Annotated in this window: 104 protein-coding genes (2 of these 104 cut by a window edge); 45 read left to right on the plus strand and 59 right to left on the minus strand. The window is 72.8% G+C overall.

Annotated elements, in window-relative coordinates:
- On the plus strand, window positions 1-493 hold the 3' portion of the coding sequence (locus OG753_RS19340; RefSeq protein ID WP_327263009.1) for a class I SAM-dependent methyltransferase. The gene continues 239 nt to the left of window position 1, outside the view; 493 of the gene's 732 nt are visible here — the last part of the coding sequence; its start codon lies off the left edge, out of view; the stop codon is at window positions 491-493.
- A gap of 421 nt (window positions 494-914) precedes the next feature.
- Window positions 915-1,487: a Uma2 family endonuclease gene (locus OG753_RS19345; protein WP_327263010.1), complete on the plus strand. Its 573-nt coding sequence runs from the start codon at window positions 915-917 to the stop codon at window positions 1,485-1,487.
- A 7-nt stretch (window positions 1,488-1,494) separates the two neighbouring features.
- Here the strand turns inward: OG753_RS19345 and OG753_RS19350 are convergent, their stop codons facing one another.
- A complete protein-coding gene (locus tag OG753_RS19350) occupies window positions 1,495-3,153 on the minus strand; it encodes a FadD3 family acyl-CoA ligase (RefSeq protein ID WP_327263011.1) in 1,659 nt (552 codons plus the stop codon).
- Window positions 3,154-3,247: 94 nt separating this feature from the next.
- On the opposite strand from OG753_RS19350, the gene OG753_RS19355 reads away from it, so the two are divergent.
- From OG753_RS19355 to OG753_RS19365, 3 genes are read left to right on the plus strand one after another with little or no spacing between them, the layout of a single operon-like run.
- Window positions 3,248-4,399: a lipid-transfer protein gene (locus OG753_RS19355; RefSeq protein ID WP_327263012.1), complete on the plus strand. Its 1,152-nt coding sequence runs from the start codon at window positions 3,248-3,250 to the stop codon at window positions 4,397-4,399.
- 4 nt (window positions 4,400-4,403) lie between these two features.
- On the plus strand, window positions 4,404-4,859 hold the full coding sequence (locus OG753_RS19360) for a Zn-ribbon domain-containing OB-fold protein (RefSeq protein ID WP_327263013.1): 456 nt from the start codon (window positions 4,404-4,406) through the stop codon (window positions 4,857-4,859).
- A complete protein-coding gene (locus OG753_RS19365; RefSeq protein WP_327263014.1) occupies window positions 4,856-5,632 on the plus strand; it encodes an enoyl-CoA hydratase/isomerase family protein in 777 nt (258 codons plus the stop codon). The genes OG753_RS19360 and OG753_RS19365 overlap by 4 nt, the downstream gene beginning before the upstream one ends.
- A 20-nt stretch (window positions 5,633-5,652) precedes the next feature.
- Here OG753_RS19365 and OG753_RS19370 read toward each other — a convergent pair whose 3' ends face one another.
- On the minus strand, window positions 5,653-6,279 hold the full coding sequence (locus OG753_RS19370) for a hypothetical protein (protein ID WP_405789365.1): 627 nt from the start codon (window positions 6,277-6,279) through the stop codon (window positions 5,653-5,655).
- Window positions 6,280-6,441: 162 nt separating this feature from the next.
- Here OG753_RS19370 and OG753_RS19375 point away from each other — a divergent pair, with 162 nt between their 5' ends.
- Entirely contained in the window at window positions 6,442-6,900 is a 459-nt protein-coding gene (locus tag OG753_RS19375) for a hypothetical protein (protein WP_405789367.1), read from the plus strand.
- 120 nt (window positions 6,901-7,020) lie between these two features.
- Here OG753_RS19375 and OG753_RS19380 read toward each other — a convergent pair whose 3' ends face one another.
- The 3 genes from OG753_RS19380 to OG753_RS19390 form a co-directional block, all read right to left on the minus strand.
- A complete protein-coding gene (locus tag OG753_RS19380) occupies window positions 7,021-7,518 on the minus strand; it encodes a peptidylprolyl isomerase (RefSeq protein WP_327263017.1) in 498 nt (165 codons plus the stop codon).
- 68 nt (window positions 7,519-7,586) lie between these two features.
- Entirely contained in the window at window positions 7,587-9,983 is a 2,397-nt protein-coding gene (locus OG753_RS19385; protein WP_327263018.1) for a serine/threonine-protein kinase, read from the minus strand.
- A gap of 195 nt (window positions 9,984-10,178) precedes the next feature.
- Entirely contained in the window at window positions 10,179-10,973 is a 795-nt protein-coding gene (locus OG753_RS19390; protein WP_383203746.1) for a VOC family protein, read from the minus strand.
- Between the two features lie 341 nt (window positions 10,974-11,314).
- Between OG753_RS19390 and OG753_RS19395 the strand changes: the two genes are divergently transcribed.
- The gene (locus OG753_RS19395; RefSeq protein ID WP_327263020.1) at window positions 11,315-11,962 is read left to right on the plus strand and encodes a TetR family transcriptional regulator; all 648 of its coding nucleotides are present in this window, start codon (window positions 11,315-11,317) and stop codon (window positions 11,960-11,962) included.
- A gap of 141 nt (window positions 11,963-12,103) precedes the next feature.
- Here OG753_RS19395 and OG753_RS19400 read toward each other — a convergent pair whose 3' ends face one another.
- Together OG753_RS19400 and OG753_RS19405 are read right to left on the minus strand one after the other, a co-directional pair.
- Complete coding sequence (locus tag OG753_RS19400; RefSeq protein WP_327263021.1) at window positions 12,104-12,577, minus strand: nitroreductase family deazaflavin-dependent oxidoreductase; 474 nt, start codon at window positions 12,575-12,577, stop codon at window positions 12,104-12,106.
- The gene (locus OG753_RS19405; protein WP_405789370.1) at window positions 12,577-13,824 is read right to left on the minus strand and encodes an acyl-CoA dehydrogenase family protein; all 1,248 of its coding nucleotides are present in this window, start codon (window positions 13,822-13,824) and stop codon (window positions 12,577-12,579) included. The genes OG753_RS19400 and OG753_RS19405 overlap by 1 nt, the downstream gene beginning before the upstream one ends.
- A gap of 181 nt (window positions 13,825-14,005) precedes the next feature.
- Here OG753_RS19405 and OG753_RS19410 point away from each other — a divergent pair, with 181 nt between their 5' ends.
- Window positions 14,006-15,199: a thiolase C-terminal domain-containing protein gene (locus OG753_RS19410; protein WP_327263023.1), complete on the plus strand. Its 1,194-nt coding sequence runs from the start codon at window positions 14,006-14,008 to the stop codon at window positions 15,197-15,199.
- Window positions 15,200-15,227: 28 nt separating this feature from the next.
- Here the strand turns inward: OG753_RS19410 and OG753_RS19415 are convergent, their stop codons facing one another.
- Window positions 15,228-15,434: a DUF4287 domain-containing protein gene (locus OG753_RS19415; RefSeq protein WP_327263024.1), complete on the minus strand. Its 207-nt coding sequence runs from the start codon at window positions 15,432-15,434 to the stop codon at window positions 15,228-15,230.
- 1,452 nt (window positions 15,435-16,886) lie between these two features.
- On the opposite strand from OG753_RS19415, the gene OG753_RS19420 reads away from it, so the two are divergent.
- The gene (locus tag OG753_RS19420) at window positions 16,887-17,570 is read left to right on the plus strand and encodes a pyridoxal 5'-phosphate synthase (RefSeq protein WP_405789371.1); all 684 of its coding nucleotides are present in this window, start codon (window positions 16,887-16,889) and stop codon (window positions 17,568-17,570) included.
- Between the two features lie 21 nt (window positions 17,571-17,591).
- On the opposite strand, the gene OG753_RS19425 is transcribed toward OG753_RS19420, so the two are convergent.
- Both OG753_RS19425 and OG753_RS19430 read right to left on the minus strand, forming a co-directional pair.
- The gene (locus tag OG753_RS19425) at window positions 17,592-18,017 is read right to left on the minus strand and encodes a Zn-ribbon domain-containing OB-fold protein (protein ID WP_405789373.1); all 426 of its coding nucleotides are present in this window, start codon (window positions 18,015-18,017) and stop codon (window positions 17,592-17,594) included.
- Window positions 18,014-18,466 (minus strand): DoxX family protein, encoded by a 453-nt coding sequence (locus tag OG753_RS19430; RefSeq protein ID WP_405789374.1) that lies wholly within the window; start codon window positions 18,464-18,466, stop codon window positions 18,014-18,016. Before OG753_RS19430 ends, OG753_RS19425 begins: the two co-directional genes overlap by 4 nt.
- Window positions 18,467-18,671: 205 nt before the next feature.
- Here OG753_RS19430 and OG753_RS19435 point away from each other — a divergent pair, with 205 nt between their 5' ends.
- Window positions 18,672-19,847 carry an NAD(P)/FAD-dependent oxidoreductase gene (locus tag OG753_RS19435; protein WP_327263028.1) on the plus strand — a complete coding sequence of 392 codons (1,176 nt, stop codon included), beginning with the start codon at window positions 18,672-18,674 and terminating at the stop codon, window positions 19,845-19,847.
- 81 nt (window positions 19,848-19,928) lie between these two features.
- On the opposite strand, the gene OG753_RS19440 is transcribed toward OG753_RS19435, so the two are convergent.
- Window positions 19,929-20,438, minus strand: a complete 510-nt coding sequence (locus OG753_RS19440) for a hypothetical protein (protein ID WP_327263029.1) — start codon at window positions 20,436-20,438, stop codon at window positions 19,929-19,931.
- A 279-nt stretch (window positions 20,439-20,717) separates the two neighbouring features.
- Between OG753_RS19440 and OG753_RS19445 the strand changes: the two genes are divergently transcribed.
- The gene (locus tag OG753_RS19445; RefSeq protein ID WP_327263030.1) at window positions 20,718-22,952 is read left to right on the plus strand and encodes an acetate--CoA ligase family protein; all 2,235 of its coding nucleotides are present in this window, start codon (window positions 20,718-20,720) and stop codon (window positions 22,950-22,952) included.
- 38 nt (window positions 22,953-22,990) lie between these two features.
- Window positions 22,991-23,800, plus strand: coding sequence for an enoyl-CoA hydratase-related protein (locus OG753_RS19450; RefSeq protein WP_327263031.1), 810 nt, complete (start codon window positions 22,991-22,993; stop codon window positions 23,798-23,800).
- 7 nt (window positions 23,801-23,807) lie between these two features.
- Here the strand turns inward: OG753_RS19450 and OG753_RS19455 are convergent, their stop codons facing one another.
- From OG753_RS19455 to OG753_RS19465, 3 genes are all read right to left on the minus strand, one after another.
- On the minus strand, window positions 23,808-24,590 hold the full coding sequence (locus tag OG753_RS19455) for a VOC family protein (RefSeq protein WP_327263032.1): 783 nt from the start codon (window positions 24,588-24,590) through the stop codon (window positions 23,808-23,810).
- A gap of 98 nt (window positions 24,591-24,688) precedes the next feature.
- Complete coding sequence (locus OG753_RS19460) at window positions 24,689-25,447, minus strand: hypothetical protein (RefSeq protein ID WP_405789376.1); 759 nt, start codon at window positions 25,445-25,447, stop codon at window positions 24,689-24,691.
- Between the two features lie 39 nt (window positions 25,448-25,486).
- On the minus strand, window positions 25,487-26,308 hold the full coding sequence (locus OG753_RS19465) for a hypothetical protein (protein ID WP_405789378.1): 822 nt from the start codon (window positions 26,306-26,308) through the stop codon (window positions 25,487-25,489).
- A 235-nt stretch (window positions 26,309-26,543) separates the two neighbouring features.
- Between OG753_RS19465 and OG753_RS19470 the strand changes: the two genes are divergently transcribed.
- On the plus strand, window positions 26,544-27,161 hold the full coding sequence (locus tag OG753_RS19470; RefSeq protein WP_327266823.1) for a flavin reductase family protein: 618 nt from the start codon (window positions 26,544-26,546) through the stop codon (window positions 27,159-27,161).
- Window positions 27,162-27,239: 78 nt separating this feature from the next.
- Here OG753_RS19470 and OG753_RS19475 read toward each other — a convergent pair whose 3' ends face one another.
- From OG753_RS19475 to OG753_RS19485, 3 genes are read right to left on the minus strand one after another with little or no spacing between them, the layout of a single operon-like run.
- Window positions 27,240-28,307, minus strand: a complete 1,068-nt coding sequence (locus OG753_RS19475) for a Zn-dependent alcohol dehydrogenase (RefSeq protein ID WP_327263035.1) — start codon at window positions 28,305-28,307, stop codon at window positions 27,240-27,242.
- Window positions 28,304-29,509 carry an acyl-CoA dehydrogenase family protein gene (locus tag OG753_RS19480; protein WP_327263036.1) on the minus strand — a complete coding sequence of 402 codons (1,206 nt, stop codon included), beginning with the start codon at window positions 29,507-29,509 and terminating at the stop codon, window positions 28,304-28,306. The genes OG753_RS19475 and OG753_RS19480 overlap by 4 nt, the downstream gene beginning before the upstream one ends.
- A 33-nt stretch (window positions 29,510-29,542) precedes the next feature.
- A complete protein-coding gene (locus OG753_RS19485; RefSeq protein WP_327263037.1) occupies window positions 29,543-30,454 on the minus strand; it encodes an SDR family oxidoreductase in 912 nt (303 codons plus the stop codon).
- Window positions 30,455-30,574: 120 nt separating this feature from the next.
- On the opposite strand from OG753_RS19485, the gene OG753_RS19490 reads away from it, so the two are divergent.
- From OG753_RS19490 to OG753_RS19500, 3 genes are all read left to right on the plus strand, one after another.
- The gene (locus tag OG753_RS19490; RefSeq protein WP_327263038.1) at window positions 30,575-31,501 is read left to right on the plus strand and encodes a cyclase family protein; all 927 of its coding nucleotides are present in this window, start codon (window positions 30,575-30,577) and stop codon (window positions 31,499-31,501) included.
- A gap of 153 nt (window positions 31,502-31,654) precedes the next feature.
- Window positions 31,655-32,344: a hypothetical protein gene (locus tag OG753_RS19495; RefSeq protein WP_327263039.1), complete on the plus strand. Its 690-nt coding sequence runs from the start codon at window positions 31,655-31,657 to the stop codon at window positions 32,342-32,344.
- Window positions 32,345-32,458: 114 nt separating this feature from the next.
- The gene (locus OG753_RS19500) at window positions 32,459-33,076 is read left to right on the plus strand and encodes a TOPRIM nucleotidyl transferase/hydrolase domain-containing protein (protein ID WP_327263040.1); all 618 of its coding nucleotides are present in this window, start codon (window positions 32,459-32,461) and stop codon (window positions 33,074-33,076) included.
- Window positions 33,077-33,270: 194 nt separating this feature from the next.
- Here the strand turns inward: OG753_RS19500 and OG753_RS19505 are convergent, their stop codons facing one another.
- From OG753_RS19505 to OG753_RS19520, 4 genes are all read right to left on the minus strand, one after another.
- Window positions 33,271-33,747, minus strand: a complete 477-nt coding sequence (locus tag OG753_RS19505) for an ATP-binding protein (protein WP_327263041.1) — start codon at window positions 33,745-33,747, stop codon at window positions 33,271-33,273.
- Between the two features lie 423 nt (window positions 33,748-34,170).
- Window positions 34,171-35,070, minus strand: coding sequence for an acyl-CoA dehydrogenase family protein (locus OG753_RS19510; RefSeq protein WP_327263042.1), 900 nt, complete (start codon window positions 35,068-35,070; stop codon window positions 34,171-34,173).
- A gap of 5 nt (window positions 35,071-35,075) precedes the next feature.
- Entirely contained in the window at window positions 35,076-36,233 is a 1,158-nt protein-coding gene (locus OG753_RS19515; protein WP_327263043.1) for an acyl-CoA dehydrogenase, read from the minus strand.
- Window positions 36,233-37,432 carry an amidohydrolase family protein gene (locus tag OG753_RS19520; protein ID WP_327263044.1) on the minus strand — a complete coding sequence of 400 codons (1,200 nt, stop codon included), beginning with the start codon at window positions 37,430-37,432 and terminating at the stop codon, window positions 36,233-36,235. The genes OG753_RS19515 and OG753_RS19520 overlap by 1 nt, the downstream gene beginning before the upstream one ends.
- Before the next feature lie 129 nt (window positions 37,433-37,561).
- On the opposite strand from OG753_RS19520, the gene OG753_RS19525 reads away from it, so the two are divergent.
- Window positions 37,562-39,115 (plus strand): AMP-binding protein, encoded by a 1,554-nt coding sequence (locus OG753_RS19525; RefSeq protein ID WP_405789381.1) that lies wholly within the window; start codon window positions 37,562-37,564, stop codon window positions 39,113-39,115.
- Window positions 39,116-39,426: 311 nt separating this feature from the next.
- On the opposite strand, the gene OG753_RS19530 is transcribed toward OG753_RS19525, so the two are convergent.
- Both OG753_RS19530 and OG753_RS19535 read right to left on the minus strand, forming a co-directional pair.
- A complete protein-coding gene (locus OG753_RS19530) occupies window positions 39,427-39,792 on the minus strand; it encodes a hypothetical protein (protein WP_405789382.1) in 366 nt (121 codons plus the stop codon).
- Between the two features lie 14 nt (window positions 39,793-39,806).
- Entirely contained in the window at window positions 39,807-41,060 is a 1,254-nt protein-coding gene (locus OG753_RS19535) for a helix-turn-helix domain-containing protein (RefSeq protein WP_327263047.1), read from the minus strand.
- 448 nt (window positions 41,061-41,508) lie between these two features.
- Between OG753_RS19535 and OG753_RS19540 the strand changes: the two genes are divergently transcribed.
- The 4 genes from OG753_RS19540 to tgmC are packed head-to-tail and all read left to right on the plus strand — an operon-like array spanning window position 41,509 to window position 44,169.
- A complete protein-coding gene (locus OG753_RS19540; RefSeq protein WP_327263048.1) occupies window positions 41,509-41,721 on the plus strand; it encodes a hypothetical protein in 213 nt (70 codons plus the stop codon).
- A gap of 59 nt (window positions 41,722-41,780) precedes the next feature.
- Complete coding sequence (gene tgmA, locus OG753_RS19545; RefSeq protein ID WP_327263049.1) at window positions 41,781-42,092, plus strand: putative ATP-grasp-modified RiPP; 312 nt, start codon at window positions 41,781-41,783, stop codon at window positions 42,090-42,092.
- A complete protein-coding gene (tgmB, locus tag OG753_RS19550; RefSeq protein ID WP_405789384.1) occupies window positions 42,089-43,042 on the plus strand; it encodes an ATP-grasp ribosomal peptide maturase in 954 nt (317 codons plus the stop codon). The genes tgmA and tgmB overlap by 4 nt, the downstream gene beginning before the upstream one ends.
- Window positions 43,039-44,169: an ATP-grasp peptide maturase system methyltransferase gene (gene tgmC, locus OG753_RS19555; RefSeq protein WP_405789386.1), complete on the plus strand. Its 1,131-nt coding sequence runs from the start codon at window positions 43,039-43,041 to the stop codon at window positions 44,167-44,169. The genes tgmB and tgmC overlap by 4 nt, the downstream gene beginning before the upstream one ends.
- A gap of 534 nt (window positions 44,170-44,703) precedes the next feature.
- On the opposite strand, the gene OG753_RS19560 is transcribed toward tgmC, so the two are convergent.
- The gene (locus tag OG753_RS19560) at window positions 44,704-45,996 is read right to left on the minus strand and encodes a zf-HC2 domain-containing protein (protein WP_327263052.1); all 1,293 of its coding nucleotides are present in this window, start codon (window positions 45,994-45,996) and stop codon (window positions 44,704-44,706) included.
- Window positions 45,993-46,556, minus strand: a complete 564-nt coding sequence (locus OG753_RS19565) for a sigma-70 family RNA polymerase sigma factor (protein WP_327263053.1) — start codon at window positions 46,554-46,556, stop codon at window positions 45,993-45,995. Before OG753_RS19565 ends, OG753_RS19560 begins: the two co-directional genes overlap by 4 nt.
- A 302-nt stretch (window positions 46,557-46,858) precedes the next feature.
- Here OG753_RS19565 and OG753_RS19570 point away from each other — a divergent pair, with 302 nt between their 5' ends.
- Entirely contained in the window at window positions 46,859-47,377 is a 519-nt protein-coding gene (locus tag OG753_RS19570) for an EF-hand domain-containing protein (protein WP_327263054.1), read from the plus strand.
- Window positions 47,378-47,722: 345 nt separating this feature from the next.
- Here the strand turns inward: OG753_RS19570 and purU are convergent, their stop codons facing one another.
- A complete protein-coding gene (gene purU / locus OG753_RS19575; protein ID WP_327263055.1) occupies window positions 47,723-48,607 on the minus strand; it encodes a formyltetrahydrofolate deformylase in 885 nt (294 codons plus the stop codon).
- A 14-nt stretch (window positions 48,608-48,621) separates the two neighbouring features.
- Window positions 48,622-49,068: an SCO4402 family protein gene (locus tag OG753_RS19580; protein WP_327266824.1), complete on the minus strand. Its 447-nt coding sequence runs from the start codon at window positions 49,066-49,068 to the stop codon at window positions 48,622-48,624.
- Between the two features lie 196 nt (window positions 49,069-49,264).
- Here OG753_RS19580 and OG753_RS19585 point away from each other — a divergent pair, with 196 nt between their 5' ends.
- Window positions 49,265-50,554 carry an ABC transporter substrate-binding protein gene (locus tag OG753_RS19585; protein WP_327263056.1) on the plus strand — a complete coding sequence of 430 codons (1,290 nt, stop codon included), beginning with the start codon at window positions 49,265-49,267 and terminating at the stop codon, window positions 50,552-50,554.
- A gap of 78 nt (window positions 50,555-50,632) precedes the next feature.
- Here OG753_RS19585 and OG753_RS19590 read toward each other — a convergent pair whose 3' ends face one another.
- Together OG753_RS19590 and OG753_RS19595 are read right to left on the minus strand one after the other, a co-directional pair.
- Window positions 50,633-51,949, minus strand: coding sequence for a hypothetical protein (locus OG753_RS19590; protein WP_405789389.1), 1,317 nt, complete (start codon window positions 51,947-51,949; stop codon window positions 50,633-50,635).
- 180 nt (window positions 51,950-52,129) lie between these two features.
- On the minus strand, window positions 52,130-53,509 hold the full coding sequence (locus OG753_RS19595; RefSeq protein ID WP_405789391.1) for a transcriptional regulator: 1,380 nt from the start codon (window positions 53,507-53,509) through the stop codon (window positions 52,130-52,132).
- A gap of 222 nt (window positions 53,510-53,731) precedes the next feature.
- Here OG753_RS19595 and OG753_RS19600 point away from each other — a divergent pair, with 222 nt between their 5' ends.
- From OG753_RS19600 to OG753_RS19610, 3 genes are all read left to right on the plus strand, one after another.
- Window positions 53,732-54,412 carry a bifunctional DNA primase/polymerase gene (locus OG753_RS19600; RefSeq protein ID WP_327266825.1) on the plus strand — a complete coding sequence of 227 codons (681 nt, stop codon included), beginning with the start codon at window positions 53,732-53,734 and terminating at the stop codon, window positions 54,410-54,412.
- 148 nt (window positions 54,413-54,560) lie between these two features.
- Window positions 54,561-55,403: an ABC transporter ATP-binding protein gene (locus OG753_RS19605; RefSeq protein ID WP_327263059.1), complete on the plus strand. Its 843-nt coding sequence runs from the start codon at window positions 54,561-54,563 to the stop codon at window positions 55,401-55,403.
- Window positions 55,400-57,079 carry a transporter gene (locus tag OG753_RS19610; protein ID WP_327263060.1) on the plus strand — a complete coding sequence of 560 codons (1,680 nt, stop codon included), beginning with the start codon at window positions 55,400-55,402 and terminating at the stop codon, window positions 57,077-57,079. The genes OG753_RS19605 and OG753_RS19610 overlap by 4 nt, the downstream gene beginning before the upstream one ends.
- Before the next feature lie 97 nt (window positions 57,080-57,176).
- Here the strand turns inward: OG753_RS19610 and OG753_RS19615 are convergent, their stop codons facing one another.
- From OG753_RS19615 to OG753_RS19625, 3 genes are all read right to left on the minus strand, one after another.
- On the minus strand, window positions 57,177-57,356 hold the full coding sequence (locus OG753_RS19615; RefSeq protein WP_327263061.1) for a hypothetical protein: 180 nt from the start codon (window positions 57,354-57,356) through the stop codon (window positions 57,177-57,179).
- Window positions 57,357-57,702: 346 nt separating this feature from the next.
- Window positions 57,703-58,581: an alpha/beta hydrolase gene (locus OG753_RS19620; protein WP_327263062.1), complete on the minus strand. Its 879-nt coding sequence runs from the start codon at window positions 58,579-58,581 to the stop codon at window positions 57,703-57,705.
- Window positions 58,582-58,935: 354 nt separating this feature from the next.
- Window positions 58,936-59,628, minus strand: coding sequence for a metal-dependent transcriptional regulator (locus tag OG753_RS19625; RefSeq protein ID WP_030390665.1), 693 nt, complete (start codon window positions 59,626-59,628; stop codon window positions 58,936-58,938).
- A 256-nt stretch (window positions 59,629-59,884) separates the two neighbouring features.
- Between OG753_RS19625 and OG753_RS19630 the strand changes: the two genes are divergently transcribed.
- On the plus strand, window positions 59,885-60,640 hold the full coding sequence (locus OG753_RS19630; RefSeq protein ID WP_327263063.1) for an SIS domain-containing protein: 756 nt from the start codon (window positions 59,885-59,887) through the stop codon (window positions 60,638-60,640).
- Between the two features lie 41 nt (window positions 60,641-60,681).
- Here OG753_RS19630 and OG753_RS19635 read toward each other — a convergent pair whose 3' ends face one another.
- Both OG753_RS19635 and pdxH read right to left on the minus strand, forming a co-directional pair.
- Window positions 60,682-62,010 (minus strand): PAS domain-containing protein, encoded by a 1,329-nt coding sequence (locus OG753_RS19635; RefSeq protein WP_327263064.1) that lies wholly within the window; start codon window positions 62,008-62,010, stop codon window positions 60,682-60,684.
- Between the two features lie 524 nt (window positions 62,011-62,534).
- Window positions 62,535-63,197, minus strand: coding sequence for a pyridoxamine 5'-phosphate oxidase (pdxH, locus tag OG753_RS19640; protein ID WP_327263065.1), 663 nt, complete (start codon window positions 63,195-63,197; stop codon window positions 62,535-62,537).
- Between the two features lie 200 nt (window positions 63,198-63,397).
- Here pdxH and OG753_RS19645 point away from each other — a divergent pair, with 200 nt between their 5' ends.
- Window positions 63,398-64,504 (plus strand): citrate synthase 2, encoded by a 1,107-nt coding sequence (locus tag OG753_RS19645; RefSeq protein WP_327263066.1) that lies wholly within the window; start codon window positions 63,398-63,400, stop codon window positions 64,502-64,504.
- Window positions 64,505-64,569: 65 nt separating this feature from the next.
- Here OG753_RS19645 and OG753_RS19650 read toward each other — a convergent pair whose 3' ends face one another.
- From OG753_RS19650 to OG753_RS19680, 7 genes are all read right to left on the minus strand, one after another.
- Window positions 64,570-65,163 carry a TetR/AcrR family transcriptional regulator gene (locus OG753_RS19650; RefSeq protein ID WP_327263067.1) on the minus strand — a complete coding sequence of 198 codons (594 nt, stop codon included), beginning with the start codon at window positions 65,161-65,163 and terminating at the stop codon, window positions 64,570-64,572.
- Window positions 65,151-65,888, minus strand: a complete 738-nt coding sequence (locus OG753_RS19655) for an enoyl-CoA hydratase family protein (RefSeq protein WP_405789395.1) — start codon at window positions 65,886-65,888, stop codon at window positions 65,151-65,153. Before OG753_RS19655 ends, OG753_RS19650 begins: the two co-directional genes overlap by 13 nt.
- A 634-nt stretch (window positions 65,889-66,522) precedes the next feature.
- Window positions 66,523-67,683, minus strand: a complete 1,161-nt coding sequence (locus OG753_RS19660) for an acyl-CoA dehydrogenase (protein ID WP_327263069.1) — start codon at window positions 67,681-67,683, stop codon at window positions 66,523-66,525.
- Window positions 67,680-69,584, minus strand: coding sequence for an acetyl/propionyl/methylcrotonyl-CoA carboxylase subunit alpha (locus tag OG753_RS19665; protein ID WP_405789397.1), 1,905 nt, complete (start codon window positions 69,582-69,584; stop codon window positions 67,680-67,682). Before OG753_RS19665 ends, OG753_RS19660 begins: the two co-directional genes overlap by 4 nt.
- A gap of 8 nt (window positions 69,585-69,592) precedes the next feature.
- Complete coding sequence (locus tag OG753_RS19670) at window positions 69,593-71,191, minus strand: acyl-CoA carboxylase subunit beta (RefSeq protein WP_405789399.1); 1,599 nt, start codon at window positions 71,189-71,191, stop codon at window positions 69,593-69,595.
- Window positions 71,188-72,933, minus strand: a complete 1,746-nt coding sequence (locus OG753_RS19675) for an acyclic terpene utilization AtuA family protein (RefSeq protein ID WP_405792730.1) — start codon at window positions 72,931-72,933, stop codon at window positions 71,188-71,190. Before OG753_RS19675 ends, OG753_RS19670 begins: the two co-directional genes overlap by 4 nt.
- Window positions 72,934-73,001: 68 nt before the next feature.
- On the minus strand, window positions 73,002-73,814 hold the full coding sequence (locus OG753_RS19680; RefSeq protein WP_405789400.1) for a TIGR03084 family metal-binding protein: 813 nt from the start codon (window positions 73,812-73,814) through the stop codon (window positions 73,002-73,004).
- A gap of 374 nt (window positions 73,815-74,188) precedes the next feature.
- On the opposite strand from OG753_RS19680, the gene OG753_RS19685 reads away from it, so the two are divergent.
- On the plus strand, window positions 74,189-75,811 hold the full coding sequence (locus OG753_RS19685) for an alpha/beta fold hydrolase (protein WP_405789401.1): 1,623 nt from the start codon (window positions 74,189-74,191) through the stop codon (window positions 75,809-75,811).
- Between the two features lie 117 nt (window positions 75,812-75,928).
- Here the strand turns inward: OG753_RS19685 and OG753_RS19690 are convergent, their stop codons facing one another.
- The 5 genes from OG753_RS19690 to OG753_RS19710 form a co-directional block, all read right to left on the minus strand.
- Entirely contained in the window at window positions 75,929-76,240 is a 312-nt protein-coding gene (locus OG753_RS19690) for a DUF6415 family natural product biosynthesis protein (RefSeq protein ID WP_405789403.1), read from the minus strand.
- A gap of 148 nt (window positions 76,241-76,388) precedes the next feature.
- Window positions 76,389-77,126: a GntR family transcriptional regulator gene (locus OG753_RS19695; protein ID WP_405789405.1), complete on the minus strand. Its 738-nt coding sequence runs from the start codon at window positions 77,124-77,126 to the stop codon at window positions 76,389-76,391.
- A 75-nt stretch (window positions 77,127-77,201) separates the two neighbouring features.
- Window positions 77,202-77,558: a DUF1801 domain-containing protein gene (locus tag OG753_RS19700; RefSeq protein ID WP_327263076.1), complete on the minus strand. Its 357-nt coding sequence runs from the start codon at window positions 77,556-77,558 to the stop codon at window positions 77,202-77,204.
- The gene (locus OG753_RS19705) at window positions 77,558-78,520 is read right to left on the minus strand and encodes an EamA family transporter (protein WP_327263077.1); all 963 of its coding nucleotides are present in this window, start codon (window positions 78,518-78,520) and stop codon (window positions 77,558-77,560) included. The genes OG753_RS19700 and OG753_RS19705 overlap by 1 nt, the downstream gene beginning before the upstream one ends.
- Before the next feature lie 94 nt (window positions 78,521-78,614).
- Window positions 78,615-81,404 carry an FAD-binding and (Fe-S)-binding domain-containing protein gene (locus OG753_RS19710; protein ID WP_405789408.1) on the minus strand — a complete coding sequence of 930 codons (2,790 nt, stop codon included), beginning with the start codon at window positions 81,402-81,404 and terminating at the stop codon, window positions 78,615-78,617.
- 84 nt (window positions 81,405-81,488) lie between these two features.
- Here OG753_RS19710 and serC point away from each other — a divergent pair, with 84 nt between their 5' ends.
- A complete protein-coding gene (gene serC / locus OG753_RS19715) occupies window positions 81,489-82,607 on the plus strand; it encodes a phosphoserine transaminase (protein WP_327263078.1) in 1,119 nt (372 codons plus the stop codon).
- 197 nt (window positions 82,608-82,804) lie between these two features.
- Window positions 82,805-85,948, plus strand: coding sequence for a sacsin N-terminal ATP-binding-like domain-containing protein (locus tag OG753_RS19720; protein ID WP_405789409.1), 3,144 nt, complete (start codon window positions 82,805-82,807; stop codon window positions 85,946-85,948).
- Window positions 85,949-85,991: 43 nt separating this feature from the next.
- Here OG753_RS19720 and OG753_RS19725 read toward each other — a convergent pair whose 3' ends face one another.
- Together OG753_RS19725 and OG753_RS19730 are read right to left on the minus strand one after the other, a co-directional pair.
- Window positions 85,992-88,457, minus strand: coding sequence for a cation-translocating P-type ATPase (locus OG753_RS19725; protein ID WP_405789411.1), 2,466 nt, complete (start codon window positions 88,455-88,457; stop codon window positions 85,992-85,994).
- A gap of 123 nt (window positions 88,458-88,580) precedes the next feature.
- Window positions 88,581-88,913 (minus strand): DUF2530 domain-containing protein, encoded by a 333-nt coding sequence (locus OG753_RS19730; RefSeq protein WP_405789413.1) that lies wholly within the window; start codon window positions 88,911-88,913, stop codon window positions 88,581-88,583.
- A gap of 128 nt (window positions 88,914-89,041) precedes the next feature.
- On the opposite strand from OG753_RS19730, the gene OG753_RS19735 reads away from it, so the two are divergent.
- Window positions 89,042-90,505 carry an NCS2 family permease gene (locus tag OG753_RS19735; protein WP_327263083.1) on the plus strand — a complete coding sequence of 488 codons (1,464 nt, stop codon included), beginning with the start codon at window positions 89,042-89,044 and terminating at the stop codon, window positions 90,503-90,505.
- A gap of 1 nt (window position 90,506) precedes the next feature.
- Here the strand turns inward: OG753_RS19735 and OG753_RS19740 are convergent, their stop codons facing one another.
- Window positions 90,507-90,689 (minus strand): hypothetical protein, encoded by a 183-nt coding sequence (locus tag OG753_RS19740; protein WP_030010567.1) that lies wholly within the window; start codon window positions 90,687-90,689, stop codon window positions 90,507-90,509.
- 128 nt (window positions 90,690-90,817) lie between these two features.
- On the opposite strand from OG753_RS19740, the gene OG753_RS19745 reads away from it, so the two are divergent.
- The 3 genes from OG753_RS19745 to thpR are packed head-to-tail and all read left to right on the plus strand — an operon-like array spanning window position 90,818 to window position 93,253.
- A complete protein-coding gene (locus tag OG753_RS19745) occupies window positions 90,818-91,255 on the plus strand; it encodes a MarR family transcriptional regulator (RefSeq protein WP_327263084.1) in 438 nt (145 codons plus the stop codon).
- Between the two features lie 25 nt (window positions 91,256-91,280).
- Complete coding sequence (locus tag OG753_RS19750) at window positions 91,281-92,702, plus strand: MFS transporter (RefSeq protein ID WP_405789415.1); 1,422 nt, start codon at window positions 91,281-91,283, stop codon at window positions 92,700-92,702.
- Window positions 92,699-93,253: an RNA 2',3'-cyclic phosphodiesterase gene (gene thpR, locus OG753_RS19755; RefSeq protein WP_327263086.1), complete on the plus strand. Its 555-nt coding sequence runs from the start codon at window positions 92,699-92,701 to the stop codon at window positions 93,251-93,253. Before OG753_RS19750 ends, thpR begins: the two co-directional genes overlap by 4 nt.
- 326 nt (window positions 93,254-93,579) lie before the next feature.
- On the opposite strand, the gene OG753_RS19760 is transcribed toward thpR, so the two are convergent.
- Both OG753_RS19760 and OG753_RS19765 read right to left on the minus strand, forming a co-directional pair.
- A complete protein-coding gene (locus OG753_RS19760) occupies window positions 93,580-94,569 on the minus strand; it encodes an aldo/keto reductase (protein ID WP_327263087.1) in 990 nt (329 codons plus the stop codon).
- 59 nt (window positions 94,570-94,628) lie between these two features.
- Window positions 94,629-95,321 (minus strand): GDSL-type esterase/lipase family protein, encoded by a 693-nt coding sequence (locus OG753_RS19765; protein ID WP_327263088.1) that lies wholly within the window; start codon window positions 95,319-95,321, stop codon window positions 94,629-94,631.
- A gap of 76 nt (window positions 95,322-95,397) precedes the next feature.
- On the opposite strand from OG753_RS19765, the gene OG753_RS19770 reads away from it, so the two are divergent.
- A complete protein-coding gene (locus tag OG753_RS19770; protein ID WP_327263089.1) occupies window positions 95,398-96,411 on the plus strand; it encodes a WD40 repeat domain-containing protein in 1,014 nt (337 codons plus the stop codon).
- A gap of 236 nt (window positions 96,412-96,647) precedes the next feature.
- On the opposite strand, the gene OG753_RS19775 is transcribed toward OG753_RS19770, so the two are convergent.
- From OG753_RS19775 to OG753_RS19785, 3 genes are all read right to left on the minus strand, one after another.
- Window positions 96,648-98,111, minus strand: a complete 1,464-nt coding sequence (locus OG753_RS19775; protein ID WP_327263090.1) for an SPFH domain-containing protein — start codon at window positions 98,109-98,111, stop codon at window positions 96,648-96,650.
- Window positions 98,112-98,237: 126 nt separating this feature from the next.
- Entirely contained in the window at window positions 98,238-98,441 is a 204-nt protein-coding gene (locus tag OG753_RS19780; protein WP_327266828.1) for a hypothetical protein, read from the minus strand.
- 76 nt (window positions 98,442-98,517) lie between these two features.
- Complete coding sequence (locus tag OG753_RS19785; protein ID WP_327263091.1) at window positions 98,518-99,441, minus strand: DUF3027 domain-containing protein; 924 nt, start codon at window positions 99,439-99,441, stop codon at window positions 98,518-98,520.
- A 499-nt stretch (window positions 99,442-99,940) separates the two neighbouring features.
- On the opposite strand from OG753_RS19785, the gene OG753_RS19790 reads away from it, so the two are divergent.
- The 4 genes from OG753_RS19790 to OG753_RS19805 all read left to right on the plus strand — a co-directional run bounded on the left by OG753_RS19790 (window position 99,941) and on the right by OG753_RS19805 (window position 103,450).
- Window positions 99,941-101,128, plus strand: a complete 1,188-nt coding sequence (locus tag OG753_RS19790; protein ID WP_405792732.1) for an MFS transporter — start codon at window positions 99,941-99,943, stop codon at window positions 101,126-101,128.
- A gap of 223 nt (window positions 101,129-101,351) precedes the next feature.
- Window positions 101,352-101,843 carry a DUF2771 domain-containing protein gene (locus OG753_RS19795; RefSeq protein WP_327263093.1) on the plus strand — a complete coding sequence of 164 codons (492 nt, stop codon included), beginning with the start codon at window positions 101,352-101,354 and terminating at the stop codon, window positions 101,841-101,843.
- Window positions 101,844-101,856: 13 nt separating this feature from the next.
- Window positions 101,857-102,588, plus strand: a complete 732-nt coding sequence (locus tag OG753_RS19800; protein WP_327263094.1) for a futalosine hydrolase — start codon at window positions 101,857-101,859, stop codon at window positions 102,586-102,588.
- Window positions 102,569-103,450, plus strand: a complete 882-nt coding sequence (locus OG753_RS19805; protein WP_405789419.1) for a 1,4-dihydroxy-6-naphthoate synthase — start codon at window positions 102,569-102,571, stop codon at window positions 103,448-103,450. The genes OG753_RS19800 and OG753_RS19805 overlap by 20 nt, the downstream gene beginning before the upstream one ends.
- 75 nt (window positions 103,451-103,525) lie before the next feature.
- Here the strand turns inward: OG753_RS19805 and OG753_RS19810 are convergent, their stop codons facing one another.
- Window positions 103,526-103,909, minus strand: a complete 384-nt coding sequence (locus OG753_RS19810) for a cold-shock protein (RefSeq protein WP_030012939.1) — start codon at window positions 103,907-103,909, stop codon at window positions 103,526-103,528.
- 178 nt (window positions 103,910-104,087) lie between these two features.
- Between OG753_RS19810 and OG753_RS19815 the strand changes: the two genes are divergently transcribed.
- A complete protein-coding gene (locus OG753_RS19815; protein WP_327263096.1) occupies window positions 104,088-104,339 on the plus strand; it encodes a hypothetical protein in 252 nt (83 codons plus the stop codon).
- Window positions 104,340-104,351: 12 nt separating this feature from the next.
- On the opposite strand, the gene OG753_RS19820 is transcribed toward OG753_RS19815, so the two are convergent.
- Window positions 104,352-104,969, minus strand: a complete 618-nt coding sequence (locus OG753_RS19820) for an HAD family hydrolase (RefSeq protein ID WP_327263097.1) — start codon at window positions 104,967-104,969, stop codon at window positions 104,352-104,354.
- Between the two features lie 211 nt (window positions 104,970-105,180).
- Between OG753_RS19820 and OG753_RS19825 the strand changes: the two genes are divergently transcribed.
- Both OG753_RS19825 and OG753_RS19830 read left to right on the plus strand, forming a co-directional pair.
- Entirely contained in the window at window positions 105,181-105,681 is a 501-nt protein-coding gene (locus tag OG753_RS19825) for a SigE family RNA polymerase sigma factor (RefSeq protein ID WP_405789422.1), read from the plus strand.
- A 9-nt stretch (window positions 105,682-105,690) separates the two neighbouring features.
- Window positions 105,691-106,530 carry a hypothetical protein gene (locus OG753_RS19830; protein ID WP_327263099.1) on the plus strand — a complete coding sequence of 280 codons (840 nt, stop codon included), beginning with the start codon at window positions 105,691-105,693 and terminating at the stop codon, window positions 106,528-106,530.
- An 11-nt stretch (window positions 106,531-106,541) separates the two neighbouring features.
- Here the strand turns inward: OG753_RS19830 and OG753_RS19835 are convergent, their stop codons facing one another.
- Complete coding sequence (locus tag OG753_RS19835) at window positions 106,542-107,561, minus strand: hypothetical protein (protein ID WP_405789424.1); 1,020 nt, start codon at window positions 107,559-107,561, stop codon at window positions 106,542-106,544.
- Between the two features lie 86 nt (window positions 107,562-107,647).
- Between OG753_RS19835 and OG753_RS19840 the strand changes: the two genes are divergently transcribed.
- Together OG753_RS19840 and OG753_RS19845 are read left to right on the plus strand one after the other, a co-directional pair.
- Window positions 107,648-110,134 (plus strand): helicase-associated domain-containing protein, encoded by a 2,487-nt coding sequence (locus OG753_RS19840; RefSeq protein WP_405789425.1) that lies wholly within the window; start codon window positions 107,648-107,650, stop codon window positions 110,132-110,134.
- Window positions 110,135-110,180: 46 nt separating this feature from the next.
- The gene (locus OG753_RS19845) at window positions 110,181-110,774 is read left to right on the plus strand and encodes a DUF4291 domain-containing protein (protein WP_327263102.1); all 594 of its coding nucleotides are present in this window, start codon (window positions 110,181-110,183) and stop codon (window positions 110,772-110,774) included.
- 55 nt (window positions 110,775-110,829) lie between these two features.
- Here the strand turns inward: OG753_RS19845 and OG753_RS19850 are convergent, their stop codons facing one another.
- Together OG753_RS19850 and OG753_RS19855 are read right to left on the minus strand one after the other, a co-directional pair.
- Window positions 110,830-111,372: a DoxX family membrane protein gene (locus OG753_RS19850; RefSeq protein ID WP_401279108.1), complete on the minus strand. Its 543-nt coding sequence runs from the start codon at window positions 111,370-111,372 to the stop codon at window positions 110,830-110,832.
- 159 nt (window positions 111,373-111,531) lie between these two features.
- On the minus strand, window positions 111,532-112,003 hold the 3' portion of the coding sequence (locus tag OG753_RS19855; protein ID WP_405789427.1) for a peroxiredoxin-like family protein. The gene runs 89 nt beyond the window's last position; 472 of the gene's 561 nt are visible here — the last part of the coding sequence; its start codon lies off the right edge, out of view — the gene reads right to left on this strand; its stop codon occupies window positions 111,532-111,534.

Raw genomic sequence — 112,003 nt, forward strand, 5'->3', positions numbered from 1 at the left:
GCGCGTGACGGGCGTCGACCTCAGCGCGGGCATGCTCGCGGAGGCGGAGCGCCGGTACGGCTCGGACAGTGCGCGCGTGGACTTCGTACGGGCCGACGCGCGGGCCCTGCCGCCCGCCCTCGCGGACGGCTACGACCTGGCGGTCAGCTTCGGGGCCTTCGGGCACTTCCTCCCGTCGGAGCGCCCTGCGCTCTTCGCCGGGATCCACTCCGCCCTGCGCGAGGGCGGCCTCTTCGCGTTCCCGATCGGCGCCCCGCTCCCGCTCGGCTCACCGGTGTGGTGGGCGACGACGGGCTTCGACGCGGCGATGCGGGTGCGCAACGCGGTGTGGCGCCCCCCGTTCGTCATGTACTACCGCACCTTCCCGCTCGGCGGGGTCCGCACGGACCTCCGGGCGGCCGGCTTCACGGTCGAGACGGTCCCCCTGGACCACTTCGGCCGCCGCCCGGACGGCACCCCCCACTGGCGGCTCCTCCTGGCCCGCCGCCGGTAGCGCGCGGGCACCGCTCGGGCGGTTTCATCGGCTCGCGAGCACCTCGATCAGCTCTCCCCACTCGACCGCGATGCACGACCAGGCAGTTCAAGGCGAGGCTCGGGTACACCCCGCGGAGCGTGGGCACGTCGGAGGCGGCCCGGAGCAGCGGCAGGAGCAAGGAGCCGAACCAGGTGTCCGCCGGAAGCGGAGGGTCGTAAGCGGCGAGCAGCGCCGCCCACTCTCTTTCCGGTTCCGAGGAGTTCCCCGCCGCTGTCAACACGTCACGCTCCCCGGGAGTTCGACTTCGACCGCGGGACCATTCTTTGCATCCCTCGGGAGAGGGGCATCGCGGTCACCGGCCGGGCCCGCCCGCGCCGCCGTATCCCGGTGCGCGAGGGCGCTGCCGAGTAGGCTGAAGCAGCACCCCCTGGAGGACACCATGGCCGCCGAGCTCCCCGAATGGATGCTCCCGCCCCGCCCGAGCGGCTGGGAAGCGGATGACCTCGATCACCTGCCCCAGGCTCCCCGGCACACCGAGCTCATCGACGGAGCGCTGATCTTCATGATGTCCCCGCAGCGGTCCTGGCACTCCCGGCTCGTGGAGAACCTGACCTTCAGCCTCCGCCACGCCGCGCCGGACGGCGTCGAGATCGAACGGGAGATGACCGTCCGACTCGACAAGAAGAGCCGCCCCGAACCGGACATCCTGGCCGCGACGGTCGCGTACGACCCCGACCGCACCCGGTACCTCCCGGACGAAGTCGCCCTGGTGATCGAAGTCGTGTCGGAGGAGTCGGCGGACCGCGATCGCTCCATCAAGCCCTTCAAGTACGCCCAGGCGGGGATTCCCCACTTCTGGCGTGTCGAGGACGAGGAGAGCGGTCCCGCCGTCCACGTCTACGAGCTGGACACCGTCACCCGGAGCTACGTCGCCACGGGAATTCACCGGGAGTGGCTCAAGGTGGCGGTTCCGTTCCCCGCGACCATCGATCTGGGCGGCCTCGTCCCCTGAATCCGCCTCAGCCGGTGCGCAGTTCGCGCTTGAGGATCTTGCCGCTCGCGTTGCGGGGGAGTTCCGTCACGAACTCGACCGCGCGCGGGACCTTGTAGTTGGCCATCTCGCGGCGGGACCAGGCGATCAGGTCGTCCGCGGTGAGGGTGGAGCCGGAGCGGCGGACCGCGTAGGCCTTGCCGACCTCGCCCAGGCGGGGGTCCGGGATGCCGATCACCGCGACGTCCGCGATGTCGGGGTGCAGTCCGATGAGTTGTTCGATCTCGGCGGGGTAGGCGTTGAAACCGCCGACGATGAACATGTCCTTGATCCGGTCGGTGATGCGCAGGTTCCCGTCCCCGTCCATGAACCCCACGTCGCCGGTGTGCAGCCACCCGTCTGCGGTGATCGCCCTCGCGGTCTCCTCGGGGTCCTCGAAGTAGCCCTGCATGACGTGGTGGCCGCGGACCAGGATCTCGCCCGTGCGCCCGGCCGGCTGCGGCTGCCCGTCCGCGTCCACGATGGCCACCTCGGTGCCCGGGATGGCCCGGCCGGAGGTCGCGGAGATGATCTCCGCGGGGTCTCCGCGGCGGCACATGGTGACGATGCCGCTCGCCTCGGAGAGCCCGTAGGCGGTGAGGACCGTGGCGATGCGCAGCTCGCCGCGCAGCCGCTCGACGAGCCGGAGCGGGACCACGGCCGCGCCGGTGACGACCAGGCGCAGGGCGGAGAGGTCGTGGTGGGCGCGCTGGGGGTGGTCGAGGAGCGACTGGTGGAGGGTGGGCGGCCCGGGGAGTACGGAGATCCGCTCGGCGGCGACGTTCGCGAGGACGGTGTCCACGTTGAAGACGGGCTGCGGGACCATCGTGGCCCCGCGCATCAGGCAGGCGATGATCCCGGCCTTGTAGCCGAAGGTGTGGAAGAAGGGGTTCACGATCAGGTAGCGGTCGCCCTCGCGCAGTCCGGCGAGCTCGCTCCACACGTCGTAGCAGCGCAGCGACTGGGCATGGGTGATGACCGCGCCCTTGGGGCTGCCGGTGGTGCCGGAGGTGAAGATGATGTCGGAGGGGGATTCGGGGCGGATCGCGGCGGCGCGTTCGCGCACCGCCGCGGCCGGCACGCCGTCCCCGCCCGCGAGGAAGTCCTTCCAGGTGCGGAAGGAGTCGGGGGCGTCGTCGGAGAGGACGACGACCTGTTCCAGGTGCGGCAGTCCGGGCAGCGGGCCGGTGCCGGAGCCCTCGGCGGCGGCGCGGCGCAGGGAGGCGACGTAGGAGGTGCCGAGGAAGGTGCCGGTGACGAACAGCAGCCGGGCCCGGCTGCGTTCCAGGACGTACGCGGCCTCCGCGCCCTTGAAACGGGTGTTGAGGGGGACGAGCACGGCGCCCGCCGAGACGGCGCCGAGGGCGGAGACGATCCACTCCAGGGTGTTGGGCGCCCAGACGGCGACCCGGTCGCCGGGCTCGGTCCCGGCGGCGATGCAGGCGGCCGCGGCGCGCTCGACGCGTTCGCCGAGCTGCGTGTAACTGATCCGGGCGCGCCCGTCGACGACGGCCTCGCGGTCGGCGTACTGTGCCGCTGCCGCCCGGACCAGCCCGGCGATGCTGCCCCAGCGCAGGTCTCCGCGTACGTCCTCGCGCCGGTCGCCGTGCCGGAGGTCGTTCCGGTCGTCGCGCCCGTAGTCGCCCATGCGTGCCACCTTCCCGCAGACCCAGTAGCTGACTATCCGTCAGATTAGCTGTAGCCTTCGCGGCTGTCAGTACTGGCGCACCCCGGAGGTGGCGATGGCTGCAACGCTCAAGGACGCGACGGCGATAGTCGGCATCGGCCAGACCGCCTTCGCGAAACAACTGCCCCAGTCCGAGAAGGAACTCGCCTGCCGGGCCATCCTGGCGGCCCTCGCCGACGCCGGCATAGAGCCGTCCGAGGTCGACGCCTTCTCCTCGTACACCATGGAGGAGACCGACGAGGTCGAGGTCGCCAAGGCCATAGGCGCCGGCGACGTGACCTTCTTCTCCAAGATCGGCTACGGCGGCGGCGGTTCCTGCGCCACCGTCGGCCACCTCGCCTCCGCCGTCGCCACCGGCCAGGCCACCGTCGGCGTCGCCTGGCGCTCCCGCAAGCGCGGCTCGGGCCCCCGCCCCTGGAAGAACACCGCCGTCCAGCTGCCCACCCCCGGCCAGTGGACCAGACCCTTCGGCCTGCTGCGCCCCGCCGACGAGATCGGCATGCTGGCCCGCCGCTACATGCACGAGTACGGCGCCACCCGCGACCACCTCTTCAACGTCGCCATGGCCTGCCGCAACCGGGCCAACGCCAACCCGGCCGCGATGATGTACGAACGCCCGCTGACCCGTGAGATGTACATGACCTCCCGCATGATCAGCGACCCGCTCTGCCTCTTCGACAACTGCCTGGAGACCGACGGCGCGCTCGCCTGCGTGATCGTCTCCGCCGAGCGTGCCCGCGACTGCCGCCAGAAGCCCGTCTACGTGCACTCCGTAGCCCAGGGCCTGCCCGCCCAGCACCACGGCATGGTCAACTACTGGAACGACGACCCCCTGTCCGGGCCCGCCTGGACCGCCGCCCGCCACCTGTGGAAGCAGGCCGACTTCGGACCCCAGGACGTGGACGTCGCCCAGATCTACGACGCCTTCACCCCGCTGATCCCGCTCTCGCTGGAGGGCTACGGATTCTGCGGACGCGGCGAGGGGGCAGCCTTCACCGAGGGCGGCGCCCTGGAGATGGGCGGCCGGCTCCCCATCAACACCGGGGGCGGCGGCCTGTCCGAGGCCTACGTGCACGGCTTCAACCTGATCAACGAGGGCGTCAAACAGCTGCGCGGCGTCTCCACCGCCCAGGTGCCCGACGCCGCGACCTGCCTGGTGACGGCGGGCGAGGGAGTCCCGACGTCCGCGATCCTGCTGAGGAGCTGACCCCATGACCACCACCTCCGCCGCGGCGGACGCGCTGCTGCTGCCCGTCCCCGACGAGGACGGCGCCCCCTTCTGGGAGTACGCCGCCCGGGGCGAGCTCCGCGTCCAGGCCTGCACCTCCTGCGGCCGGCTGCGCTTCCCGCCCCGCCCCTGCTGCCCGCACTGCCGGTCCTTCGACAGCGAGTGGCGCCGCATGAGCGGCCGCGGCCGCATCTGGTCGTACGTCCGGCCGCACCCGCCGCTGCTGCCGGCCTACGCCGCCCAGGCCCCGTACAACGTGATCCTCGTGGAGCTCGCCGACGCCCCGCACATCCGGCTCGCCGGGAACCTGGTGACCTCGGCCGACGCCCCGCTCGACTCGGTGGACCCAGGCCGGCTGCGCATCGGCGCCCGCGTCCAGGTGGTCTTCACCGAGACCGGCGGCATGGCCGTGCCCCGCTGGGTCCTGGAGAAGTCGTGACCGTGCGCGTGGAACGGGACAAGGCGACCGGGGTCGCGGTCGTCACCCTCGACCGGGAACACCGTCACAACGCCGTCGACCTGGCCACCGCGGCCGAACTGAGCGCGGTATGGCGGGAATTCCGGTTCGCCGAGGAAGTGCGGGCGGTGGTGCTGACGGGCGCCGGCAGCGCCGCCTTCTGCACCGGCATCGACCGCGGCGTCGACGTTCCGCAGCCCGCCTCGCCCTACTCGGCCGACGACCCGCTGATCGCCATCGGCCCCAAGGCGGGCGACCTGTGGAAGCCGGTCGTCGCCGCCGTCAACGGCATGGCCTGCGGCGGGGCGTTCTACCTGCTGGGCGAGGCGGAGTTCCTGATCGCCTCCGACACCGCCACCTTCTTCGACCCGCACACCGCCTACGGGATGGTCAGCGCCTACGAGGCCGTCTACATGGCGCAGCGCATGCCCTTCGGCGAGGCGGCCCGGATGTCCCTCATGGGCACGGCCGAGCGGCTCTCCGCGCGCCGGGCCCACGAGATCGGGCTCGTCTCGGAACTGACCGCGCCCGACGCGCTGCTCCCGGCGGCCCTGCGGGCGGCGGAAACCCTGGCCGGCTTCCCGACAGAAGCCGTACAGGGCACCGTACGGGCCCTGTGGTCGGCGAAACAGGCCGCGCTCCAGCAGGCCCTGGCGCAGGCCCCGGCGCTGATCGCGCTGGGCAACCTGGCGCCGGAGCGGCAGGCGGAACTGTTCGCCTCGCGAAGGCCCGGTACGGAGCACAGGCTGCGCTGACCCGCCCGGCGGGCCGGGCCTCAGGGCTTGCGCGTGGACTTCGGGCCGGGCTTCTTCGGGGTGGACTTGGGCGTGGCCCTCGGCGTGGGCCCGGAGCCGTCCGACGTGGTCGACGCCGGGCCCGGCGTCCCGGTGCCGGACGATTCGACGGGCCGGTCGAGCCTGCACGTGGTGACCTCGCCCGCGCGCGAGGGCTCCTTGAGCGCCACCTCGACCGTACGGGTCTCACGGGCCTCCAGAGTCGCCCTGACCTCGGTCGACTCGACGACGGCGCCGCCCGCGCCCTCCCGGTACAGGTTCACCACGAAGGTCGCCCTGCGGTCCACGTTCGAGGTGAGCCTGATCGTGGTGACCGGCGGGGTGCCGCCGACGCAGGTGACCACCACGGCCGTGGCCGGGGCACCGCTCGCACTCCGGGAGGGCGACGCGGCGGCCGTGGCCGTGCTGTTGCTGCTGCCGCTCCGCTGGCTCTTCTTCTTGCTCTTGGAGCTGGAGCACCCGCCGCCGCTGCTCTTGCTGCTGCTCTTGCTGCCGCTCTTGCCACCGCTCCCGCTGCTGCTGCTTCCGCCGTGCGAGGAGAAGCCGGTCAGTGCGAACACGACCGCCACCAGCACCGCGGTGAACCTGATACGACGTCCAGCCACCATGGCCCGAACCTCTCCCCCGGGGACAACGGCGCGTCACGCTACCAGGCGCGTCGCACCCCGCATCGGGCGTACGGGGACCCGATCGGCCCCGGGTCCTGGCGTGCGGGCCGCGGGGGCCGGGCGTAGCGTCGGGACCGAGACCCCTATCCCGGAGGGCCGGGCATGCTCCGCAACGTACTCGGCTCCCTGATGGGTCTGATCGGAGCGGCGGCCGCCGTCTGGAGCCCCTTCCGTGCCTGGTACGACGGCCGTCTCGGACGCGACTACCGCGTCCAGGAGCTCTTCACCTCCGCCGGGATCACCGATCACGGCTCCGTCCTGCTGGCCTCGGTCCTGCTCCCGTACCTCTTCGCCGCGGTCCTCACGCTGTGCGCGGTGCTGCTCCGCTCGCGGCTGCTGATGGCGCTGGCGGGGGTGGTCGTGCTCGGCTTCACCATCCTGTGGATGGTCCGCCAGGGCCAGGCCGTCGGCAGCCTCTCGGTGGGCGGCGAAAGCTCGGGCCTCGGTGACGGCCTCGCCAACGCCCTCGGCGCGGGCGCGCTGATCCTCCTGGGCGCAGCCGTCATGCGCGGCCGCCCCGCCCGCACCAACCGCCCGCTCCCCCCGACGACGCCCGTCTGACGGCCGTCCGGGACCCGTTCCCCGGGACTCCGTGCCCGACGGGGACCCGGCCCGGACATGGCGGCGGCCCCGGCCCCCCGGGTGGGGGCGGGGCCGACCGGCCTGACTGGCGGGTGGGGATCAGGCGGCGTCGACGACGCCGGAGGCCGCGATCTCGACCTTGCCCTTGGGGGCACCGGACTGGGAGCCCAGGGCCTCGATCTGGTCCACGAGCTCCTGGCCCGAGACGACCTCGCCGAAGACGACGTGCTTGCCGTCGAGCCACGAGGTGACGACCGTGGTGATGAAGAACTGCGAGCCGTTGGTGTTGCGGCCGGCGTTCGCCATCGACAGCAGGTACGGGCGGTCGTGCTTCAGCTGGAAGTTCTCGTCCTCGAACTTCTCGCCGTAGATGCTCTTGCCACCGGTGCCGTTGTGGTTGGTGAAGTCACCGCCCTGCAGCATGAACTGGGGGATGACGCGGTGGAAGCCCGAGCCGGCGTAGCCGTAGCCGTTCTGGCCGGTGCACAGCTCGCGGAAGTTGCGCGCCGTCTTCGGGACGACCTCGTCGAAGAGGGCGAAGACGATGCGGCCGGCGGGGGCGCCGTTGATGGTGATGTCGAAGTAGACGTTGCTCATGGGGTCCATCCTGTCACTCCCGGTGCAGTGCGCTACCCGGCGGGGCCGCAGCCCCGCCTCCGGGCAGGTCAGCCGCTCGTCCGGGTGCCCGTGCCCTTCGCCGCGTCCAGGGCGTACACGCAGCGGTCCTTGCTGCATGCGTAGACCACTCCGGCGTCCGCCACCGGGGCGCCCGTGATCTCGCCGCCGGTGGCCAGCTTCCAGCGCAGCTGGCCGCCCGCCGCGTCCAGCGTGTACAGGCAGTGGTCGGCCGAACCGAAGTGCACGCGGCCGTCCGCGACCGCCGGGAGGCCGGTGATCTCGCCGCCCGCCGCGAACCGCCACTTCGGAGTGCCGGTGACCGCGTCGAGCGTGTACAGCGCGCTGCCCGCGCCCAGGTGGACGTTGCCGTTCGCGACGACCACCGGGTCCGAGGACTGCCGTGCCTCCGTCGCGATCCGCCAGCGGTCCTGGCCGGTGGCCGCGTCGAGGGCGTAGACGGTGCCCAGGTAGTCGACGAGGTAGACCCCGCCGCCCGTGACGGCCGCGCCCGGCGCGAAGGCCGGGGGCGCCAGGAAGACCGCGGGGGCCTCGAAGTGCCAGCGGACCCGGCCCGAGGCCCGGTCCACCGAGATCACCCGGGTACCGGCGGCCACGTAGACGTTCCCGTCCGCCGCCGGGGTGACCCGGACCGGCACGTTGCCGCAGGAGGCCGCGTCACCGACCGGGTACGACCAGGACTCTCGGCCGGTGCGGGCGTCCAGCGCGCGCAGCCGCGCGTCCTGCCACACGTACACCGTGCCGTCGTGCAGGACGGGGGCCGCCTCCGCGGTCTCGAAGTCGCTCTGCGCGCCGGTCAGCTCCCACAGCTTGTGGCCGTTGGAGGCCTCACGGCCCTGTACGCCGCCCCCGCGCGTGGCGGTGACGACCGTGCCGCGCTCGGCGCGCAGCGCGTACACCCAGGCGTCGGTGGACAGCCGCCAGCGCTCGGAGCCGTCGCCGGCGTCGAGCGCGTACAGGGAGGGGCCGTCGGAGGCGTGGATCCGGTTGTCGGCGACCGCCATCGACCAGGCGACGTCGCGGGTCTTGAACTGGCGGCGGCCGCTCGCCACGTCCAGCGCGTGGACCTCGAAGGAGGTCACGTAGAGCAGGTTCCCGGCGACGGTCGGGGTGCCCCAGACCTCGTTGGACATGCGGAAGCGCCACGGTCGCCAGCGGCCGCTGTCCGGGGACGGCCCGGGGCTCGGTACGGGCTGCACCGCGGAGGGGGTGGCCACCGACCCGCCGGGCGGGCGGATCCAGCCGGTCGCCGAATCCGCGGCGGAGGACGAGGCGTGCGCGGCCGGGGCCGCGGCGGTCGCGCGGGGACCGGGCCCGATCGGCACGGGCGAGCCGCCCAGTCGCACGGGCTCGCCCGAGGGCACCGGGGACATCGGTGGGTGGTGCGGGCGCTGCGGGACGGCCTGGCCGGTCCGCGGGTCCACCCAGGAGTCGACCCCGCGCGGGCGGCGGTGCGTGGCGGCCTCGGAGGCCGCTCCCCGGCCCCCGGAGCCCGGGCCGGGCGCCGGCACCACGGGGGCGGGCGGCGTACGGTGCCCCGCGCGCCGGGCCTCGATCATCGCGACGGCCCGCGCCGGCAGCCACGCGGAGGCGGTCCCGCTGTCGTCACCGCCGTCGAACAGGTGCGGGGCGAGCTGTGCCTGCAGGTCGGCCGGGGTGGGCCGGAGCGTGGCGTCCATCTGCATGCAGGAGTCGATCAGCGGCCGCAGCTCGGCCGGCAGCCCCTCCAGGTTCGGGCCCTCGCGCAGCAGCATGAAGACCGTCTCCACCGGGTTCGCCCCGTGGTACGGCGGGTGCCCGGTGGCGGCGAAGACGAGGGTGGAGCCGAGCGAGAAGACGTCGGACGCGCCCTTGACGCTGCGCGAGTCCTTCGCCTGCTCGGGCGACATGTAGGCGGGGGTGCCGACGGCGACGTTCGTCATGGTCAGGCGGGTGTTGGAGACCCCGCTCGCGATACCGAAGTCGATCACGCGCGGGCCGTCCTCGACGACGAGCACATTGGACGGCTTCAGGTCGCGGTGGACCAGGCCGGCGCCGTGGATGGACTGCAGGGCCTCGGCGATACCGGCCGCGAGCCACCGTACGGCCTGGGCGGGCATGGGCCCGCACTCGTTGACGATCTCCTCCAGGGAGGGCGCCGGGACGTACGCGGTCGCCAGCCACGGCACGGCGGCACGCGGGTCGGCGTCGACCACGGCCGCGGTGTAGAAGCCGGACACGGCGCGGGCGGCCTCCACCTCGCGCGTGAAGCGCACGCGGAAGAGCTGGTCCTCGGCGAGCTCGGTGCGCACCGTCTTGATCGCGACCCGCCGTCCGGAAGCGGACCGCGCGAGATAGACCAGCCCCATGCCGCCGGCGCCGAGCCGTCCCAGCACCTCGAAGGGGCCGATCCGTCTCGGGTCGTGCTGCGTCAGCTGCTCCACCACTCGCCTCCACACCCATCCCCGTACGGGCCACTCACCGGGCCCGCTTCCACCGGCACGGGGCCCTGCCCCGTGCAGCGTCTCACCCCGGGCGCCACCCGGGTCGAGCAACCCCGATTCTGTCAGGCCCGGACCCGGTCCGGCCCCGGCACGTCGAGGAGGGCGGTGTGATCTGCTCGGCGGTCCGTCCGGGACGGCCTACGCGTCAGGCTTCGTCCGGGGTTCCGAGAGCAGTCCGAAGACCGCCCCCTGATTGTCGGCGACGACCGCGATCCGGCCGTAGGGGGTGTCGAAGGGGTCGGCGGTGACCCGGCCGCCGAGCCGCTGCACCGTGGCGACCGACTGATCGCAGTCCGGGACGGCGAAGTAGGCGAGGAAGTGCGCGGGCATGATCTCCGGGAAGGCGTCGGTGATCAGGCTGCGGCCCAGGACGGCGGTCTCCGTGCCGGGCGCGCGGCCGGGCGGGGACCAGATGCGGTACTCCACCCCGGCGTCGTCCTGGTCCTGGGGGACGTAGCCGAAGACCTTGGCGTAGAAGACGTCGACGGCGTCGCGGGCCCGTGTGTAGACCTCGCTCCAGCAGTACGAGTACGGCTCCTGCTGGACGTCGAAGCCGTGGTGGGTGCCGGGCTGCCACAGGCCGAACACGGCGCCGCCGGGGTCGGCTGCCATCGCGGCGGTGCCGTACGGGCCGACCGGCATCGGGTCCATGACCATCTGGCCGCCGGCGGCGCGGATGCGCTGCGCGCAGGCGTACGCGTCGGTGGTGTAGAGGTAGATCCCCCAGACGGTGGGCATGCGGCCGTCGGGCTTGGGGGCGAGGGCGGCGACGTTGCGGCCGCGGCTGTAGGCCTGGGTGTAGTGGCCGTACTCGGCGCCCGCCCCTTCGGTGAAGGTCCACCCGAAGAGCTCGCCGTAGAAGCGCTTGCCCGCCTCGACGTCCGGAAGCGAGGCGTCCACCCAGCAGGGTGCGCCTTCCGCGAATGCGGCCATGGGCCCGTTTCCTTCCGTTGTGCGGGGGTGTGTACCCTCCCACCTCTCCCAGCCATGATCTGCCCGAAAACTTGTCCACAGCCTGTTGATAAGACTATTCGGGGGAAACCTCGCGGAACCGGGCGACACGCCCGGGCCCGTGGCCCGGGGGCGACCGGTGCGGGGCTGCGGCGCGCCGACGACCGGACAGGGGGCGCGCAGGGGGCGCACAGGACCGGTCTCCCGGCCTGAATGCGCCTCCTTGATCGCCCGACTCCGCCTTCCGCCCAGGCCAGGGACCCCGTAACCCCATTTGCAGGCGGCCGAATAGCGCGCCGATCACCCCTCGGTAAGCTGACGGCATGACAGGACAAGTACGCACCGTCGACGGGCGTGTCGCCGGCCGGCGCGGCCAGGCGACGCGGCAGAAGCTGCTCGACTGCCTCAGCGAGATGCTCAGCTCCTCGCCGTACCGCGACGTCAAGGTGATCGACGTCGCCCGCAAGGCCGGTACCTCCCCCGCGACCTTCTACCAGTACTTCCCGGACGTCGAGGGCGCCGTCCTGGAGATCGCCGAACAAATGGCCAGCGAGGGCGCGCAGCTGACGTCGCTCGTCGAGGGCCGGACCTGGGTCGGCAAGTCCGGGTGGGCCGCCGCCGAGGAACTCGTCGAAGGATTCCTCGAGTTCTGGCGCCGCAACGACGCGATCCTGCGGGTCGTCGACCTCGGCGCGGCCGAGGGCGACAAGCGCTTCTACAAGATCCGCATGAAGATCCTGAACTCGGTCACCAACTCCCTCACGGAATCGATGAAGGAGCTCCAGGCCAAGGGCAAGGTCGACAAGGACGTGAGCCCCGCGGCGATGGCCGGTTCGCTGGTCGCGATGCTGGCCGCGGTCGCCTCGCACCAGAAGGGCTTCCAGGCCTGGGGCGTCAAGCAGGCCGAGCTCAGGCCGAACCTGGCGCTGCTCGTCCACCTCGGCATCACGGGCAAGAAGCCGACGAAGTAGCGGCGGACCCCCGGACGCTCTCCAGGGGCCCGCCGACCGTGCCCGACCCGTGCCCGCTCCTCCGCTCCCTGTGCCCGCCCCATGCCCGACCACACAAGACAACGTCCGACTACACCTGACAACGCCTGATCGCGCCTGCGATCAGCGACGCTCCAGGCGGAACAGCCGGATCTCGCGCTCGATGCGCGCCTGGTACGTCGCGTACGGCGGCCAGAACCTCAGCACCGCCTGCCACGCCTCCGCGCGTTCCTCACCCGCCAGCAGCCGGGCCCGGACGGGGATGTCCCGGCCTTGCCAACTCACGTCCGCGTCCGGGTGCTTGAGCAGGTTTCCGGTCCACGCCGGGTGCCCGGGCCGGCCGAAGTTGGAGCCGATCAGGATCCACGTCGTGCCGCCGTCCTCCGGCATGCAGGCGAGCGGGGTCGTGCGCGGTTCCCCGGTCCTGGCACCCTTGGCCGTGAGGATCACGCCCGGCAGCATCTGGGCGCTGAGGATGACCCTGCCGCGGGTCAGCCTGTGCACCGCCTTGTCCATGGCGGGGATGAAGTGCGGCGCGATCTTGGCGAAGAGCATGGTCGAGGAGACCTTCTGCATCAGCTTGACGCCGGGAGCCATCAGACGGCCACCTTCTCTTGTGCGGGCGGGGGTGTGGGGGTGGGCGCAGCGGGACGTTGCGGCTGCGGCGCGGCCGCGGCCGGATCCGCGAACAGGCCCGCACGGTCGGCGGCGTGCGCCCGCAGCCGGTGGACCGGGCCGAACAGCAGCTCGTCGGCCGCCGCCCGCTTGAAGTAGAGGTGCGCGTCGTGCTCCCAGGTGAAGCCGATGCCGCCGTGCAGCTGGATCGCCTCACCCGCGGTCACCCGCAGGGCCTCCAGGGCCTGGGCGAGCGCGAGACCGCCCTGATCCGGGTCCCAGGCGGCGTAGTAGGCCGCCGAGCGGGCCGCCTGCACCTGTACGTACAGGTCCGCGAGCCGGTGCTTGACCGCCTGGAAGGACCCGATCGCCCGGCCGAACTGCTCGCGCTGGCGTACGTACTCGACGGTCCTGGCGAGCGCCCGGCCGGCCGCGCCGACCGCCTCGGCGGCCAGGACGGCGGAGGCGGTACGCCCGGTGGCCGCGAGGGCGCCGAGCACATCGGCCCCTTCGTCGCCGAGCAACTCCGCCGGAACGTCGCGCAGTTCGATCCTGGCCTGCGGGCGCGTCTCGTCGAGCACGGCCTGCCGGGTCCGTACGAGCCCGGGCGCGTCCTCGCGCACGAGGAACAGCAGCGTGCGGCTGCGCGCGAAGCCGCCGGTGTGCGCGGCGACCAGCAACAGCCCGGCACTGTGCCCGTCCAGCACCTGAACGGCCTCGCCGTACAGCCGCCAGCCGCCCCCGGCGGCGTCGGCGCGGGCCTGGACCCCGCCGGCGCGGCCGCCGCCGGACCACTGCCCGGAGGCGTCCTCGCCGGTCAGCGCGAGGGCGGTGGCCAGCGCCGGGCCACTGACGGCGAGGGCGGCGGTCAGCCCGCCCGTCGCCAGCGGCGGGAGCAGCGCGGAGCGCTGGGCGCCCGTACCGAGGGCGGTGACCAGCGGCACGCACAGCGCGGCGGTGGCCAGCAGCGGCGAGGGCAGCAGCGCCCGCCCGGTCTCCTCGCAGGCCAGGGCCAGATCGGCGGGGCCGCAGCCGACGCCTCCGTACTCCTCGGCGACGGCGATGCCCGGCAGCCCGAGCTCCCGGGCAAGCTGCTGCCACAGCTCACGGTCATGCCCGGCGGCGGTACGGACGGCAGCCTTGACCTCGTCGGGGCCGCAGCGTTTGCCCAGGATCTCGCGCAGGGTCCGGCGTATCTCGTCCTGCTCCGCGGTGAAGGCGGCATCCATCGTCTGGCTCCTCCTGGGGGCACCTCCCAGCAACAGCTGGGGGAGTATCTGACGGGCCGTCATGTTAGGCCCGGCAGAAGCAGATGCACAGGGGGCGACGGGGGCGGGTTGCACGGAGAGCCGGGGTGGGCCGCAGGGCGGGGTCTAGCATCTGACGTGCCGTCAGATATACCGTTCCCCCATGCCTGGACTCACACCTGGAGCCACGTCCCAACCCCGCCGGAGGGTCGCGGTGGTCGGCGTCGCCCTCTCGGACTGCGGCCGGGTCGACGGCCCCACCCCCTACGCCCTGCACGCACAGGCCGCCCGGCGCGCCCTCGCCGACTCCGGCCTGGACCGCTCCGTCATCGACGGCTTCGCCTCGGCCGGCCTCGGCACGCTCGCGCCGGTCGAGGTGGCCGAATACCTGGGGCTGCGCCCCACCTGGGTCGACTCCACCTCCGTGGGCGGCTCGACCTGGGAGGTCATGGCCGCCCACGCGGCGGACGCGATCGCCGCCGGGCACGCCAACGCCGTGCTCCTGGTCTACGGATCCACGGCCCGGGCGGACATCAAGGCGCGGCGCCGCACGTCCAACCTCTCCTTCGGAGCGCGGGGACCGCTGCAGTTCGAGGTCCCGTACGGCCACACGCTGATCTCCAAGTACGCCATGGCCGCCCGCCGCCACATGCACGAGTACGGGACGACGCTGGAACAGCTCGCCTCGGTGGCCGTACAGGCCCGCGCGAACGCGGCCACGAACCCGGACGCCATGTTCCGCGACCCCATCACCGTCGAGGACGTGCTCGGCGGCGACATGATCGCCGACCCCTTCACCAAGCTGCACTGCTGCATCCGCTCGGACGGCGGGTGCGCGGTGCTCCTGGCCGCGGAGGACTACGTCCCGGACACCGCCAAGGCCCCCGTCTGGATCCTGGGGGCGGGCACGTCCGTGTCCCACACCACCATGTCGGAGTGGGAGGACTTCACGGTGTCCCCGGCGGCCGTCTCGGGCCGCATCGCCTTCGAGCGGGCCGGCCTCACCCCGGCGGACGTGGACCTCGCGGAGATCTACGACGCCTTCACCTACATGACCCTGGTGACCCTGGAGGACCTCGGCTTCTGCGCGAAGGGCGAGGGCGGGGCGTTCGTGGAGAAGGGCCGCCTGCTGCGCGACGGGGAGCTCCCGGTCAACACCGACGGCGGCGGCCTGTCGGCCTGCCACCCCGGCATGCGCGGCCTGTTCCTCCTCGTGGAGGCGGTCCGCCAGCTCCGCGGCGAGGCGGGCCCGGGCCAGGTCACCAAACCCGGCGGCCGCCTCCCGCAGGTCGCCCTGGCCTCGGGCACGGGCGGCTGGTTCTGCTCGTCGGGAACGATCCTGCTGGGGCGGGGGTGACCGGACCCCGCCCGGGGGGCGGGGTCCGCTACTTCCCCTCGGCGAGGGTGTGGGCCACGAGGGCGTTGGCGTGACCGTGCCCCAGGCCGTGCTCCGTCTTGAGCCAGGAGACGAGCTCCATGTGCTTGGTCAGCGGCGAGGACCGGATGAGCTCCTGCCACTCCCCGATCGGACGTCCGTACTTCTTCTCGATGGACGGGAAGTAGCTGGCGGGGCCCTTGACGGTGTCGGCCATGGCGGGTCTCCTCGGGGTGGGTGCGTGGCGGGTGGCGGGTGGCGGGTGGCGGGTGGTGCGTCGTTCGTGTCGTAGTGATGACTGCTGCGGCGCGGGCAACTCATCGGTGGGGCGGAAGATTTATTCGGCGGGGGGTGGGCGAGCGCGGCGGATGAGGTCGGCTGGTGGGGCGGGGGCTTCGGGGGCGGGAGCCGAGCACTCGGGAGTCAGAGATGCGTATGGGGGTTTCCCGTCAGTCTCATCGTCTCTCCGTGTCGGGCCGGCCCCTCAAGGGCGCTCCTTCGTCGCGTCGCTACGCGATGGCCTGCGGCCACCCTTGACCGACCGTCCCGCCCCGGACATACGAAGACTGTCGGGAAGCCCCCAAAAGAACGAGCCGGTCCGAGCTTCCAAGGACGGGGCGGTCGGAGAAGCCCTGCCCGGTCGGGCGCGAAAGGGCACCTTCCCGAGGCGGGGCCCATCCAGACCACCGGCCGGGTCGGGGGAAGCGCGTCCAATCGCTACGCGCTCCTCATCTCTCGGCGTCCACCGACCGTCTTGGGCCGGACATAGGCCGCCCACGGTCCCGGTTCACCTCACGAACTGCGTCCGACGACCGTCTGGAGCCCGGCATAAGCCGCCTCAGATCGCTACGCGCTTCTCCTGGGACTGCGACCGGCGGCCGGCAGGGCCTGATGCCTCTGCTATTCCGTCGTGGATCCAGGTCAGTGCACAAGTGACACCACAAACCCGCCCCCAAACAGGGGTAATTGGGGCAAACGGTCGGCGATTCGAGCGGTCCGCTCTCGCTGACCCCACTCCACGACGAAATAGCCGTTGTCAGGCGCTTTTCCACCCCGGACAGCCCTCAGGCGCCCTCAATGAGGAGCGCTGGGGCGTCTTGGGCGGCTTATGACCGGCCACAGACGGTCGCCGGACGCACCTTGCCAGAGGAACCGAGGGCGTGGGCGGCCTATGTCCAGCCCCGGACGGTCGTCGGACGCTGAGATATGAGGAGCGCGTAGCGATTGGACGCGCCCACCGACCCGGCCGGTGCGCGGCATGGGCCCCGCCTCGGGAAGGAGCCTCACCCCCGACAGGCAGGGCATCTCCGACCACCCCGTCCCTAAAAGGAATGCCCGGCCCGTTCCTTTGGGGGCTTCCCGGCAGTCTTCGTATGTCCGGGGCGGGACGGTCGGTCAAGGGTGGCCGCAGGCCATCGCGTAGCGACGCGACGAAGGAGCGCCCTTGAGGGGCCGGCCCGACACGGAGAGACGATGAGACTGACGGGAAACCCCCATACGCATCTCTGACCACCGAGTGCTCGGCTCCCGCCCCCGAAGCCCCCGCCCCACCAGCCGACCCCGCCCCCGAAGCCACCGCCGCACCAGCCGACCCCGCCCCCGAAGCCCCCGCCCCGCCACCCGACCCCGCCCCCAATCCACTGGCCCGCCGCCCCGCCCCTGCTGTTCCATGGGCCGCATGACCAGCGAAGCCACCCCTGACGACTTCCGCTCCACCCTGCATTCCCTGCGCGTGTGGGACTCCCCGCTCCCCGGGTTCGACACCGACACCGCGCCCGGGGAGCCCCTGGCCCTCTTCCGGGAGTGGTTCGTGCATGCCGCGCGCGCGGGGCAGCTGGAGCCGCACACCATGAGTCTGGCGACTGTGGACGGCGACGGGCGGCCCGATGTGCGGATCCTGATGCTGCACGACGTCGATGCGCGCGGCTGGCACTTCGCCTCGCACGCCACCAGCGCCAAGGGCGTGCAGCTGGCCGCGCGGCCGGAGGCCGCGCTCGGGTTCTACTGGCCGTCCGTGGGACGCCAGGTCCGCGTCCGGGGCCGGGTCACCGCCTGCGGGCCCGAGGAGAGCCGGGCGGACCTGGCGGTCCGCTCGCGGGGTGCGCTCGCCGCCGCGCTCACGGGGCGGCAGAGCGAGGTGCTCGGCTCCCTCGAGGAGCTGGCGCGGGTCTCGGCGGCCTCCTGGGAGCGGGCCGGAGCCGAGCCCGACGCGCCTGCTCCGACCTGGACGCGGTACGTACTGGAGCCCGTCGAGGTGGAGTTCTTCCAGGGGGACGCCGCGCGCAGGCACGTCCGCCTGCGGTACTTCCGTACCGCCGACGGGTCCTGGGACCGCGAGCTGCTCTGGCCCTGACCGTCGGCGGCGGCCCGCACCTCACCCCGGCGGCGCCGGCCGGAAGACCGCCACCCACACGCCGTCCGCCGCCTCGCGGAAGGTGACCGTCAGCGGCATGCCGATGCGCAGGTCCGCCGCCCCCGAGTCCACCACCTCGGTCATCATCCGCGGGCCCTCGGCCAGGTCGACGACCGCCGCCGTGTACGGGACGCGCGTTCCGAACGGCGGGAGGTCGTTGCGGTGGATCACCGACCAGGTGTAGAGCGTCGCCCGGCCGCTCGCCGCCTCCCAGGTCACACGGTCCTCACCCGCCCAGCAGAACGGGCAGAACTCGCGCGGGTAGTGGTGCGCCCGTCCGCAGTCGGCGCAGCGCCGCAGCAGCAGCCGGCCCTCCGCTGCGGCGTCCCAGTAGTGCCGGGTGAACTCGTCCGCCTCGGGGAGGTCGTACCGCGCGGTGCCGGTCAAAGGAACAGTCCGATCGCCGCGTCGAGGGACCAGGTCTGCCAGGACATGGCGAGGAGCGCGACGAGCGAGATGAGCGCCATCATCGCGTTCTGCCCCTGCTCGGCCCAGTCGTGGATCATCAGCACCAGGTAGAGCAGGTTCAGCAGGAGCCCGCCGACCAGGGCGATCGGGGTCAGGAAGCCGAGTACGAGCCCCAGCCCGAGTGCGAGTTCCGCGTAGACGACGATGTACGCCATCGCTTTCGGCCGCGGTGCGACGACGCGGTCGAAGCCGCCCTTGACGAAGGTCCAGCGGTGTTTGCCGGCGACGTCGGCGGCCCAGGCGATGCCGGTGCCCCGCTCGAACCAGCCCTTCTTGTCCTTGTGCCGCCAGCTCTCCAGCCACCACAGGCCGAGGCCTATCCGGAGCACGGCGAGCCATTCGGCCCCACTGAGCCAGATGGTCTGCATCGGCAGCCCCCACCCCTCTCGCGATCGACGCGCACGCTCTATCTGACGGTACGTCAGTTCAGCGGATCCGGAGCGATCGCGCAAGGGTCCGGCCGCCCGCGGGTGCGCGGCCTGCGCGGGCGGCCCGCACGCCGTGATCGATCCGCAATCGATTCCCCGCCCGACCGAGACCCATCAACCCAGCGTGGCGATACGATCACACCTCATGCCCGGAGACCCGACAGCACCCGACATGACCACCCAGCCCCGCCCCGTGTACGTCATCGGGGCCGGCCCCGGCGGCCTCGCCGCGGCCGCCGCGCTGCGCGCCCGCGGGGTCCGTGCGGTGGTCATCGAGAAGTCCGACGCGGTCGGTTCGTCCTGGCGGGGGCACTACGACCGGCTGCGCCTGCACACCACGCGCCGGCTCTCCGCCCTCCCGGGCCTGGCCATGCCGCGCCGCTTCGGGCGCTGGGTCCGCCGCGACGACGTCGTGCGCTACCTCGAGAAGTACGCCGAGTTCCACGAGCTTGAGCTGGTCACCGGCGTCGAGGTGACCCGGATCGAGCCCGCTCCCGAGGGGGACGGCTGGATCCTGCACGCCACCGGTGGGCGCGAGCTGGCCGCCGCGGCCGTCGTCGTCGCCACCGGCTACAACCACACGCCCGCGCTCCCCGACTGGCCGGGCCGGGACACGTACGAGGGCCGGCTGCTGCACGCCGCCGACTACCGCAACCCGCAGCCGTACGCCGGCCGGGACGTCCTCGTCGTCGGCGTCGGCAACACCGGCGCCGAGATAGCCGTCGACCTCGTCGAGGGCGGCGCGGCGCGCGTGCGGCTCGCCGTGCGCACCGCGCCGCACATCCTGCGCCGCTCCACCGCCGGCTGGCCGGCCCAGCGCAGCGGGATCCTCGTGCGCCGGCTGCCCAAGCGCCTCGTGGACCGGCTGGGCGCGCTCGTCGCACGGGCCTCCGTGCCGGACCTGTCGGCGTACGGGCTTCCGCGCCCCGCGACCGGCCTGTACAGCAGGGTCGAGCAGGGGTCGATACCGGTTCAGGACGTCGGTCTGATCGACGCGGTGCGCAGCGGCAAGGTGGAGCCCGTGGCCGCGGTGGAGTCCTTCGACGGCGCCGAGGTGGTGCTCGCGGACGGCTCGCGGATCGCCCCGGACGCCGTGATCGCGGCGACCGGCTACCGCCGGGCCCTGGAGGGGCTGGTCGGACACCTCGGGGTGCTCGACGAGCGCGGCCGCCCCCGTACGCACGGCGCCCGCAGCCCCGGGCAGGCCCGCGACCTGTACTTCACCGGCTTCAGCAACCCCATCAGCGGGATGCTCCGGGAGATGGCCATGGACGCGGAGAAGATCGCCAAGGCGGTCGCCCGGCGGACGTCCGGCAGCTGAGCCGCCGCCCGCACCGCACCACGGAGGGGCGCCGTCGACGCCCGCCGCACCCGCCGGTGCCCGCCGACGCCCCTCGGCGGGTCACAGCAGGTGGTCCAGGTCGTAGAGGCGCCGGCGCCACCAGGCCCCCCTGCGGTGCGGCTGCCGGTGGGCGAACGGGTCGGGCACGGTCCGGCGCCACAGCTCCTCGTCCAGTCGGGCCAGCAGGGCCTCCAGTTCCCGGCGCGGCCGGGGCGGCAGCCTGTGGACGACCAGTTCGAGGAGGTCCCGGGCCACGGCGATGTCGTTGCGGAGGTCGCAGTGCTCGCAGCCGCAGTAGTCCCGCCGCAGGTACAGCCAGCGGCCCGGAAGGGCGAGGAAGGAGCGGCAGGTCGCGAGGGCCGTTGCCGTCGCCCCGGGCCAGAGCCCTTCGTCGTACGGGCGCCGGCACTCCTCGCGGTGGATCGCGGCGACCGTCCGGGAGGAGAGCCGGTCGATCCGGGTGGGCCACGGTCGGAGCGGCCGGAAGCCCCCGCAGTGACCGGCACCCGTGTACATCGGCTGGGGCAGGGCCGGTTCGGCGCGCAGTGCGCTCGGTCGCCTACGCGGCATGGGCCTTTCGGACAGCAGTCATGCGGTAGATGATCACACTGCCGCGGGCAGACATCCAGGGCCGCGGACGGTGCGCGTGCCGACCCGGGCCGCGGGCGGGTGATCTCGGCCGGAAGTGCACTCTGGACCCGCTCCGCGGGAATCTGTCACCGTTCACCACACCACCTCCACAGCTTTCCTGCGCAGCCCTGTTCCTGACGGCACGTCAGTTCAGTAATCTGACTACACGTCAGTTATTGAGTTCCATCGAGGTTCATCGAGCAGGAGTGGGCGGCAACGATGCTTGGATCTACTCACGGCACCCTCACCACCGACTTCCGCGCACGTGTCGAGGCCTGCGGGGAATCCCCCCGGACCGCCGTCCATTCGTCGGCGGCCCCCTCCCCCGACGACGCGGTTCCCCTGGACGTCAGCGGACGACCGCTGCACGCCGACGTGCCCGACCTGGACCGGTTCTTCCGGCCCGAGTCCGTCGCCGTCATCGGCGCCTCCGACGCCGAGGGCCGGCCCAACACCGGCATCACCCGCCAGCTCATCGCCTGGGCGGAGCGCGTCGGTGCCCGGCTCCACCCGGTACACCCCACCCGCCCCACCGTCTTCGGGCTGACCTGCCACGCCTCCGTGGCCGACCTGCCCGAACAGGTGGACCTCGCCGTCCTCCTCGTCGCCGACCCGCTCCCCGTCATCGAGGAACTGGCCGAGACCAAGGTCAAGTTCGCCGTCGCCTTCGCCTCCGGCTTCGCCGAGACAGGCGACGCGGGCGCCGCCGCCCAGGAGCGGCTCGGCGCCGCCGTCCGGCGCTCGGGCCTGCGCCTGCTGGGCCCCAACACCAACCTCAACGCCTTCGAGGAGTTCCGCGAGGACCTCGACGGCCCGGCGATCGCCCTGATCACCCAGTCCGGCCACCAGGGCCGGCCCGTCTACACCCTCCAGGAGCTGGGCATCCGGCTCTCCCACTGGGCGCCCACCGGCAACGAGGCGGACCTGGAGACCTCCGACTTCATCTCCTACTTCGCCGAGCAGCCCGAGGTCGGGGCCATCGCCTGCTACGTGGAGGGCCTGAAGGACGGCCGGTCCTTCCTGCTCGCCGCCGACCGGGCCGCGCGCAACGGGGTCCCCGTCGTCGCCGTCAAGGTCGGCCGCACCGAGACCGGCGCGCGCATGGCAGCCTCCCACACCGGGAAGCTGACCGGCGCCGACACCGTCGTGGACGCCGCCATGCGCCAGTTCGGCGTCATCCGCGTCGACGGTCTCGACGAGCTCCAGGACACCGCCGCGCTGCTCGCCCGGGCCCGCAGGCCCAAGGCCGAAGGCGTCGTCGTCTACTCCATCTCCGGCGGCACCGGGGCGCACTTCTCCGACCTGGCCACGGAGGCGGGCCTGACCCTGCCCGCCCTCTCGCGGGCCAAGCAGGACGAGCTCCACCAGTGGATCCCGGAGTACCTGAACGTCGCCAACCCCGTCGACAACGGCGGCCACCCGGTCGGCGACTGGCGCGGCCGGAAGATCATCGACGCGATCCTCGCCGACCCCGCGGTCGGCGTCCTGATCTGTCCGATCACCGGCCCCTTCCCGCCCATGAGCGACCGGCTCGCGCAGGACCTGGTGGACGCGGCCGAGCAGAGCGACAAGCTGATCTGCGTGATCTGGGGCTCCCCCGTCGGCACCGAGGAGGCCTACCGCACCACCCTCCTCGGCTCCTCCCGCGTGGCCACCTTCCGTACCTTCGGCAACTGCATCACCGCCGTACGCGCCTACCTCGGCCACCACCGCTTCACCACCGGATACCGCTCCCCCTTCGAGGACGCACCGCGGACGCCCTCGCCCTCGTACCGCAAGGCGCAGGCCCTCATGCGGCCGTCCCAGCAGCTCAGCGAGCACGCGGCAAAGCAGCTCCTGCGCGCCTACGGGATACGGGTCCCCCGCGAACAGCTGGTGACGAGCGCGGCGGCGGCCGTCCGCGCGGCCGGGCTGGTCGGCTACCCGGTGGTGATGAAGGCCTCGGGACCGCAGCTCGGGCACAAGACGGAGCTCGGCCTGGTGAAGATCGGCCTGACCTCGGCGAGCCAGATCCGCGACGCGTACCGGGAGCTGACCGACATCGCACGCTACGAGAACGTGCCGCTCGACGGGATCCTCGTCTGCCAGATGGTGGAGCGGGGCGTGGAGATGGTCGTCGGCGTCACCCAGGACGACCTCTTCGGCCCGACCGTGACGGTGGGACTGGGCGGGGTCCTGGTGGAGGTGCTCCACGACGCGGCGGTCCGTGTCCCGCCGTTCGGCGAGGACCAGGCGCGGGCCATGCTGAGGGAACTGCGCGGGCACGCGCTGCTGGAGGGCGTACGGGGGGCGCCCCCGGCCGATGTGGACGCCCTGGTGGAGGTCGTCCTGCGCATCCAGCGGATGGCCCTCGAACTGGGCGACGAGCTCTCCGAGCTGGACATCAACCCCCTGATGGTCCTCCCCCGGGGCCAGGGGGCGGTGGCCCTGGACGCCCTCGCCATCTGCCGTTGAGCGGCGCCCCCGCACCCCACACGAACGGAAGCCCGCCCATGACCGGCACCCCCGAGGACGAAGTCCTCCACCGCATCGACAACGGCGTCGCCTGGATCACCCTCAACCGCCCCGAGGCGATGAACGCCGTCACCTGGGACCAGCGCGAGCGCGTCATCGCACTGCTTGCCGAGGCCTCCGCCGACCCCGCCGTGCGGGCCGTCGTCATCACCGCCACCGGCAAGGGCTTCTGCGCGGGCGCCGACCTGCGCGGCAGCCCGGGCGGAGCCGCCGCCGGCGAGCGCATCGCCGGTGACGTCGCCCGCATGATCCGCCTCGGCGCGCAGCGCCTGATCACCGCCGTGCTCGACTGCGAGAAGCCGGTCCTCGCCGCCGTCAACGGCACGGCCGCCGGTATCGGCGCCCATCTCGCCCTCGCCTGCGACCTCGTCATCGCCGCCGAACCGGCCCGCTTCATCGAGGTGTTCGTCCGCCGCGGGCTGGTCCCCGACGGCGGGGGCGCGTACCTGTTGCCGCGGCTGGTGGGCCCGCAGAAGGCCAAGGAGCTGATGTTCTTCGGCGACGCCGTCCCGGCCGCCGAGGCCGAGCGCCTGGGCCTGGTCAACCGGGTGGTGCCCGCAGAGGAGCTGGAGGCGACCGTCCGCGCGTGGGCCGAGCGGCTCGCGCAGGGACCCACCCGGGCGCTCGCCATGACCAAGCAGCTGGTCAACGCCTCCCTGGACGGCGACCGGGCGGCCGCGCTGGCCGCCGAGGCCACCGCTCAGGAGATCAACATGACCACGGCCGACGCGAACGAGGGCGTGGCGAGCTTCGTGGAGCGCCGCACGCCCAAGTACCTCGGCCGCTGAATCCGTCCTACATCTGCGGGTCGGGCTTGAGCAGCGCGAACACCGCTCCGGCCGGGTCGGCCAGCCAGGCGATCCGGCCGACGTCCGGGAGGTCGGTGGCCGGCATGACGACCGACCCGCCGTTCGCCCTGGCCACCGCGACGGTGGCGTCGACGTCCGTCACGTGGAAGTACGGCGTCCAGCGCGCCCGGTCGCCCTCGCCGCCCATGTGCGGGGCGATCCCGCCGAAGGAGGCGTCCTCCTGGTCCCCGTCGGCGGTGCTCAGGACCTGGTACGTCATCCCGGGCGCGGGCATCTCGGCACTGCGCCATCCGAACAGGCCGGTGTAGAAGGCCAGGTCGGCGGCGGGGTCCCCGACGTGGAGTTCCGTCCAGACCAGCGAGTTCGGGGCGGACGTCAGCTGGAGTCCGGCGGTCTTCCCGGGCTGCCAGCAGGCGAACTCGGCGCCCTGCGGGTCGGTGTAGTGGGCCAGCCATCCCTCGCCCATGACGTCCCCGGGCTCCATCCGTACCTGCCCGCCGGCGGCACGGACGGCCTCGGTGGTGGCCTGGATGTCGGAGGTCATGAAGTGCTGCATCCAGGCGGACGTCGCCCCCTCCTCGGTGAGCGGTCCGAGCGCGGCGACGGTCTTCCCGTCCACCTGGAAGAAGCCGTAGCCGCCCGCCTCGGGACCGGCGGAGGCGAAGTCCCAGCCGAGGACGGCGCCGTAGAACGCGACCGCCGCCTCGGTGTCGGGGCTCCCCAGGTCGAGCCAGTTGGGTGATCCGGTGGTGAAGTCGGTGCCGAGCATGGGGTCCTCCCGGGACTACGGCGGCGGTACGAGGTCGCTGCCACGATGCCGAGCCTCCACCCCCGCCCGGGCGTACGGACCCACGGAGGCGGGGGGTTTCACCCGCGTGGGGGTACGGGCACCCGGTCCGGTGCGTGCCGGAACTGGTCGTAGAAGGCCGTCTTGAGCCGGAGCGACTGCTCCTCGGCCTCCCTGAAGCAGGCCGCGGCCGCCGCTTCGTCGTCCGCGCCGGTGAGCAGCTCCCGTACCCGGGTGCCCAGGCGGTCGGAGTGGGTGGTGGACAGCAGGGACACGCTCTCCAGGGAACGCTTCTTGGCGTCGTGCACGTGGTGCGGGTAGTAGAAGCGCGAGCGGTTCTCGCCGTCGCCGGTGAGCTGTGGTCCCATGCGCTGCCACAGCCGCCCGTACTCGACGGAGACCAGGATCTCGCCCCAGAACCGCAGGATGGTGAGCAGCTTCAGGTCGGAGCGTTCGTGGCCGCCCGCGTCGGCGATCAGGGCGAAGGTGTCCTCGATGGCGCGCCTCGTCGCCGCGGTCGGCCTGGACCGGACGATGGCGGACCTGGGGATCCCGAGGCTGCCCATGTCGTACGTCATGTCCTCGCGGTGCGAGGGGGTGTGCCCGCGGCCGTCGGGGTACTCCTCGCGGAGGATGACCCGGGCGATCCGCAGCCCGGCCTCGTCCTGCAGCAGGTCGATGGCGAGGTCGTAGGCCGGGGTGAAGGCGAGGGAGAGGAAGCGCCGCTGGAGCAGGACCTCGGCGAATTCCTGGTCCGGGAGCCGCGTGATGTCCGCGAGCACCGGATGCCGCTCGTACTGCTCGATCAGTTCGTCCTCGAACCTGTCCAGGTCGCGCACGGCCGTGTCCCTTCTCTTGTCTCCCGGTCGTTCTGCTGATCAGTGGAGGTCGATCGATCTCATCGGGTCGCGGAGGTCGACCTCGCTGCCGATGCCCCAGAGGGTGTCCAGTTCCTTCTGGACCTGCCGGCCCATCACGGTGTCGGATCCGTCGATCTCGGTCTGGGGGGATTCGATGGCCAGCTGCCCGTGGAGGAACGAGCTGACCAGGTAGTGCTCGTCGGCCTTGTAGACGGCGATCGACGGCAGGGAGTTGTAGACGCGGACGCTGAGCCTGGTCCGGAGCTCCGGTGCGAGGCGGTCGTGGATCGTCTTGAGGATGTCCAGGCTCGCGCCGACGTCCACGGAGCTGCGGGTGGCGCGCAGGGCCTCGTCGCGCAGGTCCGCGACGGCGGACTTCGGGTGCAGCAGCAGGATGCGCACCTGGACGTTCCGCTCGGTGACGGCCCGCTCCAGCTCTCCTTCGAGGCGGCTCAGGTTGGGTATCCAGGTCTGGAGGATGGAGACGTCCTGGCGTGCGGCCCCCAGGAGCCTCTTGAACTCCTCGTCGGAGAAGACCCGGTGGACCCGGGTCACGCCGAGGTAGTGCTGGCGCCGGAGCTCGCCGGTCAGCCCGTCGAGGGTGAGGCCGGATATCTGGGTGTTGATGTTGTCGAGCACCTTCAGGCGGTCGAACTCCATCAGGAGGAAGAGCGTGACCGTGCTCAGGATCAGCAGCGTGATCTTCGGGAGCGTGCCGCCGGGCGCCATCCTGTCCAGCCAGCCGAAGAGGTCGGCAACCAGGACCAGGATGCCCGCCGCCGCCATCGCCCCGAGCGAGATCCGCTCGGCCCGGTACCGAAAGCCGTTGCCACTGCCCATGACCCACCCCAGCCCCGACGCCGTTGTCGTAGGCACCGACCTTACACACGAAGCCGGGCGATCTTGACGGCACCTCATGTTCGGTGTGACACAAGGGAGTTGACCGTTAAACGACCGTCGAGCGGTCGAACCGCCGAGCCGTCGAGTCGTCCAGGTCCCGCAAGCGCCTCCGCCTCCACCCTTCCTATCTGACGCACCGTCAGCTTCAATCATTGCTGTGATGGGACATGCAGGGATGGCGGCCACCGTCGTCCGATACCTCAGGTCAGTCGGCTCCCCCACCTCCGCCTCGGCGCAGCGGGAACCCGAGTCCGTCGACGCCCTGCCGCGTCCCGACCTGCGGGCCGTCGGCGAGGACGAGCGCGCGCCGGTGTCCCCCGCCGAGTTCCGGGCCGTCCTCGGGAACTTCGCCAGCGGGGTCACCGTCATCACCGCGCCGCCCGGTAAGGACGAGGGCGGCCCGGCCGGCTTCGCCTGCCAGTCCTTCGCCTCGCTGTCCCTCGATCCGCCCCTGGTCACCTTCATGGTGGCCCGTACGTCGACCACCTGGCCGCGGATCGCGCGCGCCGGGGTGTTCTGCGTCAACATCCTCGGGGCCGAACAGGGCGAGCTGTGCCGGTCCTTCGCCGTCAGCGGCGCGGACAAGTTCGCCGGGGTGACCCACACCCCCGCCCCCGTCACGGGATCTCCGCAGCTCGACGCCGTACCCGCCTGGATCGACTGCCGGATCCAGGCCGTCCACACCGGCGGGGACCACCTCATCGTGGTGGGCCGGGTCGTGGCCATGGGCGCGGCCGGCGAGGGCGAACCTCTCCTCTTCCACAAGGGCCGCTTCGGCCGCCTGGCCGACTGACCCCGCCCACCTCCCCGGCCCCGTACGCAGAAGGGCGGCCCCGGGCCGTCCGGACCCCGGGGCCGCCCTTCCCGCGGATCAGAAGGTCAGCACCCCGCGCGCCACCCGCCCGTGATGGGCGTCGTCCGCGGCCTTGGCGAAGTCCTCGACCGGATAGACCTCGGTCACCAGCTCGTCCAGCAGCAGCCGGCCCTGCCGGTACAGCTCGGCGTACAGGGCGATGTCGCGCTGCGGGCGCGAGGAACCGTACCGGCAGCCCATGATCGTCTTGTCGAGGTACATGGACGACACGAGGAAGGACGCCTCCTCCCGGAAGCCGGGCACACCGAGCAGGACCGCCTGCCCGTGCCGGTCCAGGAGGTCGATCGCCTGGCGGATCAGCTTGACGCTGCCCACGCACTCGAAGGCGTGGTCGGCGCCGGTCGGCAGGATCTCGCGCACCGCCGCCGACGAGTCGGCCACCGCGGACGCGTCGATGAAGTGCGTGGCCCCGAACTGCCGGGCCACCGCCTCCTTCGCCGGGTTCGCGTCCACCGCCACGATCGTCGTGGCACCCGCGATCCGGGCCCCCTGCAGGACGTTCAGCCCGATGCCGCCGGTGCCGATGACGACCACCGTCTCACCACGGTCCACGCGCGCCCGGTTCAGTACCGCCCCCACCCCGGTGAGGACCCCGCAGCCGATGAGCGCCGCCGAGGTCAGCGGGATGTCGGCCGGTATCTTCACCGCCTGCACGGCGCGGACGATCGTCCGCTCCGCGAAGGAGGAGTTGGAGGCGAACTGGAAGAGCGGCTTCCCGCCCCGCGAGAACGGCTGCCCCGGCATCCCGATCGCCTTGCGGCACATCGTCGGCCGGCCCCGGTCGCAGTCCGCGCAGGCCCCGCAGTTGGCCAGCGTGGACAGCGCCACGTGATCGCCCGGCACCACGTGCGTGACGCCCGGACCCACCGCCTCCACGACGCCCGCGCCCTCGTGCCCCAGCACCACCGGCGGCGGGAACGGAATCGTCCCGTCTATCACCGACAGGTCGCTGTGGCACAGCCCGGCCGCCCCGATCGCCACCAGCACCTCCCCCGGCCCCGGGTCCCGGATCTCCAGGTCGTCGACCACCTGGGCCTGCTTGCCGTCGAACACGACGCCTCTCACCTGGACTCCTTAGGCAGGCCGAGCACACGCTCGGCGATGATGTTCCGCTGGATCTCGTCCGAGCCGCCGTAGATGGTGTCGGCACGGGTGAACAGGAACAGGCGCTGCTCCTCGTCGAGCCCGAGTTCGTACGGCAGCCCGGGCGCCCAGGCCGCCGGCCCGGCGGTGGCCGCAGCTCCTCGGACCTCCACCGCCAGCTCCCCGAGCCGCCGGTGCCAGCCGCCCCACAGCAGCTTGGCCACGCTGGGCGCGCCGGGGTCCCCCGCGGAGGAGGCCAGGGTCCGCAGCGCGTTCCACCGCATCGTGCGCAGCTCGGCCCACTGCCGGACCAGCCGGTCCCGCAGTACGGGGTCCCCGGCGCCGGAGGCGGCCCGCGCCGCGTAGGCGGCCAGGACCCGCTCCAGTTCCGCCGCGAACCCGATCTGCTGGACCAGGGTCGAGACCCCCCGCTCCAGGGCGAGCAGCCCCATGGCCACGGTCCAGCCGTCGCCCTCCGCGCCGACGACCCCGGCCGCGACCGCTCCGTCGAAGAAGACCTCGTTGAACTCGCTCGTCCCCGACATCTGCCGGATCGGCCGGACCTCGACGCGGCCGGGCTGGTCCATCCGTACGAGGAGGAACGACAGGCCCCGGTGGCGGCGCGAGCCGGGCTCGGTGCGGGCCAGGACGAAGCACCAGTCCGCGTCGCGGGCGAGCGAGGTCCAGATCTTCTGGCCCGTCACCCGGTACCGCCCGTCCGCCGCGTCCCGTACCGCGGCCGTACGGATCCCCGCGAGGTCGGACCCGGCGCCCGGCTCGCTGTAGCCCTGGCACCACAGCTCCTCGCCCCGCGCGATGCCGGGCAGGAAGCGGCCCTGCTGCTCGGGGGTCCCGTAGGCGATGAGCGTCGGGGCGAGGAGGTTCTCACCGATGTGGCCGACCCGGCCGGGCGCGCGCAGGGCCGCGTACTCCTCGGCCCACACCACCTGGCCGGTCAGCGACAGCCGGCGGTTGCCCCACCCGTCGGCCTGCCAGCCCTGCCCGATCCAGCCTCCCCGGCCCAGCTCGCGCTCCCACTCGCGCCGGGCTTCGATGCCCTCGTGCTCGCTGCCCGGCCCGCCCAGGCCGAGGACCCCCGCGTACGGGCCCACGAGGTGCTCCGCCAGCCACGCCCGGGCGCGCCCGCGCAGCTCCTCGTCCTCGGCCCCGAAGCTGAATTCCACGCCGCTCCCCCTTTGGTCCGGTCCGGTCCGCGTCTACGCGTTGGGGCGGTCCTTGGCGGCCGCCGCCTTGGCCATGGCCTCCAGCTGCGCGAGCATCGGCATCGGGTCGGTGCCGACCGTGCCGGGGAGGAAGTCGGCGATCTTCTCCGGCGTCCAGGCGCCCTCGGCGTAGCCGGCGCGCAGCTCGCGCGGCTGCGCCCAGACGGCGATCTTCGGGCCGGCGATCGTGTAGACCTGCCCGGTGATGTCCTCGGCCCTGGCCCGGTCGCTGAGCAGGTAGGTGACGAGCGCGGCCACGTCCTCGGGCTCGCCGATCTCCTTGAGCTCCATGGGGACGTTCGCGGACATGCGGGTGCGGGCGACGGGTGCGACGGCGTTGGCGGTGACCCCGTACTTGGCCAGGCCCAGCGCGGCGGAGCGGACGAGCGAGATGATCCCGCCCTTGGCCGCGCTGTAGTTGGCCTGGGCGACGGAGCCCTGGTGGTTGCCGCTGGTGAAGCCGATCAGGGTGCCCGAGCCCTGCCGGCGCATGACGGCGGAGGCGGCGCGGAACACGGTGAAGGTGCCCTTGAGGTGGGTGGCGATGACCGGGTCCCATTCCTCCTCGGCCATGTTGAACAGCATCCGTTCGCGCAGGATGCCGGCCACGCACACGACGCCGTCGATGCGGCCGTACTGCGCGAGTGCGGTGTCGACGAGGCGCTGGCCGCCCGCCATGGTGGAGATGTCGTCGGCGACGGCGACGGCCTCCCCGCCGACGGCCAGGATCTCCTTCACCACGCCGTCGGCGATCTCGCTGCTGGGCTCCGCGCCCTCGATCCCGACCCCGTAGTCGTTGACGACGACCTTGGCGCCCTCGGCGGCCGCGGCGAGTGCCACGGCCCGCCCGATGCCCCGGCCGGCGCCGGTGACGGCGACGACCTTGCCTGCCAAGAAGTTCCCCACGTCCGGCCCCTTCCCGCGATTTCTGACGGACCGTTAGATTCTATGGGTAGTCAGATGTGCGAGCACAAGCCCTCGTTGCCGTCGTAACCGCCACATCCACGCAAGGAGCTGTCGACGCCCATGACCCTGCCCGCCGAGTTCCACGACATCGCCAAGCGCGTCAACAACTGGGGACGATGGGGCGCCGCCGACGAGATCGGCACCCTGAACCTGATCACCGACGAGGTGGTCCGGGGCGCCGCGGCGGAGATCCGTACCGGCCGCCGGATCCCGCTCGCCCTCCCGCTCAAGGAGGACGGGGTCCAGGTCGGCATGATCCCGGGCCGGATCAACCCACTGCACACGATGGTGCAGATCAACCAGGAGCTCTTCGGGCCCGGCACGGTGGCGTGCAGCGACGACGCCGTGAGCATGGGCCTCCAGGCGGGCACCCACTGGGACGCCCTCACCCACGTCTCGCACTCGGGAAAGATCTACAACGGCCGCCCGGCCGGCACCATCACGGCGCACGGCCGCGCCGAGTTCAGCGGCATCGACAAGGCCGGCCACATCGTCTCGCGCGGAGTCCTCCTCGACGTGGCGCGCGCGAAGGGGCTGGACCGGCTGCCGGGCGGCCACGCGGTGACGCCCGGGGACCTCGCGGAGGCCGAGGAGTTCGGCGGGGTGACCGTCCGCCCCGGCGACATCGTCCTGGTCCGCACCGGCCAGATACAGGTCTACCTGGCGGGCGACAAGCACGGCTACGGCTTCCCCTCGCCCGGGCTGTCGGTCCGCACACCCGAGTGGTTCCACGCGCGGGACGTGGCGGCCGTCGCGAACGACACCCTGACCTTCGAGATCTTCCCGCCGGAGATCGAGAACCTGTGGCTGCCCGTGCACGCCCTCGACCTGGTCGAGATGGGCATGCACCAGGGCCAGAACTGGAATCTCGAAAAGTTGTCCACAGCCTGTGCAGAAGAAAACCGCTACGCGTTCCTTCTCTCCGCGATGCCGGAACCGTTCGTCGGCGGTACCGGCACTCCGGTGGCCCCGGTGGCCCTCCTCTGAGTCCGTCGGGGCGGGTGCGGGGCGGGCGGCGGCGGACCGGACGACCCCGGCCACCCGCGTGCCGTGCCCAGTGGAACCATGAGGTGGACATGACGCGTCACCGTACGCGCGTCACACCCCGTCCCCACCCCCTTCCCCGCAGGAGAAGCCCGCATGGCCAACCCGTACCAGGTAACGCCGCCACCTGCCCCCAGGCGCCGCTCGGGCGGCAACGTCGTCGCCGTCATCGTCCTCGCCGTGGTCATCATCGGCGGCTACTTCCTCATGCAGTCGCTCCGCAAGGACGACGGCAAGCCGACGGCGTCCACCTCGGCCTCCCCCTCGGCCAAGCCCACCGCCAAGGACCCCGGCTCCCCCGAGTCCTCCTCCGACACCTCCAGCGCGTGGAAGGTCGGCGACTGCGGCGGCCCCGACCCGGCGAAGGCCCCCGACGGGTTCAAGCGGACGGGCTGCTCCGACTCCGGCGCCACCTTCAAGGCCATCGACATCAAGGACGCCAGCATCCTTCCGGGCTCGATCCAGTGCCCGCCCGGCACCGACCTGATGATCGAAGTCAGCATCTCCTACAACGGCGGCAAGAGCAGCGGCATCCCCACCAACACGGTCTGCGGCCGCAACCTGTCGGGCGACCACCCCGGCGACGCGGGCGCCGGCGGCGGCCAGCTGGTCAAGGGTGACTGCGTGACCTCCCAGGCCAAGGAGGTCGCCTGCAGCGGCTCGGGCGCCCAGAAGGTCCTCGGCCTCGTCAAGTCGAAGTCCGAGTGCCCCTCCGGCACCACCGACCCGATCGAGCTGACCATCGCGATCGGCCGCCCGTACGACGTGATCTGCACCGACGGCTAGACAGCTGCCGAAAGGCCGTCCGCCCGCCGTCCCGGCACGACGCCCGGGACGGCGGGCGGCCGCAGGCGCCGAAAAGCGCGTGCCGCACCCTCCGCGAAGGCGCAGACTCACCCCATGGCGGACATGCGGGCATTGCGGGAAGCGGTCGACGAGTGGGCGGGCGGCGGCACCGGCGAGGCCGCGGGCGAGCTGGCCGCCCACTTGAACGTACGGACGGCGGTCCTGCTGGAGGGCCCCAGCGACCTCGCGGCCGTCGAGGCGCTCGCCGAACGGCGCGGCCGCGACCTCGCCGCCGAGGGCGTGTGCGTCGTGTCGATGGGCGGCGCGATGAGCGTGGCCCGCTACACCGGCCTCCTCGGCCCGCCCGGCCTGGGCCTGCGCCTGACCGGACTGTGCGACGAGAACGAACAGCCCTTCTACGACCGCGCCCTGGAGCGGGCCGGAGCTCCCCGCGAGGGCTTCTTCGTGTGCGTGGCGGACCTGGAGGACGAACTCATCCGCGCCCTGGGCACCCCGCGGATCGAGGACATCCTGCGGGCCGAGGGCGAGCTCCGCTCCTGGCAGACCTTCGTACGCCAGCCCGCCCAGCGCGGCCGGGCCCGGCCGCAGCAGTTGCGGCGCTTCCTGGGCACGACGAAGGGCCGCAAGATCCGCTACGGCCGCCTCCTCGCCGAGGCCCTCGCCCCCGAAGAGGTACCGGCCCCGCTCGACGGTCTCCTCGCGAGCGTGTGACCCGGTCCGGCCCCCTCCCCGGGAGGGGGCGCGGCGGGTTCTGCGGGTGGCGGCGGCGCGCATGCACGCCCCGAGCGCGGCACGGCAGCCGCCACCCCACGACCCGCACTCGTCAAGGCCTGTCCTTGGCGTCCCCTCGCGTCGAATCGCTCCACACCAGGGTGATCAAGATGTGACGAACCGTCAACACCTCGTTAGAGGTACACGCGCGGTTCCCGTACCGGGGAGTGACATTCCGGCGCGCCGTCCGAGTGGTGCTCGGACGCGCAGTCCGAGGCCGATTTCTCCGCACGGTCGATCTCGCACCAGATCTGTTTGCCCGCGCCCTCGCGCGACCAGCCCCAGCGGTCCGCCAGCCCGTCGACCAGCTCCAGGCCGCGCCCGCCCGTGTCCTCGCCGCAGGCCTGCCTGCGGGCCGGTGCCCGGTCGCTCGCGTCGGCCACCTCCACCCGGACCCCGGGCCCCCCGAACAGCATCCTCAGCACGGCCGGACAGCCCGTGTGCACGACCGCGTTCGTGACCAGTTCGGAGATCAGCAGGATCAGCGTCTCGGCGAGCGGCTCGTCATCCCCTATGCCCGACCCGGCCAAACGGGACCGGGCCCACCGGCGGGCCCGGCCGACCTCGGCGGGATCCGCTCCGACCTCCAGCTGAACCTGAAGCACCTGCACCGCTCACACCATCCGAACCGGCGGACACTTCGCCTCGCGACCGACGGGATCACCTGGGGGTACCTCCGGGCGGTAACCCGGGGGGAGTGATCCCCTTGCGGAGCAGCATGGTTGACGTACAGTCACCACAACAAGCGCTTCGGGCATATTCCCGCGCGAAGGAGTGGGCGTGGTGCATACTGTGCGACGCTCGCGCCGCTCAACCGCTCGCATTCGTGGGAGCGTACCGGAGCAGGCCCCTCCTTCCGGGCCGCAATCGGGCGTCGAAGGACACAAACCGATATCAACTCTCTGTAATCGGACATGCGTCCCGCGCCGTCCCTCCCGTGCCTCGACGTCACAGCGAGCGACGACCGCCGAGGCCTCCCGGCCCGCGCGCCGGTGTGCCCCGGGGCCAGCCCCGGGCCCGACCCGGCCGCCGCGCTACCCCGCCGAGCCCAGCAGTTCCTGCGCCAGCAGCTCCTCCGCCTGCGCCGCCGTACGCCACTGCTCCGCCCGCACCCAGGCCCGCTTGAGGTGCAGGTGCACGTCCGCCTCCCAGGTGAAGCCCATCCCGCCGTGCACCTGCAGACAGTCCCGCGCGCCCCGCACGGCCGCCCCGTCCGCGAGGAGCTTGGCCGCCGCCACCTCACCGGGATCCCCCGTCACCGCCGCCGCGTAGACCGCCGTACGGGCCACCTCCGCCCGCACCAGCATCTGCGCGCACAGGTGCTTGACCGCCTGGAACGCCCCGATCGGCTGCCCGAACTGCTCGCGCTCACCCGCGTACCGCACCGCCAGCTCCACCGTGCGCAGTGCGCTCCCGACCTGCAGCGCGGCCGTCAGCAGCGCCCCCGCCTCGCGGTACGGCGAGACGTCGCCCACCGCCACCGCCACCCGGTGCAGCGGCGTCAGCGGGTCCACCGAACGCACCGGCTCGCCGGCCGGCACCCCGGACGCCCCCAGCACCGCGTCCGCGTCCGCGAGGTGGGCCACCAGCGGCCCGTCCAGGTCGAAGGCGCTCACCACGGCCGTCCCGGCCGCCGCGCCCGGCACCACCCCGGCGGCCAGGTGCGTGGCCACCAGCGGCCCCGGCACGAGCGCCCGCCCGGCCTCCTCGAAGACCAGGACCGCCTCCGGCAGCCCCAGACCCACACCGCCCTCCGCCTCCGGCAGGCGCAGCGCGAAGAAGCCCGCCTCGCCCAGCTCCCGCCACAGCGCGCGGTCCACGCCGGCCCCGGTGTCGACCGAAGCCCGCAGTGCCTCGCGCCCGTACCGCCCCGCCAGCAGGTCCCGTACGCCCGCCCGCAGGTCCTTCTGGTCCTCGGTCGGCTGGAAGTCCATGCCCCTCACCGGCCCTTCGGGAGGCCGAGGATCCGCTCGGCGACGATGTTCTGCTGGATCTGCGAGGTGCCCGCGGCGATCGTGTACGAGAGGGACGACAGCCGGTCCAGGACCCACCCCTCCTCCAGGGAGAGGGACGAGGCCCCGAGGACCTCCGCGGCCGTGTCGTACAGCTCCTGGCGCGCGTGCGAGTAGGCGAGCTTGAAGACGGAACCGCCGATGCCCGGGACCCCGCCGGCCGACCGCTCGGCCTCGCTGACGTTCCACTGGGTGAGCCGCCACAGCGCGCCGAACTCCCCGTACAGCCGCCCCAGCCTGCGCCGCAGCACCGGATCGTCCCACCGGCCGTTGGCCTTCGCCGTCCGGGCCAGTTCCCCCAGGGTCCGGCGGCAGGCGACGACCTCGCCGACGAAGGCGGTGCCCCGCTCGAAGGACAGCGTGACCATGGTGACGCGCCAGCCGTCGTTCTCCGCACCGACCCGGTCGGCCACCGGGACCCGCACCTCGTCGAGGAACATCTCCGCGAACTCCGCCGAGCCGGCGAGCGTGCGCAGCGGCCGCACCGTCACCCCCGGCGCGTCCATCGGCATGGCCAGCCAGGAGATCCCCCGGTGCTTGGGGGCCGACGGATCGGTGCGCACCAGCAGCTCGCACCAGTCGGCGACCTCCGCGTGCGAGGTCCAGATCTTCGACCCAGTGATCACGTAGTCGTCGCCGTCGCGCACGGCCCGCGTCCGCAGGGAGGCCAGGTCCGACCCGGCGTCCGGCTCGCTGAATCCCTGGCACCACACCTCGTCGCCGCGCAGCACGGGCGGCAGCCAGCGCGCCCGCTGCTCGGCCGTGCCCTCGGCGGCGATGGTCGGACCGGCGTGCAGCAGCCCGACGAAGTTCGCGCCGACGTACGGTGCGCCGGCGCGCTCGGTCTCCTCCAGGAAGATCAGGTGCTGGGTCGGGGTGGCCCCGCGGCCGCCCGCGTCCAGCGGCCAGTGCAGGCCCGCGTACCCGGCCTCGTACAGCCGGCGCTGCCAGCCGAGATCGTACGCGCGCCGCCCCGGCCAGTCGTCGGGGGACGGCGCGGCCGGCAGCTCGGGGAGCACCTTGGCGAGCCATACGCGCAGCCGGGCGCGGAATTCCTGCTCCTCCTCGGTGTAGGTCAGGTCCATCAGCGGCGGCTCCTGTCCAGGTCGAGTCCGAGCATGCGGATGGCGTTGCCGCGCATGAGCTTGTAGATCGTCTCGTCGTCCAGTCCCTTCACGTGGTCGAGGGCGACCTCCTTGGTGTGCGGGAAGGTCGAGTCCACGTGCGGGTAGTCGGTCTCGAAGGTGGCGTTGTCGCGTCCGACGACGTCGAGGGAGGCGATCCCGTGCTTGTCGCGGAAGAAGCAGCAGAACATCTGCCGGTAGTAGTAGGTGGAGGGCGGTTCGGGGATCAGGTCGCGCACGCCGCCCCAGGCGCGGTGCTCCTCCCAGACGTCGTCGGCGCGTTCCAGGGCGTAGGGGATCCAGCCCATCTGACCTTCGCTGTAGGCGAGCTTCAGCGTCGGGAACTTCACCAGGACGCCGCTGAAGAGGAAGTCCATCATCGAGGCCATCGCGTTGTTGAAGCTGAGCGAGGCCTGGACGGCGGGGGGTGCGTCGGGGGAGGCGGCGGGCATCTGGGAACTGGACCCGATGTGCATGTTGACCACCGTGCCGGTCTCCTGGCAGACGGCGAAGAAGGGGTCCCAGTAGCCGGTGTGGATGGAGGGGAGCCCGAGGTAGGTGGGGATCTCGGAGAAGGTGACGGCCTTCACCCCGCGGGCCGCGTTGCGCCGGATCTCGGCGACGGCGAGGTCGATGTCCCACAGCGGGATGATGCACAGCGGGATCAGCCGGCCGCCGCTGTCGCCGCACCACTCCTCGACCATCCAGTCGTTGTAGGCGCGCACGCAGGCGAGGGCGACCTCCTTGTCGTGGGCCTCGGCGAAGGTCTGCCCGCAGAAGCGCGGGAAGGTCGGGAAGCACAGCGAGGCCTCGACGTGGTTGAGGTCCATGTCGGCGAGGCGGGCCTTGGGGTCCCAGCAGCCGCGGCGCATCTCCTCGCGGGTGATGCCCTCCAGGGTCATGTCGTCGCGGTCGAAGCCGACGGCGGCGATGTTGCGCTTGTACGGGAACTTCAGGTCCTCGTAGATCCACCAGTCGGTCGGCGGGCCGTCGGGGTCCATGGTGATGACGTACTTGCCGCCGGTGTAGGCGAGTTCACCGATGCCTGCGGTGAGCGCCTTGGGGCCGCGGTCGCGGTACTTGGCGGGCAGCCAGACGTCGAACAGGTGCGCGGGCTCGATCACGTGGTCGTCGACGCTGATGATCCGAGGCAGTTCCATGGTCTCCCCAATCCGTGATCTGATGGATCGTCAGAAACAAGCTAGCCCCGCCACCCCTGGACCGACAAGCGTCCGCGCTCTACGCTCTGCGCTTGATCTGACTATCCGTCAGCTATGGGGAGGTCTGGGATGACGGACACCGCGACCGCGACAGAACTGAGCCGGTCCCGCACCCTGTGGGAACTGATCACCAGGCGCGCCGCACTGACCCCGGACACCACCGTCCTCACCGAGGCCGCCGACGATCCCGCACACGACCGCCGGCTGACCTTCGGGGAGCTGCGCAACCGCTCCGAACGCGTCGCCGCCGGCCTGTACGACATGGGGGTACGCCCCGGCACGGTCGTCGCCTGGCAGCTCCCCACCCGCATCGAGACCGTGCTGCTGTCCATCGCGCTCGCCCGGATCGGCGCCGTACAGACCCCCGTCATCCCCTTCTACCGGGACCGCGAGGTCGGCTTCGCCCTCCGCGAGTCCAAGGCCGAGCACTTCGCCGTCCCCGGAACCTGGCGCGGCTTCGACCACACCGCCATGGCCGCCCGCCTCGGCGCGCGCGGCGTCTTCGAGGCCTACGCCTCCCTCCCCGACGGCGACCCCGCGGTCCTGCCCCCGCCGCCCGCGGACGGCACCACCGTCCGCTGGATCTACTGGACCTCCGGCACCACCTCCGACCCCAAAGGCGTCCTGCACACCGACCGCTCCCTGATCGCGGGCGGCTCCTGCCTCGCCCACGCCCTGCACCTGGGCCCGTCCGACGTCGGCTCGATGGCCTTCCCGTACGCGCACATAGGCGGCCCGGACTACCTGATCATGCTGCTCCTGTACGGCTTCCCCGCCGTGCTCTTCGAGAAGTTCGCGATGCCGGACGCGCTGGACGGGTACCGGCGCCACGGGGTCACCGTGGCCGGCGGATCGACGGCCTTCTACTCCATGTTCCTGACCGAGCAGCGCAAGGCCCCGGACGTCCCCCTCATCCCCACGCTCCGCCTCCTCGCGGGCGGCGGCGCCCCCAAACCGCCGGAGATCTACCACGCGGTCGTACGGGAACTGGGCTGCCGGCTCACCCACGGCTACGGCATGACCGAGGTCCCGATGATCACCATGGGCGCCCCGGACGACACCCCCGAGAACCTCGCCACCACCGAGGGCCGCCCGCCCGCGGGCATGTCCATCCGCATCACCGCCCCGGACGGCACCCCGCTGCCCCCCGGCACGGACGGGGAGGTCCGGCTGCGCGGCGAGGCCGTCTGCCAGGGCTACCTGAACCGCGACGCCTCGGCGGAGGTCTTCGACCCCGACGGCTACCTGATCACGGGCGACCTCGGGCACCTGACGCAGGACGGCTACCTGGTCCTCACCGGCCGCAGCAAGGACGTCATCATCCGCAAGGGCGAGAACATCTCGGCGAAGGAGATCGAGGACCTCCTCCACCGCCTCCCGGGCATCGCGGACGTGGCCGTCATCGGCCTCCCGGACCCCACCCGCGGCGAACGCGTCTGCGCGGTGGTCGAACAACCCCCGGGAGCCGCCCCCCTGACCCTCCCCCAGCTGACGTCCTACCTCCGCACGGAGGGCCTGGCCACCCACAAACTCCCGGAACAACTGGAACTCCTGGAGTCCCTCCCCCGCAACGAGGCCCTGCGCAAGGTCCTGAAGTACAAACTGCGGGAGCGGTACGCGTGAGCCCTGCGGGGCGGTCGCAGATGCCCGGCCCGGTCGGGCGCGAAGAGGCACGACCGGGAGGCGGGGCCCAGCCAGACCCGATCCCGAGTCGGGGGAGCGCGTCCAATTGCTACGCGCTCCCCATCTCTCAGCGTCTCCAGCCCGTCCTGGGCCGGACATAGGCCGCCCACGATCCATAGGCGCTTCTCGATGACGCGTCTGCGATCCATCCGGGGTCGTCACTTCCACGACGACGAAGGAAGATCTGCTAGTGGTGCCTGGACCCCCGACGTCCTGCCCCCGTCCTTCGCCGCGGGGCTGAAGACGTCACATCAGATGGCGGCTTTCTCGATCGCCTCGAAGATGTCGGCGTCGGTCTCCTGCTGCCAGGACGGCAGATCGGGCCATTCAGCCACGTAGCCCGGCTTCGGGTCGTCGAAGTGCTTGAACATCTGGGCCGTCCAGCACGTCGCGACGAACCGGCTCTTCTGCTCGCGGGACAGCCTCGACGTGTGGCCGCCGCTGATCTCGATGAACTGCCGGACCTGGTCGTAGACCGACCCTGCTGCCTCGCGCTCCCAATCCGGGGTGTCCTCCCACGGAGTGACGTAGCCGGCCTTCGGCTCTCCGGGGTAGTGCTGGCGCACCCCGGCGATCCAGGTCTCACGGAACAGTCGTGCACCCTCGGTCTGCGACATGCCTACCCCTCTCGTCACGGCGTGCTCAGCTTGGTGATCTCCGCCCCCAGCTCCGCTACGCGGTGGTCGCGGCTCAAGGGACCGAACTCGTCGCACAGGGCTCGGAGTCTACGGGCGACGTACCCAGATGCTGAGGCTCGGGCCAGACTCACGGCCTCCCACCCGTATGCCAAGACCTGGTCGGGGTCACGCCGCTTCGCTCCGATGGCGGCCAGGCTGGTCAGCACCACGCTCCGGCGCCGGTACGACTGCCCCGACGCAAGGGCCGTCTGCGCCAGTGCCGTCTTCAACGTCGCCTCCGCCAGGTCCAGGCGGCCTAGCTGCACGTAGCGAGCTCCCCGCTCCTCGGCCAGGCGGGAGCCGTCGAAGCGGAGCCATCCGCCGTTCGTACTGCCATCGGTAAGGTCCCTGACCTTCTCGGCCTGGTCCAGCGCGCGTTCACACGCTGTGAGGTCCCCAAGTCCGGCGTAGGCCTCTGCTTGGACAGACGCGACCCAATACCGCGTCGAAAGGTCACTGTCCCCCCGCCCGGCCAGCCGCTCGGCCGCACCCAGCATCTGTGCCGCTTGGCAGTAGCGCTGCTCAGACATGTCCACGTAGGCGTGGCGTACGAGGGCACAGGCCCACAAGTCGTACGCACCCGCGTCTTTGCTGACCGAGGCGGCGAGCGAGTACGAGGCTGCAGCGTCGGTGTATCGGTTTCCGTCGAAGGCGACTTCGCCCGCCATCTGGAAGAGGTTGGCCGCTGCGCTCAGGAGGGGGCGGGAACCGCCTCGGCTGGCTGCCAACGCTTCATTCAGAGTCGACAGCTGGTCACGGATGACGGGGTAGACCGAACCTTTCGAGCGCGCAAGTTGGTAGACCTGCCACAAGTGGCTGTTCATCCGCTCGAAGTCGGCGGGAAGCCCCCTCAGCACCCCATCGGTGAAGGCGTCGGCCTCGTCGACCGGCAGGGCTGTCAGGGCTCCGCTGACCGTCAGGATGCGAAGGAATTCGCGGCGAATCATGTCGTCGGGGTCTCCCGCGCTCGGGTGGTTTTTGGACTGCGGCCCCGTGGCCTCCTGCCCTGCGGCTCGTAGCTCTGTCAGGAGGGCGTCAAGCTCTTGGAGGCTGACTTCGAGGGCGATGGCCAAACCTCGCCGCTGGGGTGGCTGCGGTTCGATCCTGCCACTCTCCCAGCGCCCGACCGTCGTACGGTCAACGCCGAGCAGCCCGGCCAATTTCTCCTGACTGTAGCCCAGGGTCTTACGCCGTTCGGCTAATCCCATGACGACCTCTTCCCGCGACCTCGAAGCCTGCGGTACCCGTGCACGGATCTGATCCAAGAATGCGGCATTCATGCCGTGGAGTCCCCCGACTTCCTCCGGTTCCATGGAGGTTGTCGCGAACCGGCAGGGCATGACACAGCGAAGGGTGCCGACATGGCAACGCAGAATGGCACAGAGGGACACGACCACGAATCACACTCGCGTCCTCTCGAACTCGCGGCGGAGCCTCGCCTCCTCATGACGCTTCGCGTGTCTCGCGACTCCGGTCGTACGTGGACCCGGACGACCAATGTCCAGGCGGGCGACTCGTACGTCATCCTCTCGGACCCGGGCCGCTACCCGCCGTGCGAATGCCCGCGCTGTGGTTTCCAGCTGGGATCTGCCCGTGCGCAGAGCCTGCGCTCCAAGGGGTGAAGCCAGCGCATCCTCTTCAGGAGGGCAGGGAGCAGTGCGAAACGATCACGCAAGCAGCAGGCCGGCTTGGGTCGGCGATCTGGTCAAGGACGAGGACGGCCGGGTTGCGATCGTCACCGACGTCGCAGCCGGTGCCGTATGGATCCTTCGCCCCGTTGGCTGCCTCCTCGCAGACCTGTGGACCACCACCGACCCCGACAGCCTCTTCGTCCTCATGACACGAGCACAGCGCGTCGCCTCCCGATGACCTCGGTGCGGCAGAAAACGCCTCCAGAGCCGTCCGATGTCCAGACATGGAGAATGCGAATGTTCAATCACGCCGACCGAGTGCCCGCCGGCGACGCCCTGCCCACGGGGCGTCTCACACCCGTCCCATGGGGTGTCCAACGCATGATCCCGTACCCCGCCGTTGCTCTCGCCTACGGACGCGCCGAGATCGACGCAGACACACAGGCCGCCCGCTACTACGACACCGATGGGCAGCCGATGATGATGCCGGAGCACGGAACCAGCACCGGTACCAACCCTGCCACCAACACAGGAAACCCTTCCGACGGCAGCAGCGGAGGCGGTTCAGGCGGCGGTGACCAGGACACCGGCAACGACAACGACCAGTGAGCCGCTCCGGCCCGGTGCTGGTCGTCACCATGAAAGACGACCCCACGGCCGACCTGGTGATCCGCGAGCTGCACGGTCGGGAAGTCCCGGTCGTACGGCTCGATTCCGGGGACTTCCCAGCCACCTTGGCGTTCGCGGCATACGTCACGCCCGATGGCATCGAAGGGTCCTTGACCACCCCGACCCGAACCGCGGACCTTACTGGGATCCGGTCCCTGTACTACCGTCGACCGTCCGGATTCGCCTTCCCCCACCTGTCCGGGCATGACGCCCGGTTCGCACTCACTCAAGCCCGGTACGGACTCGGTGGCGTCATCGCCTCCTTGCCCGGCTGCCTCTACGTCAACCATCCGCACCGCATCGGTGACGCCGAGTTCAAGCCTTCCGGCCTCGCAGCCGCCGTCACCTCCGGTTTCGACGTCCCCGCCACGCTCGTCACGTCCGACCCCGGTGCCGCCCGCACCTTCATCAAGGATCACTGTGGGCCGGTGATCTACAAACCTCTGTCGACACCGCTCTACCGGATCGGCGGTGTCTCCTGCACCGTCGAAGTGAAGACGGTGACGGCCGACGAGATCGACGACCGAGTCTCCGGTACAGCTCACCTGTTCCAGCACCTCGTACCCAAGTCGGCCGACGTACGAGTGACCGTGATCGGTGACCGAGTCTTCGCGGTCCGCATCGAATCTGCGCTATTGGACTGGCGGACCGACTACGAACAGCTGGTCTACAGCGTCGTACAACCCCCACCCCACATCACCGCATCGCTCTTCCGCTACCTGTCTCTGTTCGGGCTGGTCTTCGGCGCTTTCGACTTCGCCATCGACCATTCCGGAGGATGGTGGTTCCTCGAATGCAACCCCTCCGGACAGTGGGCATGGCTGGAGCCCGAAACCGGCTTGCCCATGGTGGCGGCCATGGCTGATCTCCTGGAAAGGAAATGCGCGTGACCGACGACGCCGAGAAGCTGCGGTTGCGGCTCGCCGGACAGCTCGCCGATGCCGGCCATCTGCGCACGGACCCGTGGCGCCAGGCGGTCGAAGCCGTGCCACGTCACGAGTTCCTGCGGGGCGGGTACTTCGAACGCATCGATGTGCCGGGCCGCCCTACAGCCTGGACACCCGCCATGCCTGAGAACCCGTCATGGCTGGAGGCCTGCTACACGGACGACTCCCTCGTCACGCAGATCGCAGGCACGATCGTGCCTGGTGACCTGCGTGGTGAGATCACGCACCTGCCCACGTCGTCCGGCACCCTGCCGTCCTTGGTCGTGCGGATGCTCGAAGAGCTCCAGATCGATGAAGAACACCGGCTGCTCCTCATCGGCATCGGAACCGGCTACTCCAGCGGCCTGGCCTGTCACCGCCTCGGCGACGCTCACGTAACCGCTGTGGAGATCGATCCAGACGTCGCCGCCCATGCCCGCAGCGCGCTCGGCCGGTGCGGCTACGCACCAACGGTCGCCGTCGGCGATGGTCTGGCCGGGTGGAAAAACGGCAAGCCGCACGACCGGGTCATCGCCTACTGCGGAACGGTCACCATTCCGTACGAGTGGGTGGATCAGACCGCGCCCGGCGGAACCATCGTCACCACCGTCGGCGGATGGATGTACTCCTCCGAGCTCGCCCGCCTCACGGTCGCCGCAGACGGCACCGCGTCAGGCCGGTTCCTCCACGGCCGGAACTCCTTCATGCTGGCCCGCCCGCAGACGCCCCCTCCACTGGGGCTCCTCCCCGACCTCGACCAAGCCGACGAACAGCCCACAGAGCTCGCTGCCCCCATGCTCGACGACTGGGACACGCGGTTCGTCGCCCAGCTCGCCGCTCCGCGGACTCAGCGCATGACCTTGGACCGCGACGGCCGAACTGAGCACGTCCTCCTCGATGTCGAGGCGGGCGCATGGGCCGCGCTGCGGCAGGAGGGAAGTCGATGGCTCGTTCGGCAGGGAGGACCGGATCGCCTCTGGGACCGGATCACAGACCACGTCACCCGCTGGCGCCACGACGGATCGCCCACTCTCGACCGGTTCGACATCACGGTCACGCCTGAAGGGCAAACGATCACATGGCGACGCTGATCGCCCGCTCTGCACCCCAGACGGGGCACGGACGCGGTCCCTGGGCAGCGCGTAGCGATCTGGGGCGGCTTATGTCCGGCCCCTGACGGCTCGCGGACGCGGTCGGGCAGGAGCACGTAGCGATTGGGGGCGCTCCGGGCTCCCGCCCGGGCTCCTCCGGCGCCCCGATGGTCTCTTCACGCCCGGCCCGTTCCTTTGGGGGTTTCCCGGCAGCCTTTCGTTTCTCCGGGGCGGGACGGTCGGTCAAGGGTGGCCGCAGGCCATCGCGCAGCGACGCGACGACGAAGGAGGAGCGCCCTTGAGGGACCGGCCCGCCCCGGAGGGACGATGGGACTGACGGGAAACCCCCATACCCATCCCTGATGCCGCCCGGCCGGCTCCCGCTCCCCGAAGCCCCCGCCCGGCTTCCCGACCCCGGGCGACCGGCCCCGGAGCCGTCCCGCACCCGGGGGTGGGTGGGCAGCCGCCGCCCGGGGTGGCGGGGCCACGGGGGTGGAGGCCCCGCGCGCGCAGGGCCTCGTACTCCCCGGCCCCTTACAGCCTGCTCAGCGACGCCGCCGCGAAGAGGACGTCGCGGATCGCCTCGCGGTCCCCGTGCTGGCCCACCGCCGCCTCTTCCGGCGAGATGTGGCCCGCGGCCAGCTGGCAGAACTCGATGCCGTCCAGGGCGATCTCCGCCACCGTCCGCTCCGGCGACGGTTTCGCGCCGGGCGAGTCCAGTGCGATGTCCCAGCCGCCGCCACCCGCTCCCTCGATCTCCAGGTGCAGCGTCCGGCCCGGCGCGCCCGCCGCGACCAGGCCCCGCGCCGGGGCGGCCAGTCCCGCCCGCCTGCGCTGCGCCAGCGCGCCCGGCAGGAGCCGCGCCGCCAGGTCGATCATCCCGTGCAGGTGCGGCCCCGACGGCGGCTCGTACGGATAGTCCACCGCCTCCGCGATGTCCCACGCGTGCACCCAGCACTCGAAGGCGCGCTCCAGGAACGCGTCGCCGAGCGGCAGCGCGAAGCCGCCGTAGTCCACGGCCAGCTCGGCGACTCCCCGGCCGGCGAAGGAGACCGTACGCACCAGCGTGTGGCCCTGTTCCCGCCACGGGTCGCGGACCTGGCGCGTGATCGGGTTCACCGACGCTCCCCAGAAGTGCTCCGTCCGTACGGTCGGCCCGCCCTTCGGCGCGTCCGGACCCAGCGGGTCGTCCAGCCCCAGCGCCGAGGCGATCAGCCCGTCCACCGTCAGCAGATGGCCGATCACCCCCGCCACCGTGGTCCGCTGCGACCGGCGCTGCTCCTCCTCGAACCACTTGAGCCGCACCGGGGTGTGCCACTCCGAGTCCCCGAAGTCCTGCAGCAGCGCGTCGAGCCGCGCGGTCTCGGTGTCGTACGGACTCGCCCACACCGGCACCGGAATGCGCGCCGGCCGCTTGCCCAGGCAGTCCTCCAAAACGCGCGAGCGCAGCAGCGGCTTCAGGTCGAGGCTCTCCTCGGGGTGCAGCAGCCCGACCGCGTCGCGCAGCCGCAGCGCCTCCTCCGCGCAGGGCGCGCACTCGGTGAGGTGGTCCTCCACCGCCTGGGTCTCCTCGGCCGAGCAGGCCGCCAGCGCCCACGCCCCGAGCAGGGACTTCAGCACCGCGTGCGAGGGCGGCGGAGGTGGATCGGCCGGCGGCGGAGGCGGCGGCGGGAGGGCCGGTGACAGCGGCGGGGGCGGCAGCGGCGGCAGCGACTGCGGCGCGTACCCCGGATCGAGATCGTCGGCGGCCCCGCGCGGACCCGGTATCCGCGCCTGGCCGCCGGGACGCTCGTATCCGTCATCGGGCGACTGGGCAGGGCCGTTCATCGATTGGTTCCATATCCGGACTGGGCGGTTTCCTCCTGCGGGAGGGCGTTGGCCGTCGACAGCAGCTGCAGGCCGAGCCGCAGCCGGCGCCGCGCCTCGTCCTCGCTGATCTGCAGGTCGGCGGCGGCCTGCCGGTAGTCGCGCCGTTTGAAGTACGCGAGTTCCAGCGCGGCGCGCAGGGGCGCGGGCATCGAGGTGACGATGTAGTCCGCGCGGGCCGCCGCGTTGGCGCTGCGCACCTTCTGCTCCAGCTCCTCGCGGGAGCCCCGGCCCAGTTCGGCCTGGCGCAGCCGGGCCACTGCCTGGCCCTGGGTGATCCGGGCGACCCAGGAGCGCATGGAGCCCTGCTTGGGGTCGTAGGCGTCCGGGTTCTCCCAGATGTAGCCGAACACCTCGCGGGTGATCCGGTCCGCCGCCTTCTCGTCGCCCAGCACCCGGTGCGCCAGGCTGTGCACGAGCGAGGCGAAGCGGTCGTACAGCTCTCCGAGCGCGGCGGCTTCGCCACGGGCGAGCCGCTGCTGCATGCGGCGGTCCCAGCGCGGTGGTGCGTCCTTCGGCATGAATGCCCCCAGCCGTGTGTCGACGCATCGAATGTAGTGGGCACATGGCGGATCGCGCCTGTTTTGGAAGAACCTCCCCCTGGAAGTGCGCCCTGCGTGATAGGCGGGTGGCAGGGTGTGAACGGTGGTACGCCCGAGGGCACATGGGGACAGGTGTACGCGCCCCACCGCGCTCCCCGTGCGCGGGTTCGATGCGGCCGCCTCCTTGACCGCTTCGCTTAACGCGCAGGCCACGTAGGCCTTACGCTCCTGCCTTGTCTTGATCTGAACCCCACTGCACAAGTGAAGGCGGAACGCCGAATATGGAAAGCGCAGAATACGAGCGCAAGATCGCCGCCCGATTCGCCACCTTCGACCAGGACGGGTCCGGCTATATCGACCGGGAGGACTTCAGCGCGGCCGCGAAGGCCGTCCTGGCCGAATTCGGCACCACGGCCCGGTCGGACAAGGGCCAGGCCGTCTTCGCGGGCGCCGAGGCCTTCTGGCAGGGCATGGCCGGCATCGCGGACGTCGACGGGGACCAGCGGGTGTCCCGCGAGGAGTTCATCACCGGGGCCGCGAAGCGGCTGCGCGACAACCCGGAGCGCTTCGCGGAGATCGCGCGGCCGTTCCTGCGGGCCGTGATCGCGGTGGCGGACGAGGACGGCGCCGGCGCGACCCCGCCGAACGCGGCCCGGGTGCTGCGCGTCCTCGGCACGGCTCCGGAGCTGGCCACGCAGGTGGCCGCAGCGCTGGACGCCGACGGCGACGGCCGTATCTCGGAGGACGAGATCCTGACGGCCTTCGCGGGCTACTGCGGCGTGGAAGCCCCCGACGCGTAACGCCTGCGGCGCGCTCGGCAGGTGACGGCGGGGCCACGGCCCCGCCCCCGCAGCCGGGCCACGAGCGGCCTGCGGCCGAGCGGCGGAGCCGAACCGCCCGGCGCCGCCCACCGGCCTGCCCTGCGCCGCCCGCCGGCCCGGGCGGCCCGGCCGACCGCCCGGTGCGGGGCGCGCGGTGCGGGGCGCACGGTGCGGGGCGCACGGTGCGGGGCGCACGGTGCAAGGCGCACGGTGCGAGGCGCGGTGACCCAGTGCGGACCGGCATCCCGGGGCGCCGCCCCGGACCCCGCAGCTCAAAGCGCCGACGAGGGGTCTGTTCGCCGCGCGCCGGCGAGGCCGTACCGGCTACGCGAAGACGACCGTGCGGGCACCGTTCAGCAGCACGCGGTGCTCGCTGTGCCACTTCACCGCGCGCGCGAGCGCCTGGCACTCCACGTCGCGGCCGATCGCCACGAGCTGGTCCGGCGTCACTTCGTGGCCCACCCGCTCGACCTCCTGCTCGATGATCGGCCCCTCGTCGAGGTTCGCCGTCACGTAGTGGGCGGTCGCGCCGATCAGCTTCACACCGCGTGCGTGCGCCTGGTGGTAGGGCTTCGCTCCCTTGAAGCTCGGCAGGAACGAGTGGTGGATGTTGATGATCCGCCCGCTCAGTTCCGTGCACAGCTTGTCCGACAGCACCTGCATGTACCGCGCCAGGACCACCAGATCGACGTTCTCGGCGCGCACGAGCTCCAGGAGCTGCGCCTCCGCCTCCGCCTTCGTGTCCTTCGTCACCGGGATGTGCACGAACGGGATGTCGTACGAGCCGACCAGTTCGGCGAAGTCGGTGTGGTTGGAGACCACGGCCGCGATCTCGACGGGCAGGGCGCCGATGCTCGAGCGGAACAGCAGGTCGTTCAGGCAGTGCCCGAACTTGGACACCATGAGGATGATCCGCATGCGCTCCTCGGAGCGGTGGATCTGCCAGTCCATCCTGAACGAGTCGCCGATAGCGGCGAAGCTGGCCCGCAGCTTCTCGACGGTAACCGGCGGCTCGGCCTCGAAGTGCACCCGCATGAAAAAGAGCCCGGTCTCCCGGTCTCCGAACTGCTGGCTGTCCACGATGTTGCATCCGGTCATGAAGAGATAGCTCGACACGGCATGCACGATGCCCTGCTTGTCGGGGCAGGACATGGTCAGGACGTACTGGGGCTGGGGCTGGGCCGGGGCCTCGTTGTGCGGGTCGCTCATGACCGCACAGCCTTTCACACCGCGCGGGTGAGGATCTTCAACACATCGAGCGAGGTCGGCCGTACGTCCGGGTCGTCCCCGTCCGCCTCCGCCAGCCGTACGTGGGCCTCGCGCGCGGCGCGTACCGCCTCGGGCCACGCGTGGTGCTCCAGGTAGGCGGAGACAGGTGCGTCGGGCCCGACCTGGTGGAGGATCCGGAGCACGCGCAGTACGGCGAGGTCGACGAGGGTCGCCTCCTGGGAATCCCGGAAGATCGTGCCGACGTACTTCTCGGCGGACCAGCTGTCGAGCCAGGTGTCCTCGACGAGCCGGTACACGGCGTCGGTGACGTCGCCGTAGGCCTCGTCGCCGGTCAGCCAGGTGTCCTCGTGGAAGGCCGGGTCGGAAAGCATGTGCAGCGCCGAGCGCACGTTGCCGCGCCAGCGCCACCACGGCATGTCATTGAGGGGCATGCCGCCCATGGTGGAGGAGCGGCCGCCACGGCGGGAAGAGTTCTTCGAACCTTGGGCGAATGTCACGCTTTCGATCGTACGTTCCCGTTCGGCGCGATCTTGAGGCGCCCAGGGGGGACGGCGCCCCCGTAATTCACCTGGGCGTCACCCGATGTTGTGTCCATCTCACTCGACAGTTACCGGCGGGGCGGAATGGTGCATGGACATGACCAACTCGCGACGCGCCGCATCCCTCTCCCGCACCGTCGTGGCCACGGCGATGGGTGCATGCCTCCTCGCCGGGTGCGGGACGCTCCCCGGGGGCTCGGGGGGCTCCGGGGACACCCTCACCGTCATGACCTTCGCCCCTGAGGACACCAAAGCGACCAACATGCCCGGAATGACCGGCATGGCCAAGGCCTACGAGCGCTGGGTGAACTCCAGGGGCGGCATCAACGGCCACAAACTGCGCGTTCTGACCTGCAACGAGAAGAACACGCCCAGCGGCGCCGCCGACTGCGCCCGCAAGGCCGTCGCCGAGAACGCGGTCGCCGTCGTCGGCTCCTACAGCCAGCACGGACGCGCCTTCATGGCCCCGCTGGAGGCGGAGGGCATCCCCTTCATCGGTGGCTACGGGGTCTCCTCCGAGGAGTTCCAGTCCCCCCTGTCCTACCCGGTCAACGGCGGCCAGCCCGTCCTCATCGCGGGCGCCGGCCACCAGCTGGGCCGCGCCTGCGACCAGGTCGCACTGGTCCGCCCCGACACCCTCGCCGGCGACACCCTGCCGGTCCTGCTGAACGCCGGGCTGAGGGCGAACAAGATGGCCGACGCCTCCGACATCCGAGCCGCCGAAGACTCCGCCGACTTCGTTCCCCAGGCCCGCGAGGCCCTCGCGCACACCAGCGGCACCGGCAAGGAGAAGGAAAAGGAGAAGGGCTGCGTGACCGCGGTCCTCGGAGAGCGCACCGAGACCTTCTTCGACGCCTTCCGCCGGACCGACGCCCAGCGCAAGAAGCCGCAGATCTCCTCCGTGCTGGGCAGTGTCAGCCAGTCCCTGGTGGACCGAACGGGCGGCAAGGAGAGCCCGTTCGAGGGCGCGTACCTGACCAGCTGGTACCCGGTCGCCGCCGATCCCCTCTGGGAGCCCATGCGCAAGGTGGTCTCCGATTTCGCGTTCGGCGACGACACGGTCGAACCCGACGACAGCGGGGCGCAGACCACCTGGATCGCGTACACCGTGCTCAGCGAGATCCTCAAGCGCTTCACGGCGGACGAGCCCGTCACCGCCCGCACGATCAAGCGGTCGCTGAACGAGGCGCAGCCGGTCAAGACCGGCGGCCTCACCCCGGACCTGAGCTGGCGCTACCAGGACATGCGCGCCGTCGCCGGCTTCCCCCGCATCGTCAACGGCCAGGTCACCTTCCAGATCGTGCAGGGCGGGCGGCTCGTGGCGCAGCCCGGCGAGCAGTCCCTGGACATGACCCCGACCCTGGTGCAGGCCCCGCGCACGGCCTGACGCGGCACGCGGCGTGGCAGCCGCGGCACGGCTGCCACGGCTACGGCACGGCTGCCACGGCCCGGCTGCACCCCCGGCTCAGAGCTGGGACTTGTCCCGCTTGGTGAGGCCGTACTTGCCGGCGATCGCGTTCCACATCGTCGCGGCCGACTCCTTGGCCTTCGTCGCCTCGCCGCTCGCCTTGTTCCCCTCGGCGGCGTTCTTGGTGGCCTTCGCCTTGCCGTCCTTGCACTTGTCGTCGTCCACGTCGTCCGCCCAGGCCGCGTAGCTGTCATCGGCGTCTGCGGAGGACTGCCAGGCCTTGGTGAGGGCCGCGGACAGCTTCGCGTGGTCCGGGAGCTTGTCCATCTTCAGCTCCTGGAGGCGGGTGACGAGCTCCTCGCGCTGGCGGGCCGCGTCGCGCAGGTCGGCGGCCGCCTGATCGAGGTTGGCGCAGCCCTTGATGTCCTCCACGGCCTTGATCACCGAGGCCCTGCTGTCGTTGCTGTCCGCGAGGAGCTTGTCCAGCTGGACGGCCTGCGGGCGGGCCGGGTCGACCGGGGCCTCGCCGCCGGGGGCGGCGGAAGCGCCGCTCGCCGTCGGGGCGGCGGCGACCGCGCCGGGGTCGTTGTTCTGCGGCTTGCCGTCGGCGAGCAGCGAGCCGACGCCGAGACCGATGACGGCCAGGCCGACGACCACCGCGCCGATGATCGCGGGCGAGATCTTGCGCGCGGCCTCCGGGGGCGGCTGCGGCGGGGCGTACTGCTGCTGCGGGTACGGCTGCTGGGGCTGCTGCGGGTGCTGCTGCTGGTATTGGCGCTGCTGCGGCCGGGGCTGCTGGGAGCGCGGCGGCGGCTGCCGCAGCACCGGCTCCTGGACGGGCGGCATGTGCTGGGTGTGCCCGGCTGAGTCGTCGCCGCGGAAGAGCCCGTCGAACCCCTCGACTCCGGGGACCGGCGGTATGTACTGCGTCGCCGCCTCCTCGTGCGCAGCGGCGGCCGGCACGGGCGCGATGTACTGGGTCGCGGCCTCGTCGTGCGAGGAAGCCGCGGGCACGGGCGGTATGTACTGCGTCGCCGCCTCCTCGTGCGCAGCGGCGGCCGGCACGGGCGCGATGTACTGGGTCGCCGCCTCGGGCAGCGGCGGATAGCCGTAGCCGTGCGGATCCCCCGGCCCCTCGTAACCGGGCCCCACCACGTGCCCGGGCCTGTCGGCCTCCGGGGCGGGATAGGCCTGCGGGTAGCCGTACGCGGCCCCGGGATGCGGCGGCTGAGCCTGCGGCTGCTCGGGATACCCCTGCGCCTGCGGCTGCTCCGGGTAGGGCTGCTGCTGCTCCGGGTACGCCGGATATCCGGACGCCGGGTCCGGACCCCACGGGGCACCCGGCTGGGCGCCCCCTTGTCCGCTCTGCGTCACCGGGACTCCTTCTCCGACTCGCCCGACCCTACGGAACCGTCGGCCCACGCTACCCCGTCACGCACCGCCGCAGTGAGCCCGCCCCGAAGCCCGTCCGGCCCCGCCGGCCCGCAGGCGCCCGCCGTGCCGGGCCCGGGGGGTGTCTTGCCGATCAGCCCGGCGTGATCGGCAAGACGCCCCCTACGCCGTCACCTCCAGCCGCGCCGCGAACTCGCGTACCGCCGCCTCCTCCCGGTACGGATCCAGCCTCACCCGGAAGTCCTCCAGGTACTCCACCCCCCGGTTCGAGCGGAGCCCCTCCAGGAGTTCCGCGGCCCTCGTCGCCGTCTGGCAGGCCTGTTCCACCTCCCGCTGCTGGACCTGCGCCGCCGCCAGCAGCAGGAGCCCGATGGCCCGGCGGCGCGCCTTGTCCGCCGGGAGGCCCCGCAGGGCCTCCTCCGCCCGCCGCGCCGCCGCGTCCGCCTGCCCCAGGTCGCGGTGACAGTGCGCCAGCTCGTCCGCGAGGTACGCCGCGTCGAAGTGGCGGATCCACACCGGGTCGTCGCCCGACTCCGGCTCCGCCCGTTCCAGCGCGCTCACCGCCCGCCCGGACAGCACGGCCGTCGCCCGGGTGTCCCCGAGCAGCGCGTGCCCGCGCGCCTCGGCCGCGTAGAACATCGCCTCGACCCGCGGGGTGACCTGCCCCCGCGTGCCCTCCTGGGCGGCGCGGGCCAGCTGCGCGATCTCCCGCGGGTTGCCCAGTTCGGCGGCGAGGTGGCTCATGGACGCCGCGAGCACGTAGCCCCCGTACGCCCGGTCGCCCGCGGCCTGGGCGAGGCGCAGCGCCTGGATGTAGTAGCGCTGGGCCAGGCCCGGCTGGCCCGTGTCCACCGCCATGTAGCCGGCGAGCTCGGTCAGCCGGGCCACGGCCGCGAACAGGGCCCGCCCGACGGGTTCCCGGTACGAGCCGCCGATCAGCCCGGACACCACCGAGTTGAGGTAGTGCACGACCACCGGCCGCACGTGCCCGCTGCCGAAGCGGTGGTCGAGGTCCTTGAGGGCCTCGGTGGTCGCGCGGACCGCCTCGACGTCGGGCATGCCGACCCGCGAGCCGCCGCTGCGGGCGACCTGGGTGTCGGCCCCGGTGATCAGCCAGTCCCGGCTCGGCTCCACGAGCGCGGACGCGGCCACGCTGGAGCCCGCCAGGAAGTCGCGGCGGCCCACGTCGCTGCGCCACAGCTCGCAGACCTGCTCGATCGCGCCGATGACGGTCGGGGAGAACTGCAGGCCGACGCCGGAGGCGAGGTTCTTGCCGTTGGCCATGCCGATCTCGTCGATGGTGACGGTCCGGCCGAGCTTGCGCCCGAGCGCCTCGGCGATGATTCCGGGAGCCCGGCCGCGCGGCTGCTGGCCGCGCAGCCACCGCGCCACGGAGGTCTTGTCGTAGCGGAGATCGAGGCCGTGTTCGGCCCCGCACATGTTCACGCGCCGGGCGAGCCCGGCGTTGGAGCACCCGGCTTCCTGGATGAGCGCCTGCAGCCGTTCGTTCGGCTGGCGGGCGACGAGAGGCCTGGCTGCCATGAAAACCCCCTGCTGACCGCGGGTGATCCGTTGGAATGATCACTTCCCGCCTGATGTGCGGAGAATCTTCCGCTCTGCGTCGTGTCGCTACCCAACTCCGGCGCCCCGGCCTCCTACGCGCCCCCACGCGTGCACCAGTGCGCCCCGTATGCAGGATCGATGCTCCGCCCGCCGCATGGTTTACGCCCGTAACCCCGGGTGACCCGGGGAGTTGTGATGGGCGTGGAAGAGACCATCGGAGTCACGGAGACCGCACCCATCCCCAAGCAGCGCGGCGAGCAGCTGCTGGACCATGCCGTGCGGTACGCGGAAGAACGGCACTGGGATGTCTTCGCCGGCACCTGGTTGGAGCCCGGGGACGGCCGCGAGCTGTGCTCCTGCGGGGCGGCGGAGTGCCCGGCGCCCGGCGCGCACCCGGCGGTGAAGGACTGGGCGGCGCAGGCCACCGGCAGCGCGGTGCAGGTCCGCAGGATCTGGGCGAAGCATCCGCAGGCCTCGATCCTGCTGCCGACCGGCCGGACGTTCGACGCGCTGGACGTACCCGAATCGGCCGGATTCCTCGCGCTGGCACGGCTGGAGCGGATGGAGCGCACCCTCGGCCCGGTCACCCTCACCCCCGACCACCGGATGCTGTTCTTCGTCCTGCCGGGAGCCGGTGTCAAGGTGCCCGACCTGGTGCGCAAGCTGGGCTGGCCGGCGGCCACGATCGACCTGGTCGCGCGCGGCGAGGGCGAGTACGTGGCGGCGCCGCCCACCCGCTTCGGCGGCCGGGGCTCGGTCCAGTGGGCGCGGCGGCCCACGCCCGCCAACCGGTGGCTGCCGGACACCGAGGAGCTCATCGACGCGCTCGCGTACGCGTGCGGGAGCGAGGCCGCGGCGGAACGCAAGCGCCGCCAGGGCTGACCGACACCGGAACGCGCCCCCGGAATCCGCCCGCCGGACCTGCGAAATCAGGGCGAAAACTGATGACATAAGTAACTGCTCAAGCCTCTCCCCCTCCTCCTATGGTGAAGAAGGAACGACCAACGGGGACGTAATGAGAGGCAGGCGCATGCCGGACCAGGGCGATGCGACGGGTGGGACGTACGGCACGGGTGGCGCGCGATCCGCGCCGCCCGCCGTGCGGGTGGAAGGTCTGTGGAAGCGGTTCGGCGACCAGGTCGCCGTCGCCGGGATCGATCTGGAGCTGCCCGCGGGCCAGTTCATCGGCCTGGTGGGCCCGAACGGCGCGGGCAAGACGACGACGCTGTCGATGGTGACCGGCCTGCTGCGCCCCGACATGGGGCGCGTCCACGTCGCGGGACACGACGTGTGGGCGGACCCGGCCGAGGTGAAGGCGCGGATCGGCGTACTGCCCGAGGGCCTGCGCCTCTTCGAGCGGCTGTCGGGGCGCGAACTGCTCGGCTACATGGGCCGCCTGCGCGGGCTGCCGGGCGAGGAGACCGACAAGCGGGCGACGCAACTGCTGGAGGTCCTCGACCTCGCGGGCTCGCAGCACAAGCTGGTCGTGGACTACTCGACCGGTATGCGCAAGAAGATCGGCCTGGCCGCCGCCCTGCTGCACAACCCGGAAGTGCTCTTCCTGGACGAGCCGTTCGAGGGCGTCGACCCGGTGTCCGCACAGACCATCCGCGGGGTGCTGGAGCGGTACACGGCCTCCGGTGCCACGGTCATCTTCTCCTCCCACGTGATGGAGCTCGTCGAGTCGCTGTGCGACTGGGTGGCCGTGATGGCCGCCGGGCGGATCCGCGCCGCGGGCCCGCTGACCGAGGTACGGGGCTCCGCGCCCTCCCTGCAGGCCGCCTTCCTCGAACTGGTCGGCGCGCACGGGCGCGACGCGGCCGGGGACTCGCTGGAGTGGCTCGGTGGCGGTGCCGGGGCGGGATCGCGATGACCTCGCCCGCCAGTCCTGCCGCCGGCCCGGCCGTGGTGGCCGCCGTCACCACCGGGTCCACCGGAACCTCCGGGGCCTCTTCCGTCGCATCGGTCCCGCTGACCCCGATCTTCGTCCGGCTCAAGCTGTCGCTGCTGCGCAACGGCCTGAAGGGCTCCTCGAAGCGCAAGGCCGCCTACTTCTCGTCGCTCGCCTTCGCACTGGTCGTCGGCTTCTTCATCACGCTCGGCCTGGCCCTGCTGCACGGGCACGCCCGCGCGGACACGGTCGTCGTCCTGCTGGCCGCGATCCTCGCCCTCGGCTGGGCCTTCGTGCCGCTGTTCTTCTCCGCCGGGGACGAGACGCTCGACCCGAGTCGGCTGGTGATGCTGCCGCTGCGCCCGCGTCCCCTCGTACGGGCGCTCCTCGCCTCCTCGCTGGTCGGCATCGGGCCGCTGTTCACGCTGTGCCTGGCCGTCGGCTCGGTCGTGGCCGTGGCGCGCGGCGCCGCCGGGGCGCTGGCCGCGGTGGTGGCCGCGCCCCTGCTCGTACTCGGCTGCGTGACCCTCGCACGGGCGGTGGCCACGGCCAACATCCAGCTGCTGACCAGCCGCAAGGGGCGCGACCTGGCCCTGCTGAGCGGCCTGGTCATCGCACTGGGCGCGCAGCTGGCCAACTTCGCCAGTCAGCGCCTGTTCGAGGCGGGCGGTCTGGCCACGCTGGAGCCCGCCGAGGCCGTGGTGCGCTGGCTGCCGCCGGCGACCGCCGTCGGCATGGTGGACTCCGTGAGCGACGGCGCGTACGGGGTGGCCGCCGCCCAGCTGGCGCTGACCCTGGCCGCCGTGGCCGCCCTCCTGTGGTCGTGGGAGCGGAGCCTGACGAAGCTGATGGTCGCCCCGGACGGCTCGACGATCGCGGCCTCCCGGCCGGCGAAGGACCGCACCGAGGGCGGGCTCTGGGCCCTGCTGCCCGCGGGCCGGACCGGCGCGGCCATGCAGCGCACGCTGCGCTACGTCGTACGCGACCCGAAGACCAAGGCCGCCTGGGTGAGCGCACTGGCGTTCGGCCTGATCGTGCCCGTCTTCAACGCCCTGCAGGGCACGGGATCGGTCTACCTCGGCTGCTTCGGCGCGGGCATGCTCGGCATCCAGATGTACAACCAGTTCGGGCAGGACACCTCGGCGTTCTGGATGGTCGCGCAGACCATCTCCACCACGCGCGACGCGTACGTGGAACTGCGCGCCCGGGCCGCCGCACTGGCCCTGGTCATGGTCCCGTACACGGTGGTCGTCACGGCGACCACGGCCGCCGTGCTCGGCGACTGGTCCAAGTTCTTCGCGGCCACTGGCCTGGCCCTGGCCCTGCTGGGCGCGATGATCTGCACGGGGGCGCTGGCCTCGGCCCGGTACCCGTACTCCATCCCCTCGGACGGCGCCTTCAAGAGCGTCGCCCCGGGGCAGGGCGGGCTCGCCTGGGCGGGCCTCATGGGCGGACTGCTGGTCTCGGCCGTGATCGCGGCCCCGGTGATCGTCCTCACGATCCTGCTCAACACGGGCGAACACCAGGGCATCTCGTGGATCGTCCTGCCGCTGGGAACGGCCTGGGGCGCCCTGGCCACGTGGGCGGGCCTGCGGCTCTCGGCGCCGACGGTGGCGCGCAAGCTCCCGGAGATCCTGTGGGCGGTCAGCAAGGGCTGACCTCGGACCACGACGGAAGCGGGCCGGCCTCCTCTCCCCTGCGGGAGCGGAGGCCAGCCCGTTCGCGTCGGTCCGCCGCCGGGCGACCCCACCTGCGTCAGCGGGCGGCGAGCAGGGCCAGTACGGCGATCGAGCCCGCGAAGACGATGACGTGGCGGAGGTTCTGCAGACCGGGCATCACCCAGTCGGGGAAGCCGTCCTCGGCGGCGCGGAGCATGGACCTGACGTCGATGCGCTGCAGTTCGGCGTCGCCGGACCGGGCGAAGGCGGCGGTCACGGACGACCGTCGTACGGACCCCCTGTCGCCCCAACTCGGCCTCGACGGCGGCCTGGGCGCGGGCGCCGTAGCGGCTGCGGACGACGGGGATGCGCAGGAAGGCGACGGCGATCAGGAGCTGCAGGGCGGCGACGGCTTTCATCGGGGTCCTCGTTTCTCGGTGCTTGCCTGGCGACGCCGTCACCATGAAGCCGCCCCCTGACAGCGCCCGGACACCCCGCCGACAGATCGCTGACACGGACCCGAGCGCCATGCCGAGCGGGCCCCGGGCCGGGCCCCGGGGCCCGATGCCCGTTGGCCCGGGGCTCGTTGTCCGGGGGGACAACAGGCCCCGGGGCCGGGCTCGTCAGGGGGCTTCGGCCTTGATGCCGTCGAGGAAGGGTTCCACGGCCGCCCGCCAGGCCGTGGGATGGTCGTAGTGGAGGTAGTGACCCGCGTCGGGGATTTCCGCGTACTGGCCGGCGGGGAGGACGCGGACCATCTCCTGGGCCTCGGCGCGGCCCAGTTCACCGTCGAGGCCGCGGACCACCAGGGTCGGGCAGCGGACCTGGGCGAGCTCCTCCCAGTGGGCGTCGTGGACCCAGGTCTCGCGGGCCGTCAGCATCTGGCGGCGGGAGAAGACCGGGCGCCAGCCGTCCGACGCCTCGTGCATGACCTCGGCGAAGAAGGCGCCGCGGCCGGGGTCGGGGCGTTCCACCCGGGGGTCGTCCTCGCCGAACCATCGGCGGGCCGCGTCCTGGGTGGGGAAGGGCAGGGGCCAGTGGTGGAACCACTCCTCCCATTCCTGCTGGGAGGCGGCGCCGAGAGCGGAGGCGCGCATGTCGCAGATGACCAGGGCCTCGACCAGGTCCGGGCGGCGGGCCGCGAGCTGCCAGGCGGTGAGGGCGCCCATGGAGTGGCCGATCAGGGTCACGGGGGCGAGACCGAGCTGCTCCACGACCGCTTCCGCGTCGGCCACGAAGGCCTCGCGGCCCAGGGAGGTGGGGGTGCCGTCGGGGGCGGCGGGCGGGCGGGCGCTCTGGCCGTGTCCGCGCTGGTCCAGGGCCACGACGCGACGGCGCTCGCGGAGCCAGCGGGCAGTTCCGGCCCAGTGGAAGGCGCGGCCCATCAGGCCGTGCAGTAACAGGACCCCGGGGCGGGCATCGGGCTCGGGCTCTGCTTCGCGGAACTCCCAGGCGGCAAGGCGGACGCCTTCGGCTCCTGTCACATCGACGCGCTGTACCACCGCAGATGCACCCCCTTCGCTCCCCGCCAGACTATCGAACCCGTATTCGAAAACGGGTTTCTCGCCCACAACACCGCTCTTTCGAGTGACCTTGCTCAAGGATTGGCCGCCGCTGCCGATGGAGATCCTTTCAACAGGGAGGCGGGCCGCTCGGGGAAGACGGTCCGAGGGGACGACCTTGAGAGCTCGGGGCTCCAGGTCACAAGGGGAGGATCGGTCCCGGCGCCGAAAGGCGCCGGGACCGCCCGCACCACAAACTGATCGTCCGTACGGGTCAGGACCCTTCGGGTCCCGGCCCGAGCGGACGAGTCCACCGGACGGATCCGCGCCGGCACCAAGGCCGGCGCACCGAGCTCAGCGCTTCGCGACGAACACGTGAGAGGCGACCTCCACGTCCAGCTCGGCGGCCTCGCCGCCACTGCCGACGAGTACGCCGCCCGGGGATTCGGTCACGCTCACCACCGAGCCGGGCTGTACGCCCGCCCGCCGGAGCGTATACATCAGCTGGGCGTCCGTCTGGATCGGCTCGCCGATCCGGCGGACGACCACGGTCTTGCCCTCGGTGCCCGGGTCGAGCTCCGACAGGCTGACCATTCCGTCCTCGAGGAACGGGTCCGCCTCGGCCTTCTCACCCAGCTCCTCCAGACCCGGGATCGGGTTCCCGTACGGCGACTCGGTCGGGTGACGCAGGAGCTCCAGCACCCGCCGCTCCACCGCCTCGCTCATCACGTGCTCCCAGCGACAGGCCTCCGCGTGCACCTGCTCCCACTCCAGGCCGATGACATCGACGAGCAGGCACTCCGCGAGCCGGTGCTTGCGCATGACACGCGTGGCCAGTCGGCGCCCCTCCTCCGTCAGCTCGAGGTGCCGGTCGCTGGCGACGGCCACCAGGCCGTCCCGCTCCATGCGCGCCACTGTCTGGCTCACCGTCGGGCCGCTCTGGTCGAGCCGCTCGGCGATACGGGCGCGCATGGGGACCACGCCTTCCTCTTCCAGCTCGAGGATGGTGCGGAGATACATCTCCGTGGTATCGATCAGTCCGGACATTCGTGCCCCTCGGATTGCGTGCGCTGGCCCTGCCCCCAATTCTGACGCATCGGGCCGACAACCGTCCCGTACCGGGGGTCAAGAGCGCTCCCGGACATCTCCCGGACATCCGCGACAAGATCGCCCGGCCTCGCCCGGGCCCGCGACCAGACCTTTCGGACCGGGATTGACGTTCGTATTGACACGCCCTTGGTCCAGACCGCACGGTGAGCGGCGGACACGGACGCTCCCCCACCCCTGGAAGGGCCCTCGGCGTATGAGCGAGAGCAAGCTGGCCGGTCAGTTCTTCGATGCCGCCATCGGTCTGCTGGAGCGGGTACGGGACGAGGAGGCCCCGCACATCGCCGAGGCCGGCACCCTCATCGCCGACGCGGTCGCCACCGGCAACCGGCTCTTCGCCTTCGGCGCCGGCCACTCCTCGCTGCCCGCCCAGGACGTGGTCTACCGGGCCGGCGGCCTCGCCCTGATGAACTTCCTCGCCGTCCCCGGCACCGCCGGCATCGACGTCATGCCGGCGACCCTCGGCAGCGCCCTGGAGCGGGTCGACGGCCTGGCCGGCGCCGTCCTGGACAGCAGCCCCGCCTCCGACGGCGACGTCCTCGTGATCATCTCCCTCTCCGGGCGCAACGCCCTGCCCGTCGAGATGGCGATGAACGCCCGCGCCATCGGCCTCAAGGTCATCGGTGTGACCTCGGTGGCGTACGCGACCGGGACCAAGTCGCGGCACGTCTCCGGCACCTTCCTCAAGGACCACTGCGACGTCGTCCTCGACAGCAAGATCGCGATCGGCGACGCCGAGCTGAGCATCGACGGCATCGACGCGCCCTTCGCTCCCGCCTCCACCGTCGTGACCAGCGCGATCATGCAGGCGGTCATGGCGGCCGCGGCCGGCGAGCTCGCCGGCCGCGGGGTGGAACCCCCGCTGCTGCGCTCGGGCAACGTCGACGGCGGCCACGAGTGGAACGGCCGCGTGATGCAGGAGTACGGCGACCGGATCTTCTTCCGCCACTGAGCCCCCTCCCGCCCCGGCCCGCCCGCCCCGGCCCGCGCCCACTAGTGCTCGTCCGGGCCGGGGTCGTCGCGGCCCGCCGCCAGGTCCAGGTCGGCCGCGACCCGGGCCGCGACCTCCTCCGCGTACGCCGCGTCCGCGCGCTCGAAGGCCACCCGCGAGGGCCCGCGCAGGAACGTCAGCGCCCCCAGGGTCCGCCCCCGGCTCCGCAGCACCGTGCACAGCGCGTGCGCCGAGCCCTCGGGCCATTGCCGGGCCTGCGCCCACTGGGCGTCCGCCTCCCCGCGGGGGGCGCTGCTGCGCACCGAGCCGATCCGGTCCAGCGCCTGCAGCGCCGGATGCCCGGCCACGTACCGCACGGGGATCGACCCGGGGCCCGGCAGCACCGGCGGTGACGCGGCGGACCGTACGAGCCTCTGCCGCTCGGGGTCGGCCGTGGGGTCCAGTACGTCGAGCAGCGCCTGCTCGGCAAAGCCGGCGAGGGCGAAGTCCAGGCGTACGGCAGCGGCCTCGGCCGGGTCCTCGCACTCGGCGGCGGCCCGCCCGGCCCGGTGGAGCTGGTGCGAGCGGAACCTGAGCTGCGCGGTGTCCAGCTGCTCCTGACGGGCCTCGGTGACGTCCTGGAACAGCCAGCCGACGCCCAGGGGTACAGGCTCCTCCGCGAGCGGCGAGGCCAGCCGCAGGAACCCGCACCGCCAGCACCTGCGCCGCACCCCCTCGGGCGTGCGCACCGAGACCCACAGCTCCACCGGCGCGGGCGGGGCGCCCTCGGCGAGCACGTGCTGGAGTGCGCCCTCCAGCTCCTCGACGCCCTGGGTCAGCAGTTCCCCGAGGGGGCGGCCGAGCAGGGCGGTGCGGCCGGTCCCGAAGGCGCGTGCGGCGTGTGCGTTGACCACGGCGGGCCGCAGGTCGACGTCGACCAGGACGACGCCCCACGAGGCGTCCTCCATCAGGGCCTCGCTCAGCGCGATGGAGCGTTCGAGGTCGATCTGCGCGTGCACCTCGCTGAAGGCGCAGTACACGCCGGCGGGTTTGCCGTCCGAGCCCGGCACTCCGGCGGACTGGGTCCGTACGAGGACGCGCCCGCCGTCCTTGGTCAGCAGCGCGAACTCGTGCACCTGCCGGCCGGGCAGATGCTGGGCGGCCATCAGCCGGTCCTGGACGTCGTGCGCGTCGGCGGCCCGCACCGCCCATCCCTCGAAGCCCTTGCGTCCCACGGCCTCGGTGGCGGTCCAGCCCAGGATCCGCTCGGCCTCACGGTTCCAGTGGGTGATCACCCCGTCGGAGTCGAACGCGCACAGGGCGGCGTCCATCCCGTCCAGCAGCGCGGCGAGCAGATCGTCGGCGGTCTCACCACGTCCGTAAGCACTCACCTGGCACCCCCTGCAGGTGTTCGCGTGTGCGGCACGTCAGATCATTCAACTGGAACGTGACCCAGCCCACACCTATTTCCGCGGATTGGGGGCGAGAAAGGTGCGGGGGACGCCCGGATCCCGGCTCCCGGGTCCGCGCCGGGAACATCCCCGCCCGCGCCGGAACGCGAAAATAAAAGGTTGTGGCCCGGGCGGCGTGTGCCTAGGCTCGGCCGTACACGAGAAGGGAGGTGGTTCCCGAAATGTACGGAAACCGGACGCGTGAGGTGGCTGCGGGCTAAGCGCCCGTCGTCGCACGCACCCAGTGCGGTGCCCGGCGGGATCGCCAGGCGCCAAACCACAGCAGTCACCCGACCCGCGGGCTCGCCGGTACGTCCGGCCGGCCTCTCCCACTGCAGGGGAGAGACCCGAGCCCGCGGGTCGCCTGCGTTCGCCGCCACCGCGGCGGGTGAACACGCCCGGGCGGCCGCCGTCCCGCCCGGCGCGGCGCTGCCGGGGGCCCGGCGTGATCGGCAGGACACCCCCTACGGGCAGAGCCGCTCCACGCGCCACTCGTCCCCATCCCGGACGTAGCGCAGACGGTCGTGCAGGCGGTTCTCGTGGCCCTGCCAGAACTCCACCGATTCCGGGACCACGCGCAGGCCGCCCCACTCCGGCGGGACCGGCACCTGCTCGCCCTCCGGGTAGCGGGCCTCCAGCTCGGCGTAGCGGCGGTCCAGCTCCGCACGGGACCCGATCACGCTGGACTGCTCGCTCGCCCAGGCGCCCAGCTGGGAGCCGTGCGGGCGCGAGCGGAAGTACGCGGCCGTCTCGTCGCGGCCGATCCGGGCCGCCGTACCGGTGACGATCACCTGACGGGCGATGGGGTGCCAGGGGAAGAGCAGCCCGACGTGCGGGTTCTCGGCCAGCTCGCGGCCCTTGCGGGAGGCGTAGTTGGTGAAGAAGACGAAGCCCCGGCCGTCGAACTGCTTCAGCAGTACCGTCCGCGAGCTGGGACGTCCGTCGGGAGTGGCCGTCGATACGACCATGGCGTTCGGTTCGAAGAGGTGCGAGTCGGCGGCCTGCTGGAACCAGAGGGCGAACTGGTCCATCGGGTTCTCGGCGAGAGTCCCCTCGTCGACGATCTCCGAGCGGTACTGCTTGCGCATCACGGCGGGGTCAATGTCCTGATCGGTCACGCTGGCCATCCTGCCGCAGCCGGACCTGTGACGGTGTGCCGTATGTCACGCTTCCGCAGTCGGGGTGGAGCGGCCAAAATCTTGGGGCCGGTCCGAAGGTCCCCGAGCGGGTGACCAACGGCCGTGCCGGGCATCAACGGGGATGACCGCGCCGGACCGCGAGTCACGCCGGGAGCCGCGCGTGTTCGCACTATCTGAGGAGCCGCCTGATGTCCGACTTCGTACCCGGGCTCGAAGGGGTCGTCGCGTTCGAGACGGAGATCGCCGAGCCCGACAAGGAAGGCGGATCGCTCCGCTACCGGGGCGTCGACATCGAAGACCTCGTCGGCCACGTCTCCTTCGGGAACGTCTGGGGCCTGCTGGTCGACGGTGCTTTCAACCCCGGCCTGCCGGCCGCCGAGCCCTTCCCCATTCCGGTCCACTCCGGTGACATCCGCGTCGACGTCCAGTCCGCGCTCGCGATGCTCGCCCCCGTGTGGGGTCTGAAACCGCTGCTGGACATCGACGCGCAGACCGCCCGTGACGACCTCGCGCGCGCGGCCGTGATGGCACTGTCGTACGTCGCCCAGTCCGCCCGCGGCCAGGGCCTGCCCATGGTGCCGCAGCGGGAGATCGACAAGGCCGAGTCCGTCGTCGAGCGGTTCATGATCCGCTGGCGGGGCGAGCCGGACCCGCGGCACGTCAAGGCCGTCGACGCCTACTGGACCTCCGCCGCCGAGCACGGCATGAACGCCTCCACCTTCACCGCGCGCGTCATCGCCTCGACCGGCGCGGACGTCGCCGCCGCGCTGTCCGGCGCGGTCGGCGCCATGTCGGGGCCGCTGCACGGCGGGGCGCCCTCCCGCGTGCTCGGCATGATCGAGGAGATCGAGCGCACCGGCGACGCCGTGGCCTACGTGAAGAAGGCCCTGGACAAGGGCGAGCGGCTGATGGGCTTCGGGCACCGCGTCTACCGCGCCGAGGACCCGCGCGCCAGGGTGCTGCGGCGCACGGCCAAGGAGCTGGACGCGCCGCGCTACGAGGTCGCCGCCGCGCTGGAGAAGGCCGCGCTGGAGGAACTGCACGCGCGCCGTCCCGACCGGGTGCTCGCCACCAACGTGGAGTTCTGGGCGGCGATCATGCTGGACTTCGCCGAGGTCCCCGCGCACATGTTCACCTCCATGTTCAGCTGCGCCCGCACCGCCGGCTGGTCGGCGCACATCCTGGAGCAGAAGCGCACCGGCCGCCTGGTGCGGCCGTCGGCCCGCTACACCGGGCCGGGGCGGCGCAACCCGCAGGAGATCGAGGGCTACGCGGACATCGCCGAGACCGCGTAGTACGCAGTAGTGCCGGGCGCCGTACCCCTGTGCCGGGGTACGGCGCCCGTCGCGTTCCCGCCGGTTCAGCCCAGAGACGCGTCGAGGATGCGGGTCCACTGGGCCACCACACGGGACCGGCGGGCCGTGTCGTCGGTCAGGACATTGGCCAGGCCCAGGCCCCGGGCCATGTCCAGCAGGCCCTGCACGGTCTCCCGTACGCCCGGCACCGACTCGTCCGCACCCAGCAGCTCGACGGCGATGCGGTGGGTCTCGCGGCCGACCCGCGCCTCCAGCTCGGTGACCTGCGGACGCAGCTGCTCCTCGTTGGAGGCGGCCACCCACAGCTGGAGCGCGGCCCGGAACAGTGCGCCCGTGTACATGTCCACGAGCGCCTCCACCACGGCCGGGCGGGCGGCCGGACCGGCGTGGAAGAGCTCGCGCAGGGCCGTGGACCGCTCCTCGGCGACGTAGGCGACGGCCGCGGTGAACAGGTCCTCGCGGGTCGGGAAGTGGTGCTGGGCCGCTCCGCGCGAGACCCCTGCCCGTTCGGCGACGACCGCGACGGTGGAACCGGCCCAGCCGTGCTCCGCCAGGCAGGACACGGCCGCCTCCAGGAGGTGGCGGCGGGTGACGCGGCTGCGCGCCTGCTTGGGGCCGGACCCGGTCACAGTGCCCATGACGGGTCCCGGCGCTCGAAGCGGGCCGTGATGCCCTCGCGGGCCTCGGCGGAGGCGAAGAGTCCCGCGGACAGCTCGGTGAGACGGGAGCCGTCGCGGGTGAGTGCCTCCCGTACGGCGGCCGCCGTCAGCGCCTTGGTCGCGGCCAGACCTTGCGGGGAGGCCTTGCGCAGGCCGGCGAGTACGGGCTCCAGCGCGGCGTCCACGTCCTCGGCGTGCAGGGTGAGCAGGCCGATCCGGGCGGCCTCGGCCGCGTCGAAGGCCTCGGCGGTGAGGAAGTAGCGGGCGGCGGCGCGGGGGTCGAGGCGCGGCAGCAGGGGCATGGAGATCACGGCAGGGGCGAGGCCCAGGTGGGTCTCGGTGAAGGCGTACGAGGACTTCGGTCCGGCGGCGGCGATGTCGCAGGCGCCGAGCAGGCCGAGGCCGCCGGCCCGGACATGGCCGGTGACGCGGGCGACGACGGGCTTGGGCAGCTCGGCGGTCTCGCGGAGCAGGGCCACGAAGTCGGCGGGATCGCAGGGCGACTTGAGGTCTGCCCCGGCGCAGAAGGTACTGCCGGTGTGGGTGAGGACGACGGCCCGGACGGCTCCGTCCGCCGCCGCCGCGGCGAGGGCGGCGCGGAGCTCGGTGACGAGGGCGGCGGAGAGGGCGTTGCGGTTGGCCGGGGAGTCCAGGGTGAGCGTGGCAATGCCGGTCGCCTGGGCGGCGTGCACGAGTGGGGCCATGTCTCCTCCGGAGCGGTGTGCGGGTGGGGTTGTCCCCGGCGGCCCTGGTTCGGGTCCTCCGGGGAGAGTACGTGCGCGGTGGTCTGCGGCGTGGGCCACCCCTGCCGGGTGGCCTGCCCGTCCCCTCCCGGGGTGGGCGACCGTGTGCGGCGCGGGCTGTCCCGGCCCGGGGGGGCGCCTCTGCCCTGCGGGCGGGCTCGGCCGTGTGCGGCGCGGCCGCGTGCTGCCTCGGGCCGCGCCTCAAGCGCCGGCGGGGCTCGGTGGTGTGGGGCGGTGCCCCGCACGAGAGTCTCCTCGGCCGGTGCCCTGCGGGCGGGCTCGGCGGTGTGCGGCGCGGCCGCGTCCCGCCTCGGGCCGCGCCTCAAGCGCCGGCGGGGCTGGGTGGTGTGGGGCGGTGCCCCGCACGAGAGTCTCCTCGGCTCGGCGCACGCGGGCCCGTCACGGCCAGGCGGCCGCGGTCGCGCGCTCGTCCTCCGGGGACCCTCCTGCGTGTCCCCACCCCACGGCAGGACTCCGACCGTGCCAGCCGACAAACCCGCACACCCCAGCCCCGCCGGCGATTGAGGCGCGGCCCGAGGCAAGGGCGGCCCGAGCCGCACACCGCCGAGCCGCCCGCAGGGCACTCCGCAGGGGGTCAGTAGGACTTGGGGAGGCCCAGGGTTTGGTGGGAGATGAAGTTGAGGATCATCTCGCGGCTGACGGGGGCGATGCGGGCCACGCGGGAGGCGGTGATCAGGGCGGCCAGGCCGTATTCGCGGGTGAGGCCGTTGCCGCCGAGGGTGTGGACCGACTGGTCCACCGCCCGTACGCACGCCTCCCCCGCCGCGTACTTGGCCATGTTCGCCGCCTCGCCCGCCCCCATGTCGTCGCCCGCGTCGTACAGCTGGGCGGCCCTCTGCATCATCAGGCGGGCCAGTTCCAGTTCGATGTGCGCCTGGGCCAGCGGGTGGGCCACGGCCTGGTGCGCGCCGATGGGCTCCTTCCACACCTGGCGGGTCTTCGCGTAGTCGACGGCCTTGGCGAGGGCGTGGCGGCCCATCCCGATGGCGAAGGCGGCGGTCATGATCCGTTCGGGGTTGAGTCCGGCGAACAGCTGGAGCAGACCCGCGTCCTCGTCGCCCACCAGGGCGGAGGAGGGCAGGCGCACCTCGTCCAGGGTCAGTTCGAACTGCTTCTCCGCCGCCTGGAGTTCCATCTCGATGACGGAGCGGGAGAAGCCGGGGGCGTCGCGGGGGACGATGAACAGGCACGGCTTGAGGCTGCCGGTACGGGCGTCCTCGGTGCGGCCGACGATGAGGGTGGCGTCGGCGATGTCGACGCCGGAGATGAAGACCTTGCGGCCGGTGAGGATCCAGTCGTCGCCGTCGCGGCGGGCCGTGGTGGTGATCCGGTGGGAGTTGGATCCGGCGTCGGGTTCGGTGATGCCGAAGGCCATGGTGCGGCTGCCGTCCGCGAGGCCGGGCAGCCAGGTCTGCTTCTGCTCCTCCGTGCCGAAGCGGGCGATGACCGTGCCGCAGATGGCGGGCGAGACGACCATCATGAGGAGCGGACAGCCGGCGGCGCCCAGTTCTTCGAGGACGATGGAGAGTTCGGCGATGCCGCCGCCTCCGCCGCCGTACTCCTCGGGGAGGTTGACCCCGAGGTAGCCGAGCTTCGCGGCGTCGGCCCACAGCTCGTCGGGGTGGCCGCCCTCGCGGGCGACGCGGGCGAGGTACTCGCGGCCGTAGCGCTTCCCGAGGGCGGCGACGGCGGAGCGCAGGTCCTTGTGCTCTTCGGTGCTGGTGGCGGGGCTCATGACAGCGATTCCTCCTGGACTACGGCGAGCAAGGCGCCGAATTCCACCTGTTGGCCGGTGGCGACGTGGAGCGCGGTGAGCGTGCCGGAGGCGGGAGCGAGGATGCGGTGCTCCATCTTCATGGCCTCCAGCCAGAGCAGGGGCTGGCCTGCGGTGACGGGGCTGCCGGGAGCGAGGCCCTCGGCGACGCGGACGACGGTGCCGGGCATGGGGGCGAGCAGCGAGCCCGGTTCCGTGCGGTCCTGGGGGTCCGGGAAGCGGGGGACGCGGGTGAAGGTGTGGGCGCCGAGGGCGGAGTCCACGTAGATCTCGTTCGATTTGAGTTTCACGTGGAACGCCCGTCGGATGCCCTCGATTTCGAGGGTGACGAGGGCGGGGGTCGCGGCCAGGACCCGGATTCCGGGGTGGTTCACCGGGTGGTACTGGACCTCGTACTCGGTGCCGGCCGTGGTGTAGCGGCGGGTCTGCGGCTGGGAGCGGACGTTGCGCCAGCCGCCGAGGCGGGCGGCGAGGGGGGCGTCCGGGGCGGGGGCGGCTTCGGCGAGGGCGGCGGCGAGGGCGGCCGCGGTGGCGTCCGGGGCGCCGTCGGTGAGGGTGTCGAGGTGGCGTTCGTAGAAGCCGGTGTCGAGCTGCCCGGCGGCGAACTCCGGGTGCCGCAGGGACCGTACGAGGAGCTCGCGGTTGGTGGTGAGCCCGTGGATGCGGGCTCCGGCGAGGGCGTGGGCGAGGGCCCGGACGGCCTCGGCGCGGGTCGGGGCGTGGGCGACGACCTTGGCGAGCATGGGGTCGTAGTGGATGCCGACGGTGTCCCCGTCGGTGAAGCCGGTGTCGACGCGGACCTCGCCGGGGATGGCGAGGGTGTGCAGGGCGCCGGTCTGCGGGCGCCAGTCCTGGGCGGGGTCCTCGGCGTAGAGGCGGGCCTCGACGGCGTGTCCGGTGGGTTCCGGGGGCGACAGGGGCAGGGCGGCGCCTTCGGCGACGCGCAGCTGGAGGGCGACGAGGTCGAGGCCGAAGACGGCTTCGGTGACGGGGTGTTCGACCTGGAGTCGGGTGTTCATCTCCAGGAAGTACGGGCGTCCGTCGGCGGTGACGAGGAACTCGACCGTGCCCGCGCCCCGGTAGGAGACGGCGCGGGCGGCGGCCACGGCGGCGGCGTGGAGGGTCGTGCGCAGGCCCTCGGGGAGGCCCGGTGCGGGGGCTTCCTCGATGACCTTCTGGTGGCGCCGCTGGAGGGAGCAGTCGCGGGTGCCCAGCGCCCAGACGGTGCCGTGGGCGTCGGCGAGGATCTGCACCTCGACGTGGCGGCCGCGCTCCACGTAGGGCTCGGCGAAGACCTCTCCGTCGCCGAAGGCCGAGCGGGCCTCGGCGGAGGCCGCGTCGAGGGCCTCCTTGAGCTGGTCGAGGTCGCGGACCACGCGCATTCCGCGGCCGCCGCCCCCGGCCGCGGCCTTGAGGAGCAGGGGCAGGTCGGCGGGGGTGGCGGTGGCCGGGTCGACGGGGTCGAGGAGCGGCACTCCGGCGGCGCGCATCAGGTCCTTGGCCCGGGTCTTGGATGCCATGGCCTCGATGGCCTCGGGGGGCGGGCCGATCCAGGTCAGGCCGGCGGCGAGGACCTCGCGGGCGAAGCCGGCGTTCTCGGAGAGGAAGCCGTAGCCGGGGTGGACGGCGTCGGCGCCCGCGGCGAGGGCGGCCTTGATGACCAGGTCGCCGCGCAGGTAGGTGTCGGCGGGGGCGGCGCCGGGCAGCCGTACGGCCGCGTCGGCTTCGCGGACGTGCAGGGCGTCGGCGTCCGGGTCGGAGTGGACGGCGACGGTGGCCAGGCCCAGGGCGCGGGCGGTGCGGAAGATCCGGACGGCGATCTCGCCGCGGTTGGCGACGAGGAGGGAGGTCAGGTTCGTCATGTGCGGGCTCACATCCGGAAGACGCCGAAGCCGCCACGGGCGCCCTCGACGGGAGCGTTGTGGACGGCCGAGAGGCACAGGCCGAGGACGGTACGGGTGGCGCGCGGGTCGATGACCCCGTCGTCGTACAGCCGCCCGGACAGGAACATGGGCAGGGACTCGGACTCGATCTGCGCTTCGACGAAGGCGCGCATCCCGGCGTCGGCCTCCTCGTCGTACGGGAGTCCCTTCGCGGCGGCGGACTGGCGGGAGACGATGGAGAGCACGCCGGCCAGTTGCTGGGGTCCCATGACGGCGGACTTGGCACTGGGCCAGGCGAAGAGGAAGCGGGGCTCGTAGGCGCGGCCGCACATGCCGTAGTGGCCGGCGCCGTAGCTCGCGCCGATGAGGACGGAGAGGTGGGGGACGCGGGAGTTGGAGACCGCGTTGATCATCATCGAGCCGTGCTTGATGATGCCGCCCTGCTCGTACTCCTTGCCGACCATGTAGCCGGTGGTGTTGTGGAGGAAGAGGAGGGGGATGTCGCGCTGGTTGGCGAGCTGGATGAACTGGGCGGCCTTCTGGGACTCGGCGCTGAACAGCACGCCCTGCGCGTTGGCGAGGATGCCGACCGGGTAGCCGTGCAGGGTGGCCCAGCCGGTGACGAGGCTGGGGCCGTAGAGGGGCTTGAACTCGTCGAAGTCGGAGGCGTCGACGATCCGGGCGATGACCTCGCGCGGGTCGAAGGGGGTCTTGAGGTCGGGCGGGACGATGCCGAGGAGTTCCTCGGGGTCGTGGAGGGGTTCCTCGGCCTTCGGCGGGTCCTGGTGCGGCTTGCGGTGGTTGAGCCGGGCGACGATGCGGCGGGCCTGGCGGATCGCGTCGTACTCGTCGAGGGCGTAGTGGTCGGCGAGTCCGGAGGTGCGGGCGTGCATGTCGGCGCCGCCGAGGGACTCGTCGTCGCTCTCCTCGCCGGTGGCCATCTTGACCAGGGGCGGGCCGCCGAGGAACACCTTGGAACGGTCCTTGATCATGACGGTGTGGTCGGACATGCCGGGGACGTACGCGCCTCCGGCGGTGGAGTTGCCGAAGACGACCGCGACGGTCGGGATGCCCTCGGCCGAGAGCCGGGTGATGTCGCGGAAGATCGCGCCGCCCGGGATGAAGATCTCCTTCTGGGAGGGCAGGTCGGCGCCGCCGGACTCCACGAGGCTGATGACGGGGAGGCGGTTCCGGCGGGCGATCTCATTGGCCCGCAGTGCCTTCTTCAGCGTCCACGGGTTGGAGGCTCCGCCGCGGACGGTGGGGTCGTTGGCGGTGATCAGGCACTCGACGCCCTCGACCGTGCCGATGCCGGTGACCATGGAGGCGCCGACGGGATAGTCGCTGCCCCAGGCGGCGAGCGGGGACAGCTCCAGGAACGGGGTGTCCGGGTCGAGGAGCAGCTCGACGCGCTCGCGCGCCAGGAGCTTGCCGCGGGCCCGGTGACGGGCCGTGTACTTCTCGCCGCCGCCCTCCAGGGCCTTGGCGTGCTCGGAGTCGAGGGCGGCGAGGCGCTCCAGCGCGGCGGTACGGGCCTGCGCGTGCTCGGGAGCGTGGGGGTCGACGGTGGTGCCGAGGCGGGTCATGGGGTGGCCTCCGGGGCCGGCAGGAGTGCGACGGGAATGTCGAGGTGGCGGGCGCGGAGCCATTCGCCGAGGGCCTTGGCCTGGGGGTCGAAGCGGTGGCCGGAGGCGACGCCGTCGCCGAGGATGCCGGTGACGGTGAAGTTCAGGGCGCGCAGGTGCGGGAGTTCGTGGCGGGTGACGGTGTGCTGCGCGGTCTCGGGGAGCAGTTCCTGGAACACCTCGGCGGTGAGGGTGTGGAGCAGCCAGTCCCAGGCAGGGTCGGTCTCGGCCCAGACCCCGACGTTGGCGTCGCCGCCCTTGTCGCCGCTGCGGGCCCCTGCCAGCGCCCCGAGGGGGGCGCGGACGGTCTCCCGGGGCTCCGCCCCGGACCCGGCGGGGGCTGCGCCCCCGACCCCGTCGAGGGTTCCGCCCCCGGACCCCCGCGCCTCGAACGCCGGCGGGGCTGGATGTGCGGGACGCTCCGCCGGGGGGACTGGGGGTGCGGGGGGCCGGGCCGGCGGGGCTGGATGCGGCTCCGCCGCAGGGGTTGGGGGTGGAGCCGGGACTCGTACGCGGGTGCCGTCCGGGAGGACCGCCACGTGCGGGACCTGGTCCGACGGGATCAGGGTCGAGGTGAAGACGCCGTAGGGCTGGGCCGGTCCGGGCGGGGAGCCGACATGGAAGCCCGGATAGCTGCCGAGGGCCAGTTCGACCGCCGTCGAGGTCAGGGCGCGGCCCACCCGGTCGGGGGACGGGTCACGGACCACGAGCCTCAGCAGGGCGGCGGCCGTCTCCTGGGTGTCGGCGTCCTCGTGGTCGGTGCGCGACAGGGTCCAGGCGGCGTCCGCCACGCCCTCGAGCGCGTCGGCCAGCTGGGACCGGACGAGGTCCGCCTTCGCCTCGATGTCCAGGCCGGTCAGGACGAAGACGACCTCGTTGCGCCAGCCGCCGATCCGTGTGACGCCCACCTTGAGGTCGGCCGGCGGGGCCTCTCCGCGGACGCCGTCGATGCGTACCCGGTCGGCTCCCTCGTCGGTCAGCCGGACGGTGTCCAGGCGGGTGGTCACGTCGGGGCCGAGGTAGCGGACGCCCTGGGTCTCGTAGAGGAGCTGGGCGGTGACGGTGCCCGCGGTGACGGCTCCGCCCGTGCCGGGGTGCTTGGTGATGACCGCGGAGCCGTCCCCGGAGATCTCCGCCAGCGGGAAGCCGGGGCGGCGGACGTCGTGCCGGGCGAAGAAGGAGTAGTTGCCGCCGGTGGCCTGGGTGCCGCACTCCAGGACGTGGCCCGCGGCCACCGCTCCCGCGAGCCGGTCGTAGTCGTCCGGGGCCCAGTCGAACCACCAGGCCGCCGGGCCGCTGACCAGGGCCGCGTCCGTGACCCGGCCGGTCACCACGACGTCCGCGCCGGCGCTCAGGCAGGCCGCGATCCCGGCGCCGCCGAGATAGGCGTTGGCCGTCAGTGCCCCGTCCGTACGCGCGGTGAGGTCGTCGCCCTCGACGTGGGCCACCCGTACCGGTACGCCGGCCTTCGCCGCCAGTTGCCGTACCGCGTCGGCGAGTCCGGCCGGGTTGAGGCCGCCGGCGTTCGTGACGATCCGTACGCCCCGCTCGTGCGCGAGCCCGAGCCCCTCCTCCAGCTGGCGCAGGAAGGTCTTGGCGTAGCCGAGGTCCGGGTTCTTCAGGCGGTCGCGGCCCAGGATCAGCATGGTCAGCTCGGCCAGGTAGTCCCCGGTCACCACGTCCAGCGGGCCGCCGGTCAGCATCTCGCGCAGGGCGTCGAAGCGGTCCCCGTAGAAGCCCGAGGCGTTGCCGATGAGGAGCGGGCGCCGGGTCACCGCGAGGCTCCCGGTTCCCGGCCTGGTCCCGCGGGGCCCGCGAAGGCCTGGGCGATGTCGAGCCAGCGGTCCGCGTCGGGGCCGGTCGCGGTCAGGTCCAGGTCGGCGCGGTGGGCGCGCCGGGTGACCAGCAGGCAGAAGTCGAGCGCCGGGCCGGTGACCCGCTGCGGGGCGTCCGGCGGGCCGTAGGTCCACACCTGCGGACCGTCGGGAGCCGTCAGCTCCACCCGGAACTCCGCGGCGGGCGCGGGCAGTCCGCGGACGGCGTAGGCGTAGTCGCGGGCCCGTACGCCGATCCGCGCCACGTGCCGCAGCCGCGCGGTCGGGGTGCGGCGCACGCCGAGTGCGTCGGCGACGTCCTGGCCGTGCGCCCAGGTCTCCATCAGCCGGGCGCTGGCCATCGAGGCGGCCTTCATCGGCGGCCCGTACCAGGGGAATCGGGTGTCGGGCGAGGCCGCGGCGAGCGCCGTGTCGAGGGCGCCGCGCGTGGCCCGCCAGCGGGCGAGCAGCTCGGCCGGCGCCAGCCCGGCGCCCTCCCGCGCGCCCTCGTCGACGAAGGTGTCGGGGGCCTTGAGGGCCTCCTCGACCATGGCGCCGAAGCCGGTGGCGTCGGTGAGGGAGAGCAGCGAGGCCCGGTCGGTCCAGTGCAGGTGGGCGATCTGGTGGGCGACGGTCCAGCCGGGCGCGGGGGTGGGCCGGGCCCAGTCGGGGGCGGCCAACTCCCCTACCAGAGAGTCCAGTTCACGGCCCTCCTCACGCAGATCTGCGAAGACGGCGACGGCTGCGTCGACGGCGGACGGATCGGGCACGGTGCGCTCCCCTTCTCGGCGTGAGGGGAACACTGGCAGCACCCGGCAAAACAATCAAGCACGCTTGCATGATTTTCTCGTAGGTCGGCGCCTTCCCGCCACGCGCACCAAACCGGTGCGCGGGAAGGGCAGTTGCCCTCGGGCTCGGTCGGCCGCAGGTCGCGCCGCACAGCGGCCCGCGCGGCGGCCCGCGGGACGGCGGGGGCGATTCAGGCCGTAAGCCGGAAACTCGCGATACGTCACCGGATGTCCCGTCGATACTGAACGTCCGCTCCGGGCCCGGGCGAGCGCACACCACGCACGACAACCACGTTCGTGTCACTCGACGAAGACGAAGACGACGAAGACGACGACGAAGAGGATGGACTGACGTGATGACCCCAGCCGCCCGCACCCCCTTCTCCCTGTATCCCGAGCTCGACGCGACCGCCCTCACCGCCTTCGTCTCCGCCCTGGAGAGCGGCGACGTCACCGGCCTCGCCCCCGCCCGCGCCGCCGAGGTCGGCGAGGTCCGCTCCGTCGCCGTGTTCACCCGCGGCAAGGTGACCGGCGCCGACGGGGACCTGCTCGACGCCGCGCTCTGGCGGCACACCGGGACCCAGCCCCGCCCCGCGATCGTCATGCCCTCGCCGTGGTCGAGCCTGGGCTGGCTGCCGTACGCCGTCCAGGCCTCCCTCTTCGCGGCCCGCGGCTACAACGTCCTCGCCTACTCCACCCGCGGCTTCGCCGGCTCCGAGGGCCAGGTCGACGTGGCGGGCCCGCTCGACGTCGCCGACGGCAGCCGGGCCCTGGACCACCTGATCGAGCGCAGCACCGGCCCCGTGACGAAGGCCGGCTTCCTCGGGGACTCGTACGGCTCCGGCATCAGCCAGCTCGTCGCCGCGCACGACACCCGCGTCGACGCCGTGGTGGCGCTCAGCACCTGGGGCGATCTCGGGGAGGTCTTCTACGAGAACTCCACCCGGCACGTCGCGGCCGTACGGGCCCTGCTCGAAGCGGCCGCGAAGGCGCGGCTGAGCCCGCAGACGCAGAGCGTCTTCGACAACGTCCTCGCCGACCGCGACGTCCAGGGCACCCTGCGCTGGGCGGAGACGCGCTCGCCCTTCAGCCACATCAAGGAGCTCAACCGCCGCCAGGTGCCGGTCCTGTTCTCGCACGCCTGGCACGAGACGCTCTTCCCGCCCAACCAGATGCTGAAGATGTTCAACGAGCTGACCGGTCCGAAACGTCTCGCGGTCTCGATCGGCGACCACTCCGGACCGGAGACGGCGGGCATGCTCGGCCTGCCCAACCGGATCTGGACGGATGCCCACCGCTGGTTCGACCGCCACCTGCGGGACATCGACAACGGCATCGACGCCGAGGGGCAGGTGCTCGGCGAGGTGATGTGGAGCAAGACCCTCGAACCCCGGCCCACCTGGCCCTCCCTCACCGAACAGGTGGAACGGCTGCACCTGGCGGACGACGGGGAACTCGGCGGGGAGCCGCAGGCCGGCTGGACGTCGACCGTGCTGTGCGGGATGGACACCCCGGCGACCGTCGCCGACCGGGTCGTCATGTCCGGCTACGCGGAGATCGCCGGCCGCCCGAAGGTCTACCGGACCCAGGACATCGACCGCACCGTCGCCGCCGTGTGGACCGCGGACCCGGCCGGGGAGATCACCCGGCTGCGCGGCATACCGCGGCTGCGCGTCACGTACCGCGCGGCGAACCCCGGTTCCACCTTCGTCGCGTACCTCCTCGACACGGCGCCCGACGGCACGGCCCACCTGATCACGCACGCCCCGTTCACCGACCTCGACTCCCCGCCCGACAGCCTGATCAGCGCCGACATGGACCTGCAGGCGACGGCGTACGACGTGCCGCGCGGCCACCGGCTGATGCTGGTGATCGACGCCCGCGATCCGTTCTACGGCGACGCCAACCTGCCGCGCGCGACGCTGGCCTTCACCTCCCCCGAGGCCACTCCGTCGTACCTGGACCTGCCGCTCGGCTGAGCCCGTGCGCGGGCGCCCGCCCGGCCGGTCCCCGCGCCCGCCCGGCCGGTCTCCCGCGACCGGCCGGGCGGGCCGCCGCGGGGACGGCCCTCACGGCGTGCACGGCGGGCGCAGCGCTCACGGCTCGGTCGGCCCGCTGTCGATGACGTGCCGGAAGGCCTTCACCGCGCGGGCCAGTGCGCGGGCATGGTTCCAGGCGCCCAGGGGAGAGTTCTCCGGGCCGCTGCCGATCAGCGCGCGCCAGTCCTCCAGGGCGGCGGCGGCCGCGTCCGCCCTGCCCAGGCGGACGACCTCCCCGCGCAGCTGCTCGCCGTGCCGGGCCAGGCCGGACCGGAGCACTTCGATCTCCCCGTCGGGCGGCTTGAGGTTGTAGGGAACGAGCGTCTTCGCAACCAGGACCGCCACGGTGTCCACAGGAATCCGGTGCACAGCAGATCACTCCTCGCGAGGGAACGGGAGATGCAGGTCCCCAGGGAACCAGAAGCTCCCTAGGGAGATCAAGCGGAGTGGCGGGCCAGTGAAAGCAGGACAGCGAAAAGGGCCCACCGAAGTGGGCCCCGTCCCTCACACCGGTGCGTCAGCTGCTGAAGTCGTACTGCATCACATACGACCCCGCGTCCAGGAGCATGTGGTTCACCTCGACCGGTCTGCCCTCCGCCGTCATCGCGGTCCGGCAGATCTCGACCACGGGAGTCGCCGGCAGGAGGGCGAGCAGCTCCGTCTCCTCCGGACTGGGCATCCGGGCGCGGAGTTCCTCCGTGAAGCCGACGGGAGCCATGCCGAGGTCCGCCAGCCGGGCGTACACCCCGCCGGGGCCGGGATCGGGCCGGGCGATCGGGGTCCGGCGGACGAGTCCGGCGGCGAGGTACGAGGTCGCCTGCTGCACCGGGGAGCCTTCGACGACGTACCGCCGGCTGCGCACGAGGACGCTCTCGCCGTCGTCCAGACGCAGAGCGCCCGCCACCCAGCCGGGCGGCTCCGTCTCGTAGACCTCGATGTCGACGACCCCCATCGCCCGGTCGCTCACGTCCGCGGCCCAGATCGAGGTGCCGGAGGACCACTGGGACCGGGACAGGCGCCGCGTCGCCACACGGCGGATCGGCTTGAACTCGCGGACGTAGGTGCCGGAGCCGGGCCGCGCGTGGGCCGCCCCCTCCGCGACCAGGAGCTTCAGCGCGTTCGCGGCGGTCATCTTGGCCACCCCGTACTGCTTGACGAGCGCGGGCTCTCCGGGCAGCCGGGCGCCGGGACCGAACTCACCGGAGTCGATGCGCGCCCGCAAGTCGTCGGCGATCTGTCGCGCCGTCTCGGGCATGACCGTCCTCCGTTTCTCCCTAGGGTGGTACCAACTTAGTCAACGGTCGGCGGCCGCGCACGCGGCGGGAGTGCCTCAGCAGACCTGCCCGGGGCCCGCCTTCGCCGTCGCCCGCAGGAGGTCGCGCAGCAGGTCGAAGTCCACCGTGGCGGGGTTGCGGAAGCGGAGGCAGGCCTTGCCCATGTCGTGGGGGGCCAGGCGGTCCGTGAAGGCGTCCCGGACGTCCGTGCGCATCAGATAGAAGGAGATGTACTGCTTCTGGTTCGCCCAGGCGATCTCGCCGACGCTCTCGCCCTCCCGCACGTACGCCGGCATCCCGTACGCGATGGTCTCCTCGAAGCCCGTCAGTTCCGCCACGCACAGCTCCCGCAGGCGGACCAGGGCCTCCCGGCGGGCCTCGGGGACCGTGGTCAGGTAGGTGGCGACGTCCATCAGGCGGCCTGCTTCCGGATCTGCGAGCGGACCGCGCCCATACTGGCCGCGATCACGAGGGCGATGGCCAGGGCGTCCAGCGCGGACATGGCCTGGTTCAGGACGAGGAAGCCTGCGGTCGCGGCGATGGCCGGCTCCAGGCTCATCAGGATCGCGAAGGTCGGGGCCGGCATCCGCCGCAGGGCCAGCAGTTCCAGCGTGTACGGAAGCACGGAGGACAGCACGGCCACGCCCACGCCCAGCGCGATCGTGCTCGGGACCAGCAGGTCCGAGCCGGCTCCGGCGATGCCCAGCGGCAGCGAGATGACCGCGGCCACCGCCATCGCCAGGGCCAGGCCGTCCGCCTGCGGGAAACGACGGCCCGTACGCGCGCTGTACACGATGTACGCAGCCCACATCGCGCCCGCCCCGAGCGCGTAGGCCGCGCCCAGCGGGTCGAGGGAGCCGAAGCCGAGGCCGCCCCCGCCGTGGCCGGACAGCAGGACCACGCCGCCGAGCGCGAGGCCCGCCCACAGGACGTTGACCAGGCGCCGGGAGACGATGACGGAGAGCGCGAGCGGCCCGAGGACCTCCAGGGTGACGGCCGGGCCGAGCGGGATCCGGTCGATGGCCTGGTAGAAGAGGCCGTTCATCCCGGCCATGGCGACGCCGAACGCGAGCACCGTGCCCCAGTCGGAACGGGAGTAGCCGCGCACCTTCGGGCGGCACAGGAGCAACAGCACGATCGCGGCGGCCGCGAGGCGGAGGGTGACCACGCCCGCCGCGCCCGCCCTCGGCATGATCATGACCGCGAGGGCGGCGCCGAACTGCACCGAGACCCCGGCCGAGATGACCAGCGCGACGGGGCCGAGGCCGGACCCGGACGCGGGACCGGAACCGGAACCGGCGCCCGGGGCGGGCGACGGGGCCGACGCGTTGGCCGCCGGCGAGGCCGTCGGGGACGAAGAGGAAGGTGCGGGCATTTATCCAGACTAAGGCTTGGTAAGGAGTGTCGCCGCATGTCCTGCCTTACAGTCCTGCTGCCTTACAGTCCTGCTGCCTCACGGTCCTCCTGCCTCACGGCCCCGCCTCCGGTTCCCTGCCCAGCCCCTCCGCCAGGAGTTCCGCCAGGTGCCGGGCGCGGGCCCCGCCCCCCAGCTGCGCGATCTGCGTACGGCAGGAGAATCCGTCGGCCTGGATCAGGGCGCCCGGCGGGGCCGCCCGCAGGGACGGGAGCAGCTGCTCCTGCGCACAGGCCACCGACACCTCGTGGTGGCCCGGCTCGAAGCCGAAGTTCCCCGCGAGACCGCAGCAGCCGCCGCTGAGCCCGCCGCTCAGCCCGGCCCGCTCGCGCAGCCGCCGGTCGGGGCCGTCGCCGAGGACCGCGTGCTGGTGGCAGTGGGTCTGGCCGACCACCGCCCGATCCAGCCGCGGCGGCCGCCAGGCCGGGGCGTACTCCTCCAGGGTCTCGGCGAAGGTCCGTACGGCCGCCGCGAGGCGGGCCGCGCGGGGGTCGTCGGGGAGCAGGGCGGGCAGGTCGGCGCGCAGGGCCGCGGCGCAGCTCGGCTCCAGGACCACCAGCGGCGCGTCCACGTCCCCCAGCACGTCCAGCGTGCGGCGCAGGACCCTGCGGGCGCGGCCGAGGCGGCCGGTGGACACGTACGTCAGGCCGCAGCACACCGGGCCGGCGGGCAGCCCGACGCCGAGCCCGGCCGCCCGGAGCACCTGCACGGCCGCGCGGCCCGCCGCCGGGTTCAGGTACTCCGTGAACGTGTCGGGCCAGAGGGTGACGGACCGCCCCGGCCCCGCCGGTTCCGGGGACGGCCCGCCCGACGGCCGCCGCCCCCACCACCGGGTGAACGTCTCACGCGCCAGTTCCGGCAGGCGCCCGCCGCGCTCCCGGCCCAGCCCCGGCACGGGGACGCGCCGGGCCAGGGCGTTCGCGGCCCCCGCCGCCCGCAGGCCGGCGATCAGGCGCAGCCATCCCGGCAGGCCGCCCAGCGTGTAGTGGGACAGCGGGCGGATCCTGCCCGCCCAGTGCCGGTCGAGGAACTCCGCCTTGTACGCGGCCATGTCCACGCCCACCGGGCAGTCGCTGCGGCACCCCTTGCAGCCCAGGCACAGGTCCAGCGCCTCGGCGACCTCCGCCGAGCGCCAGCCGTCCCGTACGACGTCCCCGGCGAGCATCTCGTGCAGCAGCCGGGCCCGGCCGCGCGTGGAGTGCCGTTCCTCGCCGGTGACCCGGTAGGAGGGGCACATCACCGACGCACCGCCCGTATCCGTGGAACGGCACTTGGCGACGCCGACGCACCGCGCGATCCCGCCCGCGAAGGAGGTGGCGGGCAGCACCGCGAAGCGGAGGTTCTCGTCCAGCCGGTCGGGCCGGACCAGCATCCCCGGGTTCATCCCGCCCGCCGGGTCCCACACGTCCTTGTACGCGCCGAAGAGCCGGACCACCTCGGGCCCGTACATCTTCGGGAGCAGTTCCGCCCGCGCCTGGCCGTCCCCGTGCTCCCCCGACAGGGATCCGCCGTGGGCGACGACCAGGTCGGCCACTTCCTCCGAGAAGTCCCGGAAGCGGGCCACCCCGGCCGCCGACACCAGGTCGAAGTCGATCCGTACGTGCACGCAGCCCTCGCCGAAGTGGCCGTACGGGGATCCACGCAGCCCGTGCGCCGCCAGCAGGGCCCGGAATTCCCGCAGGTACGCGCCCAGCCGGACCGGCGGCACCGCGCAGTCCTCCCACCCCGGCCAGGCCATGCCCCCTCCCCCGGACCCCGTCCGCGAGGTGCCCCCGGGCATCCGGGTCGCCGTGCCCGCCGCGTCCTCGCGGATCCGCCACAGTGCCCGCTGCGCCGCCGGGTCGGTGACCAGCAGGGAGTCCGCCGCGTCCGGCGCCGCCGCCCGCAGCAGAGCCCGCGCCGCCCCCTCGTCCCGCATCTCCACGAACAGCCAGGCGCCGCCCCGCGGCAGGTCCGCGGCCACGCCCCCCAGCAGGTCCTGCGCCATTCCCTCCACCGTCAGCGGCCCGTGCGGCAGCAGCCCCGCCGCCGCGTCCGCGGCCGCGCTCTCGTCCGCGTACCCGAGCACCGCGAGCACCGGTGCGGGCGGCGTCTCCACCAGGCGCACCACCGCCTCCGTCACCACCCCGAGCGTGCCCTCGCTCCCGCAGAACGCCCGCGCGAGCTGCACCCCGTGCTCGGGCAGCAGCGCGTCGAGGCCCCCGTAGCCGGAGATCCGCCGCGAGAAGCCGGGCGGCATCCCGGTGCGCAGCAGCCCGAGGTGCGCGGTGACCAGCTCGCGCAGCCCTGCGGGGGCCCCGTCCCAGCCGGTGCCGATCCGGTGGGTGGTGCCCGCGTACGCCGCGACCGTCAGCTCGCTCACGTTGTCCGCGGTGGTGCCCCAGGCCACCGAGTGGGCCCCGCACGCGTTGTTGCCGATCATGCCGCCGAGGGTGCAGCGGGAGTGCGTGGACGGGTCGGGGCCGAAGGTCAGCCCGTGGGGGCGCACCGCGTCCCGCAGCCGGTCGAGGACCAGGCCCGGCTGGACCACGGCCGTCCCGGCCGCCCGGTCCACCGACACCAGGGCGTTCATGTGCCGGGTGAGGTCGAGGACCACGCCCGTCCCCGTGGCCTGGCCGGCGATGGAGGTCCCGCCGCCCCGGGGGACGACCGGAACCCCGGCCGCGGCGCACACGGCGAGCGCGGCGGCCACGTCCTCGGCGTCGCGCGGGGCCACCACTCCCACCGGGACGCGGCGGTAGTTGGAGGCGTCCATGGTGGTCAGGGCCCGTGCGGCGGCGCCGAAGTCGACTTCCCCGCGCAGGTTCTCCCGCAATGTCCGTTCGAGTTCACCGGGTGACGTCACGACCCCACCCTCCCACCGGTGTGATGCGTCTCATCGGGTGGACGCGCTCCCGGATCGTGGACCGGGACCCGATACGCTCCGCTCGTGGCTGAGATCCAGATTCCCGCTGACATCAAGCCCGCCGACGGACGCTTCGGCGCGGGCCCCTCCAAGGTGCGGACCGAGGCGCTGGACGCCCTCGCCGCCACCGGTACCTCCCTGCTCGGAACCTCGCACCGCCAGGCCCCGGTCAAGAACCTGGTCGGCTCGGTGCGCCAGGGCCTCCGGGACCTCTTCTCCCTCCCCGAGGGGTACGAGGTGATCCTGGGCAACGGCGGCTCCACCGCCTTCTGGGACATCGCGACCGCCGGTCTGATCGAGCAGAAGTCCCAGCACCTCACCTTCGGCGAGTTCTCCTCGAAGTTCGCCACGGCCGCGAAGCTCGCGCCGTGGCTGGACGCGCCGTCCGTGATCTCCTCGGAGCCGGGCACGCACCCGGAGCCGGTGGCCGAGGCGGGCGTGGACGTGTACGCGTACACCCACAACGAGACCTCGACGGGTGTGGCGGCGCCGATCAAGCGCGTCGCGGGCGCCGACGCCGGGTCCCTCGTTCTGGTGGACGCGACCTCGGGCGCCGGCGGTCTGCCGGTGGACATCACCGAGACGGACGTCTACTACTTCGCCCCGCAGAAGTCCTTCGCCTCGGACGGCGGCCTGTGGCTGGCGGCGTTCTCCCCGGCTGCCCTGGAGCGCGCGGCCCGCGTGCACGCCTCCGGCCGGCACATCCCCGAGTTCTTCTCGCTGCCGACGGCGATCGACAACTCGCTGAAGAACCAGACGTACAACACCCCGGCGCTGTCCACGCTCTTCCTGCTGGACCAGCAGCTGCAGTGGATGAACAGCCAGGGCGGCCTGGAGTTCACCACCGGCCGTACGGCGGCCAGTGCGCGCAACCTGTACGGCTGGGCGGAGGCGTCGAAGTACGCGACCCCCTTCGTCGTGGACGCCGACAAGCGCTCCTCCGTCATCGGCACGATCGACTTCTCGGACGACATCGACGCGGCGGCCGTCGCCAAGGTGCTGCGCGCCAACGGCATCGTGGACACCGAGCCGTACCGCAAGCTCGGCCGCAACCAGCTGCGCATCGCGATGTTCCCGGCGATCGACCCGGCGGACGTGCAGGCGCTGACCGCCTGCATCGACCACGTGATCGAGAAGCTCTGACCACCACCCGTCCGGTATGACCTGAGCCCCCGGTGACCTGCGTTCGCCGGGGGCTCAGGCGTTTTCCGGGCGCCGCCCCGGCCCGACCGGCTCCGGAAGCCGGCGTCGTCGTGTTCGCGCACCTCACGGCCACGGCGTGGGGGGTCTCCCGCACGCGGTACCTTCAGGGTCCGGCGGCGAATCCTGGAGGCAGCGGCGTGAGCGTGCGAGTGACGGCGGCCCAGAGCGGTGTGGACCCCTTCGGCACGGCCCGGTTGCGGCGCGGGGTGCTCGACGCGTGGGGTGCGGGCCCGGCCCGGTTCCGCGAGGACGCCAACGCCGAGGAGGACCTCGCGCTCGGCGGCTACCGCGACCGGCTCGTCGTGGAGCTGGCGCAGAACGCCGCCGACGCCGCGGCCCGTGCCAAGGTGCCCGGCCGGCTGCGCCTGACCCTGCACGGGAGCGAGGGCGGGCACGCACTGCTCGCCGTCGCCAACACCGGTGCCCCGCTGGACGCGACGGGCGTGGAGTCGCTGAGCACCCTGCGCGCCTCCGCCAAGCGCGAGCCCTCCGGGGACAGCGTCGGCCGCTTCGGCGTCGGCTTCGCGGCCGTACTGGCCGTCTCCGACGAACCCGCGGTGCTCGGCCGCCACGGCGGCGTCCGCTGGTCCCTCGCCGAGGCCCGCGAGCTGGCCCGGGACGCCTCCGTCGGCAGCCCCGGCCTCGGCGACGAACTGCGCCGCCGCGACGGGCACGTCCCGCTGCTGCGCCTCCCGCTGCCCGCCGAGGGCACCGCCCCCGAGGGCTACGACACCGTCGTGGTCCTCCCGCTGCGCGACGCCGCCGCCGAGGACCTGGTGGAGCGGCTGCTGGCAGGCATCGACGACGCCCTGCTGCTCACCCTCCCCGGCCTGTGCGAGATCGTCGTCGAGACACCGGCGACCAGTACGTCCGGCGGCACGCGCACACTGCTGCGCCGCGACGAGGGCGCGTACACCGTCATCGAGGACACCACGGGCTCCGGCACGGTCACCCACCGCTGGCGCACCGTCCGCCACGGCGGCCCCATCGAGCGGGCGCTGCTCGCCGACCGGCCCGTCGAGGAGCGGCTGCGGCCCGCCTGGGCGGTGTCCTGGTCCGTGCCTGTCGACGCCGACGGCGCCCCGGTACACCCCGCCACGGCCCCCGTCGTGCACGCGCCGACCCCCACCGACGAGCCGCTGGGCATCCCGGCGCTGCTCATCGCGACCCTGCCGCTGGACACCACCCGCCGGCACCCCGCGCCGGGCCCGCTGACCGACTTCCTCGTGGAGCGCGCGGCCGACGCGTACGCCGAACTGCTCGGCTCCTGGGACCCGGTGAGCACCGCCCTCGTGGACCTGGTGCCCGGCCCGCTCGGCAAGGGCGAGCTGGACGGGGCCCTGCGCGCCGCCGTCCTGCAGCGCCTCCCCCGTACGTCCTTCCTCGCACCGGCCGCGCCGCCCGAGCACGCGGAGGAGCGCAATGCCCTGCGCCCCTTCGAGGCCGAGGTGGTGGAGGGCGCGGGCGCCGACACCGTACGCGTGCTCGCCGAGGTCCTGCCGACCCTGCTGCCGGCGGGCCTGGAGCGCCGCCCCGAGCTGCGCACCCTGGGCGTCGGCCGGCTGCCGCTGGGCGACGCCATCGAGCGGATCGCGGGCATCGAGCGGACCCCCGACTGGTGGCACCGGCTCTACGACAGCCTCGCCGGGGTGGACCCCGACCGGCTGTCCGGGCTGCCCGTGCCGCTCGCCGACGGCCGTACCGCGATCGGCCCCCGGCACATCCTGCTGCCCGGCGCGGACACGCCCGCGGGCCTGGCCCGGCTGGGGCTGAAGGTGGCCCACCCGGACGCGGCGCACCCGCTGCTGGAGAAGCTCGGAGCCCTCCCGGCCACGGCGCGGGCGGTCCTGACGACCCCGCAGGTGCGGGCCGCCGTCGCCGCCTCCCTCGACGCGGGGGAGATCTGGGACGAGGACGCGGACACCCTGGACGCCGACGAGCTGGCCGAGGTGGTCCTGGGGCTGGTCCGGGACGCCGACCTGGCGCCGGGCGACGAACCGTGGCTCGGGGCGCTGGCCCTGCCGGACGAGGACGGGGAACTGGTTCCGGCGGGCGAACTCCTGCTGCCAGGGAGCCCGCTGGCCTCCGTGATCCGCGAGGACGAGGTCCCGTACGTGGACGCGGACCTGGCCGAGCGGTGGGGCGCCGGCCCGCTCACCGCGTGCGGGGTGCTCGCCGCCTTCCAGCTGGTCCGCGCCGCCGACGTGGTCCTGGACCCGGACGAACTGGAGCCGCGCGAGGGGGACTTCGCCGAGCCCGACGACGCGGGGCTGCTGGACGCGGTGGACGTGTGGTGCGAGGACCTCCTGGACCAGCTGCCGGACACCCCGGTCCCGCCGGTGGCGACCGAGCTGATCGCCGTTCGGGACCTCGACCTGGTCGACGACGACTGCTGGCCGCAGGCCCTGGCCATGCTCGCGCAGCCGCCGCTGCGCGACGCGCTGACCCAGCCCGTACGGATCCTGCTGCCGGACGGCACCACGCAGTCCGTGCGCCCGTACACCGCGTGGTGGCTGCGCGACCACCCCGTGCTCGACGGCCGCCGCCCGGCGGGCCTGCGCGCGGCGGGCGGCGACCCGCTGCTGGAGGGCCTGTACACCTCGGCGGACGCCACGGGATTCGAGGACGAGCAGGTCCTGCGGGCACTCGGCGTACGGACCACCGTGGCGGCCCTGCTGGACGAGCCCGGCGGCGCGGCCGAGCTGCTGGCCCGGCTCGCCGACCCGGAGCGCGAGGTCACCGGCCGCCAGCTGTACGGCCTGTACGGCGCGCTGGCCGATCTGGACCCCGAGCAGGTCACCCTGCCGGACGAGCTGCGCGCGGTGGTGGACGGCGAGGTCCTCGTGGTCGACGCGGCCGAAGCGGTGATCGCGGACGCCCCGGACCTGCTGCCCCTCACGGACGGGCTGCCGCTGCTGCCGGTCACCCCGTCGCGCGCGGCGGACCTCGCGGAGCTGCTCCAGGTCCGCCGCCTCTCGGAGACGGTCCCGGCGGAGGTGACCACGCCCGGCGAGGAGCACGAGGTCCCGGAGTCGGTGCTCCTGCTGCTGGGTCCGTCCACCCCGGCGACGTACATCGAGCACGAGGAACTGGTCGCGGGCGGCACGGAGCTCGACTGGCGCCGCACCCCCGACGGCACGCTCCACGCGTCCACCCTGGAGGGCGTGGCGGCCGGCCTGGCCTGGTCGGCGGGCCAGTGGCCCCGCCGCTTCGAGGTGGCCGCCCTCCTGGAGGACCCGTCCCGCACGGCAGAACTGGCCCGGGACCGCTGGTTCGACTAGCGCGACCGCCCGGCCGGTGGCCCCGCGGGGGCCACCGGCCGGGCTACGCCGGGAATTTGCGGTCGACCCACCTGAAGGTGAACTCGATCAGGAACGCGGCGCCCACCGCGACGCCCACCGCAATCCACGGCACCGTCACGCCCACCAGCTTGAGCTGGAAGAAGTCCTGCAGCCAGGGCACGACGAGGACGATCAGGAACGCCCCGCCCATCGCGCCGACGAGAGCCACCCGCCACCACGTGTACGGCCGGGCGATGATCGCCAGTACCCACATGGAGGTCAGGAACAGGGTCAGTGTGGCCGCGCTGGACTCGGCCTCGAGGGCGCCCTGGCCCGTGTAGTGGTGGCGGGCGATCAGGTACGACACGAAGGTGGCGACGGCCGCGATGACGCCGCCGGGGATCGCGTACCTCATGACCCGCTTCACGAAGTGCGGTTTCGCGCGTTCCTTGTTCGGGGCCAGGGCCAGGAAGAACGCCGGGATGCCGATGGTGAGGGTGGACAGCAGCGTCAGGTGGCGCGGCAGGAACGGGTACTCGACCTGGGAGCAGACCACCAGGATGGCCAGCAGCACCGAATAGACCGTCTTGGTGAGGAAGAGCGTGGCCACGCGGGTGATGTTGCCGATGACCCGGCGGCCTTCGGCGACCACCGAGGGCAGCGTCGAGAAGCTGTTGTTGAGGAGGACGATCTGGGCCACCGCCTTCGTCGCCTCCGAGCCGGAGCCCATGCTCACGCCGATGTCCGCGTCCTTGAGGGCGAGCACGTCGTTGACGCCGTCGCCCGTCATGGCGACCGTGTGGCCCTTGGACTGGAGGGCGCCGACCATGTCCCGCTTCTGCTGCGGGCTCACGCGTCCGAAGACGGAGTTCTCGTCGAGGACCTCGGCCATCTCGGCCCGGTCGGTGGGCAGCCCCCGGGCGTCCACGGTGTTCTCGGCGCCCGGCAGCCCCAGCTTGCCGGCGACCGCGCCGACGGAGACCGCGTTGTCGCCGGAGATGACCTTCGCCTTGACGTCCTGGTCCTCGAAGTAGCGCAGGGTGTCGGCGGCGTCGGGGCGCAGCCGCTGCTCCAGGACGACGAGGGCGGTCGGCCGTACGCCGCTGGCGACGGCCGCGTCGTCGAGTTCGCGGGCGGAGCGGGCCAGCAGGAGGACCCGCAGTCCCTGTTCGTTGAGGTCGTTGATCTCGTCGAGGGCCGGGTCCCCGGCGGGGAGCAGCACGTCGGGGGCGCCGAGCAGCCAGGTGTTGTTCTCTCCGTCGCCCTCGCTGAAGCTGGCGCCGCTGTACTTGCGGGCGGAGGAGAACGGCAGGGACTCGGTGCAGCGCCAGGCCGCGCTGTCGGGGTAGGCGTCGATGATCGCCTGGAGGCTGGCGTTGGGCCGGGGGTCGGACTCGCCGAGGGCGCCGAGCACCTTCTTGACGTACGAGGCCTCCGCGCCGCCGAGCGGGCGGAGCTCGGTGACGTCCATGCCGCCCTCGGTGAGGGTGCCGGTCTTGTCGAGGCAGACCACGTCGACGCGGGCGAGGCCTTCGATGGCGGGCAGTTCCTGGACCAGGCACTGCTGGCGGCCGAGCCGGATGACGCCGATCGCGAAGGCCACGGAGGTCAGCAGGACGAGCCCCTCGGGAATCATCGGGACGATGCCGCCGACGGTGCGGGCGATGGAGTCCTTGAGGTTGTTGTCCTTGACGAGCAGCTGGCTGATGATCAGGCCGATCGAGGTCGGGATCATCATCCAGGTGACGTATTTGAGGATGGTGGAGATGCCGGAGCGCAGCTCGGAGTGGACGAGCGTGAAGCGGGAGGCCTCTTCGGCCAGCTGGGCCGCGTAGGCCTCGCGGCCGACCTTGGTGGCGGTGAAGGCGCCGCCGCCGGCGACGACGAAGGACCCGGACATGACCAGGTCGCCGGGCTTCTTCAGGACGGGGTCGGCCTCGCCGGTGAGCAGGGACTCGTCGATCTCCAGGCCGTCGGCCTCGCCGACGGCCCCGTCGACGACGACCTTGTCGCCGGGGCCGAGTTCGATGACGTCTCCGAGGACGATCTCGGAGGTGGAGATCTCGGCGGTGCGGCCGTCGCGGCGGACGCTGGGTTTTGTCTCGCCGATGACGGCGAGGCCGTCGAGGGTCTTCTTGGCGCGCAGCTCCTGGATGATGCCGATGCCGGTGTTCGCGACGATCACGAAGCCGAAGAGGCTGTCCTGGATCGGTGCGACGATCAGCATGATCACCCAGAGCACGCCGATGATCGCGTTGAACCGGGTGAAGACGTTGGCGCGGACGATGTCGGTGGTGGAGCGGCTGCTCCGGACGGGAACGTCATTGACCTCGCCCCGCGCGACACGCTCGGCGACCTCGGCGGTGCTGAGCCCGGCCGGCTTGAAGCGGGGTGCGGGCGGTCGCACCGGGTGTACGGGGTCCAGCTCCGCTCCCGCGTCGATGGCGGGGGCGGCCGTCCCGCCACCCGGCTCCGGTCCGTCGGATTCGGTTCCAGCCCGCTGCGTCATGCCTTCGACGTTAAGCGGGCTCGTGACGCTTCACCCGCCGAGAAGTCCGAAGATCCGACTTCAGGATGACCCGAATCGTCCCTCGGTAGCGCCATGGGACGGGGACATTCAGGGATGTCCCCGCTAGACCTGCGGGCCCGGCCGCCCGGCCTGCCCGTCCTGCCCGGCCTGCCCGGCAGCCTCCGCCTCCGCCTCGGCCTCGGCCGCCCGCTCGGCGGCATGGCGCTTGAGGGCAGCGTCCCGCCCCCGCACGTACCAGATGCCGATCAGGCCGAGGAATCCGCCGGCCGCGCAGGTCCAGACCCACCACAGCTGGCCCCGGTCGGCGAACCACCCGTAGAAGGGCAGCTGGACGAGGAAGAGGGCGAACCAGAGGATCGTGCCACCTGTGACGGTGGCGACGACAGGGCCCTCAAGGGGCTCGGGCGCCTCGTGCTTCGCAGTCCATTTCGCCATGCGGCAAGTCTAGGCGGCGCGAAACGCCATCTACGCGCGGAGATGGACGCCCTTTCGTTCATGTGTTCATACTGAAACGGTGTGGGCGCGGCCCATTTTATTCGTATGAATCACCCAATGAGGACCGTATGAGCACCCCGGCCCCCGCCCCCGCAGCCACCACCCCGGAGCCCTCCCCCAAGGAACCCTCCGGGGGGCTGGACCGCTACTTCAAGATCTCCCAGCGCGGCTCGACCGTCGCCCGCGAGGTCCGCGGCGGGTTCGCGACCTTCTTCGCCATGGCGTACATCATCGTGCTCAACCCGATCATCCTGGGCAGCGCGAAGGACATGTACGGGCACCAGCTCGACGCCGGCCAGCTGGTCACGGCCACCGTGCTGACGGCCGCCTTCACCACCCTCCTCATGGGTGTCATCGGCAATGTCCCGATCGCGCTCGCCGCCGGCCTCGGCGTGAACACGGTCGTCGCGCTCCAGCTCGCCCCGCGCATGAGCTGGCCCGACGCCATGGGCATGGTGGTCCTGGCCGGCTTCGTGGTGATGCTGCTGGTCGCCACCGGCCTGCGCGAGCGGGTCATGAGCGCCGTCCCGCTCGGCCTGCGCAAGGGCATCGCCATCGGCATCGGCCTGTTCATCATGCTGATCGGCCTGGTCGACGCCGGCTTCGTCTCCCGCATCCCGGACGCCGCGCACACCACGGTCCCGCTCCAGCTCGGCACCACCGGTCACCTGGACGGCTGGCCCGTCCTGATCTTCGTGATCGGCGTGCTGCTCACCCTCGCGCTGCTGATCCGCAGGACGCCGGGCGCGATCCTGATCTCCATCGTGGTCATGACCCTGGTCGCCGTCGTCGTCCAGCTGGTCGCGGAGGTCCCCGACTCGGGCTGGGGCCTCACCGTCCCCGAGTGGCCGGGCAACCCGGTGGCCGCGCCCGACTTCGGGCTCGTCGGCGAGGTCAGCCTGTTCGGCGGCTTCGGCAAGGTCGGGATGCTGACCGGCATCCTGTTCGTCTTCACCGTGCTGCTGTCCTGCTTCTTCGACGCCATGGGCACGATCCTCGGCGTCGGCGACGAGGCGAAGCTGATCGACCGGAAGACCGGCGAGTTCCCCGGGATCAACCGGGTCCTGCTGGTCGACGGCCTGGCCGTGGCCTCGGGCGGCGCCACCTCCTCCTCCGCGACCACCTGCTTCGTGGAGTCCACGGCCGGGGTCGGCGAGGGCGCCCGTACGGGTCTGGCGAACGTCGTGACGGGCGGCCTCTTCGCCGTGGCGCTGTTCCTCACCCCGCTCGCCACCATGGTGCCGTCGCAGGCGGCCACCCCGGCGCTCGTGGCGGTCGGCTTCCTGATCCTGGCGGGCTCGGTCAAGGACATCGACTGGAGCGACTTCACGATCGCCGTCCCGGCCTTCCTGGCCATGGTGATGATGCCGTTCACCTACTCGATCACCAACGGCATCGGCATCGGCTTCATCAGCTTCTGCGCGCTGCGCCTGGCGACCGGCCGCGGACGTGGGGTCCCGGTGGCCATGTACGTGGTGTCGGCGGTGTTCGTCTTCTACTACGCGATGCCCGCCCTGGGCCTCGCGCAGTAGCTCAGGTCAGCCCGTAGAACTTCTCTGTCTCGTCGACGGCCGCCTTGAAGCGCTCGTCGAAGTCATCGCGAATGAGCGTCCGGACCACGTAGTCCTGGACGCTCATTCCGCGTTTGGCGGCATGGATCCGGAGCCTGTCGAGGAGCTCCCCGTCTATGCGCATGCTCAGCACATGTGTCCCCATGCCGAAAGAGTCGGGGCACAGGGCGCGTACGCGTGTCGCTTTCAGCCGCCGACTCACCCGTATGAGTGACCCGGGGGGCAGGCGAAAAATGGTGTTCCTTAGCGAGAGTAATGAGTTACTCTAAATACATGCATGACCTTTCCCATGGCGACGATGCTGCCGCCGTGAACGACCTCCGCTCCGCCGTCATGCGGCTGGGGCGACGCCTGAAGCACCAGCGCGTCGACGAGTCGCTGAGCCCGACCGAGATGTCGGTCCTCGGCACCCTCGCCCGCTGCGGCCAGGCCACACCCGGTGAGCTCGCCCGGCGCGAGCACGTCCAGCCGCCGTCGATGACACGCATCGTCGCGTTGCTGGAAGCCAAGGGACTGGTCACGCTGGAACCGCACCCCGACGACCGCCGCCAGAAGGTGGTCCGCCAGACGGAGGAGGCCGAAGCGATGCTCGAAGAGAGCCGCCGCAAGCGCAACGCCTTCCTGGCCGGGCTCGCGGCCGGGCTGACCGAGGACGAATGGGCCAAGCTGCGCGCGGCCGCACCCGTCCTCGAGAAGCTCGCGCACCTGTAGGAACGACGCCAGGAGGCGAACGCTTTTGAGTACGGGAACCGGAGCAGACTCCGCACCCGGCCACATATCCACCCCCACTACCGCCGCGACCGCCCAGGCCGTCGCAGCACCCGCGGGCAAGAGCTCCATGTTCAGCTCGCTGAGGATCCGGAACTACCGGCTCTTCGCAACCGGCCAGGTCGTCTCCAACACGGGCACCTGGATGCAGCGCATCGCCCAGGACTGGCTGGTCCTCTCGCTGACCGGTTCCGCCTCCGCCGTCGGCATCACCATCGCCCTGCAGTTCCTGCCGATGCTGATGTTCGGCCTCTACGGCGGCGTACTCGCCGACCGGCTGCCCAAGCGGCCGCTGCTCCTCGCCACCCAGAGCGCGATGGGCCTGACCGGCATCGCTCTCGCCGCCCTCACCCTGGCCGGACACGTCCAGGTCTGGCACGTCTACCTCGCCGCCTTCGCCCTCGGCCTGGTCACGGTCGTCGACAACCCGGCGCGGCAGACCTTCGTCCCCGAGATGGTCGGCAAGGACCAGGTGGCCAACGCCGTCAGCCTGAACTCCGCCAACTTCCAGTCCGCGCGGCTGGTCGGCCCGGCGATCGCCGGTGTACTGATCACCGCCTTCGGCTCCGGCTGGGCCTTCCTGCTGAACGGACTGTCCTTCGCCGCGCCCGTCGCCGGCCTGCTGATGATGCGCACGCACGAGCTGCACCCGGTCGAACCCAGGCCCCGCGCCAAGGGACAGCTGCGCGAAGGCCTGCGCTACGTCGCCGGCCGCCCGGAGCTGATCTGGCCCATCGCCCTCGTCGGCTTCATCGGCACCTTCGGGTTCAACTTCCCGATCTGGCTCTCCGCCTACGTCAGCGACGTCTTCCACGGGGACGCGGGCACCTACGGGCTCTTCAACACCCTGATCGCGGTCGGCTCCCTGGCGGGCGCCCTGCTCGCCGCCCGGCGCGGACAGTCCCGGCTGCGGGTGCTGGTGGCCGCGGCCGTGCTGTTCTCGGTCCTGCTCCTGGTGACCGCCTTCGCGCCCGGCTTCTGGCTGTTCGCCGCCCTGCTCGTGCCCATCGGGATCTTCGGCCTGACGGTCAACGTCACCGCCAACTCCAGCGTGCAGATGGCGACCGACCCCGAGATGCGGGGCCGGGTCATGGCCCTGTTCATGATGGTCTTCACCGGTGGCACCCCGCTGGGCGCCCCGCTGCTGGGCTGGATCACGGACACCTACGGCGCGCGGATCGGCATGGCCGCGGGCGGTGCGATCTCCCTGGCCGCCTCCGTCGCGATCGCGGTCGTCCTCGCCCGGGTCGGCAACCTCCGGCTGAGCGTGAACCGGCACGGCGTGACCTTCGTCCCCGCCGCGATCGAGCACCGGCGGCCCTCAAAGGACGAGGAGCCGCAGGCGCAGGCCCCGGCCGGCGCACCGCACCCGGCTACGCTCGCCGCATGAGACTGTTCGCAGCCGTCCTCCCGCCGGACGGGGCCGTCACCGAGCTGGCCCGGGCCGTCGACGCGGTGCACGACGACCGGCTGACGTGGACCGGCCGGGCGGGCTGGCACTTCACCCTCGCCTTCATGGGCGAGGTACGGGACGAGGTGCTCCCCGAACTGCACACCCGCCTGGAGCGGGCCGCCCACCGCACGGCCCCCTTCACCCTGCGGCTGCACGGCTGCGGCCACTTCGGGGAACGCGCCCTGTGGGCCGGCGCCGCCGGCGATCTCCCCGCCCTGCGGATGCTCGCCGAACGGGCCGACGCCGCCGCCCGGCGGGCCGGCGTACCGATGGACCAGCACCACCGGTACACCGCACACCTCACCCTGGCGCGCAACCGCAGCACCGCCACCCCGCTGCGCCCCTACCTGGACGCCCTCGCGGACTTCGAGGGCACGCCCTGGCAGGTCGGCACGCTCAGCCTGGTCCGCAGCAACCTCCCCGTCAGCGGGGTGCCGGGCGAGCAGCCCCGCTACGAGACCGTCGGGGCCTGGCCGCTGGGCGGCTGAACCGCGTGCGCGCGTACGCGGTGCGACGCAGCACCGTGAGGCGGCCCGTCCTGCAGGGACGGACCGCCTCACGGTGTTCTCACACCCGCATCCTCCGGGCCGCCGTGGTCGCCTCGGCCGCCCCACGGGCGGCGGGCCCGTGACCCACGCCACGGCCGGCAGCCCACCCGAGCACGGCACAGCCCCTGCGTCCACGATGCAGGGGCTGCCGCGTTAGGCTCGACGGGTGGATCCCAAGACCAGAAACCGTGTGATGGCCGGTGTACTCGTGCTGATGTTCGTCGTCGTGGCCGTGGCGGCTGCCGTCGGCCAGTAGCCCCGGTCGCCTACCAGGCGAAGGCCTCCGGCGACGCCCCGGGACCGGGGAAGATCTCGTCCAGGCCCGTCAGGACCTCCTCCGGGAGCTCCAGCTCCACCGCGCGCAGCGCCGAGTCGAGCTGCTCCTGCGTGCGCGGCCCGACGATGGGACCGGTGACCCCGGGACGCGTCAGCAGCCAGGCCAGTCCGACCTCGCCCGGCTCCAGGCCGTGCTTGTCCAGCAGGTCCTCGTACGCCTGCACCTGCGCCCTCACGGCGGTGTTCGCCAGCGCCTCCGCCGAGCGGCCGGAGGCGCGGCGGCCGCCCTCGACCTCCTTCTTGATGACCCCGCCCAGCAGGCCCCCGTGGAGCGGGGACCACGGGATGACGCCGAGCCCGTACGCCTGGGCGGCCGGGATGACCTCCATCTCGGCGCGGCGCTCGGCGAGGTTGTAGATGCACTGCTCGCTGACCAGGCCGAGCCGGCCGGTGCGGGCCGCGGTCTCGTTGGCCTGGGCGATCTTCCAGCCGGGGAAGTTGGAGGAGCCCGCGTAGAGGATCTTGCCCTGCTGGACCAGGACCTCGACGGCCTGCCAGATCTCCTCGAAGGGGGTCAGCCGGTCCACGTGGTGGAACTGGTAGACGTCGATGTAGTCGGTCTGGAGCCGCTTGAGGCTGGCGTCGACGGCCCGCCGGATGTTCAGCGCCGACAGACGGTCGTAGTTGGGCCAGGTGTCGGCCTCGCGGTACATGGAGCCGTACACCTTGGTGGCGAGGACCGTCTTCTCGCGGCGGTCGCCGCCCTGGGCGAACCAGGTGCCGATGATCTCCTCGGTGCGGCCCTTGTTCTCGCCCCACCCGTACACATTGGCTGTGTCGAAGAAGTTGATGCCCGCGTCGAGGGCGGAGTCCATGATCGAGTGACTTTCGGGCTCCCCGGTCTGGGGGCCGAAGTTCATGGTGCCGAGAACGAGTCGGCTGACCTTGAGGCCGGTGCGTCCGAGCTGCGTGTACTTCATGGTGCACTAGCCAACTGCTTCGAGTGCGCTCGAAGCAAGACCCCGCCGTGAAGGGCGTGTTACGGCCCCGGCTCCCGCCGGTAGGGGCCGCCGATCCCCCACGCCTGGTGCAGGACGGCCGCGAACTCGCCCGCCAGCCGGTGCTCGCCGGAGGCGTTGGGGTGAGTGCCGTCGTAAGTGTCGTGGTGAATGTCGTACGCCTCCGGGCGCGCGGCCAGCAGGATCGGCGAGGCCTCGGTCGTCAGGTCGGCGACGGCCTTCGCGAGGAGCTCGTTGAAGCGGGCCACCTCGGCCGCGAAGGGGGCGTCCTCCTCGGCCCGGCTGTTCGGGATGACCGGCAGCAGGACCATCCGGACACCGGGGCGGGCGGCGCGGGCCTCCGCGACGAACCGGCGGGCGTTGGCGGCGGTCTGCTCGGCGTCGGTGTAGAAGCCGAGGTCGATCAGCCCGAGGGAGACCAGCAGCACGTCGGCACCGGTGGCGGCGAGCGCGGGGCCGATGAGGGGGGCCATGTGCTGCCAGCCCTCGCCCCAGCCGGCCAGGTGGCGGCGGGCGTGCTCCGGGAAGCCCGGGTCGGCGTACGCGTGACTGGTGGGCGCATCGGTGGCGGTGTCGTACAGCTCGCAGCGCGGACCGACGATCCGGTGGGGGCCGTCGAAGGTCGAGCCGAGGTGCTGCCACATCCGGTAGCGCCAGGTGCAGTCGCCGGCGCGTCCGATGGTCATGGAGTCGCCGACGAACATGAAACGCATCCGGTCATCATCGCGGATCGCGCGACAGAAACTCCTGTGACGCCGGACACGCGGCACGTACTGGCAGGCTGGGGGAATGCGCCTGCCCATGCCGCCCGCCGCCGCGTCCGCCGCCGTCGCCGTGACCGCCGCCCTCGCCGCCGCCCTCGCCGTGCTGCCGGGCCCGGCCCTGGCGGCGGAGACCCCCACCGCGTCCTCCTTCACCCTCTCCGACCCGCGGATCAAGGAGTCGAGCGGCCTGGCCGCCAGCCGGATCCACCCCGGTGTGTACTGGACGCACAACGACAGCGACGACGGCCCGTACATCTACGCGGTGGACTCGGCCACGGGCAGGACGGTGGCCAGGGTGACGCTGACGGGCATCGGCAAGCCGCGCGACGTCGAGGCGATCTCGCTCGGTCCGGACGGGCAGCTCTACGTCGGGGACATCGGCGACAACCGCGGCGGCACCTGGGACCACGTGTGGATCTACCGCTTCCCGGAACCGAAGCAACTGGGCGACGCGACCGTCAAGGCCACGCAGTTCACCGTGAAGTACGCGGAGGGGGCGCGCAACGCGGAGGCTCTGATGGTGCATCCGGTGACGGGGCGGGTGTACATCGCGAGCAAGGACGAGAACAAGGGCGGCCTGTACGAGGGCCCGGCCGAGCTGTCGACGGGCGGCACGAACGTGTTCCGGCGGGTCGCCGACGTGCCGTGGGTGACGGACGGGGCGTTCTCCCCGGACGGCACCCGGCTGACCCTGCGGGGCTACTTCACGGCCCGCACCTACCCGTGGAAGGACGGCCTGCCGGTGGGTGAGGGCGAGCGGGTGGACGCGCCGTGGCAGGGCCAGGCGGAGTCGGTGACGTACACGGCGGACGGCTCCACGCTGATGTTCGGCGCGGAGGGCGAGGGCAGCCGGGTCATCGCGGTCCCGGTGGCCGCGGCCGCCGCCCCGTCGGCGTCGCCGCAGCCGGGCTCCCCGTCGGGCGCGTCCCCGGCGACGGAGCCGACGGGTGGCTTCGGCAAGGGCGCGCTCGTCCTGGCGGCCTGCCTGATCCTGGTCTTCGGAGCCAAACGCCTCCTCCGCCGACGCGGCGGCAACTGACCCGACCGCCCGACACACATCCGGCTCCGCCGCCCCATCCGGCCTCGCCGCCCCATCCAGCCTCGCCGGCGTTTGAGGCGCGGGGGTCCGGGGGCGGCGCCCCCGGCGACGGCGCCGCGCCGGAACACGACGGTTCGGCGCCCGCGCCGTTGCCGGGGCTCCGCCCCGGACCCCGCTCCTCAAACGCCGGAGGGGCTGAGATGGGCCCGAGGGTCTGAATCGGCGGCCCGAGAGGGTTACTCCTCGCGGATCGGGATGCGGCCGTTCACCGGCGGGGTGGCCGGGGACGGAGTTCCCGGGGCCGGGGCCTGGCCCATCGAGGCCAGGAGCTGGCGGGCCACGCCCAGCCCCGTGCCGCCCATCGTGAGGGCCTTGGCGAACATCTCCGACATGCCCTCGGCCCCGTTCAGCAGGACCATGTGCTCCACGTTCCCGAAGGCGCCCGCGCCCGCCTCCACGATCGCCGGCCAGTTCTCGGCCAGCTGCTGCGCGACCACCGCCTCCTGGTTCTCCGCCAGCGCGGCGGCCCGCGCCTTGATCGCTTCCGCCTCGGCCAGACCGCGGGCCTTCGCAGACTCCGCCTCCGCCAGGCCCCGCGCCTGCGTGGCCGCGGCCTCCGCCTCGCCCGTCGCCCGCGTGGCCTTCGCCGACGCGATGCCCCGCGCCTCCACGGCCTGCGCGTCCGCGGTCGCCGCCGTCGTCACCCGCGTCGCCTCGGCGCCGGCCGCGAGCTCCGTCTCCCGTGCCTTCGCCTGCGCCGCCGAGATCCGGGCGTCGCGCTCGGCCTCGGCCCGGGTGCGGGTCTCGTACGCCGCCGCGTCCGCGGGCTTGCGTACGTCCGCCTGCAGCTGCTGCTCGCGCCGGTGCGCCTCCAGCTCCGCGACCCGGGTCTCCTGGACGACGACCTCCTGGCGGGCGGCCGCCTCGGACAGCGGGCCCGCCTGACGGGCCGTCGCCGCCGCCTTGTCCCGCTCGGCCTGGTAGCCGGCCTGCAGGATCTCGCTGTCGCGCGTCGCCTCGGCCATCCGGGCGAAGGCGGCCTGCTCGGCCTCCGTGGCCAGCCGGTTCGCCTCGGCCTGGGCGATCCGCGCGTCCCGCTGCACGGCCGCCGCGTGCGGCATCGCCAGGTTCTTGATGTAACCGGTCGGGTCCTCGATCTCGTGGATCTGCAGCGAGTCGACGATCAGGCCGAGCTTCTCCATCTCGGTGCCGCAGGCCATCCGGGTCTGACCCGTCAGCTTCTCCCGGTCGCGGATCATGTCCTCGACCGTCAACCCGCCCACGATGGACCGCAGATGGCCCGCGAAGACGATGTGCACGCGCTCCGGCATCATCTTCTGCTGGTCCAGGAAGCGGCGGGCCGCGTTGGCGATCGACACAAGGTCGTCGCCGACCTTGAAGATGACCACGCCCTTCACCCGCAGCGGGATGCCCTGGTGGGTGACGCAGTCCACCGACAGCTGCGTCTCGTTGAGGTCGAGGGACAGTTTCCGTACCGCTTGCACGCCCGGGAGCACGAGCGTCCCCCGCCCGGTGACGATCCGGAACCCCATGCCCTGACCGACACCCTCGGTCTTGTGCGTGGAGCCGGAGATGACGAGTGCCTCGTTCGGTTCGGCCACCCGCCACATGAGCTTGAACAGGCCGATCAGAGCCACGATTGCGGCGAGAACAATTCCCGCCACGACGCCGATAGCCATCGGCAACGCCCCCTTAGCGCGGTGCCGTTCGGCACCGACGAGGGGAGTCTGCGCCCACCGGGGCCGCGCCGGAAGACATGGGCCGCGTCTTGTCGCCATCCTGATACGTACAGGTGGGACGGGGCGTCAGTTGTCGTAGGCCGCCATCACGTACACGGTGCGCGGCGGCAGGTACTCGACCACCGTCACCACCGTCCCGACGGCGATCCGGCCGGTCCCCGCGACCGGGTGGGCGAGGAAGTGCTCCGCCCCGCCCCTGATCCGGACGATGACCTCGCCCACCAGGCCCGGCCCGACCGTCCCGGTCACCCGGCCGGTCATTCCCACCATGTCCGTGTCCGCGTCCCTGTCCCCCATGGGGCGAGGGTACGCCGCAAGGCCCCCGGACGGGGGCCTGCCGGGCGGGCTACGAGTGGCCGAGGTCCGCGGCCGGCAGGTCGGACTCCGAGACCGGGACCGATCCGCTGTCGGGAGCCGGCCGCAGGGTGAACTCGTCAGAGGCCATCGAGTCGAGCACCGGCGGCGCCGGCCGCAGCGGCGCCGGCATGACCGCGGCCTCCGAGTGGCCGCCGCAGCCGTAGGACAGCGACACCAGACGGCCGTCCGCCGGGCTGAACTCGTTCGCGCACACGCCGAAGGCCTGGCCGAGCGAGCCGCCGATGGCCACCAGGAAGCCGCAGGAGACGCAGGAGGCGGGCGCGGCCTGCGCCATCGGGGTCTTGGCGCCGAAGGACTCGTCCCAGCGGTCGGCGGCGGTGTGCAGTCCGTACCGCGACAGCACGCGCGCCCGGCGCATGCCCAGTTCCTCGGCGACCGAGGTGATGGAGCCCCGTACGGGGACCACCGCGCGGTCGGTGACGTCCGCGTCCTCGGCCTCGACCAGTTCGGCCATTTCGGTGGAGACCACGGAGTTCGGCGGCGGGGTGTCCTCACCCGACCAGCCCGGCTCCAGGCGCAGGTCCTCGGCGTCGGTGGGCAGCAGGTCGCCGGGGCCCATGTCGCCGGGGCGCAGCCGCTCGCTCCACGGCACCCATTCGGGGGCCAGCAGTGCGTCGTCGCCCGGAAGCAGCACCGTTTCGTCGAGGGTGACGTTCTTCGCGCGGGAGGCGCGGGTCACGGTGACGGCCCAGCGCCAGCCGCGGTAGCCGGGCTCCTTGGACTCGAAGAAGTGGGTGACGACGCGGTCGCCCTCCGCCACGGCGGAGACGTGGGCGCCCACCACTCCGGGGAAGGCGGCCTCCTCGGCCGCCGCACGGGCGAGTTCTACCGCCTCGACGCACAGGCGGTCGGGGGTACGCGGGGTACGGCTTCGCGTCGTCGCAGCACTCACTGGTCTCGTTCTCTCCTACGCCGTCTCACGTGTGCGCCGTCCGTACTGTCGTCCACAACGACCCGTCGGTGCTGTCCGTACGTGGCACGGGCGGAGCGGACCAGAGGGCCGCGTCGACGTCCGCACCCGATCGGACTCCGGGCGCACCTCACTGCAACCCATTCTGCGGGATCACGAAGAGGCGCGCGGCCAGGAGCAACCGCCGGTGGCGCGCTACGCACGCTACCTCGTCTTAAGCCTCGGGCACACATGCAAGGTCCGATTCGCGGACAAGCCACCGACGTCGCGACGCGCCGGGAGGCGCCCCGGGAGGGCCGGGTGGGGCACTATGTCGAGTGTGGCACCCGTACGGTCGTCCGACGACGGCTCGGGACCGGCCAGGCGGGCCGGCCGGGCTGTCGGGCGTGCGCTGCACCTTCCGGCGCGCGGGATCCGGCGGGCCACTCATGCGCACGGGGCCGGCGAATCGGGCCTCGGCAAGCTGATCGAACTGCACGCCATCAACGGCGCCGGCGACATGATGATCACGGTGGCGCTGGCCTCGACGGTGTTCTTCTCCGTTCCCACGGACGAGGCACGGGGCCGGGTGGCCCTGTACCTCGGCATCACGATGGCCCCCTTCACGGTGCTGGCCCCGGTGATCGGCCCGCTCCTGGACCGGCTGCCGCACGGGCGCCGGGCCTCGATGGCGGCGGCGATGCTGGCCCGCGCGCTGCTGGCGCTGCTGATGTCGGGCGCGGTGGCCACGGGGGGCATCCAGCTGTACCCGGCGGCGCTGGGCGTGCTGGTGGCGTCGAAGTCGTACGGGGTGGTGCGCAGTGCGGTGGTGCCCCGGCTGCTGCCGCCGAAATTCTCACTCGTCAAGGCGAACTCCCGGGTCACGCTGGCCGGTCTGCTGGCCACGGGCGTGGCGGCGCCACTGGGTGCCGCGCTGAATCTCATCGGGCCGCAGTGGCCGCTGTACGGCGCCTGCCTGATCTTCGTGTGGGGCACGGTCGCGGCGTTCACGCTGCCGCACAAGGTGGACGAGGCCAAGGGGGAACGCCGGGCGCGGCTGTCCACGCACGAGGCGCACTCGAAGCGGCCGGGCCTGCGGACGGTCAGCAGGTCTGTGCTGTGCGGGCTGCTGGCGAACGCCTCGATGCGTGCGCTGTCCGGGTTCCTGATCTTCTTCCTGGCGTTCCTGCTGCGCGAGCATCCCCTGGCGGGGCAGAGCGCGGCGGTGTCGCTGGGCATCGTGGGCGTCTCCGCGGGCGTGGGCAACGCCTGCGGCACGGCGGCGGGCGCGTGGCTGCGGGCGCGGGCGCCGGAGGCGATCATCGCGGCGGTGCTGTGCCTGACGCTGGCCGTGGCGGTGCTCGCGGCGGTGTTCTTCAGCGGGCCGTTCATGGCCGTGCTGGCCGCGACGGCGGGCTTCTGCCAGGCGCTGGCGAAGCTGTCGCTGGACGCGATGATCCAGCGGGACGTGCCGGAGTCGGTACGGACCTCCGCGTTCGCCCGTTCGGAGACCTTGCTCCAAGTCGCGTGGGTACTGGGCGGCGCGATCGGCATCGTGCTGCCGCTGAACGGCGTACTGGGGATGTCGGTCGCCGCGGCGATCGTCGCCCTGGGCACGACGATGGCGCTGCGCGGTGTCCTCTCCTCCCCCCGCCACCACGCGGGCACCTCCCGCCCCCGCGTGGCGTGACACCCCAGCCCCCACGGGCCAAGCCGCCCCGCCGGCCAATCCAGCCCCGCCTGCGCTTGAGGCGCGGGGTCTGGGGCGGAGCCCCAGGAAGCCCGGGCGGAGCCCCGGGCGGCGCCGCACCCGGCCGAACCGGCGGAGCCGAACCGCGCCTCGCCGCGCCGCGCCGCAGGCCACCGGTACCCCATGCAGCGGCGCGGCCCAGGGGCCCGATAGCCTTCGGCTCATGACCGCACCGCTTTTCTCGGGTAGGGCCCGCCGCAGCGTCGCAGCCCTCGGAGCCGTGTCCGCCGGGCTCCTCCTCCTCTCCGCCTGCGGCGAGAAGCCGACACCGCTGGCGACCGTGACGGTCGGCACCTCGTCGGTGTCCGCCGAAGCCTCCTGCCACAACGACGGCAAGGAGCTCTCCATGGACCAGGTCCAGGAGTGCCTCACCAACCTCAAGAACCCCAAGACCGTCGAGTACGCCCGGGGCGACACGCTGCGTCTCGGTGTCGAGCCCGAGATCGTCGAGGACGGCAGGCGCTGGTCGGCGGTCCTGGACGGCCAGCCGATCACCGAGCCCTCCTCGAACACCTACCGCAGCTTCCCCGGCGCCGACGTCTTCGCCACCGGCGGCCAGGGCGAGGCCCCCTCCTCGAAGAAGCTGGCGTTCCTGCAGATCGCCGAGGACGGCAAGCCGCTCGCCGTCTGGTCCTTCAACCTCAAGCTCAAGTAACCGGGCGGCACCCGTGCGCGCGCTCGTCGTGACCGCGGTGGCGGCGGAGGCAGACTCCGTCACCACCGGTCTCACCCCTCATCCGGACACTCCCGGTCCTGAGCCGCGCACTCTTCCCGGCGGTTACCTCATCCACCGTCGGGACCTTCCGGGCATCGCCCTCGACGTGCTCGTCGCAGGTGTCGGGCCCGCGGCCGCCGCCGCGGCGGCTGCCACCGCCCTGGCCCTCGCCGACTACTCGCTCGTCGTCTCCGCCGGCATCGGCGGCGGGTTCGCGCCCGCCGCCCCGCTCGGCTCCCTCGTGGTCGCCGACGCCATCGTCGCCGCCGACCTGGGGGCCGAGACCCCCGACGGCTTCCTCGACGTGGCGGAGCTCGGCTTCGGGCACAGCGTGCACCTGCCGCCCGCCGAGCTCGCCGCCCGCGCCGCCGAGGCGACCGGGGCGCTGCTCGCGCCCGTGCTGACCGTCTCCACCGTCACCGGCACCGCCGAACGGGCCGCCGTGCTCGCCGCCCGGCACCCGATGGCCGGGGCCGAGGCCATGGAGGGGTTCGGGGTCGCGGAGGCGGCCGCCGCCCACGGGCTGCCCGTACTGGAGATCCGCGCCGTGTCCAACGCCGTGGGCCCGCGGGACCGCGCCGCCTGGCGGATCGGGGACGCGCTCACCGCGCTCACCGACGGCTTCCGCGTGCTGGGGCCCGTACTCGCGAACTGGGGAGAACGCCATGAGCACGACCACCGGTGAACCGCTGAGGATCGCCTATTCGCCCTGCCCGAACGACACCTTCGTCTTCGACGCGTGGGCGCACGGCAGGGTCCCGGGCGCGCCCGACCTCGACGTCACCTTCGCGGACATCGACATCACCAACGGCATGGCCGAGCGCGGCGAGCTGGACGTGCTGAAGGTGTCGTACGCCGTTCTGCCGTGGGTGCTGGAGGAGTACGCGCTGCTGCCCTGCGGCGGTGCGCTGGGGCGCGGCTGCGGCCCGCTCGTGCTTGTGAAGGATCCCAGCCTGACCCGCGGGCCGGGGCTCGACCTCGCCGGGCGTACGGTCGCCGTGCCGAGCGAGCGTTCCACCGCCTACCTGCTGTTCCGGCTGTGGGCGGCGGACGTGCTGCCGGAGGGTGTCGGCAAGGTGGTCGTCCTGCCGTTCCACGAGATCATGCCGGCGGTCCGCGACGGCCGGGTGGACGCCGGCCTGGTGATCCACGAGGCCCGGTTCACCTATCAGGACTACGGGCTGCACTGCCTGGCCGACATGGGTCAGCACTGGGAGTCCACGACCGGTCTGCCGATCCCGCTCGGCGCGATCATCGCCAAGCGCTCGCTGGGCGCCGAGCGGCTGCGCACGCTGGCCGAGTCGGCGCGTACGTCGGTCCGGATGGCCTGGGACGACCCGGAGGCCTCCCGCCCGTACGTCCGCGCGCACGCCCAGGAGCTGGACCCGGCCGTCGCCGACCAGCACATCGGGCTCTACGTGAACGAGTTCACCGCCGCCCTCGGCGAACCCGGCTACGCGGCGGTGCGCGGGCTGCTGACCCGGGCGGCGGCCGAGGGGCTGGTACCGGCCATCGCGCCCGGCTCGCTGGACTTCCCGCAGGACTGACGGCCGCCGACACGACTGCGCCCCGCCGCTCTTTCGAGTGGCGGGGCGCAGTCGCAACGCGTGACGGGGCGCCGGTCAGACGTCGAGCTGGTCGGCCACCGCGCGCAGCAGGCCGGCGATCTTCGTACCGTGCACCTTGTCGGGGTAGCGGCCGCGCTCGAGCATCGGGGTGATGTTCTCCAGGAGGGTCGTGAGGTCCTGCACGATCGAGGCGAGCTCGTCGGGCTTGCGCCGCTGCGCCGCCGCGACGGAGGGTGCCGGGTCCAGTACTGTCACAGAAAGTGCCTGGTCACCGCGCTGACCCGCGACGACACCGAACTCGACGCGCTGGCCGGGCTTGAGTGCGTCCACCCCGGCGGGGAGCACCGACGAGTGGACGAAGACGTCGCCGCCGTCGTCACGGGAGAGAAAGCCGAAGCCCTTCTCACTGTTGAACCACTTGACCTTGCCGGTAGGCACGTCCGTCCTCTGTCCTTGTGCTCGTCGGGGTCCGAAGTGCCGTGAACGGCTCCGGACAACAGCGCAGCGGGCCATGTGTGACCCGCCATCTCAAGGCTAATGGTCAGGGGCCGGGTGACAAGACGTTCCCCGGTCCTTCGCCGTCGGCTGCCTTCGGCCAGGCAACTACCCTGGTGGGGTGACTGTTACTCCTCATTCCGACGAAGCGCGGCCCGGCGACGGACTCGTCAAGGCCGGCGGCATCGTGTTCATCGCCGGGGCCGTGGCGACGCTGGCGACCATGGCTCCGCTCTTCCTCGACATCGACCCGTTCCCGCCGTACGCGTGGGCGGTGTGCATGCTCATGGGCGTCGGCTTCGCGATCTCCGCGGCGGGCGTGCTCCGCTCGGCCTCGGCGCAGCGCAGGGCGGCCCGGGCCTCACAGGCGTAGCCGGAGCCCCGCTCAGACGGGCTGCGCGGCGACGTACTGCGCGAGCCACTGCGGCAGCGCGGTGAGGTCGGGCAGCACCACGTCCGCCCCCGCTTCGCGCAGCTCCTCCTCGCGGCACGGGCCGGTCGGCACCGCCACGGAGAGCGCGCCGGCCGTACGGGCCCCGCGTACGTCGCCGACGTGGTCGCCGACGTAGACCTGCGCGCCGTACTCGCGCAGCGCACCGGCCTTGGCCTCCGCCCAGAGCCAGCCGATGACCGCGTCGGCCTCGATGCCGAGGTGCGCCAGGTGCAGGCGGGCGTTCGGCTCGTGCTTGGCCGTGACGACGATCGCGCGGCCGCCGAGCGCCTGGACGGCCTCGATCGCCTCGCGGGCACCCGGCATCGCGGGCGTCGGCCCGATGGCGTGGGTGGGGTAGATCTCCCGGTAGCGGTCGGCCATCGCAGGGATCCGGGACTCCGGGAACCAGTGCGCGAGCTCCTCGTCCAGCGGCGGGCCCAGCCGGGTGACCGCGGCGTCGGCGTCGATGAACGTCCCCGTTTCGGCCGACAGGGCCCGGTAGGCGGCCCTGATGCCCGGGCGGGAATCGATGAGGGTCATGTCGAGGTCGAAGCCGACGGTGAGGTTCATACCTGCCATTGTGCCGAGCCGTCCGTACGGGACGCCGACAGCGGGCCTCCCGCAGGTGAACGACCGGCCCGGACGCGGCCCGGCCCCGCTTCTCCCCGCCCGGCCCCGCTTCTCCCCGCCCCTCCCGCATCCGGTGAAATTCGTTCTCAACCTTTTCCCCGTGGCAGCGCTCAGGACAGGGGTGAGAGACACGATGTGAAGGGGAGGGCGGATGCCACCAGGCTCCGAGCACGAATTCGAGGCCTTTGCCCGGGCCAGTCAGCGCAAGCTGTACCGGACCGCTTACCTGCTGTGCGGGAACGCCGACGGCGCACGCGATCTGACCCAGACGACCCTCGCGAAGCTGTTCCAGCACTGGCGGCGGGTGTCCGCCGCCGACCACCCCGACGCGTACGCCAGAACCGTGCTGACCCGCACCTTCCTCGCCGAGCGGCGGCGGCGCCTGCGCGACCTCCTGGCCCACACGCGCGCCGACGCGCCGCCCCGGCCCGAGCACGCCGAGCTCCGCGTCACCCTGCTCGCCGCGCTCGCCGAACTCCCGCCGCGGGCCCGGGCCATGGTCGTCCTGCGCTACTGGGAGGACCTGAGCGTCGAGACCGTCGCCCAGCTGCTGCGCTGCAGCGAGGGCACCGTCAAGAGCCAGTGTTCGCGCGCCTTGGTGAAGCTGCGTGCGCAGCTCGGCGAGGCCCACATGTACGCCACCGAGAGCTGAGGAGACGCCATGGTCACCCATGAGGACCACACGGACGACCGGGCCGCGGCCCTGCTCGTCCGCGATGCGATGGACCGCGCGACCGCGGAACTGCCCGCCATGACGGACCTGGTGGGCCCGGCCCGCGCCCAGGGCCTGCGCCGCAGGGCGCGCGTCCGGGCGGCGATCGGCGGTGCGGTGCTGGCCGTCGCCGGCCTCGGCCTGGCCGGGGCCTTCGTCCTGCCGGGCGACGACGACGAGGGCGCGACCGGAAGTCCCGGGGTGATCGACGTGGCCGCGCCGCCGACGAGCTCCGGACCGCCGCCGCCGATCCACCTCGAACCCAGTCCGGGCGAATCGTCGATGGCCGACCTGCCGCCCGCCGAGCGGGCCCGGCAGGAGAACTTCCAGAACCAGGCCGTCGGTGTGCTCCAGCAGCTGCTGCCCCCGTCGGTCGGCACCGTGCAGCGGATCGACCTGAACGTGCGGCACTACCAGGGCACCAAGGACGGCAAGGCCTTCCACATCCTCTTCTCGGTGCGTCCCTTCGAACCGGGCACCGCGCACCAGGCCTGCCGCGAGATCAAGGGCACGGTCTGCTCGAAGGCCACCCTGCCCGGCGGCATCGAGGCCGACGCGTGGACCTCGCCGATCAACAACGGCAATGTCACCGAGTCCCGGGTCTGGTTCCGCTACGGCACCAGCAGCGTCTCGCTGAGCGTCGGCCCGCACGACGAGTCGAACACCTCGGCGCCCGTCACCGCCCAGCAGCTCCTCGACCTCGCCAAGTCCACCGCCTTCCTCGACCTGGTCAAGGCGGCCGACCGGGACCCGGTGGAAGAGATGCAGCGCACGGTCCCGGCCGGCTGACCCCTCCCCGGCTACCGCCGCCGCGCCCGCCACACCAGGTACAGGACGGACGCCAGCGCCGCCCCCCTCAGCACCCACGGCCACATCCCGTGCAACGCCCCGCTCAGCTGGTCGTCGGCCAGGGTCTCCCCCCACTTGCCGTTCATCCGGCCCCACAGCCACACCACCGCCCCCGCGAGCACCGCACCGGGCGGGCCGAAGACGGCCCACTTGCGCTCGGCCGGCCGCAGCACGCGGGACGCGTACGGCAGGGCCCAGCCGATGATCAGGAGCAGCCAGTACCCGGTGACCGCGCCGACGACGAGGACGGCCGCCGCCAGCAGCAGGAACGCGTTCGGCCGCGGGCGGCCGGCCGCCGCCTCCGGGGCCGCTGCCCCGGGGTCGGCGGCCGCGGCCTCCTTCTTCGCGCGCCGCCGCTCGCGCAGGAACCGTACGAGGCTTCGTGCGCGCCCCTCGTCCTCCCCGGGCGGGGGCGCCGTCTTCCCGGCCTTCCCGGCCTCCGTCCGCCCCGGCTCGCCGTCCTCCGGTCCCTCCTCGAAAAGGTCCGGGATCTCGATGCCGCCCGCGAAGCCCTCGACCTGCGGGCCCTTCCCGTACGCCCCCGGGCCGACCCGCCACCAGTCGGGCTCGGCCCCGCCCGAGGGGCCGAGTTCGTCCAGCCCGGCCAGGTGTGGCGGTACGTTCTCCGGCTCCGCCGGGCGCGCCGGGGGCACGTTCTGGCGGCGCAGCCGGCCCGGCGCGCGCTGGACGGGCACCGACAGGCCCGCGTCGGAGGGCTCGGCGGGGGCGGCGCCTGCGGCCTGCCGGGACCCGAGGGTGTCCAGGACCTCCTCGGGCGTGCCGATCCGCTCCAGGATGCGGCGTACGGCGGCCGGGGTGTCCGGGTCGTACTTGGCGCGCCGACGGTCGATCTCGTCCCGCAGCCCCGACACCAGCCGCATCCGGTCGCCGGAGGACAGCTGCCGTCGTTGCGCCAAGTCCCCGACGCGGCTCAGATATTCGTAGACCAGTTGGTCGCTCTCGATCCCCACGCCCAGGCTCCTCCCTTACCCCCTGCCCCGAAGGTAGCGCGTGCGCCCGTGGAGCTGCTGCGGGCGCAGCGGATACCGTTGACCGGATGGGGACCGGCCGACTGACCGGCCGACGCGACCAGGAGGCGACTGTGCCCGAGGCAAGCACTGCGGCGGGATCCGCCGGCGGGAGCCCGGCGGGAAGCTCCCCGCGCTCACTCGCCGAGGCGCTGCGCGCCCGTGACGACGCGGCGCTCGCGGCCCTGTTGCGCGCCCGCCCGGACCTGCTCGGCCCGGTGCCGGGCGATGTGACCCAGCTGGCCACGCGCGCCGGGACCCGGGCCTCGGTGGTGCGCGCCCTGGACCGGCTGGACCGCTTCGCCCTGCAGACGGCGGAGGCCCTCGCGGTGGCCCCGGACCCGTGCCCGTACCCGGTGCTGGAGGGGCTGCTGACGGGCGGCGAGGACGAACGGGCCCGCGACGCGCTCCCCGGCGCCCTGGCCACCCTGCGCGACCAGGCCCTGGTGTGGGGCGACGAGGACCGGCTGCGGCTGGTGCGCACCGCACGGGAGCTGCTCGCCCCGTCCGCCTCCCGCCCCTCCCCGACCGGCCTGGGCCCGACCGTCGCCGAGGCCACCGCCGGGATGTCGCCGACCCGGGTGCAGGAGATCGTCGCGGCCGTCGGACTGCCCGCCACCCACGACCCGGTGTCCGCGGTGACCGCGCTGACCGGGCTTTTCACCGACCCGGAGCGGATGTCCGCGCTGCTGGACGAGGCTCCCGCGGAGGCCCACCAGGTGCTGGGCCGGCTCGTGTGGGGGCCGCCGTACGGGGAGGTGACGCCGAACCCGACCCCGCCGGTGCGCTGGCTGCGCGACCGGGGGCTGCTGCTGCCCGCGACGGCGCGGACCGTCGTACTGCCCCGCGAGGTGGCGCTGCACCTGCGCGGCGGGCTCGCGCACCGGGACACCGCGCCGCAGGCCCCGCCGGTGCCCGCGCACCGCGAGCACCGTCCACAGCTTGTGGACGCGAACGCCGCCGGGCAGGCGCTGGCCGCGCTGGCCACCGTCGAGGAGCTGGTGAAGTCCTGGGAGCACGCCGGTCCGCCGGTGCTGCGGGCGGGCGGGCTCTCCGTACGGGACCTGAAGCGGACCGCGGCCCTCCTGGACGCGAGCGAGCCGCAGGCGGCCTTCTGGATCGAACTGGCCTACGCGGCCGGTCTGCTGGCCAGCGACGGGGAGGCGGACGAGCGGTACGCGCCCACGCCGGCCTTCGACGACTGGGTGGACCTGCCGCCCGCCGAGCGCTGGTCGCACCTCGCGGCGGCCTGGCTGCCCGCCACCCGCACCGCACCGCTGATCGGCGAGCAGGATGCCAAGGGGCGCACGCTGTCCGCGCTCGGCCCCGAACTCGACCGCTCCGCCGCCCCCGAGGTGCGCCGACGCGTCCTGGAGCTCCTCGGGGCCCTGCCCGAGGGCGGGTCCCCCGACCCGGAGACCCTGCTGGCGCGGCTCGCCTGGGAGCGGCCCGTACGCGGTGCGAGCGACCTGCGGGCCCGTCTCGCGCACTGGGTGCTGGAGGAGGCGGAGGTCCTCGGCGTGACCGGGCGGGGCGCCCTGTCCGGGCCCGGCCGGGCCCTGCTGGAACACCGCGATCCGTCGCCGCTGCTGGCCCCGCTGCTGCCGGAGCCGGTGGACCACATACTGCTGCAGGCCGACCTGACGGCGGTGGCCCCCGGCCCGCTGCGCCGCCCGCTGGGCGACACGCTGGCCGTGCTCGCGGACGTCGAGTCCAAGGGCGGGGCGACGGTGTACCGGTTCACGCCCGGCTCGGTGCGCCGGGCCCTGGACGCCGGCCACGCGGCCGCGGACCTGCACGCCTTCCTCAAGGAGCACAGCCGCACCCCGGTCCCGCAGCCGCTGGCCTACCTGATCGACGACGTGGCCCGGCGGCACGGGCACCTGCGGGTCGGCGCGGCCTCCTCGTACGTGCGCTGCGACGACGACGCGATGCTGGGCGAGATCCTGGCCGACAAGCGCTCGGCCGGGCTGGGGCTGCGCCGCCTCGCACCGACGGTGCTGGCCGCGCAGGCCGAACCGACCGTCCTGCTGGAGGGGTTGCGGACGATGGGCTACGCGCCGGCCGCGGAGTCCCGCACCGGCGACGTGCTGGTGGCGCGGGCCGATGCCCACCGCACCCCGGCCCGCTCGGCGCCCGTACCGGTGCCGGAGGGCCCGCCGGTGCCGGATGCGACGCTGCTGGCGGCTGCCGTACGGGCGATCCGCGCGGGCGACGTGGCGGCGACGGCGGTGCGCAAGGAGCCCGCGACGCCGTCGGCCGCCGCCGTACCGGGCGAACTCCCGCGCACGAGCGCGGCGGAGACCCTGGCGACGGTGCAGGCGGCCGCGCTGACCGGGTCGGCGGTGTGGATCGGCTATGTGAACGCGGAGGGCGCGGCGAGCCAGCGGGTCATCGCGCCGGTCCGGGTGGAGGGCGGCTTCGTCACCGGGTACGACCACACGGCGGACGAGGTACGGACGTACGCGCTGCACCGGATCACCGGTGTCGCGGAGTTGGCGGACGACCAGGTGTAGGAGAAAACCAATGGCCGTCGGGATGGCGGGCCATCATCCTGAGCCCATGTCCGACCACGTACCGAACCGCCAGATCCGCGCTGCGCACAATGCGGCCACGATCACCGTCTACCAGGCCTACTCCCCCGCGCTCGGGGTGCCGGCCGCCCGTGACGGCCGCTTCCCGCCGGCCTGGAAGCGGGAGCGGATGACGTGGATCAAGCCGTCGTTCCTGTGGATGATGTACCGCTGCGGCTGGGGCACCAAGGACGGCCAGGAGACGGTGCTGGCGGTCGAGATCACCCGCGAGGGCTTCGACGGGGCGCTGCGTGACGCCTGCCTGTCGCACTACAGGCCGGGCGTGCACGCGGACCGGGCGGCCTGGAAGGAATCCCTGCGCGGGGCGCCCACCCGGGTCCAGTGGGACCCGGAGCGCGACCTGCGGCTGAACCCGCTGCCGTACCGCTCGCTGCAGCTGGGCCTGTCCGGTCCGGCCTCCCGGGCCTACGCGGACGAGTGGACGGTCGGCATCCGTGACGTGACCGGGCTGGCCCGGGAGATCCGCGGCCTGCTCGGTTCCGGGGACGAGGCGGCCGCGCGGGCGTTGCTGCCGGTTGAGACCCCGTATCCGTCGGGCCCGCTGCCGCACCTGGGCGCGTAGCGGGCCGGTTCGGGACGGTCCGGTGCGGTCCGGTGCGGTCCGGTCCGGTCCCGGATCAGTCCCGGACGAGCACGACGATGAACCCCGCGACGACGCCCACGAGCAGGGCCAGCAGGGAGTAGCGGGGGCGGGATTCGCGCAGCACCGGAAGGTAGTGGTCGGCGGCGAAGCGGCCCGGCCCGGTGAGGGTGAGGGCGACGACCGCGGCGAACAGCACCACTTCCAGTTCCACGCCCTTGGGCGGGAAGTAGGCGCTGAGGCCCCGGACATCGAGGACGTTGATGAAGATGCCGGTCAGGGCCGCTCCGGCGAGCGGGGTGAGCAGACCGAGGGCCAGGGCGAGGCCGCCCAGGGTCTCGGAGAGACCGGCGATGACGGCCATGGCGTCCCCGGCGGGGTAGCCAGCCATGGTGAAGCCCTTGCCGGTCGCGGTGAGGCCCGGGCCGCCGAACCAGCCGAAGAGCTTCATCGTGCCGTGGCCGGCCATGCTGAGGCCGACGACGAGCCGGAGGAGCAGCAGGCCGGTGTCGTGGGTGACGGTGGTGGCAGGGGCCGAGGAGGTGCTGAAGAGCGTGCGGTCCCAGCTTGTTTGCATCATGAGGGTCCGTTCCGAGGTCGCCTGGCAGCGACCGCCACCGTATGACGCCCACCCCCGACGGCCCGCCCGCAACATCGACGGCCGCCCCATCGGCCCCTTCCGTCTACCCGTTCGGCCCTGGAACACCTGCCCTACGTCGCGCCGGGAACGAAGCGGGTATCAGTGCCGGGCCGTGCGGGCCCGTTCCGCCAGGGTCAGGAGCTTCTCCACGGGCCACTGGTCGTCCGCATGCTCCCCGTACCCGGCGGCCAGCACGCGCCCGTCCGGTGCGATGAGGAAGTCCGCGGGGAGCCCGAGGCGTCCGCCCTCCTGGACGAGCGCCGGCGGCTTCGCCCGGCCGCGCACGATGTCGAGGGTGCCCACGGCGATCGCCCGCCAGGCGCGCGCGGCCAGCAGGGCGCGGTGGGACGACTCGACGCCGAACTCCGCGTACAGCCGCTTGCGGGGGTCCGCGATCACCGCGAAGGGCAGCTCGGCCACGTGCTCGCGCAGTTCGTCGGCGCCGGAGTGGAAGACCACGACCTCCCGGATCCCCGCGGCCTCTATCTCGGCGTGCCGCCGCACGATCGAGCGCAGGTGCAGATGGCAGATGGGGCAGCCGGCGAACCGGCGGAACTGGAGGTGCACGAGG

Origin of the sequence: Streptomyces sp. NBC_00029 (genome assembly GCF_045160505.1) — a bacterium.
Lineage (GTDB): Bacteria > Actinomycetota > Actinomycetes > Streptomycetales > Streptomycetaceae > Streptomyces.

What these genes read in the sequence shown, in the direction of transcription:
- OG753_RS19675 (WP_405792730.1), bottom strand. Translation starts at nt 72,933, where the DNA reads ATGCTGACCGGCGGCCCGCTGGACGTGGTGACCGGGGACTACCTGGCC.
- OG753_RS19560 (WP_327263052.1), bottom strand. Translation starts at nt 45,996, where the DNA reads ATGAACGGCCCTGCCCAGTCGCCCGATGACGGATACGAGCGTCCCGGC.
- OG753_RS19805 (WP_405789419.1), top strand. Translation starts at nt 102,569, where the DNA reads ATGAGCACGACCACCGGTGAACCGCTGAGGATCGCCTATTCGCCCTGC.
- OG753_RS19355 (WP_327263012.1), top strand. Translation starts at nt 3,248, where the DNA reads ATGGCTGCAACGCTCAAGGACGCGACGGCGATAGTCGGCATCGGCCAG.
- OG753_RS19705 (WP_327263077.1), bottom strand. Translation starts at nt 78,520, where the DNA reads ATGCCCGCACCTTCCTCTTCGTCCCCGACGGCCTCGCCGGCGGCCAAC.
- OG753_RS19745 (WP_327263084.1), top strand. Translation starts at nt 90,818, where the DNA reads ATGCATGACCTTTCCCATGGCGACGATGCTGCCGCCGTGAACGACCTC.
- OG753_RS19840 (WP_405789425.1), top strand. Translation starts at nt 107,648, where the DNA reads ATGGGGACCGGCCGACTGACCGGCCGACGCGACCAGGAGGCGACTGTG.
- OG753_RS19820 (WP_327263097.1), bottom strand. Translation starts at nt 104,969, where the DNA reads ATGAACCTCACCGTCGGCTTCGACCTCGACATGACCCTCATCGATTCC.
- OG753_RS19655 (WP_405789395.1), bottom strand. Translation starts at nt 65,888, where the DNA reads ATGGCCCCACTCGTGCACGCCGCCCAGGCGACCGGCATTGCCACGCTC.
- OG753_RS19525 (WP_405789381.1), top strand. Translation starts at nt 37,562, where the DNA reads ATGACGGACACCGCGACCGCGACAGAACTGAGCCGGTCCCGCACCCTG.
- thpR (WP_327263086.1), top strand. Translation starts at nt 92,699, where the DNA reads ATGAGACTGTTCGCAGCCGTCCTCCCGCCGGACGGGGCCGTCACCGAG.
- OG753_RS19605 (WP_327263059.1), top strand. Translation starts at nt 54,561, where the DNA reads ATGCCGGACCAGGGCGATGCGACGGGTGGGACGTACGGCACGGGTGGC.
- OG753_RS19420 (WP_405789371.1), top strand. Translation starts at nt 16,887, where the DNA reads ATGGGCCGCATGACCAGCGAAGCCACCCCTGACGACTTCCGCTCCACC.
- OG753_RS19685 (WP_405789401.1), top strand. Translation starts at nt 74,189, where the DNA reads ATGACCCCAGCCGCCCGCACCCCCTTCTCCCTGTATCCCGAGCTCGAC.
- OG753_RS19495 (WP_327263039.1), top strand. Translation starts at nt 31,655, where the DNA reads ATGGCCAACCCGTACCAGGTAACGCCGCCACCTGCCCCCAGGCGCCGC.
- tgmA (WP_327263049.1), top strand. Translation starts at nt 41,781, where the DNA reads ATGTTCAATCACGCCGACCGAGTGCCCGCCGGCGACGCCCTGCCCACG.
- OG753_RS19450 (WP_327263031.1), top strand. Translation starts at nt 22,991, where the DNA reads ATGACCGGCACCCCCGAGGACGAAGTCCTCCACCGCATCGACAACGGC.
- OG753_RS19775 (WP_327263090.1), bottom strand. Translation starts at nt 98,111, where the DNA reads ATGGCTATCGGCGTCGTGGCGGGAATTGTTCTCGCCGCAATCGTGGCT.
- OG753_RS19650 (WP_327263067.1), bottom strand. Translation starts at nt 65,163, where the DNA reads ATGGGCACTGTGACCGGGTCCGGCCCCAAGCAGGCGCGCAGCCGCGTC.
- OG753_RS19380 (WP_327263017.1), bottom strand. Translation starts at nt 7,518, where the DNA reads ATGAGCAACGTCTACTTCGACATCACCATCAACGGCGCCCCCGCCGGC.
- OG753_RS19610 (WP_327263060.1), top strand. Translation starts at nt 55,400, where the DNA reads ATGACCTCGCCCGCCAGTCCTGCCGCCGGCCCGGCCGTGGTGGCCGCC.
- OG753_RS19670 (WP_405789399.1), bottom strand. Translation starts at nt 71,191, where the DNA reads ATGACCCGCCTCGGCACCACCGTCGACCCCCACGCTCCCGAGCACGCG.
- pdxH (WP_327263065.1), bottom strand. Translation starts at nt 63,197, where the DNA reads ATGGCCAGCGTGACCGATCAGGACATTGACCCCGCCGTGATGCGCAAG.
- OG753_RS19445 (WP_327263030.1), top strand. Translation starts at nt 20,718, where the DNA reads ATGCTTGGATCTACTCACGGCACCCTCACCACCGACTTCCGCGCACGT.
- OG753_RS19350 (WP_327263011.1), bottom strand. Translation starts at nt 3,153, where the DNA reads ATGGGCGACTACGGGCGCGACGACCGGAACGACCTCCGGCACGGCGAC.
- OG753_RS19465 (WP_405789378.1), bottom strand. Translation starts at nt 26,308, where the DNA reads ATGGGCAGTGGCAACGGCTTTCGGTACCGGGCCGAGCGGATCTCGCTC.
- OG753_RS19470 (WP_327266823.1), top strand. Translation starts at nt 26,544, where the DNA reads ATGGCGGCCACCGTCGTCCGATACCTCAGGTCAGTCGGCTCCCCCACC.
- OG753_RS19695 (WP_405789405.1), bottom strand. Translation starts at nt 77,126, where the DNA reads ATGCCCGAGACGGCGCGACAGATCGCCGACGACTTGCGGGCGCGCATC.
- OG753_RS19510 (WP_327263042.1), bottom strand. Translation starts at nt 35,070, where the DNA reads ATGGACTTCCAGCCGACCGAGGACCAGAAGGACCTGCGGGCGGGCGTA.
- OG753_RS19845 (WP_327263102.1), top strand. Translation starts at nt 110,181, where the DNA reads ATGTCCGACCACGTACCGAACCGCCAGATCCGCGCTGCGCACAATGCG.
- OG753_RS19580 (WP_327266824.1), bottom strand. Translation starts at nt 49,068, where the DNA reads ATGGGCGGCATGCCCCTCAATGACATGCCGTGGTGGCGCTGGCGCGGC.
- OG753_RS19725 (WP_405789411.1), bottom strand. Translation starts at nt 88,457, where the DNA reads ATGACGCAGCGGGCTGGAACCGAATCCGACGGACCGGAGCCGGGTGGC.
- OG753_RS19440 (WP_327263029.1), bottom strand. Translation starts at nt 20,438, where the DNA reads ATGCCGCGTAGGCGACCGAGCGCACTGCGCGCCGAACCGGCCCTGCCC.
- OG753_RS19740 (WP_030010567.1), bottom strand. Translation starts at nt 90,689, where the DNA reads ATGGGGACACATGTGCTGAGCATGCGCATAGACGGGGAGCTCCTCGAC.
- OG753_RS19565 (WP_327263053.1), bottom strand. Translation starts at nt 46,556, where the DNA reads ATGCCGAAGGACGCACCACCGCGCTGGGACCGCCGCATGCAGCAGCGG.
- OG753_RS19520 (WP_327263044.1), bottom strand. Translation starts at nt 37,432, where the DNA reads ATGGAACTGCCTCGGATCATCAGCGTCGACGACCACGTGATCGAGCCC.
- OG753_RS19410 (WP_327263023.1), top strand. Translation starts at nt 14,006, where the DNA reads ATGCCTGGACTCACACCTGGAGCCACGTCCCAACCCCGCCGGAGGGTC.
- OG753_RS19830 (WP_327263099.1), top strand. Translation starts at nt 105,691, where the DNA reads ATGGTCACCCATGAGGACCACACGGACGACCGGGCCGCGGCCCTGCTC.
- OG753_RS19735 (WP_327263083.1), top strand. Translation starts at nt 89,042, where the DNA reads ATGAGCACCCCGGCCCCCGCCCCCGCAGCCACCACCCCGGAGCCCTCC.
- OG753_RS19625 (WP_030390665.1), bottom strand. Translation starts at nt 59,628, where the DNA reads ATGTCCGGACTGATCGATACCACGGAGATGTATCTCCGCACCATCCTC.
- OG753_RS19665 (WP_405789397.1), bottom strand. Translation starts at nt 69,584, where the DNA reads ATGACGAACCTGACCTCCCTCCTCGTCGCCAACCGCGGCGAGATCGCC.
- OG753_RS19430 (WP_405789374.1), bottom strand. Translation starts at nt 18,466, where the DNA reads ATGCAGACCATCTGGCTCAGTGGGGCCGAATGGCTCGCCGTGCTCCGG.
- OG753_RS19585 (WP_327263056.1), top strand. Translation starts at nt 49,265, where the DNA reads ATGACCAACTCGCGACGCGCCGCATCCCTCTCCCGCACCGTCGTGGCC.
- OG753_RS19490 (WP_327263038.1), top strand. Translation starts at nt 30,575, where the DNA reads ATGACCCTGCCCGCCGAGTTCCACGACATCGCCAAGCGCGTCAACAAC.
- purU (WP_327263055.1), bottom strand. Translation starts at nt 48,607, where the DNA reads ATGAGCGACCCGCACAACGAGGCCCCGGCCCAGCCCCAGCCCCAGTAC.
- OG753_RS19360 (WP_327263013.1), top strand. Translation starts at nt 4,404, where the DNA reads ATGACCACCACCTCCGCCGCGGCGGACGCGCTGCTGCTGCCCGTCCCC.
- OG753_RS19370 (WP_405789365.1), bottom strand. Translation starts at nt 6,279, where the DNA reads ATGGTGGCTGGACGTCGTATCAGGTTCACCGCGGTGCTGGTGGCGGTC.
- OG753_RS19405 (WP_405789370.1), bottom strand. Translation starts at nt 13,824, where the DNA reads ATGGATGCCGCCTTCACCGCGGAGCAGGACGAGATACGCCGGACCCTG.
- OG753_RS19515 (WP_327263043.1), bottom strand. Translation starts at nt 36,233, where the DNA reads ATGGACCTGACCTACACCGAGGAGGAGCAGGAATTCCGCGCCCGGCTG.
- OG753_RS19535 (WP_327263047.1), bottom strand. Translation starts at nt 41,060, where the DNA reads ATGGGATTAGCCGAACGGCGTAAGACCCTGGGCTACAGTCAGGAGAAA.
- OG753_RS19730 (WP_405789413.1), bottom strand. Translation starts at nt 88,913, where the DNA reads ATGGCGAAATGGACTGCGAAGCACGAGGCGCCCGAGCCCCTTGAGGGC.
- OG753_RS19700 (WP_327263076.1), bottom strand. Translation starts at nt 77,558, where the DNA reads ATGGACGTCGCCACCTACCTGACCACGGTCCCCGAGGCCCGCCGGGAG.
- OG753_RS19390 (WP_383203746.1), bottom strand. Translation starts at nt 10,973, where the DNA reads ATGGCCGCATTCGCGGAAGGCGCACCCTGCTGGGTGGACGCCTCGCTT.
- OG753_RS19570 (WP_327263054.1), top strand. Translation starts at nt 46,859, where the DNA reads ATGGAAAGCGCAGAATACGAGCGCAAGATCGCCGCCCGATTCGCCACC.
- OG753_RS19595 (WP_405789391.1), bottom strand. Translation starts at nt 53,509, where the DNA reads ATGGCAGCCAGGCCTCTCGTCGCCCGCCAGCCGAACGAACGGCTGCAG.
- OG753_RS19760 (WP_327263087.1), bottom strand. Translation starts at nt 94,569, where the DNA reads ATGAAGTACACGCAGCTCGGACGCACCGGCCTCAAGGTCAGCCGACTC.
- OG753_RS19455 (WP_327263032.1), bottom strand. Translation starts at nt 24,590, where the DNA reads ATGCTCGGCACCGACTTCACCACCGGATCACCCAACTGGCTCGACCTG.
- OG753_RS19850 (WP_401279108.1), bottom strand. Translation starts at nt 111,372, where the DNA reads ATGATGCAAACAAGCTGGGACCGCACGCTCTTCAGCACCTCCTCGGCC.
- OG753_RS19795 (WP_327263093.1), top strand. Translation starts at nt 101,352, where the DNA reads ATGACCGCACCGCTTTTCTCGGGTAGGGCCCGCCGCAGCGTCGCAGCC.
- OG753_RS19375 (WP_405789367.1), top strand. Translation starts at nt 6,442, where the DNA reads ATGCTCCGCAACGTACTCGGCTCCCTGATGGGTCTGATCGGAGCGGCG.
- OG753_RS19530 (WP_405789382.1), bottom strand. Translation starts at nt 39,792, where the DNA reads ATGTCGCAGACCGAGGGTGCACGACTGTTCCGTGAGACCTGGATCGCC.
- OG753_RS19500 (WP_327263040.1), top strand. Translation starts at nt 32,459, where the DNA reads ATGGCGGACATGCGGGCATTGCGGGAAGCGGTCGACGAGTGGGCGGGC.
- OG753_RS19630 (WP_327263063.1), top strand. Translation starts at nt 59,885, where the DNA reads ATGAGCGAGAGCAAGCTGGCCGGTCAGTTCTTCGATGCCGCCATCGGT.
- OG753_RS19395 (WP_327263020.1), top strand. Translation starts at nt 11,315, where the DNA reads ATGACAGGACAAGTACGCACCGTCGACGGGCGTGTCGCCGGCCGGCGC.
- OG753_RS19770 (WP_327263089.1), top strand. Translation starts at nt 95,398, where the DNA reads ATGCGCCTGCCCATGCCGCCCGCCGCCGCGTCCGCCGCCGTCGCCGTG.
- OG753_RS19435 (WP_327263028.1), top strand. Translation starts at nt 18,672, where the DNA reads ATGCCCGGAGACCCGACAGCACCCGACATGACCACCCAGCCCCGCCCC.
- OG753_RS19415 (WP_327263024.1), bottom strand. Translation starts at nt 15,434, where the DNA reads ATGGCCGACACCGTCAAGGGCCCCGCCAGCTACTTCCCGTCCATCGAG.
- OG753_RS19825 (WP_405789422.1), top strand. Translation starts at nt 105,181, where the DNA reads ATGCCACCAGGCTCCGAGCACGAATTCGAGGCCTTTGCCCGGGCCAGT.
- OG753_RS19660 (WP_327263069.1), bottom strand. Translation starts at nt 67,683, where the DNA reads ATGAGCCCCGCCACCAGCACCGAAGAGCACAAGGACCTGCGCTCCGCC.
- OG753_RS19345 (WP_327263010.1), top strand. Translation starts at nt 915, where the DNA reads ATGGCCGCCGAGCTCCCCGAATGGATGCTCCCGCCCCGCCCGAGCGGC.
- OG753_RS19765 (WP_327263088.1), bottom strand. Translation starts at nt 95,321, where the DNA reads ATGCGTTTCATGTTCGTCGGCGACTCCATGACCATCGGACGCGCCGGC.
- OG753_RS19645 (WP_327263066.1), top strand. Translation starts at nt 63,398, where the DNA reads ATGTCCGACTTCGTACCCGGGCTCGAAGGGGTCGTCGCGTTCGAGACG.
- OG753_RS19400 (WP_327263021.1), bottom strand. Translation starts at nt 12,577, where the DNA reads ATGGCTCCCGGCGTCAAGCTGATGCAGAAGGTCTCCTCGACCATGCTC.
- OG753_RS19780 (WP_327266828.1), bottom strand. Translation starts at nt 98,441, where the DNA reads ATGGTGGGAATGACCGGCCGGGTGACCGGGACGGTCGGGCCGGGCCTG.